The sequence below is a fragment of the Buchnera aphidicola (Sipha maydis) genome (assembly GCF_024029855.1).
Taxonomy (GTDB): domain Bacteria; phylum Pseudomonadota; class Gammaproteobacteria; order Enterobacterales; family Enterobacteriaceae; genus Buchnera_J; species Buchnera_J aphidicola_BI.
The window spans coordinates 57,672-173,014 of the sequence record NZ_CP097205.1; the positions used below are offsets into that span (position 1 = coordinate 57,672).

Consider the following 115,343-nt stretch of genomic DNA (forward strand, 5'->3'; position numbering starts at 1 on the left):
TAAATAAATACATGAATTATAATTTTTTATTATATGATTCAATGTTTTTAGAAAAGTATATTAAAAAATTTTCATATATTAATAAAAATTTTTATATAAGAGAAAAAGAAATGTTTTTTAATTTTTTGAAGAGAATTTTTGGAAGTCGTAATGAAAAAATATTAAATAAATTAAATCCTATTGTGAAAAAGATTAATGAATTAGAAAAGTTATATAAAAAATTTACTGATGAGAGATTAAAAGAAAATACAAAAATTTTTATTAAGCGTTTAAAAAAAAATGAAACTTTAGATGATTTATTAGTAGAAGCTTATGCTACTGTGAGAGAAGCAAGTAAAAGGGTATTTAATATGCGTCATTTTGATGTTCAATTATTAGGAGGCATTGTATTACATAATCAATGTGTTGCTGAAATGAAAACAGGTGAAGGAAAAACATTAACAGCCACTCTTCCTGCATATTTAAATGCTCTTACAGGAGAGGGAGTTCATATTGTAACCATGAATGATTATTTAGCACACAGAGATGCGAATAAAAATAAAATATTATTTGAATTTTTAGGTTTAACTGTAGGACTAAATTTATCAAATTTATCTTTTCATGAAAAAAAAAAAGCTTATTCTGCAGATATAACATATGGAACTAATAATGAATTTGGTTTTGATTACTTAAGAGATAATATGGTGATTTCTCCTCATGAGCAAGTTCAAAGAAGTTTGAGTTACGCTTTAATTGATGAAGTAGATTCTATTTTAATCGATGAATCTAGAACTCCTTTAATTATTTCGGGAGAAGATGATTATTATTCGAAATTATATATAACAATTAATAAAATTATTTTTCATTTAGTTCAACAAGAAAAAGAAGATACTGAAGATTTTACTGGAACGGGAGATTTTTTTTTAGATGAAGAAACAAGACAAGTACATTTAACAGAAAGAGGTTTAGTAAAAATTGAAAATATATTAGTAGAAAAAAATATTATGGAAACCCATGAATCTTTGTATTCTGCGAAGAATATAAAACTTTTGCATCATGTTCTGGCTTCTTTACGTGCTCATAAGTTATTTACGAAAAATGTTGATTATATAGTTAAAAAAAATGAAATTATTATAGTAGATGAGCATACTGGTCGTATCATGCCAGGAAGAAGATGGTCAGATGGACTGCATCAAGCAATAGAAGCAAAAGAAAATGTTTTTATAAAAAATGAAAATAAAACTTTAGCTGCCATCACTTTTCAAAATTATTTTCGTTTATATAAAAAATTATCAGGCATGACTGGTACTGCATATACAGAATCTTTTGAGTTTCGTGAGATTTATAATTTAGATACTGTAGTTATACCTACTAATTGCTCGATGATTAGAGAAGATCTTCCTGATTTAGTTTATTTAACAGAAAAAGAAAAATTTGAAGCTATTATAGAAGATATAAAAAAATGTTATGTGAAGAAACAACCTGTTTTAGTAGGAACTATTTCTATAGAAAAATCTGAAATGATTTCTCAGAGTTTATTAAATTTAAATATCAAACATAATGTTTTAAATGCAAAATTTCATAAACAAGAAGCAAAAATTATTTCTGAAGCTGGAAAATTAGGAGCTGTAACTATTGCAACTAATATGGCTGGTCGAGGAACAGATATCATTTTAGGAGGATATTTTGAACATCAGGCATTGGATAAAGAGACAAAAAATAAAAATAATAACTTTGATTTTAAAAAAAATAAATGGGAAAGAAATCATAATTTAGTTTTATCGGTTGGTGGACTACATGTTATTGGTACAGAAAGACATGAATCTAGAAGGATTGATAATCAATTACGAGGAAGATCTGGTCGTCAAGGGGATTGTGGTTCTTCAAGATTTTATGTTTCTATGGAAGATAATTTAATGAGAATTTTTGCATCAGAAAAAATAATAAAAATTATGCGTGCGATTGGAATGGAATATGGGGAATCTATTGAAAATAAATGGGTGAGTCAAGCAATAGAAAATGCACAAAAAAAAGTAGAAAATAGAAATTTTGATATTCGTAAGCAACTTTTAGAGTATGATAATGTAATTAATGAACAAAGAAAAGTAATTTATAAGCAAAGGAATATACTAATTAATAAAAAAGATATTAAGAATACTATTTCTGATATATCTAAAGATGTATTTTTATCTATAGTGAAAAATTTTATTCGTATTAAGAAAATATCTTTAAGGAATTTTGATTTTTACAAAATAGAAAAAAATTTATCTGAAAATTTTTCTATCACAATTTTTTTTAAAAATTTTTTAGATAACAAAAAAATTTATAAAAAAATTGATATTTTAAATATTATTATAAAAGTTTTTAAAAAAAATTATTTTATTAAAGAAAGTTTAATTGGTTTTAATAATATGAGAAATATAGAAAAATCTATTATGTTGCAGAAATTAGATTTTTTTTGGAAAGAACATTTATCTGATATGGAATATTTAAGACAAGGAATACATTTAAGAGGATATGCGCAAAAAGATCCTAAATTAGAATATAAACGTGAATCTTTTATTATTTTTTCAAATATGTTAGAGTCATTAAAATATGAAGTTGTTTCAGAATTGAGTAAAATTAGTTTTTCTCATTTTAGTCCATATGCGAATGCGAATACACAAACAAATTATAAATTTTCTATTAATAATAAATATTTTAAAAATACTAAAAGGCCTGTATTTACTGATGAGGATATTAAAGATCATTATTCTTAAATTTTAAGACGAAGAAAGATGTAAAATTTTTTATATTTATTATATTTAATAAAATTTTTCATATTAAATATGATTATTTTGATAAAATATTTGTTATATTTTTTTTTTATAAAATATAATTAAAAAATATTTTTTTTAAAAATAAAAATAAATTCAAGTTTTTTGGTTAAGAAAATAAATATTTGGTAAAAAAAAATATTGAGAAGTATTTTATTTAAATTATTTATTAAGAATTTTTTTTTTGATAAAATTATATAAAAATTGAAATATAAATTTCATATATTTTATTTATATAAATAAATTTAAATAAAATATTTATATTTGATAAATTTTTTTTGTTTTTTTTTGTTTAAAAAATAAAAAAAATTATTTATTTAAATAATTTAAACTATATTTTTTTATTTATTATTTATTTTAAAATTTTTAAATAAAGATATTAAATTTTAATTTAATGTAAATTTTTTATTTAATCATTTAAATAAAATTTTTTTTAATTGTAAATAAAATTTATTTTTTCATACAAAACGGAGAAATTTAAGTGTATATGAAGAATGATAAGGAAATTGATATAGATCCTCTTGAAACCAAAGAATGGTTAGATTCAATAGATGAAGTTATTAAACAAGATGGAGTTCCAAGATATATTTTTTTAATAAAAAAAATATTTAAAAAATATAAAAGTATTAATGTTTTTCAAAAAAAGAGAAATATGTATACAGATTATATTAATACTATTTCTGATATAGAAGAATTAAATTATCCAGGAGATTTAAAATTAGAAAAAAAAATTTGTTTTCATGTATGTTGGAATGCAATTATGATGGTTTTGCGAGCTTCTAAAAAAAATTTAAATTTAGGAGGTCATTTAGCATCTTTTCAATCTTCAGCAATTATTTATGAAGTTTGTTTTAACCATTTTTTTCATGCAAAAAATAATTTTAATTTAGGAGATATAATTTATTTTCAAGGACATATTTCTCCTGGAATTTATTCAAGAGCTTTTTTAGAGGGAAGATTATCAAAAGAGCAACTTAATAATTTTAGACAAGAAGTTCATGGAAAAGGATTGCCATCCTATCCTCATCCGAAGTTAATGCCTGATTTTTGGCAATTTCCAACGGTTTCTATGGGTTTAGGACCAATTTGCGCTATTTATCAAGCGAAATTTTTAAAATATTTAAAAAATAGAGGTTTAAAGAATACAGATCATCAAAAAGTGTATGCGTTTTTAGGAGATGGAGAAATGGATGAACCAGAATCTAAAGGAGCAATCAATATTGCTGCTCGTGAAAAATTAGATAATTTAGTTTTTATCATTAATTGTAATTTACAAAGATTAGATGGTCCAGTAAATGGAAATGGGAAAATTATTAATGAACTCGAAAGTATTTTCAAGGGAGCTGGTTGGAAAACAATTAAAGTGATTTGGGGAAGTCGATGGGATAAATTATTAAAACAAGATATTAGTGGGAAGTTAGTAAAATTAATGAATGAAACTTTAGACGGTGATTATCAAACTTTTAGATCAAAAGATGGAGAATATATTCGTAAAAATTTTTTTGGTCGTTATCCAGAAACTTTAAAAATTGTAGAAAATATGACTAATGAAGAAATTTGGAAATTAAATCGAGGAGGACATGATTTTAAAAAAATTTATTCTGCTTTAAAATTAGCACAAAGCATTAAAAATAAACCTGTAGTAATATTTTTTCATACAATTAAAGGATATGGTATGGGAAAAAACATTGAAGGGAAAAATATTGCTCATCAAACTAAAGATATTCGTTTAGAAGATCTAAAATATATTAGAAATTCATTTAAAATTCCAGTTTCAGATGTAGAATTAAAGAATTTACCATATGTTTCTTTTTCAAATGATTCAATTGAATATAAATATATGCATGCTCAGAGAAAAAAATTAGGAGGATATATTCCAGAAAGAAGAAAATACTTTTCTGAAAAAATATTTATTCCTACTTTAGAAGATTTTTCTTCTGTTTTACAAGAGAATAAAAAAAAAATCTCGACAACTATTTCTTTTGTTAGAATTTTGTATATACTTTTAAATAATAATAAGATTAATAAAAGAATTGTACCTATTATTGCTGATGAAGCTCGTACATTTGGAATGGAAGATCTTTTCCGAAAAATCGGAATTTATAATTTATATGGTCAAAATTATATTCCTCAGGATAAAGGTATTCTATCTTATTATAAAGAAGATATAAATGGTCAAATATTACAAGAAGGAATTAACGAATTAGGAGCTTTATCATCTTGGTTAGCTGCTGCTACTTCATATAGTACAAATGATTTTCCAATGATTCCTTTTTATATTTATTATTCTATGTTTGGATTTCAAAGAGTTGGCGATTTATGCTGGGCAGCTGGAGATCAGCAAGCTAGAGGATTTTTAATTGGAGGAACATCTGGAAGAACAACTTTAAATGGAGAAGGTTTACAGCATGAAGATGGGCATAGTCATATTTATTCTTTAACAGTTCCTAATTGTATATCTTATGATCCAGCTTATTCTTATGAATTAGCAGTAATTATTCAGAATGGTATGGAAAGAATGTACGGATGCAAACAAGAAAATATTTATTATTATATTACTGTAACAAATGAAAATTATTATATGCCAGGTTTATTAAAAAAATCACAAGAAGGTATTTGCAAAGGAATATATAAATTAGAAAAATATTCTAGTAAATATTATTCTATACAATTATTAGGATCTGGTGCTATATTAAATCTTGTACGAAAAGCTGCGAAAATTTTATTTGAAAGTTATAATATTGGTTCAGATGTTTATAGCGTCACATCATTTACAGAGTTAGCTAGAAATGGGCAAGATTGCGATCGCTGGAATATGTTACATCCTGCTCAAAAATCTAAAGTTCCATATGTTTCTAAAATTATGAATAATAATATTGCTCTTGCTGTAACAGATTATATGAAGTTATATGCTGAACAAATTAGAAAATATGTTCCTTCTATATCTTATAGTGTATTAGGAACTGACGGTTATGGTCGTTCAGATAGTCGAGAAAATTTACGTCAATATTTTGAAATTGATGAACATTATATCGTTATAGCAGTATTAAAAGAGTTATCTAAATTCGGAAAAATAGATGTTCAAGTAGTTTTAGACGCTATTAAAAAATTTAATATTAATATTGATAAAATAAATCCGCGTTTAGTATAGGAGTATAAATTAAAGTGAACGTTGTTATTAAAGTACCTGATATTGGGATAGAAGAAGCGGAAGTAATTGAAGTTTTAGTAAAAATAAATGATGAAGTAAATGTAGATCAAGGTTTGATTATTGTAGAAGGTCAAAAAGCATCAATAGAAGTTCCATCTTTATATCATGGTATAATAAAAAGCATTGATGTTAAAATTGGTGATATAGTGAAAATTGATTCTCCAATTGTTACATTAAAAATTTTTGAGAAAAAAAATCAGAAAGAAGATATTAACAATTTTACTGCTAAAAACAAGGATGTGAAATCTATTCATTCTGTGAATAATGATTCTAATATATATAATGAAAAAAAAGAAAAAAAAAATTTTTATTCCACATATTCATCGCCTTCAATAAAAAGATTATGTCGTAAGTTAAATATTTCAATTTTGGATATTAAAGGTTCAGGAAGAAAAAATAGAATTTTAAAGAAAGACGTGCAAGAATATTTTTCTCATTTGAAAAAAATTAATTTACAAAATGATGATTTGAAAAATATAGATAAAAAAGGTAAAACACATTCTTTAAGTTCAAGAGAAGAAATAATATATTTAAGTAAAATACAACAATTTTCTGGTTCGCGTTTATCAGAAAATTGGAAAAATATTCCTCATGTTACTCAGTTTGATAAAATTGATATAACTAGTCTTGAAAATTTTAGAAAAAAAGTGAATAAAAATTTAAATAAAAAAAATATCAGATTAACGTTATTACCTTTTATTATAAAAGCGATTTCGATAAACTTAATTAAATATAAAAAATTTAATAGTTATTTGCATAAAAAAAAAGATCGAATTATTTTAAAAAAAGAAATTAATATAGGAATAGCTGTAAACACTGAAAATGGAATTATTGTTCCAGTTTTGAAAAATGTAAATCAAAAAACAATTTTAGAGATTTCTAGTGAGTTAATTTCTTTATCAAAAAAAGCGCAAAAAAATACGTTGTTAATACACGAAATGAAAGATAGTAGTTTTACAATCTCTAATTTAGGAGGTTTTGGAGGAATGGAATTCACTCCTATTATCAATTTTCCAGAAGTAGCGATATTAGGAGTATCTCGAGCTAAAATTGAACCATTATGGAAAAAAAATAAATTTATTCCTCGTTTATTATTACCAATATCTTTATCATATGATCATCGAGTGATTGATGGAGTAGATGGCGCTTTATTTATAAAAAATTTTAATAAAAATTTAAAAAATTTTTATAAAATTTTTTTTTAATTTATCTGATTTAACATCTTAAAACATTTTTAATTTTTGGAAATTTTTAAATATGAATAAAAAAGTTATAAATACAAATTTAGCTATAATCGGCGGAGGTCCTGCAGGATATTCTGCTGCTTTTAGAGCATCTGACTTAGGAATAAAAACAATTTTAATTGAAAAAAAACCTGTTTTAGGAGGAGTTTGTTTAAATGTTGGTTGTATTCCTTCTAAAGCTTTATTGCATTTTTCAAAATTTTTAAAAGAGTACGATGAATTTTGTGATTTAGAAATATTTTCTCATAAATTATCTTTTAATTTAAAAAAGTTAAATTTATGGAAAAAAAATATAATAAGAAAAATGAATCATGGTTTAAAAATTTTAGCAGATAAAAGACAATTAAAAGTTATTCATGGTGAAGCATCTTTTATTAATAAAAAAGAAATTTTTATAAAACATAAAGATTCTAATATTAATGTACAGTGCAAAAATATTATTATTGCTTCTGGATCTACTCCAATAAAATTATCTTCTATAGATAATGAAAATAAAAATATATGGAACTCTACAGATGCTTTAAAAATACCATTTATTCCACGTAAAATGTTAATAATTGGAGGAGGAATAATTGGTTTAGAAATGGCTACTGTATATAGTTCTTTAGGTGCTAAAATTGATATAATTGAAAATTCTGATAGAATTTTACCTTCTTGTGATCTTGATGTAAGTTCTTTTTTCATAAATTCAATTAATAAAAAATTTAATCTATTATTAGATACCTATATAGAAAAAATTGAATCTTTGGATAGTAAATTTTTTGTTAAAACGAAGAAAAATGGTATTTATTATGAAAATAAATATGATGTAATACTAGTTTCTATTGGGAGATTTCCAAATACAAATTTAAATCTTACAAATGTGAATATTGATTTAGATAAAAGAGGTTTCATTATAACTGATCAGCAATGTCGTACAAACATTAAAAATATATTTGCAATTGGTGATGTTTCTGGAAATCCTATGCTTGCACATAAAGGAATTTATGAAGGTCATATTGCAGCAGAAGTAATCTCTGGTAAAAATCATTTTTTTGATACTAATATAATACCTAATATTTGTTATACTGATCCTGAAATAGCCTGGGTTGGAATGGGAGAAGAAGAAGCAATAAAAAATGATATAGAATATGAAAAATCAATTTTTCCTTGGAGTGTTTCTGGTAGAGCATGTGTTTCTAATTCTTCATATGGAATGACAAAGTTAATTTTTGATAAAAATACAAAAAAGATTATTGGTGGTTCTATTGTTGGAAGAAACGCTGGAGAATTATTAGGTGAAATTACTTTAGGAATAGAAATGGGATGTGATGTTTCTGATATTTCTTTAACAATACATGCTCATCCTACTTTATATGAATCTATTAATTCTGCAGCAAAAATATCTGAAGGAACTATTACTGATTTGTTAAACTTAAAATAAGATGATTGAGAATGATATATATATAGATTATGTTTATTGATTTTTTAAGTATTTTTTTTATAGAGTGTTTTACTTTTTTATTTTTGATGCTATGTTTAAGATCATTTTATACATAACATCAAATTTTTTTAATAAATTTTAAATTTTCATAAAAATTTTATTTTATATAAAAATTTCAATAGACATTTTTTTTATTAAAAATATTTAATATTTTTAAATAAGAGTTTAATATTGTTAATATTTTTGAATGTTTATAATATTATAAAGATTAATTATTTTTATTTATTTAAATATTTTTTTTAAAAATAATTTGTAATATTTTACAAAAAAATTTTACGTTTTTAGTAATTTTATTATTAATTTAATATATTATAAACCAAAAGATACTCCGCAACTACATTTTGTTTTTGCATTTGGATTTTTCACAATAAATTTTGCTCCATTTAAATCTTCAACGTAATCAATTTCCCCTCCTATTAAATATTGTAAGCTAATTGGATCAATAATTATTTTAATATGTGATTGTTTTATTACAATATCGTTTTCTTTATAGGTTTTTTCAAATTTAAATTTATATTGGAATCCGCTACATCCCCCTCCAGTAATATATACTCTGAATTTAATATTTTTTTTGTTTTTATAAAAAATCAAATTTTTTATTTGTGTAATTGCAGATTTAGTTAGTGTTATTTGAGAGACAAAATTTTTCATTAACATCAACCTTTTAAGTTTTTTATAAAAATTTTAATATTTTTACTTTCTTATTTTCCTTATTTTTTTCTTTTTGATAAATTTTTTATAATAATTTTTAAAAAAAAATTTTACATTATTCGAATACATTCGATATTTTTAATTTTTTATTTTTTTCGAAGAAACGTAGGAATATCTAAATAAGATTTATCTTTTTTAAAAAATTTTTCTTCATTGTTTTCATGATCATATTTTTTTTTCGAAAAACTTAATGAATTTAATCGATTGTTTCTATAATTTTTTATGGGATTTTTTGATGTGCTTTTATTTTTTTTTTTTAATGAAATTTGTTTTTCTAATCCTATTCCAGTTGCTACAACTGTGACTCTTAATTCATCGCTCATATCAGGATCTAATGAAGTTCCTATAACAACAGTTGCATTATCTGAGGAAAATGCTCTTATTGTATTTCCTACGATTTCGAATTCATCTAATCTTAAATTCATTCCTGCTGTAATGTTTACCAGGACTCCTTGAGCTCCAGATAAGTCAACATCTTCTAAAAGTGGGCTAGATATTGCAATTTCTGCAGCTTCTTCTGATCTGTTTTCTCCAGATGAAATTCCTGTTCCCATCATTGAATAACCCATTTCTGACATAACTGTACGAACATCAGCAAAATCAACATTCATTAATCCAGGTCTAGTGATTAGTTCTGCTATACCTTGTACTGCTCCTTTTAATACATTATTTGCTGCGCTAAAAGCGTCTAATAAAGAAATACCTCTATTTAATACTTTTAATAATTTATCATTTGGAATGATTATTAATGAGTCAACATTTTTTGAAAGTTCCAAGATTCCTTGTTCAGCACATAACATTCTTTTTTTCCCTTCAAAATGAAAAGGTTTTGTAACAACAGCGACTGTTAGTATTCCTAATGATTTAGCTACTTCTGCAACTACTGGAGCTGCTCCTGTTCCTGTCCCTCCACCCATTCCTGCTGCGATAAAAATCATATCTGCTCCTTCTAGAGCTGTTTTTAAAATTTCTTTGTCTTCTTCTGCAGAAGTTCTTCCAATTTCAGGATTTGCTCCAGCTCCTAATCCTTTTGTAACGTTTGTTCCAATTTGAATAATTTGATTTACTTCTATTTTTCTTAAAGCTTGTGCATCTGTATTAATAGCAAAGAATTCTACTCCTTCAATTTTTTCTTTTACCATATATTCAACTGCGTTTCCTCCACCACCCCCTATTCCTATTACTTTAATTACAGCTTCATTACTCACTTCGACTGGTTCAAACATAAATTATTCTCCTTAATTTTATATGTATTTTCTAAATTTGTTACATGGTGAAAATTTTTAATTTTTCACATGAAACCAATTATTTAAAATATATAACCAATTATTTTTTTTGTTAATAAAAGTATTATTTTTTTTATTTTTTTTATTTTTTTTAAAATATAATAATCCAATTGCAGTTGAATATTCAGGTGTTTGTATGTAATTATTTTTTCCTTGAATATTTTTTGCATGTCCGATTCTAATCGGCATTTGAAAAATTCTTTTTGCACAATCAGTTAAAAATTTTGTTTTTGCTACTCCTCCTGTTAGAACTATTCCACTATTTAAATTATATTTGTAACCTTGTTTTTTTAATTTTTTTTGAACATTATGAATTTCATAGTTTACTATTTCTAATAATTCTAAACATCTTGATTCAATTACTTCTGTTAATTTTTCTTGATTTAAGATTTTTGATTTATTATTGGATCTTGTGATTTGAACATTATGAAGATTTTCTTGTAAAAAACTAGATGCGCAGCCATATTTTATTTTTATATTTTCAGCATCAGATAAAGATGAAGAAAATGCATATGAAATATCTTTTGTAATTATATCTCCTGCATATGGTATAACTTGGCTATGTTGTAAAGATCCATTTATATATATTAAAATATCTATAGTTCCTCCTCCTATATCAAGCATGCAAACACCTAGTTTTTTTTCTTCATCTGTTAAAATTGCTTTGCTAGAAGCTAATCCAGAAAAAATGATTTTATTAATTTTTATGTTACATTTTTCTACTGCTTTAATAATGTTTTTTTCTATGCTATAATCTGAAGTAATTAAATGAACTTTTGCTTGCATGCGTATTCCTGATAAACCTAATGGATTTTTTATTCCTTTATGTTCATCAATAATATATTCTTGTGGAATAATGTGTAAAATATGATTTTTATCATACATTTTTATAGATTTAGCTGTTTTGATTACTTTTCTGATATCTTTTTTTGTAACTTCATTTTTTTTAATAGAAACCATTCCAATTTCATTTTTATAATCAATATATTTATTTGAAAATGATAAATTTATTTTATTGATTTTATAATTTGCCATTTTTTCAGCTTGAGAAGTAGATTTTTTAATACATTTAATTAATGCTTCTAAATCATGAATGTCTCCTTTATTTATTCCTTTTGACGAGCAAATTCCTAGTCCAAGAATTTTAATTTCTTTGTTTTCTAATATTTCTCCTATTAAGGATATAATTTTAGTAGTTCCAATTTCTACACCAACGATAATTTCTTTATTTATCCACTGCATTATTATTTAAACTCATTTATTTAAGATTATTGAAGTCATAAATATTTTTTTTATATTTAAATTTTTTTTAAATAGTGTTTTAATTATTTTATATATAATATATATTATATTTTTTATTTTGTTTTTTGTTTTTTAATTTAATTTGTTACATTCTCATAAGTTTCTTTAAAAAATTATTTTAATTCTGCAATTCTAAGAATTGCACTTCTACATCGTGGATTTTGTAAAATTTCTTCTTTTGTAGAAAATATTTTTTTAAAAACTTTTAATTTGCATTTTCTTTCATGAAGTTTTTCTAATTCTTTAGTTGTTAAAGGAATATTTTTTGGTAAATTAGGAATTTTTCTACTATTTTGAAACATAAATTTTTTTATAATTCGATCTTCTAATGAATGAAAACTAATAATGCATAATCTTCCTTTAGGAGCTAGTATTTTCATAACATTTTTCAAAAAATCTTTTAATTCATTTAATTCATTATTTGTTTTAATTCGAAGTGCTTGAAAAGTTCTTACAGAAGATTTTTTATTTTTTCGAGGTGTTATTTTTGATATGATTTTTGAGAGTTCACATGTTTTTAATATTGGCTTTCTTTTTATTTTTCTAAAAATATGGAAAGCTATTCTTTTGTAATATTTTTCTTCTCCATATTTTTTTAAAATTTTAGCAATTTCTTTTTCTTTTACATGAAGTAACCATTCTGATACAGGAATTCCATTTTTTTGATTCATTCTCATATCTAATGGTCCATTTTTTTTAAATGAAAAACCTCGTTTATTATTATTTAATTGCATAGAAGACATTCCTAAATCCAGTATTATTCCATTAACTTTTTTAATGATTTTATATTTTTTACAGTATTTATAGATATTTGAAAATAAACCATGTATTATGGTAAATCTTTTATCTTTAATTTTTTTTGCAATTTTAATAGATTCTGGATCTCTGTCTATTGAATATAATTTTCCGTAATCATTTATTTTTTTTAAAATAAATTTGCTATGCCCTCCTGCTCCAAATGTTCCATCTATATAAATTCCATTTTTTTGAATTTTTAATGCTTTAATAGATTTTTTTAATAATACTGGAATGTGCATTTTTATTTTCAAAATTTTTTTTTTTGGTTTTAATTTTTAGGAATAACATTTTTTCCTGATCGAGAAATGTGAATTATTTTTCCAATTTTTTTAAGTTTTTTGAGAAATTTTTTAATTTTTTTATAGTGTTCTGATATTTCTATTATATATTCGAATTTTTTAAAATAAATTATTTTCACTTGAAAAATTTCTAAAAGATATTTAATTCTTTTAGAAAATATTTGATTAATTTCTGTATGAATTAAAATTGTTTCTCTAATAAAATGATTTATATCGTTTATTTCGTAAATTTTTATTACATTGATTAGTGTATATAATTTTTTTTTTATTTTTTTTATTTCTTTTTTTTTTTCCATTATTTCAATAGTTATATCAAAAATCTTTTTTTTATTTTTTAAAATGACTTTCATATTTTTTATAATATTTTTTTGTTTTGAAAAAATATTTATAATTCGTAATAATGATCCAAATTCATTTTCTAATAATATTTTTAATATTTTAGAGTATTTTTTTTTATTTTTTGAATCGCATTTCATTCATTCCTCCACCTTTAATTTGCATTGGATATACATGTGCAGTGGGATCAACTTTTACATCTACAAAAACAAGTTTTTTCTGTGATAAATATTTTAAAGATTGTTTTAATTTTTTTTTTAATTCTTTAGGATGAGAAATAGATACTCCTATATGTCCATAGGATTCTACTAATTTAATAAAATTCGGAAGAGATTTCATATATGAATGTGAATGTCTTCCGAAATATATTAAATCTTGCCATTGTTTAACCATTCCTAAGGAGCTATTGTTGAGATTTACTATCATGATCGGGATTTTATATTGCATAGCTGTAGATAATTCTTGAATATTCATTTGTATGCTTCCATCTCCTGTAATACACATGACATTTTTTTTTGGTAATGCAATTTTTACACCTAAAGCAGCAGGAAATCCAAATCCCATAGTTCCTAAACCTCCTGAGTTAATCCATTGTCTTGGTTTTTCAAAGATATAGTGTAACGCAGTAAACATTTGATGTTGTCCAACATCAGAAGTAATATAAAATTTTCCATATGTTAATTTTGAAAGTATTTTTATAACTTGTTGTGGTTTTATTATATCGGATTGATTATTTTCTTTGAAAAAATTAACTTTTTTCCATTCATTGATTTTATTCCACCATTTTTTTAATCTTTCTTCAGAAAATTTTTTTTTTATTTTATTTAAAAATTTGATGATTTTTTTTAAGATTGTTTTAAGATCACCTATAATTTTAATGTGTGTTTTTATTGTTTTAGAAATAGATGTAGGATCTATATCTATTTGTATAATAGTTGAAGATGGACAATATTTTTTTGTGTTATTTGTTGTTCGATCATCAAATCTTACACCAAGAGCAAAAATTAAATCAGAATAATGCATTCCCATATTTGCAGTATATTTTCCATGCATTCCTATCATCCCTAAATTTTGTTTATGTGTTCCAGGAAATCCTCCTAAACCCATTAATGAACTAGTAACAGGTATTTTTAATTTTTCTGCAAAAATTTTTAATTCTTTTGAACTATTTGAATGAATTATTCCTCCTCCAATATATATAATTGGTTTTTTTGCTTGAATTATTTTTTTAATAATTTTTTTTATTTTTTTTATATTAATTTTTTTATTTTTATGAAGAGATTTTACTGAAACATTAGTAGATCTAATATAAGGTTTTTTGTTTTCTGCAGATAAAATATCTTTTGGTAAATCTATAACTACTGGTCCAGGTCTTCCACTAGAAGCTATTAAAAAAGATTTTTGAATAATATTAGGAATATCTTTTATTTTTTGTACTAGAAAACTATGTTTTACAATTGGTTGTGAAATTCCTAACATATCACATTCTTGGAAAGCGTCGTATCCGATCAATTTTGATTCTACTTGACCAGATAAAATTACCATAGGAATAGAATCCATATATGCTGTAGCTATTCCTGTGATAGAATTTGTTGCTCCTGGACCTGAAGTTACGAGAACAACTCCTGTTTTTCCTGTAGATCTTGAATAACCATCTGCCATATGTGTAGCAGCTTGCTCATGACGAACAAGAATATGTTGTATTTTTTTTTTCATCAAATTTAAGGCATCATATATTTCTAAAATTGCCCCTCCAGGATAACCAAAAATATGTTTTATTCCTTGATGAATTAATGATTTCACAACAATTTCTGCACCTGAAAAAATTTTCATATTTTATTCTCTAATCATTTATAGTTAAGTGTGTTATAAAAATAATAAAAATATTTTATTTAATTAAATTTTTTATAATTTTGATAAGAGATTTATGTATTATGAATAAATGTTTATATAATTTTTTATATTAATAAAATTTTTATATGTATATATTTTCCATTTTTTTTTTTTTTTCTTTTTTTTTTTTTTTTTTTTTTTTTTGAAAAACATAAAAAATTTTATTTGATTTGTGAATTATTCTTAATATTTTAATAGATATTTACATCATACATTATATTGAAAATAAAAATTAAATATATTTTTTATTACATATAAATAATTTTATATAAACTATATAAAAATATATAATTTTATAAAAAAATTTAATTTAAATTTTGGAAAATTTTGTTGATGAAAAATTTTAATGGAAATATTTATGTATTTTAAATTAATTAAATTATTAATTTAGTTTATAGAAAAATTGATAAAATTCATTTATATAAAGAGAAATATTTTATTTATTTTTACCATCAATGAAATTTTTTACATTTATATGAAAGATTTTTTATAGAAAATATTTTAATATTTTTAATCAATAGGATAAACTTATTTTTTTTAAGAGCATTCAAATTTGTTAAAAAAATCTCATATTGATGATGAGAATATTTATTTGTGTTGTTTAAAAAATTTCATTTAATTTTATTCAAATAAAAAAAATATAAATATATTTTCATATAATTTTTAGTAATTATCATAGAAATTTATATATTTTAATATTTTTTATTATTTTTAAAATTTTTTAATAAAATTTATTTAACAAATTATGAGAGATATAAATTAAAAAAAAACTAAAAAATAAAAATATTTTTTAAGCATATTTAAGATATTTAAATAAAATATAGAATTTTTATTTACTTATTTTAAGTTTTTTTGTTCTTATTTGTAGTAAAATTCTTTATATATAAAAAAATAAGTATTTTTATTTATTTTTACTATAAAAATAAAATTTTTTTATTTATAAGATTATTATAGAAAAATTTTTAATATATAAAAAATTAGTGATTATTCTATCATATTTAATCTTTGTATTTAAAAATTTTTTTATATTAATTAGTTAAAAATAATTTTTTAATATTTTAGAAAATTTTTATACACATAGTTATGTGAGAAGTTTTTATATAAAATTTTGGTGATGGTAAATTTTAAATAATATAAAAATATTTTTTATTTTTATTGCCCAAATAAATAATTTTAATTGGGCGATTTTTAGAAAATATTAAAATGTATTTTGTATAAAAATTTATTTTATAGAGTGTTTATTTAAAGTCATTTCTTAATAATTTATTTATTTCCACTTTTTTTAACGTTCTACAATCTACTTTTTTCACTATTATTGCACTATATAAACTATATTTTTTATTTTCTGAAGGCAAATTACCAGAAACTACAACGGAGTTTTTTGGAATTTTTCCATAATAAATTTTATTTTCTACACGATCGTATATTTTTGTGCTTTTTCCAATAAAAACTCCCATTGAAATCACTGATCCTTCTTCTACGATTACCCCTTCTACTATTTCTGATCTTGCTCCTATAAAACAATTATCTTCAATAATTGTAGGATTATTTTGCAATGGTTCTAATACTCCACCTATTCCAACTCCTCCAGATATATGTACATTTTTTCCAATTTGTGCGCATGATCCAATAGTTGCCCATGTATCAATCATACTATTTTTTCCAACGTATGCGCCAATATTAATAAAACATGGCATAAGTATAGTATTTTTTTCAATAAATGAACCATGTCTTATAATTGCAGAAGGTACTAATCGAATGTTATCTTTTTTAAATTCTATTTCAGTATAATTTTTATATTTTAATGGAATTTTATCATAATATGATGTTATTTTTCCTTCAAAAATTTTGTTTTTTTGATATAATAAAAATAATAATATTGCTTTTTTAATCCATTGATGTGTAACCCATCTGTTATTTATTTTTTCTGAAACACGTAATTTCCCTGAGTTAATCATTTTAATTACTTTTTTTATTGTGTTTAATATTTCTTTTTTATTCTCTATATGTGTATTTTTTTTTTCAAAAGCTTTTTCTATTGTTTTTTTAATTTTTTCCATATCTTTTCCTTTATTGTATTTTAAAAATATTAATAATTTTATTTATATTTTTTCATTTTTACCTAATGTTAATACTTTATATCCTGTTTTAGTTACGAGTATGGTATGCTCATATTGAGCAGATAAACTTTTATCGCGCGTTTTAACTGTCCAATTATCTTTCTCGCGAAATATGTGTCTTTTTCCTACATTAAGCATAGGTTCAATAGTAAAAATCATTCCTTCTTGTAATTTTATGTTTTGATTTTTTTCATAATAATGTAGAACATAAGGTTCTTCATGAAAATTTTTTCCAATGCCATGTCCGCAATATTCTTTTACAATAGAAAAATTATTTTTTTTTGCAATTTTTTCAATTGTTTTTCCAATTTCATTTAAATTTATTCCGGGTTTTACAATTTTTATAGAAGAATATAGACACTTTAAAGTTGTTTTACAGAGTTTTTTTGCTATTTTAGAACATTTTCCTACAGTATACATTTTAGAAGCATCTCCGAAATAATTTTCTTTTACTAAAGCAATATCTATATTTAATATATCTCCATTTTTTAAAATCGTTTTTTTATTTGGAATTCCGTGACATACGACATTATTTAAAGAAATACAAACAGATTTAGGATATCCTTGATATCCTAAGCATGCTGGAATGGAATGTGTTTGATCAATAATATAATTATGACAAATCTTATTGATTTTATCTGTGCTGATTCCTGCAGAAATATATTTTTTTATAAAATCTAATACTTGTGCTGTTAATTTACATACTATTTGCATTTTTTTTATATCATAATTATTTTTTATAATAATCATATTTTTTTTTTATATTAATTTTTAATTATTATATTTTATCATTTTAAGAAAAAAGTAAATATAATTAATTTTCTAATTTTTGACATATCGTTTATTATAATATATGTTTGTTTTTTATTTTTTTTAAAAAAATTATTGGTAAAAAAAATATTTTTGTAAAAAATATTATTATTATAAAAAATATTCATTTTATTTGTTAAATATTAAGAAGGGATATATGATAAAAATTTCTATGAAAGATATGATTAAAGCTGGTGTGCATTTTGGACATCAAACTCGTTATTGGAATCCTAAAATGAAACCTTTTATTTTTGGGTCAAGAAATAAAATTCATATTATAAATTTAGAAAAAACGCTTCCTATGTTTTATCACGCATTATTAAATTTAAAAAAGATTCATTCTAGAAAAGGGAAAATACTTTTTGTAGGTACTAAAAAATCTGCTTCAAATTTAATAAAAAAATCAGCAATTTTGTGTAAACAATATTATGTTAATTATCGTTGGCTAGGAGGAATGTTAACAAATTGGAAAACTGTAAGACAATCTATAGAACATTTGAAAGATTTAGAAATGCAATCACAAAATGGTACATTTAATAAATTAACAAAGAAAGAAGCATTAATGCGTTCTAGAAAATTATTAAAATTAGAAAATAGCCTCGGTGGAATTAAAAATATGGGAGGAATTCCAGATTGTCTTTTTATTATTGATGCAGATTATGAACATATAGCTATTAAAGAAGCAAATAATTTAAATATTCCTATTTTTTCAATTGTAGATACTAATTCTAATCCTGATGGAGTAAATTTTATTATTCCTGGAAATGATGACGCGATTCGATCAGTGAATTTTTATTTGGATAATGTTATTTCTGTTTTATGTAATAATACAAGAAATGAAAAAAATAAATCAGATCATCAAAGTTAAAAAATTTTTGAATATTTCTTTTAATTATTTTTAAAAATTTTTTATTAAATATATTTTTATAGAGTTTTTTATTGCAAGGATTTAATAATGAAAATTTCGTCTAATTTAGTAAAAAAATTAAGAGAATTAACTGGAGTAGGTATTTTAGATTGTAAAAAAGCTTTATTAAAAAAAAATGGAGATATTAATAAATCTATTGATTATTTAAGAAAAAAAGGAAAATCAAAAGCTTTGAATAAAACAGCACGAACTACATTACAAGGTTCTATTTTTTCAGGAACAAAAAATAAGTTTGGGGTTCTTTTAGAAGTGAATTGTGAAACAGATTTCGTTGCACAAGAAGAGAATTTTATTAATTTTGGTAAAGAAATTGTTAATACAGCACTAAAAAAAAAAATATGTGACTTTAATGTTTTAAAAAAAGTTTTTGAATTTAAAAGAATTCATTTAGTATCTATATTAAACGAAAATATAAAAATTTCTCGATATTTTTTTTTACAAGGAGATTTTTTATATTTTTATTTACATCGTACCAGAATAGGTGTGTTATTAAAAAGTAATTCTAATGATTCCTCTTTAATAAAATATCTTGCTATGCATATAGTAGCTAGCAAACCTTTGTATTTAAGTCCTGAGAATATTCCTCAAGATATTCTTTTAAGAGAGAGAAAAATTCAATTGTCTAGATCTTTAGAATTAGGAAAAAATATTTCTATTGCAGAAAAAATTGTTTCTGGAAGAATGAAAAAGTTTATTGGAGAAATATCTCTTATTAAACAGAAATTTGTCATTGATCCTAAAATAACAGTTGAAAAATTTCTCAAAGAAAATAATATTGTTATAAAAAATTTTATGCGTTTTGAGGTAGGAGAATATTTATTTTCAAGTTAAAATTGTTTTATAAAAATTTTTCTAAATTTATTTTTTTATAGGTTTCATATGTTTAAAAATAATCATCCACTAAAATATAAAAGAGTTATTTTAAAATTAAGTGGAGAGTCTTTGATGGATCATAAAAAAAAAAAAAGTATTAACTATTTTTCTCTTCATTTTTTATCAAAAGAAATAAAAAAAATTGTTGATTTAAATATAGAATTAGGGATTGTGATTGGAGCAGGTAATTTATTTCGTGGTTTTCAATTACAAAAAATTGGTTTAAATCGTGTTGTAGCAGATCATATAGGGATGTTATCTACTATAATAAATGGTTTAGCATTAAATAATTCTGTTAGTCAAATGAAAATAAAAACTTTTTTGATGTCATCTATTCCAATAAATGGTATTTGTGAAATATATAATTGGAGGAAAGCAGATAAATTGTTATCAAAAAAATTTGTATTAATTTTTTCTGCTGGTCTTGCGAATCCTCTTTTTACAACAGATTCTGCAGCATGTTTAAGAGCAATTGAAATTAATGCAGATATTGTATTAAAAGGTACTCAAGTAGATGGAGTATATACTAAAGATCCCAAAAAAAATATTGATGCAAAGTTATATTCTCGATTACGATATAAAGAAGTTTTAGAAAAAGAATTAAAAATTATGGATTTGTCTGCTTTTACTTTAGCAAGAGATTATAATTTACCTATTCGTGTTTTTAATATTAAAAAATCTAATTCTTTATTAAGAATTATTCAAGGGTATAATGAAGGAACTTTAATTTATTAAATTTGATGAAAAATAATTTTTTTTAAAACCTTGATTTATTCGAGTAAAATAATCATGATAAACATTGAACAAGAAATAAAAAAAAAAATGGAAGATTGTATAAAAAATTTTTTACAATCTATTAACAAACTAAGAACAGGACGAGCATCTCCTGATTTATTAAAAGATATACAGATTAATTATTATGGGAAAAAAGTAACTTTGGAGAATATTTCTAATATAATAGTAGAAGATTCTCGTACTTTAAGAATTAGTACATTTGATAGTAATATTAACTCTGAAGTTGAAAAAAAAATTATAAATAGTAATTTAGGATTAAATCCAATTTCTGTTGGGAAAATTATTAAAATTCCAATTCCGCCCTTAACAGAAGAACGAAGATTAGATATAATAAAAGTAGTTCAACAAATTTCTGAAAAAAGTAAAATATCTATAAGAATAATTAGAAGAAATGCAAATACAGTTATAAAGAACTTATGTAAAGAAAAAAATATTAGTCAAAATGAAGAGAAGAAATATCAGAAAAATATACAATCATTGACGGATATTTATATTAAAGATATAGATTCTAAAACAGAAAGAAAAATAAATGAATTAAAAAATTTTTAAATAAAAATTTATTTTATTATTATATTTTTTTTTAAAATTATTCTATAATTAGATAAATTTAATTAATTAAAAAATATTTTTATTATTAAAAATTTTTATTAAATAAAAATTACGTTTGAAATTTTTTTTATCAAAATCTTTAAAAATTATATATTTTTCAAAAATATTTTCAAGTTTTATTTTCTAAGAAACAATTTAATTAATTTATTTTTTAAAACTTATTTATAAAAAGAGAAAAAAATGTATTCTTTTAAAAAAATCTCTAATCATATAAATATAAGAAATTTATTTTTTACTTTATTGTTTATATGTAATATTCAAAATGTATATGCAAGTGATTATTTTGTATGTGAAGGTATTCATTTTAAAGGGTTGCAACATGTATCTGTACCGGAAGCTAAATCATATTTATCTTTTGATGTTAGAGATACAATTTCACAAGAAGAAATAGATTCAAGTGTTAAAAAACTGAAAGAAAGTGGAAAATTTAAAAATGTTAAAGTAATTCATGAAGATCAAAAAATTACATTTGAAGTAGAAGAATATCCAATTATATCTTCTGTATCTTTTCAAGGAAATACGATTGTTAGTACAGAGAATATACAGAAAGTTTTATATAAATATGGGATTTATGAAGAAAATTTTTTTCATGAAGATAATTTAAAAGAATTTAAAGGACAAATGCTAGATTTTTATTCTAGACTTTTAAGAAATAAAGTTGATATTGAAATTGTTATTACAGAGCCTTGTAAGTTCGAGAAAGTGATAAAAATATATATAACTGAAAATGATCCTACTGTTATTGAAAAAATTTCTATTAAAGGAAATAAAGAATTTAATTTAGATAGATTATATGCATTATTTTATTTTTATAAATCTAGTTTATATCCTAGTGAGCAGTTTAAAAAAAATTATACTTATGAAGATTTATCAAATGATGTAAATAATTTGTATAATTTTTATTATATGAATGGATATGCAGAATTTAGTATTATAGATACTAATTGTCAATATTCTAAAGATAAAAAAAAATTAAATATTATCTTGACTGTTTCAGAGGGCCAGCAGTTTTATATTACAGATATAGTTATGAATGAAGATACTCCACTTTTTTTTGAAAAAGAAAAAGAACAATTTTATACAGATTATGTTAATCATATCTACGATATTCGTTTTGTAGAAGATATGAAAATGGTTTTTTTAAAGAAACTTTTAGATGAAGGGTATTTAAATTCTTATGTATCTATTAAACCTCATATAAATTTTTCTAGAAAAATAATAAAATTTATTATAGAGGTGAAAAAAAATAAACCATGCACTTTAAGTAAAATATCTTTTGAAGGTAATAGTCCTTCAATTAATGAAAATGATTTAATACAGCATTTTACTCAAAAAGTTAATACTATTATTCATAGAAATGATATTTTAAAAGATATAGAATATTTAAAAAAGACAGAACTATTTGATAAAGTGACTTTTTCTTTTCAACCTTCTCCTGATAACAAAGATCAATTTGAATTGATATATCATGTTAAAGTTAGACATGATAATTCTTTTAATTTTGGAGTAGGGTACAACGGGAAAAACAAGTTAAGCTATCATTTTGAAGTAAGTAATAAAAATACTTTAGGGAAAGATAATACTATATCATTAAATTTATCTAAATCTATTAATCAAAATGCTATAAAATTACTGTATTTTAATCCTGATTTTTTTAAAACAGGATGTTCTATGAACATGGACATGTTTTTTAATACTACAAATAAAAATTTTTCTCCTGATAAAATAAATTATTTAAATGTTAGAAATGGTTTATCAAACAATTTACGTCAATTAGTAGACACTTTTTTTGCATTTTATCATCATAATGATTCTATGATGTTTAACTATGGAAGCTCTGCAAGGATAAATTATAAAATTTCTCCGTATTATTCTTTTAATTCTTCCATAGGATTTTCACACGATGAAGATGATTTATCCTCAGAAAGTTTGATGCAAGAAAATTTAAAAGATGGCTCAATACCTGCATTTAAAAAGATAAAAAATAATAGTATAAATTTCAGTAATTCATTTTTATATCAAAAACAAATTGATAATTCTTTTTACAATTTAGTTGATGATGTAAAATTTTCAGCTGATTATGTTGTTCCTTTTAAAAAGGATAATTATTTTAGATTTTTTTTAGATTTTAATAAATGTTTTCCAATTTTTAATGAAAAATATAAATGTTTTTTATTATTTCATTGTAACTCTGGAATGAAATATTTAGAAAATAGAACGAGTCTTAATAGTCATGATGATTTTTATGCTAATCAAAATTGTTGTGTAAGAGGATATAATTTTAAAGATATTGGTCCTACATCTGTACAGTATGTCAATCATACAGATGATTCTGTGATAGAAAGTTCTTCTGAAAAAAGTAATTTAAACAAGAAAAAAAATTCTTTTGAAAGAGTAACTGTTGGCGGTAATATATATTGCATGAATACAATAGAATTAGTCACTCCAATTCCATTTATTAATGAACCATATGCAAAAAATTTTCAAATCTCTGCTTTTTGTGATTTTGGAAATATATGGAAAAAAGTTTATATACCTAGTGATCCAATAAATCATTATAAATCTATGAGTTATATTAAACCTAATGACATACGTTACTCATGTGGTTTATCCGCTAAATGGTGTTCTCCGTTTGGTGTTATTTCTTGCTCTTATGCAATTCCGTTGGGAGAGCATAATGCAGAAGAAGTAAATCATTTTCAAGTAAATTTTGGTTCCTAAAAATTATTAAATTACATTTCTAAGAAAAATTTTCATCTTATTTTTATTTATTCAAAATAAGATGAAATTTTATTAGAAATATTATTGGTTTTCAAATGAATATTTTTATTGATTTTTTAAAATTTATTCCTCATCGTAAACCTTTTTTATTTGTTGACGAAATTTTATGTTTTCAAAAAAATAAATATTTATTTTCTAAAACACACATTCGTGCAACAGATTCTTTTTTTTTAGGGCATTTTCCAAATAATCCAATTTTTCCTGGAATTTTTATTTTAGAATCTATGATGCAATCTGCAGGTATACTAATTGGAATAAATAATTTAAATATTGTAAATAGCAATAGAATAAATTATGTAACATATATAAAAAATGCAAAATTTTGTAATATAGTTTTACCTAATTCTGATATGTATGTAAAAATTTTTATAATTAATAAAAAGAAACATTTTATTAAGTTTCAAGGTTATGCATTTGTAAATAATATTTTAGTTTGTAAAGCAATTATTACAATTTATGTAAAATAAATTTTTTAATTTATAAAAAATATTTTTTTTATAATAAGAACTTTTAATTTGGAAAATTTGATAATTTCATGTTAAATCCTGAATTTATACATCTTCGTGTTCATAGTGATCATTCAATTTTAGATGGTTTATCTAAGCCAGAAAAAATTGTTCAAAAAGCTATATTTTTCAATATGCCAGCAATTGGAATAACAGATTTTACAAACCTGTATGGAATAATAAAATTTTATAAGTTTGCTCATAAAAATGGAATAAAACCTATTATTGGATCTGATTTTAATATTTTATCAGAAGATGGATTTTTAGATGAATTAACTATATTAGCATATAATAATTTTGGTTATGAAAACTTAAAATTATTAATTTCACGTGCATATAAAAGAAATTATATTGATTTAAAAGATATTTATATTAAAAAAAAATGGTTAGTAGAATATAGGAATGGTTTGATTATTCTTTCTGGTGGGATTGATGGAAGTATTGGAAGATTTATATTAAACGAAAAAAAACAATTTTTAGAAGATGATTTAAATTTTTTTAAGAAGTATTTTAATAATTTTTATTATTTAGAAATATCTCGTTTTGGTCGTGTAGATGAAGAAATATATATTGAAAGAATTTTAGATATTTCTATGAAGAAAAAAATTCCTGTAGTAGCTACTAATAATGTTAGATTTTTAAAAAGAAAAGATTTTTATTCACATATTATTAGAGTGTCTATTCATCATGGAGTATCGGTGAATTATGCTAAAAAATTTTTTTTTAAATATAATAAAAATCAATTTTTTAAATCTATTGATCAAATGAAAAAATTATTTCAAGATATTCCTGAATCTTTATTTCATTCAGTAGAAATTTCTAAAAGATGTAATGTACACATTAGTTTTCAGAGATATTTTTTACCAAAATTTTTTACAGGAACTATGAGTTCTGAAAATTTTTTAATTCAAAAATCTCATCAAGGTTTAAAAAAGAGAATAAAAAATAATTTTCTTTTTCAAAAAAAATATTTTTTTAAAAAAAAATTGTATAGAGAAAGATTAAAAAGAGAATTAAACATAATTAATAAAATGGGATTTTCGGGATATTTTTTAGTTGTTATGGAATTTATTAAATGGGCAAAAAGAAAAAAAATACCAGTAGGTCCAGGAAGAGGATCTGGTGCAGGGTCTTTAGTTGCATATGTTTTGGAAATTACTGAAATAGATCCACTAAATTTTGATTTATTATTTGAAAGATTTTTAAATTTAGAAAGAATATCTATGCCTGATTTTGATATTGATTTTTGTATGAATAAACGTGATTTGGTCATTAATCATGTATCAGATTTTTATGGAAGAGATTTTGTATCTCAAATTATTACTTTTGGAACTATGACTGCAAAAGCTGTTATACGTGATGTAGGAAGAGCATTAGGATATCCTTATGGTTTTTTAAATAGAATTTCTAAGATGGTTCCTTTAGATCCTGGTATTACTTTGAAAAAAGCAATTTCTGTTTCTTCTGAATTAAATGCATTATATAAAAATGATATTGAAGTAAAAGAACTGATTGATTCTACTGTCAAGTTAGAAGGTGTTATTAGAAATGTCGGAAAACATGCTGGAGGAGTTGTCATTTCTCCTACTAAAATTACTAATTTTACTCCTTTATATTATGATAATTTAGAAAAAACACATTCTGTCACACAATTTGATAAAAATGATATTGAAGATATTGGTTTAGTGAAATTTGATTTTTTAGGTTTAAAAACATTGACAATTATTGATAATACAGTAAAAATGATTGATCAAATTTTTTTTAAAAAATTTCAGAAAAATTTTTCTTTAGAAGATATTTCTTTAGATGATAAAAAAAGTTTTAATATGTTAAAAAAAGCAGAAACAACTGCTGTTTTTCAATTGGAATCTTACGGAATAAAGGATTTAATATTAAGATTAAGACCAGATTCCTTCGATGAAATTGTTGCATTAGTTGCACTTTTTAGACCAGGACCTTTGCAATCTGGAATGGTTGATAATTTTATTAATAGAAAATATGGTAAAGAAAAAATTTATTATCCTGATAAAAAATGGCAACATAAATTATTAAAACCTATTTTAAAATCAACTTATGGAATAATATTATATCAAGAGCAAGTTATGAAAATAGCTCAAATATTAGCAAATTATACATTAGGTGAAGCTGATTTATTGAGATATGTCATGGGTAAAAAAAATTTTAAAAAAATGTCTACTCATCGTAAAAAATTTATTTTAGGTGCAAAAAAAAATAATATTTCAGAAAAATTATCTAATAAAATATTTAATTTATTAGAAAAATTTGCTGGTTATGGGTTTAATAAATCTCACTCTGTAGCATATGCTTTAATTTCTTATCAAACACTTTGGTTAAAATCAAATTTTTCTGCTGAATTTATGGCTTCTGCTATGACTATGGATATGAAATATTCTAACAAAATCATGATTTTAATTAATGAAGCTAAGAGAATGAAATTAAAAATTTCTCTTCCAAATATAAATTTGAGTCAAAATAATTTTTTTGTTAATCAAAAAAAAGAGATTGTTTTTGGTTTAGGAGCGATTAAAGGAATTGGAGAAAATACGATTGATAAAATATTATTTGAAAGAAATAAAAATGGATTATTTTCAGATATATTTGATTTATGTTTTCGTGTTGGCGTAAAAGTGATTACTAAAAAAATTTTAGAAAAATTAATTTTTTCTGGAGCATGTAGTTGTTTTAATAAAAATAGATTAATTTTATATAGTTCAATTTCGCATGTAATGAAATCTTCTTTACAAAGTTGTAATTTTTTATTATCTAAACAATTAGATTTTTTTCTTAAAAAAAACAATAAAAATTTATTACAAAATAAAAAAAAATTTATATTTAATCCTGCTTGGTCTTATAAAGTAGAGTTAGATCATGAGAAAGATGTTTTAGGATTTTATTTATCAAAAAATCCATTTATTTATTATTTGAATGAAGTAAAAAATTATATTAATTTAATTTTATTAAAAGATATTTTACATATTACAGCAAATAAAGTTGTTAATGTAGCTGGAATGATATCAAATATTAGATTTTTTTTAACTAAAAATAAAAATAAAATAGCAATAATAAATTTAGATGATAGCACTAAAAATATAGAAATTATTGTATTTTCACAACTACTATTAACTGCAAAAAAACATTTAAAAAAAAATAATTTGGTTATAATTAATGGATTTATGAAAAAAAATTTACATAAAGATACTTCTTCTTTAATTGCTAATAAGATTGATAATTTATACGCTGTAAGAAAAAAAATGTTGTTAGAAATCAAAGTAATTTTAAAAAAATCAACAGATATAATAAAAGAAATTAAATTTCTGAAGAAGTATCTTGTTCCTTTTCTAGGAGGAAAAACTATTTTAAGTATTTTATTTTCTACAAGTAATAAAAAAATTATTAAAAAATGGAAAGTTTATCCTACAGATAATTTATTTTATTTTTTATATTCATTACCTACTTTAGAAAATTTAGAAAAAATTTTTTTTAAAAAATTATTATTTTAAAATTTATATTTATTTAAAATGACATTAATAATTTTTTTTATCTGAATTATTTTCTTAGACCCATTTTTTCTTTTTTCCAGTTCTACACAGTTATTTAATAATGTTTTTTGACTAATAATAATTTTATAAGGAATTCCTAAAAGATCTGTTTCTGAAAACATTATTCCAGGTTGTTCTTTTTTATTATAAAATAAAACTTCTATATTTTTGTGTATTAGTTTTTTATATATTTTTTTTGCAATTTTTTTTACCTGTATATCTTGGTTTAAATTAATAGGAATAATCGAAACATGAAAAGGAGCTATTTTAGCAGGCCAAATAATTCCTTTGTGATCACAGTTATTTTCAATAATTGCTCCTATTAACCTACTCACTCCGATGCCATAACATCCCATTTCTAATGTTTTTTTTTTATTTTTTTTATTATATAAACTTAAATTTAATAATTTTGAATAAGTTTGATTTAATTGAAAAATATGTCCTATTTCTATGCTTTTTTTTGTATTTTTTTTATAATAATTGTTTTGTGTGTTTTTATTATATTGAGAATGAAATTCATGTGATATACTTCCTCCTATAATTCCATTATTTGCTTGAATGACTTTGACATTTAAATTCATAGAATTAAATATTTTTATATAACTTTTATATATTTTAGAATATGTTTTTTTGAGAGATTTTTTATTTATATGAAAAGAATATGCATCTTTCATAATAAATTCTCTTGCTCTTAAAACTCCTGATCTTGGTCTTATTTCATCGCGAAATTTTGTTTGAATTTGATATAAAATTATTGGTAAATCTTTATAAGATTTTATTTTGTTTTTTATTAAAGAAGTTATTATTTCTTCATGTGTTGGTGATAATATTAAAATTTTTTTTTTTCTATCCAATGTTTTAAATAATTCATTTCCATATAATTCTATTCTTTTACTTTTTTTAAAAAGCTTAGATGATTGTAAAATTGGCATGTTTATTTCTATAGCATTATTTTTTTGCATTTCTTCATTAATAATATTTATTACTTTTTTTAAAACTCGTATTCCATTTGGAAGCCATGTATATATTCCAGAAGAATTTTTTGAGATTATACCTGCTCGAATCATTAATTGATGACTAATATTTTTTGTATTTTTTGGAATTTCTTTTTCTGTAAAAAGAATATAATTTGTTTTTTTCATTATTTTTAGTAATCTCTTATTAATTATTTTTAAATTTTTAGAATTATTTATATTCTTATATAATATTAGAATTAAAAATTTTTTATAAGGTATTTTACATTTTTTTTCAGATATGAATATGAGTTATTAAAATAATTTTATATAATAAAATTTATATAGAAAAAAATTTTTTTTAATTTTTATTTTTTTATAAAAGGATTTTAATAATGTCTTATTATGAAAATAAAACGGAATCTCCTACAAAAAAAAAAATTAGAAAAGCAAAAAAATCTGGGATGAATATTTATTCTAAGAAATTAAATTCATTATTTTTGTTTTGTATATTTTTTCTAATTCTTTCTTTGTTTCAAAAAAAATTTTTTTTAGATTTAATTAATATTATTCGTTTTAGTTTAATTTTTGATCAAAATATTACAGAAAATAATTTTCAAGAAATATTTAATATATTTAAATATTGTTGTCGAGAATCTTTAAATATATTATTTATAATATTTTTTTTTATAATTTTATCAGTTTTCTTTTCTCCAACTATTTCTAGAAATTTTTCTTATAATATTAGAATGATAAATTTTGATACGAGACGTTTAAATATATTTTTAGGTATAAAAAAAATTTTTTCTGCTTCTATTTTTGTAAAATTTTTAAAGATATTTTTAAGTATTTTTATGTTATTTTTATTTTTAATATTTTATTTTTCAAATAATTTTATAAAAATTTTTTCTATAATGTATAAAAATTATGTTTTTTCTTTTATGGAAGGAATGAAAATAATTTTTGAATTACATTATCTTTTTTTAATTTTTTTGTTACCAATTGTATTTTTTGATATTTTATTGAAAAATTATTTATATAATAAAAAATTACGCATGAGTCATCAAGAATTACGAGATGAGTTTAAAAATTTAGAGGGTAATCCTCAAATAAAATCAAAAATGCGTGAAAAAATGAAATTTTTAATAAAAAAGAAAAGTATATTAGAAATTCAAAAATCTGATGTAATAATTACAAAATTTAAAAAATATGCAATTATTTTAAAGTATGATGAAAATAATATGATTGCTCCTAAAATAATTTTTAAAGGTTCAAAATATTTATTTTCAAAAATTTTAAAATTAGGAAAAAAATACAATATATTATTTTTAGATTTTCCTTTATTAGCTAAAATGTTATATAAGCATGGAGAAATAGGGAAATATATTCCATATGAATTTTATGAATCCGTTGCAGATGTGTTTGCATGGTTATGGAAATTACAAGAATGGAAAAAGAAAGGAGGAGAATATCCAAAATTTCAAAAAAAAATACATAAATTATTAAATATAAATGTTTTAGGAAAAAATAAATAATGAAAATTTTTTTTTCTTTATTCAATATTTTAAAAAAAAATAAAAATCTTCAATTAAAAAAATTATTGGTACCTTTTTTTATTTTAATAATTTTATCTATGATGATTATTCCTTTAAGACCAATTATTTTAGATATTCTGTTTACTTTTAATATTTTTTTATCTGTTTTAATTTTTTTAATAACAATGTTTACAAAAAATATTTTAGAATTTTCTATTTTTCCGATTCTTTTATTATTTACTACTTTATTTCGTTTATCTTTGAATATTGCTTCTACAAGAGTTATTTTATTAAATGGATATCAAGGAGAAAATGCCGCTGGTTATGTTATAGAATCTTTTGGTCATTTTTTGATTGGAAATAATTTAATAATTGGAATAGTGGTTTTTATTATTTTAATGATTATAAATTATATTGTAATTACTAAGGGAGCCGGCAGAATAGCTGAAGTTGGAGCTAGATTTATATTAGATGGCATGCCTGGAAAACAAATATCTATTGATTCTGATTTAAATGCAGGTTTAATAAAAAAAAAAGAAGCTCAAGAAAGACGAATAAAAATATCGCAAGAAGCTGATTTTTATGGTTCAATGGATGGTGCAAGTAAATTTATTAGAGGTGATGCTATTTCTAGTATTTTAATTATGATTATCAATATTTTGGGTGGGTTAATAATTGGAATTTTTCAGTATAATATGAATATTTTAGAAGCATCTCAAAGGTATACTTTATTAACTGTAGGAGATGGTCTTGTAGCACAAATTCCAGCTTTAGTTATTTCAACCGCTGCAGGTGTTATGATTACAAAAGTAGATAATAATAAAAATATTAGTGATGAAATTATTAATCAGTTATTTTCTAATATAAATATTATTTTTTTATCTGGAATAATAATTGGAATTTTTGGTTTGCTTCCTGGTATGCCGAATTTTATTTTTCTATTTTTTATAAGTTTTTTATTTCTTATTAGCTTTTGTTATCAAAATAAAAATGAAATTTTTTTAAAAAGTGATAATTCTAAAAGAAAAAAGGATAATTTAAATATTTCTTGGGATGATGTTCCATTAGAAGATTATATATCAATTTTTTTAGGAAAAAAAATATTTGATCTGATGAATGGGGAAAATAAAGAAGATTTTTTAACTAAAATTTTTTATGTTCGAAAAAAATATACTAATGAATTTGGTTTTTTACCTCCTAAAGTTAATATTCAAAATAATAATAATTTATTAGATTGTGAATATAAAATTTTTATTAAAGGAGTTGAAAGTGGATCAGGAGAAGTTTTTATAGATAAATTTCTTGCAATTAATTCCCATCTTGTAAAAGAAAAATTATCTTCTCAAGAAGTTCGTGATCCAGTTTTTAACTTTCAAGCTTTTTGGATTAATAAAAATTTAATAAATTATGCTATTCAAAAAAAATATACAGTAATAGATTCACAAACTGTGATTGTGACACATTTAGATCATTTAATTTCTAAGAATATTAGTGAATTTTTTGGTCGTCAAGAAACACAAGAATTATTAAATAAAGTTAATTTAAAATTTCCTCATTTAATAGAAGGATTAATTCCAGAAATATGTACATTAACTACGTTAAATAAGGTTTTACAAAATCTTTTATTAGAAGGAATCCCGATCAAAGATATTAGAACGATTTTAGAAACATTGATAGAAAATTCAACACTTCAAAATAATATAGATGATTTAACAAATATAATTCGTATTTCTTTAGGTAAATATATTGTTCAAAAATTTTATTTAAACTCACAAGATATTTACGCTATTGGTCTTTCTTCTAATACAGAAAAAATTTTATTAAATGCTTTAAAAAAATCTGTTAATCTAAGAATGGATTTTTTAAAGAAATTTTTTAAAAATGTTCAACGAGAAATAACAAATCAAGAATTGATGAATGCGCCTAAAGTAATTATTGTTCATCCTTCTTTAAGATATTTTATCTTTCGTTTATTACGTCCACATTTCTCTAATGTTCATATATTATCTCATTTAGAAATTCCTAATGATAAAAAAATTATTTTTAAAAATGTAATTAAATTTTAATTAATTATATAGATTCTATTGTTTCAATACCTAATAAGTTGAGTCCTTTTTTTAATATTTTAGAAACTAAAAATGATATTTTTAATCGGCTATTTCGTATTTTTTTATTTTTTTTATTTAAAATTTTATGTTTTTCATAAAATTTTGAATATATAGATGAAATTTTATACAGATATTTACATATTAAATGAGGTTGTCCTGTTTTAACTGTTTCTAATATTATTTCTTTGAATTCTAATATTTTTATAGATAGATTTAATTCATCATTGTTTACAAACATAATTTTCTCTTTTAAATTAGATACATTTTTTTTAAATCTTTTTAAGATAGAAAAGATTCTTATGTATGTATATTGTATATACAGAGATGTATTTCCTTCAAAAGAAATCATATTTTTAAATTTAAAAACATAATTAGTTTTTCTATTTTTAGATAAATCTGAATATTTTAAAGCTCCGATTCCAATTTTTTTAGATAAATCAGATAATTTATTTTTTGTGATTTTTTTGTTCTTTTTTAAAATAATTTTTTTTGCTCTTTGAATAGATGTTTGAATAAGATCAATTAATTTAATTGTTTTTCCAGAGCGAGTTTGAAATGGATGATTGTTCTGTGACAACATCATTCCGAATATATGATGTTTTATTTTTGTTTTTTGTGAAATATATCCTGCTTTTTTAGCAATTTCATATATTTGCTGAATATATTGTTTTTGACGAGAATCAATATAATATAATATTATATTTGCTTGTAATTTTTTGCATCGATATTTCATACATGCAATATCTATTGCAGAATATAAAAATACTCCACTTTTTTTTTGAAGTATAATTCCCATTTCCTCTCCTTTTCTATTTTTAAGATGTTTGAGGAAGACAATAACATTTCCGTTTTTTATAACAGCAATTTTTTTTTGAAGTAAATTTTTAATAATTTTTTTTACAATATGTTTATAAAAACTTTCTCCGCAAATATTTTGATCTTTTAAGCTAATATTCAGTAATTTATATATTTCTTTGTTTTTTTTTAAAGTTAATTGTACTACTTTTTTCCAGATATTATTATAATAATTGCAATTTTGTTGTAGTTTAGCTGTATATTTTTCTGTTTTTTGTAAAAATTTTTTATCAATTAATGAAGTTTTTTTTGCTTGACAATATATTTTTTCTATGTCGTTTATTGACATATTATTTATATCGTATATATTTTTTTTTTTTAGATAAGCAATTAACATTCCGAATTGATTACCCCAATCTCCGATATGGTTTACTCGAATGACATTATATCCAGTAAATTCCATTATTTTTGCCATAGAATCTCCTATGATTGTTGATCTTAAATGTCCAACATGCATAGATTTTGCAACGTTAGGTGAAGAATAATCTATTACAACTTTTTTATTATTTTTTTTAAAAAAAAATTCTTTTCTAAATATTTTTTCTATTTCTTTTATAACCCATTCTGGGTTTAAAAAAATATTTATAAAACATGGTTTAGAAAAATTTATTTTTTTTATCATTTTTTTATAATTTATTTTTTTTATGATTTTTTTTACTAAAATTAAATAATTAATTTTACATTTATTAGATATTGAAAATAAATTATTTATTTGAAAATGTCCCATTTTTTTAAATTTATTTTTTTGAATAATAATTGGAAAACAAATTTTTATATTATTTTTTATTAAACTATTTTCAATTTCTTTTTTTAATTTTTCTTTTATCATTAAATTTTCCTTTAATAATTCTATTTTTTTTGAAGATATTTTGTTTTAATGTAAAGAATATTATATATTTATATATTAATTTTTAACAAAATTTATTAAAATATATTTGACATTTTTTTGAATATGTTTTATTATTAAAAAACTTTAATTAGTAACGTTCTTTTAAAAAATATCAGAAAATTTGTGTGGGCACAGAAAAATTTAAGTGCAAAAATTAGTTATTAAGAATTAATTGAATTTAATTTTTCAAAGTTTTAAAAAATGAAGAGTTTGATCATGGCTCAGATTGAACGCTGGCGGCAAGCCTAACACATGCAAGTCGAGCGGCAGCGAAAGAGAAAAATTTATTTTTTTCTTGTCGGCGAGCGGCAAACGGGTGAGTAATATCTGGGGATCTACCCAAATAAGGGGGACAACTACTGGAAACGGTAGCTAATACCGCATAATGTTGAGAAACTAAAGGTGGGGGATTTATTATTTCTTTAGAAATACTAAACCTTACGTTTTTGGATGAACCCAGATGAGATTAGCTAGATGGTAAGGTAAAGGCTTACCATGGCGACGATCTCTAGCTGGTCTGAGAGGACGATCAGCCACACTGGAACTGAGACACGGTCCAGACTCCTACGGGAGGCAGCAGTGGGGAATATTGCACAATGGGCGAAAGCCTGATGCAGCTATGCCGCGTGTATGAAGAAGGCCTTAGGGTTGTAAAGTACTTTCGTTAGGGAAGAAAGAATTGTATATAATACATACATTTTATGACGTTACCTAAAAAAGAAGCACCGGCTAACTCCGTGCCAGCAGCCGCGGTAAGACGGAGGGTGCTAGCGTTAATCAGAATTACTGGGCGTAAAGAGCACGTAGGTTGTTTTTTAAGTCAGATGTGAAATCCCTGGGCTCAACTTAGGAATTGCATTTGAAACTAGAAAGCTAGAGTATCGTAGAGGGAGGTAGAATTCTAGGTGTAGCGGTGAAATGCGTAGATATCTGGAGGAATACCTGTGGCGAAAGCGGCCTCCTGGACGAATACTGACACTGAGGTGCGAAAGCGTGGGGAGCAAACAGGATTAGATACCCTGGTAGTCCATGCCGTAAACGATGTCGACTTGGAGGTTGTTTCCTTGAGAGATGACTTCCGTAGCTAACGCGTTAAGTCGACCGCCTGGGGAGTACGGCCGCAAGGCTAAAACTCAAATGAATTGACGGGGGCCCGCACAAGCGGTGGAGCATGTGGTTTAATTCGATGCAACGCGAAGAACCTTACCTGGTCTTGACATCCATAGAATTTCCTAGAGATAGGGAAGTGCCTTCGGGAGCTATGAGACAGGTGCTGCATGGCTGTCGTCAGCTCGTGTTGTGAAATGTTGGGTTAAGTCCCGCAACGAGCGCAACCCTTGTCCTCTGTTGCCATCGGTTCGGCCGGGAACTCAGAGGAAACCGCCGGTTATAAACCGGAGGAAGGTGGGGACGACGTCAAGTCATCATGGCCCTTACGACCAGGGCTACACACGTGCTACAATGGCGTATACAAAGAGAAGCAACTCTGCAAAGACAAGCCAATCTCACAAAGTGCGTCGTAGTTCGGATTGGAGTCTGCAACTCGACTCTATGAAGTCGGAATCGCTAGTAATCGTGGATCAGAATGCCACGGTGAATACGTTCCCGGGCCTTGTACACACCGCCCGTCACACCATGGGAGTGGATTGCAAAAGAAGCAAGTTGTTTAATCGTTTCCTAACGAAGGACGCTTACCACTTTGTGATTCATGACTGGGGTGAAGTCGTAACAAGGTAACCGTAGGGGAACCTGCGGTTGGATCACCTCCTTAAAAGTCACTTTATAAAATTTGTAAAGTGCCCACACAAATTTTCTGATATTTTTTAAGCTTTTTTAATTAAAGGCTTGTAGCTCAGTTTGGTTAGAGCGCACCCCTGATAAGGGTGAGGTCGGTGGTTCAAATCCGCTCAGGCCTATATTTTGACACCTTTATCATAAAAAAAATTTTTTAATTTTTATTTTAAAAAATTTTTAAAAACCAAGGGGCTATAGCTCAGCAGGGAGAGCGCCTGCTTTGCACGCAGGAGGCCAGCGGTTCGATCCCGCTTAGCTCCAAAAATTTAATACTGATCTTTTATTTTTCTTAAATTACAGAAATATTCAATTTTACTTGCAGAATTATACCAATAATTAATCATTTCTTTTATTCCTATTTCATCAATTCTTAAGAAGAAGTTAATTTTTTTTTCATCTTCAAGAAAACTATAACTAATTTTATTTTTAAAATTTTTTTTTAAAAAATTTAAATATTCTTGAATTAATAAATCTTTTTTATATATTTTTTTTGCAAATAATAAATTATTTATAGTATATTCATGTGAATTGAAAAATATTGTTTTTTTTGGTAAATTTTTTATTACATTTAAAGATTTATATAAATTTTTTGAACAACCTTGTGATGTATTTCCACACCCTCCAGAAAATAAAATATCACCACAAAAAAGGTATGGATATATATAGTAGGATATATCTTTATGAGTATGTCCTGGTGTAGGGAAAATTTTACATAATTGATTAAAGATAAAAATATTTTTCTTTTTTTTTATAATCACTTGATTTTTTTTTTGGATATTTTTTATTTTTTGAGGTGTAAATATTTTAATATTTGGATAATTTTGAAGTAATTTAAAAATTCCATGAATATGATCAAAATGCATATGTGTAAGAAAAATGTATATTGGGATGATTTTTTTTATTTCTAATTTTTTTATAATTGGTGTTGCTAATCCTGGATCAATTATTACGCATTTTTTATTTTTTTGTATGATCCATACTAGATTATCGTTAAATATTTTAATTTTTTGAATTAAAAGCATTCTTTATTTCTCTCTTTTTTTTTAATTTTTATTTTTTTTGATAAAATAAATATTTTTTATCTATTTTTGTTGGATTTTTTGCAGATTTTTTTGCATATATGTCACATAATTCATTTTCAAGATTTCCTGAATGACTCTTGATCCAAATCCATTCAATTTTTATATGTTTTTTAATAATTTTATTTAATCTCATCCAAAGGTCTAAATTTTTTATTTTTTTTTTATTTTTTTTATTCCAATTATTTTTTTTCCAGTGCATCATCCATTTAGTTACTCCATTATGTACATATTTACTATCAGTTTGAATAATTAAATTTGCAGAAATTTTAATTTTTTCTATTCCAATAATTACACTCATTAATTCCATTCTATTATTAGTGGTTAAAAAAAAACCTGAACTAAATTTTTTTTGAATTTTTTTATATTTAATAATAATGCAATACCCTCCTGGTCCAGGGTTTCCTAAACATGATCCATCTGTAAATATAGAAATTTTATTTTTCACTTTTACTTTTTCCTTTATTTTTTATAAATATAATATGAATAAATATTCTCGTAAAATTGTTTTAGATACTGAAACTACAGGGATGAATTCTTCTGGTCCAATATATTTAGATCACCGAATTATTGAAATTGGAGCAATTGAAATTATTAACAGAAAAATCACCAAAAATAGTTTTCATGTTTATCTTCAACCTAATCGATTGATAGATAAAGATGCTTATAAAGTACATGGGATATCAGATCAATTTTTATTAGATAAACCTCATTTTTCTGAAATTTATAAAAATTTTATTGATTATGTCAAAAATTCTGAATTAATTATTCATAATGCTAAATTTGATTTAGGTTTTATTAATTATGAACTAAGTTTGTTAAAAAAAGATATTTGCAAAATAGAAAATTATTGTTCAATTATAGATACTCTAAAATTATCAAGAAAAATTTTTCCAGGTAAAAAAAATAATTTAGATGCTTTATGCAAAAGGTATAAAATTCATCACGATAGAAAAAAACATAGCGCGATATTAGATGCTAGATTATTAGCTAATGTTTATTTATTGATGACATCTTTGCAAAAAACTTTTTTTTTTATGGATTTTAAAAAAGAAATTTTTTTTTCAAATAAAAAGAAAAAAAATTTTATAAAAAAAAGTTATATTCAAAAAAATACTAATAAAGAAAATCTTTTACATATAAAATATTTAAAAAATATGCAAAAAAAATCTAAATGTTTATGGATCAATAAGAAGATTTAAATAAAATATTGTTTTTTTTTAAAATTATAGTATAATTGATTTTAAGAATATTTAAATATATATTTTGGTGCGGTAGTTCAGTCGGTTAGAATATCGGCCTGTCACGCCGGAGGTCACGGGTTCGAGTCCCGTTCGCACCGAAGAATTTTTTATATTTTTTCTATAATTTCCTCAGATTATTCAATTATTTTGTTTTTAATATAAATTATAAGACAAAATATCTTTTTCTTTTCATGTTTTTTAAATTTATTTTAAACAGAGTGGATATTTCAAAAATATCTATTACTTTTTTGATTAAAATTTACTTTGATTCAAAGTTTAATTATTATTTCTAAAAGATGTTTTAAAATATCAACAGATAGATTAATCTTAGAATATACCTTTAATCAAAAAAAATTTATAATAAAAAATTTTCAATATTTTTTATTTTTTTTATGAAAAATAATTTTTTTAATTTGTATTAAAATAAATTAAGGAAATAATATGTCTTTAAAAGAAAAAAAAAAATTACAGAAAAAGATTAAAAATCTAGAATCATTAGAAAATCTAAAAAAAATAAAATCTTTAAAATCTAAGTTTTTAGAATTAAAAGAAAAATATAAATCTTGCAAAAAAAATAATAAAAAATATTTTAAAAAAATGAAATTAAGATTAATAAAAGAAAATACTTTGAAATATAAATTTTCTTTAGAAAAAATTATTATTTCATTACTACCTATTATAGATAGTTTAGAAATGGCTTTAAAAACTATTTTAAATTCACAAAATAATATTCCAAAGATTTCTGAAAAATTATTAGAAAATAATATTTTTCTTTTGCAGACGCTTTTAAAAAACGGTGTTACTGTAATTGAAAAAGTAAATGTTGTTTTTGATCCGTCCATACATCAAGCTATGTTTTTAAAAAAATCTAAAAAAATTAAAAAAAATCATGTCATACAAGTATTGCAGAAAGGTTATTTATTAAATAATCGTTTATTACGACCAGCTATGGTTTCTATATCGAGTTAATAAATTTTTTCTTTTATTTTATATGAAGATATAAATTGCATAAGTCTTGGTATGATTATTTAAATCAAGACTTTAAAAAAACTTATAAATATAAATATATTTTAGAGAAACATTTTTAAAATGAATAAATAATTTTATATAGATCATTTTCTTAAAATATCATGATAAAGAAAAATAAAAAAAAAATTATATCATTTAATAAAAAAGTAAAATTTAATTTTTTTATTAAAAAAAAATTTGTTGCAGGAATTGTTTTACAGGGATGGGAAGTAAAATCTTTACGTCAAGGAAAAATTAATATTAGCAGAAGTTATATTTTATTACGTGATAATGAAATCTATTTAGTAAATTGTGAAATACAACCTTTAAAAAGTGCTTTTTTATTTCATTCATCACAATTTTTTAATAGAAACAGAAAATTATTACTATTAAAAAAAGAAATACATTTTCTTGCAAATGAAATTAATAAGAATAATAAGTATACTATTGTTCCAATTTCTGTTTTTTGGAAAAATTCTTTTTGTAAACTTAATATAGGTTTAGCTTTAGGGAAAAAATTATACGATAAAAGACATGAGAAAAAAAATAAGTTTTTAAAAAGAGAGTTATCCAGAATTTGTAAAAATTTTAAAATTTGAATATGAAAAAAATAAATAATTTAAAAAAAAATGAATATTGGATGGAGATTGCATTATTTTTCGCAAGAGTCGCATTGAATCAAGGTGAAATTCCAGTTGGAGCAATATTGGTACATAAAAATAAAATTATTGGAGTGGGGTGGAATAATTCTATTAAAAAAAATGATCCAACTGGTCATGCAGAAATTCTTGCGTTAAGAAAGGGAGGAATGTATTTAAAAAATTATAGATTATTAAAATCCACTTTATATGTTACTTTAGAGCCTTGTTTAATGTGTTTAGGAGCTGTTTTAAATAGTAGAATTCAAACATTAGTAATAGGAGCTAATCAAAAAAAAATAAATAATTTTTTATATTTGAGTAAATTTATTTTAAAAAATAAAAAATTAAAAATTGAAGTGATCAAAAATGTTTTAAAAAGAAAATGTTCTTTTTTATTAAAAAATTTTTTTTTAACAAAAAGATGAAATAAATGATGTATTTTATTTCAATATGACAATTGCTTGTACATATTTTTTTTCACTAGTATAACTAACATAAGATTTTGTAATTTTTAATAAAATATTATTTATAAAAATTTTTTTTAGAAATCTTATTTTCGGTTGATTAAATTTATTATTATATACTTCAATTTTTTTAAATGATATTCCTTTTCTCATTCCAATTCCAATAGCTTTACACGCAGCTTCTTTAATAACAAAACTTTTGGCTAAAAAATTTATTTTTCTTGTATTTTCATAATAATGAAATTTTTCTTTTACTGTTAAAATTTTTTTTAAAAATTTTTTTTCATGTATTTGAGAAATTTTTTTTAAACGTTTAATTCGTAAGAGATCAATGCCAACACCAATGATTTTCATAATTATTATTTTTTAAAATGAATAGATAATTTTTTATATAATATTGTTAAAATTTTTTATGTTTGATCCATATGTAAAGATGAATATTTTTTTTTAATATTTTTTTTATATCTTTTCTTGCTAAGAGACTTAATAATTTTATTTTATTTCCCTTCGTTCCTATAAATATTTTTTTTTGTCTTGCATATTTGACGTAAATATTAGATTTAATAATTATTTCTCCATATTGATTTGGTATCATAGAATAAATTTTAATATTTATGATATAAGGCAATTCATCCCCAAAATATCTCATAATTTTTTCTCTGATGATTTCTTTTATTTTAAATTTAGTAGAAGAATTTTCACATTTATTTTTATGAAATTCATGTTTATTTTTGGGAAGATTCTTTTTAATTATTTTTTTAAGAATATTAATATTTTCTCCTGTTTTAGATGAAATTGGTATAATTTCTTTAAAAAAACATTTTTCTTTAATTTTTTTAATAAAAGGTAAGATAATATTTTTTTTTTTTATTTTATCGATTTTATTTAAAACAATTAAAAGAATGATTTTTTTTTTTTTAAAAAAATTTGTGATTATCTGTATATTTTTTTCAAGTAGTAATTTATCAAGTACGAAAATTATTATTTTTATTTTTTTATTAATTTTTTGATTGAAATATATGTTTTTTAAAAATTTTTTTTTATTATTATGTCTTGTTAATCCAGGTGTGTCAATATAAATAAATTGATAATTTTTTATTGTTTGTATTCCTAAAATTTTTTTTTGTGTGGTGTTTCTTTTTTTTGAAGTAATTGAAATTTTTTTCTCAACTAATTTATTCATTAAACTAGATTTTCCTGTATTTTGATTTCCTATAATAAGAATTTCACCACAATATTTTTGTTTTTTTTTCATTCTATTCCCAATTTTATTAATGCGTATTGAGCAGCGTTTTGTTCTGCTTTTCTTCGGCTTGATCCAATTCCAACGAAATTTTTTGAAGTATTTAAAACTTTGCATTCGACTGTAAATAGTTGATTATGTGCTTCTCCACATGTTTTAATCACTTTATATATTGGTAATTGTAAATGTTTAGATTGTAAATGTTCTTGAAGTCTTGTTTTAGAATCTTTTTGTGTTTTTTCAGGACGAATGCTTTTCAATCTTTTTTGATACCATTTTAAAATTAATTTTTCTACTGTTTTTATATTACTATCTAAAAATATACTTCCAATAATAGCTTCTACGGTATTTGCTAATATTGATTCCCTTTTAAATCCTCCGCTCTTTAATTCTCCTGGTCCTAGTTTCAAATGTTCACCTAAATCAAATTCATTTGCTATTTCTGCTAGTGTATTTCCTCTTACTAAAGAAGCTCTTATTCTACTCATTTCCCCTTCATTGAGTTTAGGAAAACATTTATACAAAGCATGAGCGATAACAAAACTTAAAATAGAATCTCCTAAAAATTCTAATCTTTCATTATGATTTATATTAGAACTCCGATGAGTTAATGCTTGTTTTAAAAGTGATTTTTTCGTATATACGTATCCTAGTATTTTTTGAATGTTTTTTTTTTCAATAGAATCCATGATTTACCAATTTTATTTTCATAATGCATATTTTATTTAAATAATATTTTATGAATAAAAATATTAATTTAAATATAGAGCTTGTCCAATTCTATAAAATCTTATTCCAAATGGAAATATATTACTATTTTGTTTCACGCTAAACCACACTATAGTTGCTTTACCGATTAAGTTTTCTTCAGGAACAAATCCCCAATAACGACTATCAGAACTATTATCTCTATTATCTCCTAAAACAAAATATTGGTTATCTGGAACTTTCCATGTACCTTGCTTCATATTTTTTTGTTGAAAATAAAGTTGATTGTTATCATATTTATCTTGTTCAACGCAAATAATATAATGAACATTTTTTATGATTTCTTGTTTATAAGAATTTTGTTCATCATTTATTTTTTTATATTTTACTAATTCAATAGAATAAAATGTTTTATTGTTATGATTATGAATGGATATTTCTTTTTTTAACATTTTATATTGAATATAATCTCCTGGTAATCCAACAAATCTTTTTATATAATTTATATTTTTATTTTTTGGATATTGAAAAACTCCAATATCTCCTCTTTGAGGGGAATTAATGTGAAATAATATTTTATCATTAAAGGGATTTCTGATATTATATGCAAATTTATTTACTAATATAAAATCTCCTGATAAAATAGTTGGTAACATTGAATTAGAAGGAATACTAAATGGTTCAAATAAAAACGTTCGTGTCATAAATATGATAAATAAAATAGGAAAAATGTTACTCGTTGATTTTTTTTGTTTTTGGTAGATAAAATATTCAATTTTTGTTAATGTATATTTATTATATATATTTTGAACTTTTTCTATGAACCATAAAATTCCCATACAAGTAACAAAAATAGAAAAACATATTATGAAAATATTGTGCATATTATGCCTTTTGATTTATTTAATTTGTGTTTAAAAGAGAAAAAAATGCTGTTTTAGGTAATTTAATTTTTCCAATTCTTTTCATTTTTTTTTTGCCTAATTTTTGTTTTTGTAGTAATTTTTTTTTTCTAGATATGTCACCTCCATAACATTTAGATAAAACATTTTTTCTTAACTGTGGAATAGTTACACGTGCAATTATTTTATTATGAATTGCTGCTTGAATTGAAATATTAAATTGTTGTCTAGGTATAATTTTTTTCATTTTTTCAACTATTTCTTTTCCTTTTTTATAACAAGAATCTTTATGTACAATTAAAGATAGAGCATCAATTTTTTCAGAGTTCAATAAAATATTTAAGCAAATTAAATTAGATTTTTTATATTTTTTAAATTTATATTCTAATGATGCATAACCACTAGAAACTGATTTAATTTGATCAAAAAAATTGAAAATAATTTCAGAAATTGGAATATCATACGTTAATGACACTTGATGAGTATGATAAACCATTTTTTTCTGAATTCCTCTTTTTTGAACGCATAAAGATATAATATTTCCAATATATTTTTGTGGAAATAGAATAATACATTCTGCTATTGGTTCACGAATTTCGCGGTATTTGTCTTTAGATGGAAAATCTATAGGCGAATTAATATAAATAATTTTATTTTTATCGATCATTTGTATTTCGTAAATTACTGTAGGTGGAGTGGAAATTAAATTAAGATTATATTCTCGCTCTAATCTTTCTTGTATAATTTCCATATGTAATGTTCCTAAAAATCCGCATTTAAAACCGAAACCTAGAGCTTTAGAATTTTCTGGTTCATAAAATAATGATGCATCATTTAAGCTTAATTTTACTAATGCGTCTTTAAAATTTTTATATTGACTTGCATTGATTGGATATAATCCAGCATATATTTGTGGTTTTATTTTTTTAAATCCAGGAAGTGCTTTTTCACATGGGTTTTTTTCTGAAGTTAAAGTATCTCCTACAGGAGCAGAAGATATATTTTTAATGCCACAAATAACCCATCCAACTTCTCCGCATTTTAATTTGTTTAAAGAAATTTGTTTAGGTGTAAAAATTCCTAGTTTTTCAATTTTATATATTTTTTTTGAACTCATTAATTGAATTTTTGAACCTTTTTGTAAAAAACCGTTTTTAATACGTATTAAACATACCACTCCTAAGTAATTATCAAACCATGAATCAATAATAATTGCTTGTAAAGGATTTTTATTTTTTCCAGATGGATATGGTATTTCATGAACGATTTTTTCTAATAAAGTATTTATACCTAATCCTGTTTTTGCAGAACAGGAAATAGCATGTTGAGAAGAAATTCCAATAATATCTTCTATATCTGATTTCACTCTATTTATGTCAGCATGTGGTAAATCAATTTTATTAATTACTGGAATAATTTTTATGTTCATGTTTAATGCTGTATAACAATTTGAAAGAGTTTGCGCTTCTATTCCTTGAGTGGAATCAATAACTAATAATGCACCTTCACAAGCTGATAAAGATCTTTCAACTTCATAGGAGAAATTTACATGTCCAGGAGTATCAATAAAATTTAAATTATATTTTTTTCTATTTTTTGCTGTATAATTTATCGTTACTGTTTGAGCTTTTATTGTAATTCCTCTTTCTTTTTCTATGTCCATAGTGTCTAACATACAAGGAGAAATTTCTCTTTCGGTTAGATTCCCACATATTTGAATTAATCTATCAGCAAGAGTAGATTTTCCATGATCTATATGCGCAATAATAGAAAAATTTCTTATCTTTTTCATTAAATTTTAATACCATGAAAGTTACAATTAAAGATTATAAATGATTTTTTTAGATGTTTTGAAAATTCATATGTTGGAAAATTTTTTTTAATTTATATTGAATATTTTGATAATTTATATATTAACTTATATTATAATAATTCTTATATATTTTTGTTTTTTGTATTTTAAATTTAAATTATTAACTATATCATAATTCATTATAATAAAAAAAGTAAGGTATAGATTTTTAGAATATAAAGGAAAATATTTTGTTTAAAAAAAAAGTTATTGTTGCTATGTCTGGAGGAGTTGATTCATCTGTTTCTGCTTTTTTATTAAAAAAAAAATATCATGTGGAAGGTGTTTTTATGAAAAATTGGGAAGAAGATGATGATTCAGAATATTGTCATTCTAAAAAAGATTTAGAAGATGCAAAAAATGTTTGTAAAACATTAAATATTTACCTTCATACAGTAAATTTTTCATTAGAGTATTGGAATAATGTTTTTCAAAAATTTTTATCTGAACATCAAAAAGGAAGAACTCCAAATCCTGATATATTATGTAATAAAGAGATAAAATTTCATTATTTTTTAAAATTTTCTATAGAATATTTAAAAGCTGATTATATATCTACTGGTCATTATGCTATAAATTATTTTAAAAATAAAATGTTTTATTTATTAAAAGGAATCGATAAAACAAAAGATCAAAGTTATTTTTTATATACTTTAACGCAAGATCAATTAAAAAAAATTTTATTTCCTTTAGGGTATTTAAAAAAGAACAAAGTAAGAAAAATAGCTAAAAAATTAAAATTATCTGTTTATAAAAAAAAAGATTCTACTGGAATATGTTTTATACAACCAAAATTTTATAAAAAATTTTTAGATAATTATTTGACTGTTTGTCCTGGGTTAATTATGACTGTTAGAAAGAAAATTGTTGGACAGCATTCTGGTTTATTTCATTATACTTTAGGTCAAAGAAGAGGATTAAATATCGGTGGACTAAAAAGATTTTATAATATTCCGTGGTATGTTGTAGGTAAAGATATAAAAAATAATATATTAATTGTCACGCAAGGAAAAAATAGTATTTATTTATTATCTAAAGGTTTATATATACATAAAATACATTGGATTAATCAAGAATTAATTGTTTTTCCTTTAAAATGTATGATTAAAACAAGATATTTACAAAAAGAATGTCTATGTGTAATAAATAAGAATCATAAAAATGTTTTTAAAGTAATATTTAACTCTTATATTTCTTCAGTTACTCCTGGACAATCTGCAGTTTTTTATTTAAATAATATTTGTTTGGGAGGTGGCGTGATTTCAAAAAATATTCCAATTAAAAATTTTTTTAAATAATAAATATAAAATTATTTAATTTTTAAATAAGGGAAAAATATGATATTTTCATATTTAAAATCTATTTCTCCATTAGATGGTCGATATAATAAAATTACTAAGGGTTTAAGACAAATTTTTAGTGAATATGGATTTATCAAATATCGAATAATGATCGAAATTTTCTGGTTAAAATATTTATCTAAAATTCCAGAAATTCCTGAAATATCATTAGATGATGATAGTAATGATATATTAAATAATATTATTAAAAATTTTAATTTAAATGATGCAAATCAAATAAAAAATATCGAAAAATATACAAATCACGATTTAAAGGCTATTATTCTATTTTTAGAAAAAAAAATAAAAAAAATAAAAAATTCAAAAAAAATTATAGGGTTTATTCATTTTTCATGTACTTCTGAAGATATTAATAATCTTGCTTATGCATTGATGTTAAAGAAAGCAAAAGAAAAATATATTTTGATATATTGGAAAAAGATTATTAAAAAAATGGATTATATGGCTTATAAATATAGAAAAAATGTTATTTTATCTAGAACTCATGGACAACCTGCTACACCTTCTACTATAGGTAAAGAAATTGCTAATTTTTCTTATAGATTAAAAAGACAAATGGAACAATTAAAAAAAATAGAAATATTAGGAAAATTTAATGGAGCAGTTGGATGTTATAATGCACATGTTTTTGCATATCCTGATTTAAATTGGGAAAAAATTAATCGATATTTTGTAGAATCTTTAAATATTACATGGAATCCATATACTACTCAAATTGAACCACATGATTATATATCAGAATTTCTATTATGTATGTTTAGATTTAATACAATTTTAATTGATTTTAATAGAGACATTTGGGGTTATATTTCTTTAAAATATTTTATACAAAAGATTAATTTTCGAGAAACTGGTTCTTCTACTATGCCTCATAAAGTTAATCCAATTGATTTTGAAAATTCTGAAGGAAATTTAGGAATTTCAAATGCTTTAATACAACATTTTTCTTCTAAATTACCTATTTCACGTTGGCAAAGAGATTTAAGTGATTCTACTGTTTTAAGAAATTTAGGAAGTATAATTTCTTATTCTATTATTAGTTATCATTTTAATTTAATTGGCATAAATAAGATAAAGGTTTATAAAAAAAATTTATTAAAAGATTTAAAAAAAAATTGGGAAATTTTATTAGAACCTATACAAATAACTATGAAAAAAATGGGTATAAAAAATTCTTATGAAAAAGTTAAAAATTTATTTCGTGGGAAAAAAGTCAATTATAAAATTCTTAAAAAATTTATTGATAACTTAAAAATTTCCGATTTAGAAAAGTATAAATTATATAATTTAACTCCTTTCAATTATCTTGGTTTATCCATTAATCTTGCAAAAAAAATTAATTTATATAAATATTAGTTTTAAAAAATATTTTTATAAAGTAAATTATTTTTTAAAATAATTCAATAGGTTCAAGAATGAGTTTTTTATCTCAAAAAAAAATTTTAATAGTGGGACTATATAATAAATTTTCCATTGCATACGGTATTGCAAAATCTATGCATTTTTATGGAGCAAAATTAGCATTCACATATAAAAAAAAAAAATATGAAAATAAAATTAAATTTATCGCAAAAAAATTTAATTCGAATATTTTTTTTAAATGTAATTTTAAAAATGATATTGAAATAAAAAATTTATCTGTAAATTTAAAAAAAAAATGGAAAAAATTTGATGGTATTGTTCATTCTATTGCTTTTTTAAAAAAAAAATATTTTCATAAAAATTATATGCGTTTTATCAATCGAAAAGCTTTTATTGCATCTCATGAAATTAGTTCATATAGTTTTGTAGCATTAGCAAAATATTTTAAAAATAGTTTAAATGATAATTCGAGTTTATTAACTGTATCTTATTTAGGATCAAAAAGGTTTATTCCAGGATATAATTTTATGGCTTTAGCAAAAGCTTCATTAGAAGCGAATGTACGATATATGGCGTGTTCATTAGGTCCAAAAATACGAGTGAATGCAATTTCTTCAGGACCAATTAAAACTATCTCTTCGTATAGAATTGATAATTTTAAAAAAATTTTATCTATTTATGAAAAAAATTCTCCTATCAAGAGAAATATATCTATTCGAGAAATTGGAAATTCAGCTTCTTTTTTAATAAGTGATTTAGCTTCTGGAATTACCGGACAAGTTATATATGTCGACGGTGGATTTAATATTATCGGAGTATATTAAACTTTTATACAATATTTCAAGTTATAACAGTAATAATTTTAATTAATTTTATTAATTTAATATAATTTTGTTCTTTGATAAAAATAATAGTATATTAATTTTATATATTTTATATATAAAATATTAATATATCATGTAAATCTTTTATAAAAATTTTTAATAAAAATATTTTAAAATAATGTTTTAGGTAAAAAAATTATGTTTCAAAAAAATAATGTTTTAATGAAATTAAAAAAACAATTTAAAATACATGCAAAAAGAGTAGAAGGTGTAGTTAAAAAATCTGAAAAAGGTTTCGGATTTTTAGAAATAGATTCTAAGATAAGTTATTTTATTCCTCCTAAAAAAATAAAAAAAGTTATACATGGAGATAAAATAATTGCAAAAATAGGATTTTCTAAAAATAGAGAAATTGTCATTCCTGAAAAACTATTAGAATCTTTTTTAACTATATTTGTTGGGAGATTGCAGATATTAAATAAAAAGTTTTTTATTATTCCAGATTATCCTTTGATTCATGAATGTATACCATGTACTTTTTTAAAAGATAATCTTTTAAATTTTGAATCAGGAGATTGGTTTTTAGCAAAATTAACACAACATAAGTTAAAAGATAATAATTTTTTTCATGCAGAATTAATTAAATTTATTTCAAAAAAAAGAGATCCATTTGCTCGTTGGTGGGTAACTTTATCCAAATATAATCTAAAAAAAGAAGAACCAAAAGTAAACTTAGATAATCTTTCTATTTCATGTTCTGATCACAGACAAGATTTAACTAATTTATCTTTTATTACAATTGATAATAAAAATACAAAAGATATTGATGATGCTTTATTTGTTAAAAAAAAAAGAGATAATTCTTTTCAATTAATAGTAGCAATATCTGATACAACTTCTTTTATAGATACTAATAGTGAACTCGATAATATTGCTTCTGAAAGAGGTTTTACAAATTATTTACCTGGATTTAATGTTCCGATGTTACCTAGAATTCTTTCTGAAAATTTATGTTCATTACAACCAAATGAAAAGCGTCCTGTATTAGCTTGTAAAATTTATATTTCTCAAGATGGTAGAATTAAAAATAAAAATAAATTTTTTATAGCTTGGATAAAATCTAAAGCGAAATTGTCATATAGTAATGTTTCTGATTGGTTAGAAAAAAAGAAATCTTGGATTTCTGATGATATAGCTGTTCAAGAACAGTTATTATTATTACATAAATTATGTTTGTCTCGGATGAAATGGAGAAAAGAAAATGCTTTAATTTTTCCAGAAAGAAAGGAATATAAATTTCATTTATCTAAAAAGTGTGAAGTTTTAAAAATTTCAATAGATCATAGAAGAATTGCTCATAAAATCGTAGAAGAATGTATGATATCTGCGAATTTTGTTGCTGGAAAATTTTTATCACAAAAAGAAGGTTTTGGATTATATAATAATCACTCTGGTTTTGATATCTCAAGCGCAAAAAATATTTCTCTTTTATTAAAAAAAAATAATATCTTTATCACGCCAAAAGAATTATTAACTTTAAAAGGTTTTTGTAAATTATATAGAATATTAAAAAAGAAAAAATATAAATATTTAAATAGTCAAATAAAAAAATTTCAATCTTTTAGTGAAATTAGTTTTCTTCCAAATCCGCATTTTGCTCTTGGTTTGAAAAAATATGCAACATGGACTTCGCCTATTCGAAAATATGGAGATATTATCAATCATAGATTTTTAAAATCTATAATTTTAAATAAAAATCCTGTACTTTTAAAAAATAGTATTTTACAAAAAATATCTGATCAAAAGAGAAAACATAGATTATCAGAACGTGATATTGAAGATTTTCTATATATTCAATATTTTCAAAAAAATAATTCGTATAAAGAAATATTTGATGCAGAAATTATTGATATTTGTCGAGGAGGTATTAGAGCTAAAATCTTAAAAAATGGAGCAAATATATTTGTTCCTAAATCATTTATTTATTGCAATCGTTCTGTAATAGATTTAAACATAGATAAAGGAATAATTTATATTAAAGGAAAAGTTTTTTATAAAATTACAGATATTTTGAAAGTTCAGTTAACGGAAGTTAGAATGGATAAAAAAAGTATTATTGCTAAAATAATTATATAAAAAAAGATAATATTTTTCTTGATGTAAAATATTTGAAATATTTTTTGTTTTAAACTTAAAATAAATTTTTTATAATAATTCTGTGATTGAATTTTTATTTTATTTATGAAAAATTTTTTATTTTATGAGGAAAATATGTGAATACATTACATTGTGATTTTTTAATTTATATTAAATTTTTTTTTAATTTATTTATTTTAGTTAACCCTATAGGTATGATACCTATTTTTACAAGTATGACAAATCGTTTTTCTGATTCTGAACGTCAGAAAATTAATTTTACAGCAAATCTTTCTGCATGTATTATTTTATGTATTTCTTTGCTTTTAGGAAAATTTATATTAAATTTTTTTGGAATTTCTTTAGAATCGTTTAGAATATCTGGAGGTATTCTTATTCTTATAATTGCAATTTCGATGATTCATAATAAAAATTTTTTTAACAAAAATAAAAAAAAACAAAAAAAAATTTCTTCAGATATTGCTATTATACCTTTATCTATACCATTAATAGCTGGTCCAGGTACAATTAGTTCAACAATATTATGGGGAACTAAAAATACACATTTTATAAATACTTTTTTATGTATTTTAGTTATTTGCATGTTTTTTGCATTGTGTTATATTATTTTTAAATTATCTCCTTGTTTTATAAAAATTTTAGGTAATCTTGGAATTAAAATTATTACAAAAATTATGGGTATTTTATTATTAGGATTAGGAATAGAATTTATCACATCCGGTATAAAAGCTGTAGTATGAAAAAGATTGTTTTAGATATATATATCTACTTTATTTAAATATTTAATAATTTTTTACTATTTATTAAAATACGGAATAAAAAAAATAAAAAAATAAAATAATTTATGAAAAAAATTTATATACGTAATTTTGGAAGAACTGAATGGAATTTAATTTCTAGTGCTATGCATATTTTTACAGAATCTCGTTCTAAAAAAACACCAGATGAATTATGGTTTACTGAACATAATTCTATTTTTACTAAAGGATTATCTGAAAATAATGAAAATATTATTAAAGAATATTTTAATATACCAATTGTTCAATGTGATCGAGGAGGAAAAATTACATATCATGGACCAGGTCAACAATTAATATATATTTTAATTAATTTTAGATTAAATAAAATAAAAATTAGAAATTTTATTTTTCTTATTGAACAAGTAGTTATTAAAACATTAAAAGAATTTTCTATTTTTTCCTATAATATTCCAAAATTTCCTGGAGTTTATATTAATAAAAAAAAATTTTGTTCTATTGGTTTGCGTATTAAAAATAGTTGTTCTTTACACGGAATTTCATGTAATATTAATACCAATTTAGATTATTATAAATATATACAACCTTGTGGAAATAAATTTATACAAATGATTAATTTATGCGATATAAATCCACACATAACAATAGATATTTTCCGAAAAAAATTTATTAAAATTTTTTTGAGCGTGTTTAAATATCAAGCAATTTATAAATCTTCATATAATTTTCTTCATAAAATATATAATATCTTTTAAAGATAATATATTTTACAGAAATATTTATGCAAATGTTTAAATAAAATAATTTTTTATCATGATTTTGATATTAATTTGAGATTTTATATATGTTAAATAAACCAAATTGGATAAAAATAAAATTTCCTTCTGATTCTTCTCAGATTAAGAATATTAAAAAAATTTTGAATAAATATTCTTTAAATACTGTTTGTCAAGAAGCTCAATGTCCCAATTTAACCGAGTGTTTCAATAATAAAACTGCTACTTTCATGATTTTAGGATCTATTTGTACAAGAAAATGTCCTTTTTGCGCAGTTAATAAAGGAAGACCTTTAAATATTGATAAGGATGAACCCCGTAGATTAGCTCGTGTTATTTCATATATGAATTTAAAATATGTTGTTATAACATCTGTTAATCGTGATGATTTAAAAGATGGAGGATCTATTCAATTTTTAAAATGTATTAGAAAAATAAGACAGATAAAAAATATTAAAATTGAAATATTAGTTCCAGATTTTCGTAGAAAAATAAATATTGCTTTAGAAATTATAGGAAAAAGTTTACCAGATGTTTTTAATCATAATTTAGAAAATGTACCCAGATTGTATAATCGTATTCGTCCAGGAGCAAATTATTTAAATTCTTTAAAACTATTATATAATTTTAATAAAAAATTTCCAGAAATTCCAACAAAATCAGGATTAATGGTAGGTTTAGGAGAAACTAATAAAGAAATTTTTCAAGTTATGCAAGACCTTTATGATAATGGTGTATCTATGTTAACTATTGGTCAATATCTTCAACCGAGTAAAAATCATTTTCCTGTTCAAAGATATGTCAATTTTTTAGAATTTGATCAAATAAAAAGAAAAGCTTTTTCTATAGGTTTTAAATATGTGTTTTGCGGTCCTTTAGTAAGATCTTCATATCATGCGAAAAATCAATATATAAAAAATAGTTTATAATTTTCATATCAAAGTTTTTTCTAAAGAGGTTTTAAATTGTTATATAAAAATATTAAAAAAAAAGTTTTTACAAAAATTATTATTGCTTTAGATTATTCAAATGAAAAAAAAGCTTTAAATCTCATTAAGATATTAGATCCACAAATTTATAAAATTAAGATTGGGAAAGAGATGTTTTTTTTATTAGGAATAGATTTTGTAAAAAAAATTATTAATTTAGGATTTAAGGTTTTTTTAGATTTAAAATTACATGATATTCCAAATACTGTTTTTAAAGCAATTATTTCACTTTCTAAACTAAATTTATGGATGATTAGCGTACATGCTTTGGGAGGAAAAAAAATGATGGAATTTGCGAAATCTGCTGTTTCTTATTTTCAAAAAAAACCTCCTTTACTTGTTGCTATAACTGTTTTAAGCAGTTTATCAGAATTTGATATGCAAGAATTAGGGATTTTTAATGCAATTAATAAACAAGTTTTATTATTATTAAAATTATCACAAAAAGTAGGTTTAGATGGAATCGTATGTCCAGGAAATTCCGTAAAATATATTAAAAACTCTTTAAAGAAAAATTATAAAATTATTACTCCTGGTATTCGTCTAGAAGAAAGTTCATTAAATGATCAAAAAAATGTTATTACTCCTGAACAAGCAATAACTTATAAAATAAATTATATTGTATTAGGAAGAATTATTACTTGTTCTAAAAATCCTCTACAAGTTTTAAAAAAAATTAATTCATTAATTATGAAATAAAAATTATATTACTCACAATAATAAATTTTTTTATAAAAAGAAATTTTTTCATTTGTGAGCAATTAAATTTTTTACAGAATTTTATTTTTCGAAATATATGAATCTTCGTTCTGGATGATTGATAATATAAATTATATCTGTGTATTTTTCATCAAATTTTATTTGGTTGAATATATCTTTTGATAAATATGTTTTCATTATATTGATAATAAATTTTTTTATATACTCGTTAGATATAGCATGTGCATCAGAAATATTTGTATTGTTTTGTTGTGTATTTAGAAAAATTATGTGAGCAGACTTCGTTTGTATCATATTTTTTGCTTTGTCAATAGCATGATCTAAGTCTCCAATTTCATCTACTAATCCATTATCTTTTGCTTGTGTTCCTGTCCATACTTTACCTTGAGCAATTTTTTCAACTTGTTTGATAGTTAAATGTCTAGATTCAGATACTATTTTTAAAAATTTTTGATAATTTTTTTCAATACTTTGTTGTATTAATTTTTTAGCTTCTGGTGATAATTCTTTTGTAGGATCTATTTTATTAGGTATATTTGGAATTTCAACACCATCATAGTTTATTCCAAGTTTTTTTAAACATTTTTCAAATGTACAAATTATTTTAAAGACTCCAATCGATCCAGTAATCGTTGACTGATCAGCAATAATGTAATCTCCAGCTGTTGAAATCCAATATCCTCCAGAAGCAGCAACTCCTCCCATTAATATTATTACTGGTTTTTTAGAAGTATTTTTAAAATTATTTATTTCTTTTCTTATTTTTTCTGATTCATATACTCCGCCTCCAGGACTATTTATATATAAAATTAAAGCTTTAATATCATTATTATTTTTTGCAAATTCTATTTCTTCAATTGTTTTATCGATATTAATTCTATTTTTTTCACGCTGGTCGCTGATGAGCGTTCCGTTATTTACAATTACCGCTATAGTTTTATCTGAATCTTTATTTTGTTCTTCAATAATCTTTTTATTATATTGATATATACTTATGGATGGATAATTTTCATTTTTAATGAATTTAGAAAATTTTTTATGGATTATTTGTTCAGCTGTTTTTTTTGTAATAACAAAATCTACTAAACCACATGAGCAAGCAAATTGTGCTAAATCTTCTTCTAATATTTTTTTCTTATAATTTTGGTTTAAAAAATAATCAAAAATTAATTTTTGTGAAATATTTCTATTTTTAGAAATGTCTAAAGTATAATTATTCCATAGACTGTTTATATATTTAAGTTCAAATTTTTTTACATCTTCAGGAGTTTTATCTTCGGATAAAACGTCTGGAGCAGATTTATATTTCCCTTCTTTAAAGACATGAACATGAATTTCGAATAATTTTAGAAAATTTTTCAAAAAAAATTTTTTATGAGATATTCCCTCTAAATCAACACTTCCGTGATTTTCTAAAAATATTGAATCTGCAAAACTAGCTAGATAGTATTGTGCTTGATTATATGATGCTGCTTCAACATAAATTGGTTTTTTTGCCTCATGTATTTTTTGTAAATATTTTCCGAAATAAGATAGAGATGCAAAACTTCCTCCTTGAAAATCCTTTAAATCTAATAATACTCCTTTGACATTTGGATCTAAAATAGCATTCTTCATTTTATCGACTAAAACAAATACAGAATTTGGATCGAGTTCATCAGAAGTATGATTTTTTTTATGTGATGATGATAATATATGATATTTAGAAATATGATAGTAATCTTCTTTTAATTTACCATGAAGATCAATTCTTAATATTCCAGGGGAAGTTAAATAATTCGGTTTAATGAAATAAAAACGGTGCACTACAACAAAAATACTTATTAAAAATAAAATTGCTAAAAAAATGTTTACAAAGATATTTTTTATGTATCTTATACACGTAATAATTAATAAAAAAAAGTTTGTTAATGTTTTCGATATTGTTTTCATAAAATTCGCTTAATAATGTTGATTTTTTTAAAAAAATTTTATATATTGAAATTATTTTTAAATGTTTTTTTTAAATATAACATATTTAAAATACAAATAATAAAATAATTTTTTAAGAAATTTAAAATTTTTATTAAAAATAAAATAGTTTATTTTTTGTATTATATAAATTTTTTCTTATTAAACTTTCTTGGTTTTCCTGATTTATCTATAGCAACATATATAAAAGTACCATAAGTAGATAAATATTTTTCTTTTACTGGTTTTGAATATAATCTTTTTACCCAAATTTCTATTTTTATCCTTATGGAACTAGTTCCTATTTTTATACATTTTCCATAACAATTTATTATATCTCCTATAGATATAGGATGTATAAAATTAATTTTTTTAGCTTGCACAGTGACGACTCTGCCTAATGATATTTGTTTTGCTAAAATAGCTCCTCCTATATCCATTTGTGACATAATCCATCCTCCAAAAACATCTCCATTTGCATTAGTATTATTGGGCATAGCTAATGTTTTTAATAACATGTTTTTTTTTTTTTTAATATTTATGTTTTTTATATTCAACTTAATCTTTTCCTTGAGAATTACATTTATCATTTTTTTTTTTTTTTATAAAAAAGATGTATATCAGTGTCAATAGAAAAAAAATAATGCAAACAATTGGGAAAGCAAAAATTTTATATTTGTTCCATATCTTATTATGTATTTTGCATATTAGATAATAATTTATAATACTTGAAATAATAAAAAATACAGACCAGATAATATTCATTATTTTCCAATGTTTTTTTGGAATATCAATTTTTTTTTCACCAAAAGTTTGTATCATAGTTTTTTTCATAAAAATTTGACTAAATATTGCTAATATTGAGAAAACTCCATAAAAAATAGTATTTTGTAGTTGTAAAAAACTTTTTTTTTTAAAAATTAATGTTAAAAAACTTAATGTCATTAAAATTATAAAATTAATAGTATGTGTTAAATATGAGTCTTTATATAAAATGATCTTTATAATAAAAGAAATTATTAACATAATAATAAAAATTTTCATAGAGAAAATCAGATTATATCCTTGATATACAGTACATAGAGATAATGTAGGTAAATAATTTAGAAATAACCTTATTGCCATGTGAAAAATTATTTTACGCATGTTGATTAAGTTTTTGGATATTTTTTTAGAATAAGACATTTTTTTTTTTTTTTTTTGTTTTTAAAAAGTAAACAATTTATTTTTTTTTATAAATTATTTTAAAGATTTTTGCATAAAATAAATAACTTATAAAATGAGTTTTTTTTTAAAATTTTTACATAGTTCTTTAATTTTAGTAAACATTTTTTGATTATTTGTTAAATATTTATTTATTATAGAAATTATTTCTGATCCACAAATAATTCCTGAAATTCCTAATTTTAATATTTTTTTTATATTAGTATTATGAGTAATTCCAAAACCGTTTAGAATAGGAGATGAATTATATTTTTTTAATTTAGAGATAATTTTTTTATTTAATTTTTGTTTATTCTTATTTATTCCAGTAACTCCTGTTCTAGAAACTAAATATACATAATCTATACTATATTTCGAAATTTTTTTAATTAATTGAGTATTCGCATTTGGAGGGCAAATATATATTGAAGATATTTTATATTTATCTCCATACTTTCTAAATTCATTTGATTCTTCTATAGGTAAATCTGGTATTAAAATAGAATCTATTTTTGTATATAAACAACGAGAATAAAATTTTTTAATTCCCATGCGTAATATTAAATTTGCATAGATCAATAAACCGATAGGAAGATGTGTATTTTGTTCTCTTATTTTTTTTATACAATGGAAATAGTTTTTTATTGTGATATTATTTTGTAAAGCTCTAAAATTAGCTTTTTGTATAATTGGTCCATCAGCTATAGGATCTGAAAATGGTATGCTTATTTCTAATGCATCTGCTCCATGTAAAATAGTATTTTGAATAATTTCCATAGATTTTTTTAATGTCGGATATCCTAATATTAAAAAAGGAACAAAACATCCTTTTTTCAAAGAAATATTTTTTTTAAACATATTTTGATATCTATTTATTTTTTCTATACGTCTCATTTTGTTCATTTTTTTTCTTATTCTCAAAGTTTTTTATTGTTTTTAAATCTTTATCACCTCTTCCTGATAAATTTACAATTAAAATTTGTTTTTTTACATGATCTTTTTTCATTAGTTTTATAGCATATGCTAATGCATGAGACGATTCTAATGCAGGTATAATACCTTCTTTTTTTGATAATGTTCTAAATGCATGAACAGCTTCTTCATCAGTAATAGAAACATATTTTGCTATTTTTTTTTCCTTCAGAAAAACATGTTCTGGACCGACTGATGGAAAATCTAAACCAGAAGAAATGGACCAAGATTCTTTGATTTGCCCTTCTTTAGATTGCAAAATTAAAGATTTCATTCCAAATGATATTCCTGTTTTTCCTTTCTTTAAAGCTGCACTATGTTTTTTTGTGTGTATTCCTTTTCCTCCTGCTTCTACTCCTATTAATGATACGGATTTATATTTTATAAAGGGAGAAAACATTCCAATTGCATTTGATCCACCTCCAACACAAGCTATGATAGAATCAGGCATTTTATTTTCTTTTACTAAAATTTGTTTTAATGTTTCTTTTCCAATAATTTTCTGAAAATATTTTACAATTGTTGGATATGGATGTGGACCTGTTACTGTTCCAAGCATATAATGTGAATTTTCATAATTTTTTGACCAATCTCTCATAGCTTCATTACAAGCGTCTTTTAATGTTCCACTTCCAGAATATACAGGAACAACTTTTGCTCCCATTAATTCCATTCTTTGTACGTTTAAAGATTGTCTTTCAACATCTTTTATTCCCATATATATTTTGCATTTTAAATTTAATCTTGCGCATATAATTGCCGAAGCTACTCCGTGTTGTCCGGCTCCTGTTTCAGCAATAATTTTTTTTTTCTTCATACTTAATGCTAATAAAGCTTGACCTAATACTTGATTCGTTTTATGTGCACCACCGTGAAGTAAATCTTCTCTTTTAAGATATATTTTAGTTTGTGTATTTTTTGTAATATTGTTACATAAAGTAAGTGGAGTTGGTCTTCCTGCAAAATCTTGTAATAAATTTTTTAAAGTTAATCTAAAATTTTTATTATTTTTAACTTTTAAAAAAGAATTTTCTAGTTGATTTAAAGCTGGAATAAGAATTTCTGGAACGTATCTTCCTCCAAACTCTCCAAAATATTTATTTAATTTAGTCATATTTTATTTTTTTCAAAATTACGAAGAATACAGAAAATTTTTTTTATTTTTCTTTTATCTTTAATACCAATTTTTTTTTCTACTCCAGAATTAAAGTCTAATCCAAAACAACCTATATGAGAAGCTTTTTTACAATTTTTTATATTTAAACCTCCAGATAAAATAATTTTTTTTTTATTTTCTTTTCTTAATATATTCCAATCAAAAGATTTTCCACTTCCTGGAATATGATTATCAAATAAGTATTTATTAATTTCTTTATTTTTCTGATAGAAGTATTTATTATTTTTTACATTAATAGATTTCCAAATTTTTATTTTTTTTCCAACATTTTTTTTTAATAATTTTATATATTCTATATCTTCTTCTCCATGTAATTGAATAATTTTTAAATTTAATGAAAATATTTTTTCTAAGAGATAATCAATTTTTTGATTTTGAAATACACCAACAAATAAAAAATCTTTTATTTTTATAATTGTATTAGATATTTCTTTATTAATTTTCCGAGGAGAATTTTTACAAAAAATTAATCCTCCATAAGTTGCACCGTATTTTTTTGCATATTCAGCATCTTTGTATCGAGTTAATCCACAAATTTTATTATGACCAAAAATTATTTTTTTAGTGGCAAGTTCTAAATTTTTTGCTTTCATTAAACTGGAACCAATTAAAAAACCATTAACAAAAGAACTCAACTTTTTTATATGTGAATTTTTAGAAATTCCAGATTCACTAATAATAATGCTTTTATTTTTAATAAAAGGAGATAAATTTTTAGTTTGATTAATGTTAATAGAGAAATCTTTTAAATTTCTATTATTAATTCCAATTACTTGAGCATTAAGTTTTAAAGCTCTTTTTAGTTCTTTTAAATTACTTATTTCAGTTAAAATACCTAGATTTAATTTTTTTGATAAATTCGATAAATATATATATTGACTATCGTTAAGAATAGAAAGTATTAATAAAACAGCATCTGCTTGATAATATCTAGATAAATATATTTGATACGGATCAAAAATAAAATCTTTACATAAAATTGGTTGTTTAACATCATTTCTAATGATAGAGATGTTTTTTATATTTCCATGAAAATAATTTTCTTCTGTAACAACTGAAATTACAGAGGAGTATTTTTTATAAACTTTAGCAATTCTTTTTAAATCAAATTTTTTATTAATTATTCCTAATGAAGGAGAAGATTTTTTACATTCTAAAATGAATGCAGGTGTTTTTTTTTTTAAACAATGAATAAAATTTCTTGTTTTAATTGAAATATTTTTTTTTATATGTTTTATTGGAATATGTATTTTTTTATTATCAATCCATTGTTTTTTTTTACATAAAATTTCTTTTAAGATTGTTTTTTGCATAAACTTCCTATTTTAGAAATTTTTTTAATTAATTTATATATTTTACCACTTTTAATGATATCTAAACTATTTTGAGTATTTTTTTTTAAATTTTTTTTTCCGAAAATAAATAATAAAAGTGCTGTATTTATTGCGATTATTTCATTTTGTTCAGTTGTCCCTTTCCCTTTAAATATTTTTTTTAAAGTTAAAAAATTTTTATTTAAAGATTGTTTTTTTAGAATATTTTTTTTTTTCCATTTTATTCCAAAATCTTCAGGAGTTAATATATACGATTGAGCTTTTTTTTTCCGAATTTGTGTAACATACGTAATATCGTGTAGTGTAGCTTCATCTGTATGATCACTATTAATTACTAAAACATTTTTATAATTTAATGAACGAATAGTATTAGATAACAGTATCATTTTTTTTTTACTGTAAACTCCAATAACGCTTAATTTTGGTTGAGACGGGTTTAAAAGAGGGCCTGTTAGATTAAAAAAAGTTCTTGTTTTTAATTGTGATCTAACTTTTTTAACATTTTTATATACAGGATTATATTTTTGTGCGTGTAAAAAACAAATATTAAATTTTTCTAATATTTTTTGAGATAACTTTTTTGACATTTTTGAATTAATATTAAACATTTCTAAAATATTAGAAGATCCAGAAATACTAGTAACGCTTTCATTGCAGTGTTTAATAATTTTAAATCCTAATAAAGATGCTACTAAAGCGCTTGAAGTCGAAATATTTATTCCTTGATTATAATCTCCTCCTGTTCCAACTATATCTGCGTATAATTCTTTCTTAAGCACGTGGAATTTATTTATCATTTTTAGACATGCTTTTATAGTTCCTAAAATTTCTTCTTTTGTTAAACCTTTTATTTTAATTGCAGTAATAATACTAGATATTTCTATATTACTGATTTTTTTTTTTCCAATATAAGATATGATCTTATACATTTCACTTATTTGAAGATTTTTTTTTTTATATAATTTTTGAATAATTGTTTTCATATTTATTAATATTTTAGATATTTTTAGAAATTCATTATTAAAAATTTTATATATTTCAAGAAAACTAATACATAATTTTTTATATTTTATTATCTATAATAACATATAAAATATTTCTATATATTAAGATCATTTTTTTGATAAAAAATATTTTTTTTATTTTTAATAAAAAATTTTATAACAAATAAAATTTTCTATATATTAATTTTTTGATATTATGAAAATTTTTTATTATTTAATTTTTTTGTGTATTATTTTATTTGAATAAATGATTAAATTATCGTATTAATTTAATTTTTGAAATGATTAATTTAATAAATTTTACATTATTAGCAATAATTGTAATATTATTGTTATAATTATATCCTCCGTGATAATCACTAATAATTCCTCCTGATTCTTTTATTTGCAAAATTCCCGAATAGTAATTATTTATTTTAAAATTTTTTTCTAATATAAAATCTATCCTTCCATCCGCTAAATATGCTAAATCTAATGCTAAAACACTACTATTTCTTAAAATCACTCCATGAGAAAAAAATTCTTTTAAAATATTTAAATACATTTTATTTTTTTTATTAAAAATATTTTTTATTTTTAATGATAAAAAACTATTTTTTAAAGAGTTTTGTTTAGAGCATCGCATTCTATATCCATTCACTTGAGCTCCATTTCCTCGCACTGCAGTAAAAATTTCGTTTTTTAATGGATCATATATAACTGAAAAACTTATTTTATTTTTTATAAAAATGACAATAGAAATACAAAAAATTGGATATCTTTTTGTAAAATTTTTTTTTCCATGAAGAACGTTAATAATCCAAGTAGGATGAATAAATTTTTTGAATTCTAAATTTTTTTTATAAGTGAGAATATGATGTTGAGGGTAAAATTTTTTTATTAATTCTATAATAGAATTATTAGCTATATTAATTTTTTTATTTAAAAAATTTTTATTTTCATAATAGTCAAATATTTTTTTATCATACGATTGAGTAATTTGATTTCCTCCTTGACGAGCTGCTTGTATAGCAATATTTAAAATAGGATACATTTGTTTTCCTGTATTTTAGAATTTATCATTATTAAACATCAAATTTTAAATTTTTCTTATCAGTAGAATTATAAATATTTTTTATTGGAAAAAGCAATTTTAAAAAAAAGAATTCTTTATTTTATATAATTTTCTTAGTATATAATACTATTCAATAATAAAAAAATTGATACTTAATAAAGTTTTAAAATATTTTTTAAAGAGATAATATGATTATTAAAAGAATACAGTCTGTCAAAGGTATGCATGATTATCTTCCAGAAGAATTAAATGTTTGGAATACTACTGAATCTGTATTAAAAAAAATTTTTAAAAATTATGGATATTGTGAAATTCGATTACCAATATTAGAAAAGACGAAATTGTTTACAAGATCAATTGGAGAAATAACTGATATTATAGAAAAAGAGATGTATACTTTTAACGATCGTAATAAAAAAAGTCTGACATTGCGTCCAGAATCTACTACTTGTTGTGTACGAGCTATTTTAGAAAATAATCTTTTAAAAAATATTAAACAACGTTTTTGGTATTTCGGACCCATGTTTAGATATGAAAAACCTCAGAAAGGAAGATATAGACAATTTTATCAATTTGGTTGTGAAATATATGGGTTAAGTAATCCGAAAATAGAATTAGAATTAATTTTATTATTAAATCGTATTTGGAAAATTTTAAAAATTAGTAATAATATTTATTTAGAAATAAATTCTATTGGAACGATTACAGCTAGAGAAAGATATAAAGACGATTTAATTAATTATTTGATATCAAAAAAAAAATTTTTAGATTTAGATTCTCAAAACAGATTATATAAAAACCCTTTAAGAATATTAGATAGTAAAAACAAAAATACACAAAATATTTTAAAAAATGCGCCTGTTTTGTTAGATTATCTTGATGAAAATTCAATTAATAATTTTAATTTCGTTTGTAATTCTATGAAAAAAATTGGTATTTCTTTCAAAATAAATAAAAATCTTATTAGAGGGTTAGATTATTATAATGATATAGTTTTTGAATGGAAAACAAAAATTCCTAAATTAGGATCTCAAAATACAATTTGTGCTGGAGGAAGATATGATAAATTAATCCAAATTTTAGGTGGTCCTAAGACTCCCGCTTTAGGATGTGCAATCGGAATGGAAAGATTAATTGCAATTATTAATGCAAAAAAAAATATTTCTCGAGAAATTATTACTGACATATATATCATATCAACAATTTTAGAAGAAAACGTGAAATTTATTCAATATATAGAAAAAATTAGGAAAAATTTTTTTCAATTAAGTATAGTTGAAGATTTGAATATTGGTTCAGTAAACAAAAAAATCATCAGAGCAAGAAAATTTAAACCAAAAATAATTCTTCTTATTAATGATGTATTATTTGAAAAAAATATGATTGAAATAAAATATTTTGATAAAAAATATTCAAAAATTATTCCAATGAAAGATATTATATTTTTTTTAAAAAGTTTCTTTTAAAAAATAAATTTTTATTTAACAAATTTTTAATTTTACTAATTTAATTATGCATTATAAGGATATTTATGTTAATCAAACAAAAATATGATAAAAATGACAAAATATGGAAAATTCTTCATAAAGAAAGAAAGAGACAAAACAATAGTTTAACTTTAATAGCTTCAGAAAATTATGCTAGTTATGAAGTAATGAAAGCGCAAGGATCTATTTTAACAAATAAGTATGCTGAAGGTTATCCAAATAAGAGATATTATGGAGGATGTAAATATGTAGATATTATAGAAAATATAGCTATTAATAGAGCAAAAGATTTATTTAAATCTGAATATGCTAATGTGCAACCACATTCTGGTTCACAAGCAAATTTTGCTGTTTACAATGCATTATTAGATCCTCGAGATAAAATATTAGGAATGAATTTATCTGATGGAGGTCATTTAACTCATGGATCATTAATAAATTTTTCAGGAAAATTATATAAATCTTTTTCATATAAATTAAATAGAAACGAAGAAATTGATTATTCAAAGTTGCGTGATTTAGCAAGAAAACATCATCCTAAAATGATAATAAGTGGGTTTTCTTCTTATTCTGGAATATGTAATTGGAAAAAATTAAGAGAAATATCTGATGAGATTGGTGCGTATTTAATAGCTGATATTTCTCATGTAGCAGGATTAATTGTATCTGGTTTATATCCAAGCCCAATAAATTATGCACATGTTGTAACAACAACAACGCATAAAACTTTATCTGGTCCGAGAGGAGGATTAATTTTATCTAATGAAGGTGATAAAATTTTATATGATAAGTTAAATAAATCCGTTTTTCCTGGGTCACAGGGTGGACCTTTAATGCATGTAATCGCAGGAAAAGCAATCGCTTTTAAAGAAGCTATGAAGAAAAGCTTTATAAAATATCAAAAACAAATATTAATAAATGCAAAAGTTATGTCACAATATTTTTTAAAAAAAAATTTTAAAATAATTTCTAATAATACATATAATCATTTATTTGTATTAAATTTAACAAATAAAGGAATAACAGGAAAAGAAGCGGAAAAATTTTTAGGTTTATCGAATCTTGTAGTAAATAAAAACTCTATTCCTAAAGATCTACAAAATCCCTTTGTAACTTCAGGAATTAGAATAGGAACTCCTGCTGTTACACGTCGTGGATTAAAAGAAAAGGAATGTGAGAAAATTGCTTATTGGATTACTATATTATTAAATAATTTTAAAGATTATAAAAAAAGTATAAAAATTAAAAAAGAAGTTCTTAAAATGTGTGATTTATATCCTATTTATACTGATTTATAAAAATTTTATAAATAAAAATTTATTTAATTTTTAATTTTAAAAATTTTTTACTATAGAATCAATCGTGAGAATTTTTTTTGAATTTTTTTCTTTCTTTCTTTTTTTTTTTTTTTTTTTTTTTTGATTTTTTTTGTTAAACTTAATTTAATATTTGATTTAAAAAATATATTTTTATTAAGTTTAACATGATCTTTATTTCAATCATAATATAAATATTTGTATATTTTTTAAAATTTTCATATGAAATTATTTTTTTTTAAAAATTATTTAGATGCATCATAAAATAATTTTTTTTGAGAAAAATTTTTATTTAAAAATAATTTTTCATTTGTATGATAGCTTTTTTTTTGTTTTTTTAAATTTAGCATTTTAAATAATTTAATATCTTTTTTTTCACTTTGATTTTTTGTAGTCAGTAGTTTACATCCGTAAAAAATTGAATTTGCTCCAGCCATGAAACACATAGCTTGTGTTTGAAAATCCATTTTTTCTCGTCCTGCTGAAAGTCTAATATAAGATTTTGGAATCATAATTCTCGTTAAAGAAATTATTTTTATAAAATCAAATTTATTTACTTTCTTATTATTTTCTAATGGAGTTCCAGGAACTTTTACTAATAAATTTATTGGTATACTTTCTGGAGGTTGAGATAAATTCGCTAATTCAATTAAGAATTCTAATCTATCTTTTTTTTTCTCACCTAATCCAATAATACCTCCAGAGCAAATTTTCATACCTGATTTACGAATTCTTTTTAATGTTTTTAATCTACTTTGATATGTTCTTGTAGAAATAATTTTAGAATAAAAATTTTCTGAAGTATCAATATTATGATTATAAAAATTTAATCCAGCTTCGTATAATTGATTAGCTTGTTTTTGCGTTAGTTCACCTAATGTCATACACGTTTCTAATCCCATTTTTTTTACTTTTTTAATTATTTTTTGTAAGTAAGGAATATTTTTATCTTTAGGATTTTTCCATGCAGCTCCCATGCAAAAACGATTTGCTCCAGATTTCTTTGCTTTTTGTGCTGCTTTGAGAATTTCTTCTTCTTTTAATAATGGTTCTTTTTTTAAATTAGTTTTATACCTTGCACTTTGAGGACAATATTTACAATCTTCTGGGCATGCTCCTGTTTTAATAGAAAGTAATGTACTAATTTGTATTTCATTTGGGTCAAAATTTTTTCTATGTACAGTTTGAGCTTGATAAATTAAGTCAAAGAATGGTTTATTAAATAATTTTTTTGTTTCTTTTAAAGTCCAATGTTTTTTCATATACTTTCCTACGAAAATAATATTTTATAAAAATTTGAAAAAATTAGAATTTGGAAATTTTAATATTTTTATACATTTATATTGTATAAATTTTTTATTTTAATTAAAAATAAAAATATTTTTTTAAAAATGAAAATAATTTTAATTAAATGTAATTTTTTAATTATCTATATAAAAGTTAAATGTTTCCTTAATTTAGAAAAAATTTTTAAATTTTTAATAGATTTAATAAAATTAATTTATTAAATGCGTATTTTAATAAAGATTTTTTTTAATATTTTTTATTATTCATAAATATTTAAAAAAATAAATTTAATTCTTAATTCTTTTTAAGAAATTATGTAATAAATTTTTTAAATAAGTAATTTTTTAATATAATAAAAATGTTTCAATCCATAAAGGTTCTTTATTAGTTTTTATTTTTTTGATTTTTTTTAAAGATCCACAATTTTTGTTAATTCTATAAATAGAAATTGAATGTGATTTTTGACCAGAGATAATTAAATATTTTCCTTTTTGATCAATATTAAAACTTCTTGGTTGAATTTCAGTATTATATATTTTAATTAATTGTAAAATTCCCGTTTTTTTATTGATTACAAATACAGAAATAGAATTTGATGTTCTTTCACAAGTATATAAAAAGTTTCCACATGGAGAGATATGAATATCAGCAGCCCAATTTTTTTTCAAAGATTTTGGTAAAATATCAATTGTTTGTATTGAATTAAAATTTTTTTCATATAATATTTTTTTTATATCCCATACTTCAATAGTATTATTGAGTTCGTGTAAGACATATAAATATTTTTTGTTCGGATGAATGTCTAAATGTCTAGGACCACTATTTTTTTTAGATTTTAAATAGTATTTTTTTTCTTTATGATTATGAAAATTTTTTATTTTTTCAAAAAATACTTTATCTGATTTCAAAGATGTAAAAAATAAAATTTTGTATTTTTCATGAAAAATAGAAGAATGACAACCTAAAATATTTTTTTTAATTATATATTTTTCTTGTGGGATTCCTTTATCATTTAATTTATGATAGGTAAGACAATTTCCACTATATGAACTGTTAAATAAATATTTTTTAGAAGAATCTAATGAAATATGGTTAGGATTTCCAAATGTTTTTGTTTCATTTATTTTTTTTAATAACCCATCTTTTTGTATTTTATATGTAATAATTCTAGGAATATCTCTGACACCTGCATATATAATTTTTTTTTCATAAAAAATTTTTAATGGTTGTATTTCACTTTTAATATCTATTTGTTGAATTTTTTTAATATTATTTTTATTGAACTGAAATACTTCAATAATATTTTTTCGAGGTAGAGAAATATAAATAATATATTTTTTCATTTTTTTTTTTTATTAAATTTTTTTTAAAATATTATTGTATTTTATAATTGATTTTTTTTTAATTTTAATAAAAATTTTACAATCCATTTAATTTTTTTTGAATCTTTTTTAAATTTTTTATTAAAATGTAAAATATCTTTTTTTAGAAACCAGTATTTTGAATTTTTTTTTAAAAATTTTATGAGCCATTTTATATTAATTTTCTTTGGACAAATAAATTTAATTATTCCGCCTAAAATGTTATATTTAATCGTTTTTATTTGACATTTTTTAGAAATAATTTTGATTTTTGTAATTGATATAAGATTTTTAGCTAATTTAGGTAACTTTCCAAAATTTTTTATTAAATTTAATTTAATTAATTTTAATTCCTGTATCGTACGTGCAGATGATATCTGAAAATAAAAAGATAGTCTTTTATTGACATGTGGAATATAACTTTCTGGTAATATTGCAGGAATTTGTAATTTAATTTCAGTATCTTGGTTTAATAAATCTTGTATTGATTTTTTATTTCCTGTTTTTAAAATTTTAACAGCTTTTTTTAATAAATTCATATATACTTCAATACCAATATTTTTTATATATCCACTTTGTTTGTTTCCTAAGATTTCACCTACTCCTCGAATTTCTAAATCATGATTAGCTAATATAAATCCAGAACTAAAATCTTGAATAGAGCAAATTGATTGTAATCTTTTTTTAGAATTTTTAGATATTTTTTTAACGTTTGAAACTAATAACCATGCGTATGCTTGTTGAGAAGATCTTCCTACTCTTCCACGCAGTTGATGTAATTGTGATAACCCAAAATGATCTGCATTTTCAATGATTATTGTATTAGCTAAAGGTATATCTAATCCATTTTCTATAATTGTTGTACATAAAAGAATATTAAAACGATTATGAGAAAAATCATGAATAATTTTTTTTAATTCTTGTTTTTTCATTTTTCCATGGCCAATTCTAAAATTTCCTTTTGGTATCAGTTTAGATAAATATTTTAATTTTCTTTCAATGTGTTGAACTTTATTATATACGTAATATACTTGTCCTCCTCTATTAATTTCTTTTAAAATAGCTCTTTTAATTATTTTTTTGTTTTTTTTTTTTATAAAGGTTTTTATTAACAATTTTTTATCTGGCGGTGTATTAATAATTGATAAATCACGTATTCCTAAAAGAGACATGTTTAAAGTTCTAGGAATTGGAGTAGCAGTTAAAGTTAATATATCAATGTTATTAAATTTTTGTTTAATATGTTCTTTATGAGATACTCCAAATCTATGTTCCTCATCGATAATTAATAATCCTAAATCATGCCATTTTATTTGATTAAATAAAATTTTATGAGTACCAATAAGAATATTTATTTTTCCTTTTTTAATATTTTTTAAAATAGATTGATGTGTATTTTTTTTTTGAAAACTGGAAAAAACTTCTATTGATATAGAATATTTTGAAAATCTTTCTAGAAAATTTTTATAATGTTGTTGTGCTAATAAAGTTGTTGGTACGAGAATAACAACTTGTTTTTTATTACAACTTGCGATAAAAGCAGCTCGCATTGCTACTTCAGTTTTTCCGAATCCTACATCACCACACACTAAACGATCCATTGGTTTAGAAGAATACATATCATTTAAAACAGAGTTAATAACTTTAGATTGATCTGGTGTAGTTTTGAATGAAAAATCTTTACAAAATTGTAAATATTTTTTTTCATATTTTTTAAAAGAAAAACCTAACTGAGAGGCACGATTAGCATAAATATTCAACAAAATTGATGCATTATCAAAAATTTTTTTAGATATTTTTTGTCGTTCTTTTTTCCAACTTTTCCCTCCTAATCTATGTAAAGGAATTTTGTTTTCATTAATGTTATAATATTTATTAATTAAATGTAATGATGTAACAGGTACATATAATTTATCATTATTAACATATGAAATAATTAAATATTCAGATTTTGTTCCTGCAATTTCTATTGTTGTTAAACCTTTATATCGTCCTATTCCATGTTTAGCATGAATAATTGGTTGATTAATACTTAAATTACATAAATCATTTTTTAATAACGTATTTTTTTTTTTTTTCATAAAATTTAAAAAAAAAGTTTATAAAATCTTTGATTTTTAAAAAATAATTTTACTAAAAAAATTTTAATATATATAGAATATAAAAAATTATTTGATACATAAATTTCAAATATTTAAGATTTTTTTAGCATAATATTCAAAAAATAATTTTTAAATAAGAATTTTATTGATTAATGATAATATATGTTAAAATTAATAAAAAAAATAATTATTTTATTATAATATATTTAAAAAAAATAATAAATTTATTAATTTTAAAACTTTATTTTTATCATGTATGGATATAATTCAATTAAAAATATGAATTATTTAAAATAAGATCTATAAAAAAATTTTTATTATTAATAAAAATCAATTTTTTTATATAATCACTTTAATGACTTTTTGTTTATAAATTTAGGATAAATAATGACTATTAGAGTAGGAATCAACGGTTTTGGAAGAATTGGAAGAATAGTATTCCGTCTTGCGCAAAAAAGACAAGATATTAAAATAATTGCTATTAATGATTTATTAAGTGCAGAATATATAGCTTATATGTTAAAATACGATTCTACACATGGAAATTTTGATGGAAGTATACAGGCAAAATCAGATTCTATTATTGTAAATGGAAAAACTATTCAAGTCACTTCTGAACGTAATCCAGAAAAATTAATTTGGGGTGATTTATCTGTAGATGTTGTTATTGAATCAACAGGTTTTTTTTTAACAAAAGATGAAGCAATAAAACATATTTATGCTGGAGCAAAAAAAGTCGTTATTACAGGACCAACAAAAGATAATACACCGATGTTTGTTAAAGGTGTAAATTTTGATTCATACAAAGGAGAAAAAATTGTTTCAAATGCTTCTTGTACTACGAATTGTTTAGCTCCTCTTGCTAAAATCATAGATAAAGAATTTACTATAATAGAAGGATTAATGACAACTGTGCATGCGACTACTTCTACACAAAAAACAGTGGATGGTGTTTCTTTAAAAGATTGGAGAGGAGGAAGAGGAGCTTTACAAAATATCATACCTTCTTCAACAGGAGCTGCAGCTGCAGTCGGAAAAGTACTTCCTGAGTTATATGGTAAATTAACAGGAATTGCATTTCGTGTTCCAACTGCAAATGTTTCTGTAGTTGATTTAACATGTAAATATAAAATTTCAGCAAACTATGAAGAGATTTGTTCTGTCATTAAAAATGCATCTGAAAATGAAATGAAAGGAATTGTAGGATATATTGATGACCATATTGTTTCTTCTGATCTAAATGGCTCAAAATTAACATCTATTTTTGATGTTCAAGCTGGAGTTTTATTAAATAAAAATTTTGTTAAATTAATTTCTTGGTATGATAATGAAATGGGTTATTCAAGTAAAGTTTTAGATCTTGTAGAACATATTTCTATTTAATTTGATTATGAAACATTAAAATTTTTTATAAAAATATAGGTATATATTTTATTCATATATATACCTAATTAAATTATTTTTTTTTAAAATAAGTTTTTTAAATGTTTTTTAATCCAAGTATGAATTCTTATTTTTGTTAATTCAGGCTGTCTATCTTCATCAATTACTAGACCTAAAAAATTTTTTTTATCAATTAATGCTTTAGAACAATCAAAACAATAATTTTTTGCTGGCCATTTTCCGATTACTTGTGCTCCATTTAAAGAAACTATATCGTATATAAATTTCATTCCATCACAAAAATATTCTCCATAATCTTCTTGATCACCGCATCCAAATATAGCAACTTTTTTATTTTTAAAATTTATTTTTTTTAATTCTGGTAAAAAATCATCCCAATCAGATTGAATTTCTCCATAATACCATGTTGAAACACCTAGAATTAAAATTTCATATTTTAAAATATCTTTTATACAAGATTTAGAGATATCATATAAATCTGATTGATCTTTTCCTATGACTTTATAAATAATTTTAGAAACTTTTTCTGTATTTCCAGTATCAGTTCCGAAAAAAATTCCAATTTTCTTCATGAGTTAAAATTATCCTTATAAATTTAATAATTTTTTATTCTAAAATTTTTAATAGAGATAAAATATAAAAAAATATATTTATCTATATTTTAAATATATTTATAGAGTATGGATATTTTTTTTTTATTTCTTTTAAAAAAAAATTTTAATTTATATATTAATGGAAATCTTATAATGAATAATTTAGTATGGTTTAGAAATGATTTAAGAATTGAGGATAATAAAGCTTTATATTTTTCTTGTAAAAATAAAAAAAAAAATGTAATAGCATTGTTTATTGCAACTCCTGAACAATGGAAAATACATGATATGTCTTATAGACAAGCTTTTTTTATTCATAAAAGATTAATTTATTTAAAAAAAAAATTAAAAAAGATTAATATTTCTTTTTTTTATAAAGAAGTAAAAACTTACATCGATTGTATTGAATATCTTTTAAATTTTTGTAAAAAATATAATATTAATAATGTTTTTTATAATTATCAATATGAGTTAAATGAAACTCATAGAGATAAAAAAATAAAAAAAATATTGTTATTAAATAAAATTTTTTTCAAAGGGTTCCATGATAATGTTTTGATTAATCCAAAATTGATAAAAAATAATGATGGTTTGTCATATAAAATTTTTCGATTTTTTAAAAAAAAATCTTTAAAAATTTTAAAAAATCATAAAATAAAATTATTTAAAACTCCGAAAATAAGAAAAAAAAATATTATGATTAATAATCACATCTTATTCTTTTCCTATAAATATGAAAAATTTCATGAAAAAACTTTTCCTTATAAAGATAATCAGATTAAAAAAAAAATAAAAATTTTTTTTGATAAAAAGATATATACTTACTTGAAAAGTAAAGATTATCCTATTTTCAATAGTACAAGTAAATTTTCTTTGTATTTGTCCTTGGGAATATTTTCTATTAGAAAATTTTTTTATTATATAATAAAAAAAAAAATAAAAAATAAAAAAAATTTATTTATTTTATTAGAAAAAATATTATGGAGAGATTTTTTTAAACATTTGTTCTTCCAATATCCAATTTTATCTCAAAATAAATCTTTTAAATTTTGGGAAAAAAAAATAAAATGGAATAATAGTGAAAAATATTTAAAATCATGGGAACAAGGAAAAACAGGTTATCCTATAGTAGATGCAGGAATGAGAGAACTGAACTTAACTGGATGGATTAATAATCGTATTCGCATGATAACTTCTAATTTTTTAGTAAAAAATTTATTTATTGATTGGAAATTAGGAGCAAAATATTTTATGCTAAAATTGATAGATGCAGATTTTTCTTTAAATACAGGAAATTGGCAATGGATATCATCAATTGGAACAGATTCAGTTCCTTATATTAGAACATTTAATCCATATATTCAATCTAAAAAATTTGATTTAAACGGAGATTATATTAAAAAATATATTCCTGAACTAATAAAAGTTCCTATAAAACACATACATAATCCGCAATTTTGGTTAAAAAAAAATGATCCACATTCTAAATATCCTCAACCAATTGTAGAATATAAACTTGTAAAAAAAATTTTTATAAAAAAAATTAAAAAAATAATTCAGAATAAAAAATATGAATAATCAATTTTTAGAAAACCTTATTAATACAAAATTAAATTCTTCATTTTTTAATGATTGTACTTACAATGGATTACAAATAGAAGGTTGTCAAGAAATTAATAAGATAATTACAGGAGTTACCGCTTGTCAAATTTTATTACAGAAAGCAATTTTTTATAATGCTCAAGCGATTATTGTACATCATGGATATTTTTGGAAAAATGAACCTAAATATATCAAAGGATATATTAAAGAAAGATTAAAAACAATTTTACTAAATAATATTAATTTATATAGTTGGCATTTACCTTTAGATGCACATAAAAAATTAGGAAATAATGCGTATATTGCGCAAGTCTTAAACATAATTCAAAAAGGATATATCAATCCTTATTTATGGTGGGGAATGTTAAAAAAACCTATTTCAGGAAAAAAATTATTTAAAAAAATAAGTAAAATTTTTTCGAAAAAACCAATATATATTTCCGGAGAAAATAATAAGAAAATTTTAAATATCGCTTGGTGTAGCGGAAAGGGGCAAAAATTTATTCATGAAGTGATTCAAAGAAATATTGATTGTTTTATTACTGGAGAAATTTCTGAAGAAATAACTCATTATGTACGTGAATCAAATATGCATTTTTTTGCAGTAGGTCACCATGCTACAGAGATCGGAGGAGTGCAACTTTTAGGTGAATGGTTAAAATCTGTTGATAAAAAATTAGATATAAAATTTATTAATGTCGATAATCCAGCTTAATTTTTTTAAAAAAAATAAAATTATTTTTTTTTAAATAATTTTTAAAACTATTTTTCACAGTTTATAAATTAATATATTATGAGAAAATATGAACAAAAATAAAGACAATAAAATGTTTAACGAATCATGGATAAATTTTATTAATTATCATTATATTCAAAATATGTATAAAAATTTTTTAAAAGATAAAAATTCTGTTAATAAATTTTGGAAAAATAAATTTATTTTACTTAAAAATAGTTCTTATCAAAAAAAAAATATTAATAATCAATATTTAGATACACAATTAAATCAAGAGATAAAAAAAAAATATTTAAATAAAAAAAAAATTTTAAAAATATTAAATTTTTTTCGATTAAATGGATTTCGTTATGCTAATATTAATCCTTTAAAAAAAAATATAAAAAAAAAAATATTTGATTTAGATAAAAAAATTTTTAAATTTAAAGAAAAATATCTAAAGAAAAAAATTAAATGGCGAATAGATAATAAAAAAAAAAAATTTTTAAATTTAAATTTTTTTTTAAAATGGTTAAAAAAAAAATATTGTCATACTATTGGATTTGAATTTTCGCATATTTATAAAAAAAAAGAAAAAGAGTGGATTCAAAAATATATTGAAAATCAATGGACGAAAAAAAAAATTAGTGATGAAAAAAAAATAGAAATATTAAATGCAATCATTTCAGCTCAAACATTTGAAAAATATATAAATTCTAAATATCCAAGTTATAAAAGATTTTCTTTAGAAGGAAATGATTCTTTAATACCTATGTTATATGAAATTATTTCACAATCTCTTCAAAAAAAATTTTGTTATTTTTATATTGGAATGGCTCATCGAGGAAGATTAAATGTTTTAATAAATGTTTTAGGAAAACCATCTAATTTACTTTTTCAAGAATTTTCAGATAAAGACATGCGTAATTTAAATACTGGAGACGTAAAATATCATTTTGGATTTTATTCAGATATTTATATAAAAAATTTTAAAAAAGGAGATATCAATTTAGAATACAATCCCTCTCATTTAGAAATAATTAATCCTGTTATTATGGGTATTTCTAGATATAAATATGATTCTTTACAATCTAAAAATTTTCATCACATAATACCAATTATGATACATGGTGATGCAGCTTTTACTGGACAAGGAATAATACAAGAAATTTTAAATATGTCACAAACTCCAGGATACGGTATTGGAGGTTCAATTCATATTATTATAAATAATCAAATTGGTTTTACTACATCAAATATTAAACATATTCGATCTAGTAAATATTCCACTGATTTAGCTAAATCAATTAATGCATTAATATTACATGTAAACGCTGATGATCCAGAAGCTGCTTTTTTTGCAGCTAAAATGAGTGTAGATTATAGAAATAAATTTCAAAAAGATATTTTTATTGATTTAATAGGATATCGAAGAAATGGACATAATGAAGTTGATGATCCATTTGTAACACAACCTTTAATGTATAAAAAAATTAAATCTCATCCAACTGTTCAGGACATATATTCTAAAAAATTAATAGATCAAAAATTAATTAATAAAAGAACTATTCAAAAAAAAATTATACTTTATCAAGATCGATTAAATCAAGGGAAAAAAATTTTACCAAATTATTCTTATTTAAATTTTAAAAAAAAAAATATAGATAATCATCTTAAAATCAAAAAATTTATCAAAATATCTCAAAAATTTACTGAAAAAAAAATAAAAAAAATTTTTAAAAAAATTAATTTTTTACCAAAAAAAATAAATTTACATCCTTTAGTCAAAAAAATCTACTCGAATAGATTAGATGTAATTAATAAGAATCAAAAATTTGATTGGGGAACGGCTGAAAATTTCGCATATGCTTGTTTATTAAATCAAGGAATTTCTTGTAGAATATCTGGAGAAGATATTTCTCGAGGAACTTTTTTTCATCGTCATGCAATTATTTATGATCAAATCACTGGCGAAAAATATATTCCTTTAAAAAAAAGTATAAAGAATTCGAAACTTTTTTTAATAGATTCAGTTTTATCAGAAGAATCTGTTCTTGCTTTTGAATATGGATATAGTTTACGTAATAGTAACACTTTAACAATTTGGGAAGCTCAATTTGGAGATTTTGCTAATGTCTCTCAAGTAGTGATTGATCAATTTATTAGTTCCAGTATGGAAAAATGGAATCAAAGTTCTAGAGTTATTTTATTATTACCTCATGGTTACGAAGGTCAAGGACCAGAGCATTCATCAGCTAGAATTGAAAGATATTTGCAATTATGTGCAAATAAAAATATGAATGTTTGTATTCCAACTACTGCATCACAAATTTTTCATTTGTTATATCAGCATATTTTTCACCAAAAATCTTTTCCATTAATAATTTTTTCTCCTAAATCTTTATTAAGAAATCCCATGTCACAATCATCTTTTTCAGAAATTTATGAAGGAAAGTTTCAAAAAATAATATGTGAAATAGATTTTTCTATTAAACAAGATTTTAAAAAAATTATTTTTTGTACAGGTAAGATATATTATGAGTTATTAGAAGCTCGAAGAAAAAAAAATATTTATCAAATTATGTTAATACGTATAGAGCAATTATATCCTTTTCCAAAAAAGAAAATATTAAAAATAATTAATAAATATTCTATGATAAAAAATATTTTTTGGTGTCAAGAAGAGCCAAAAAATCAAGGTGCATGGAATTATATTAAAAATACTTTTGAAAAACTTACTTATAATAAAATAAATATTCAATATATTGGACGAAAAAACTCATCTTCTCCAGCTACTGGAAATTTTTATATTCATAAAAAAGAACAAGAAAAAATTATCCATTCCGCTTTAAATATATAAATTTAAAAGAGATTACAATGAATAAAAAAAAAATAAGAATTCCTGAATTACCTGAATCTGTTTATCATGCAACAATTATTAAATGGCATAAAAATATTGGAGATTATATTAATAAAAATGATTTACTTATTGATTTAGAAACAGATAAAATTATGATTGAAGTTCCATCCTTAACAAATGGTATTTTAAATAAAATTTTAAAAAATGCAGGTGATCTAGTAAAATCTAATGATATTATAGGATATATAAAAAAAGAAAATACAGAGAAATTTGTTCAAAAAAATAAAGAAAAAAAATATTTTTCTCCTTCTTTAAGAAGAAAAAAAAATATTTCTCTATATCAAACTAAAAATCTCAAAACAGAAGTTTCAAAAAAAATTGATAATTCTCAACAAAAAACTAAAAAAAAAAAGACTATTAAATTTTCTGATAACAAACTAAAAAATTCAAAAAATTTAAAGATTAAAAAAATCATAAATATGTCTTCTTTGAGAAAAAAAATTTCTGAAAGATTAGTAAAATCAAAAAATGAAACTGCTATGTTAACTACTTTTAACGAAGTTAATATGCAATCTATTATTAAAATTAGAAAAAAATTTGGTCATGATTTTGAAAAAAAATATCAAGTAAAACTAGGATTTATGTCATTTTTTGTAAAATCAGTAATTTATGCAATAAAAAAATATCCGATTATTAATTCTTCAATTATAAAAGATAAAATTTTTTTTTATAAAAATATAAATATTAATATTGCTATTTCTACAGATAGAGGATTAGTTGCTCCTGTTCTGTTTAATGCAAATAAAATGGATATGTTTGAAATTGAAAAAAAAATAAAATTTTATATTTTACAATCTCACGAAAATAAATTAACTATAGATGATTTAGAAAATGGAACATTTACAATTACAAATGGTGGTGTATTTGGATCGTTAATGTCTACGCCTATAATAAATCCACCTCAATCAGCAATATTAGGAATTCATGCAATAAATAATAGACCTATAGTTAAAAAAGATAAAATAATATCAGCTCCTATGATGTATATTTCTTTATCTTATGACCATAGATTGATTGATGGAAAAGATTCTGTTGGATTTTTAAAATGTATTAAATTTACTTTAGAAAATTTTATAAATGTTATTTTAAAAGTTTAATTTTTTCTTAAATTCTTTAATAGAAATTCATTTTTAAATATAGTAAAATAAAAATAATTTGTTTATATATTTTTATGAATATCTTAATTCTGTTTGTCTAATATAATTCTTTACAAGAAAGACAAAAGAATTATATTAGTAAACAAAATATTTTAAATAAATTATAAGATAAAAATATTTCTTTATATCATATCAAAAAAAAATATATTTAATTTTTTTCTATATATCTAATTTTTATAGAAGGAGTTTGTATGACATTTAAAATAGTTTTCTTAAGACATGGAGAAAGTGAATGGAATAAATATAATAAATTTACAGGATGGTATGATGTAAATTTAAATGATAAAGGAAAAAAAGAGGCAAAAAAAGCAGGATTATTATTAAAAAAAAAAAATATAACATTTGATTTAGCATATACTTCTGTTTTAAAGAGAGCTATTTTTACTTTATGGAGTGTGTTAAAAAAAGTTAATCAGCCATGGCTAAAAATTTATAAAACATGGAGATTAAATGAAAGACATTATGGTTGTTTACAGGGATTAAATAAAGATAGTGTGATTCAAATATATGGTAAAAAAAATATTTTTAATTGGAGAAGAAGTTTTTCTGTTGTTCCTCCTTATATAAGTAAATTTAACGATTATTGGTCAGGATATGATTCTCGTTATTCCCATATGAATAAAAATGATATTCCTTTAGGAGAAAGTTTAAAATTAACTTTAAAAAGAATTCTTCCGTATTGGGAAAAAAATATTATTCCAAAGATAAAAAAAAATAAAAAAATTCTTATTGTTGCGCATGGAAATACTTTACGATCATTAATAAAATATTTATCCAAAATTCCAGAAAAAGATGTTCCAGATTTAAATATACCAACAGGTCAACCTATTATATATGAGTTTAATAAAAATTGTGAACCTATAAAATATTATTTTTTAAAAAAATAATATATTTTAAATCATTTTAATACAACAAAAATATTTATATATTAAGTAAAATATGAAATTAAAAAAAAATTATATAATAAAAAAAATAGCAGTACTGACTAGTGGAGGCGATGCTCCAGGAATGAATGCTGCTATTAGAAGTATAGTGCGTACGTCTTATAACAATAAAATTCAAGTGATAGGAATTTTAAATGGTTATCGTGGATTATGCAAAAATAAAATGATTAACTTAAATAATAATAAAGTATCTAATATTATTAATCGAGGTGGAACATTTTTAGGAACAGCTCGTTATATGAATTTTTTTGAAAAAAAAATAAGAAAAATTGCAATAAAAAATATGCAAGATAAAGGAATTGACGCATTAATTGTTATTGGAGGAAATGGAACATATGCAGGAGCAAACGCATTACACAAAATGAATTTTCCATGTATTGGTATTCCAGGAACGATAGATAATGATGTTTTTGGAACAGATTATACTATTGGATATAGTACTGCTTTAGAAACTATTGTAAAATCAATAGACCAACTAAGAGATACATCTTTTTCGCATCAGAGAATTTCAATTGTAGAAATTATGGGAAGAAAATGCGGAGATTTAACTCTATCAGCTGCTATTGCTGGAGGTTGTGAATTTATTGTTATACCTGAAATTAAATATGATGAAAAAAAATTAATACAAAATATTAAAAAAAGTATAAAAAAAGGTAAAAAGCATGCAGTAGTGGCTATTACTGAGCACATTTGTAATGTTAAAAAATTAGCTAAAAAAATTGAATTTTATACAAAAAAAGAAACTAGAGCTACAATTCTTGGACATATTCAAAGAGGTGGATCTCCAGTTGCCTTTGATCGTATTCTAGCTTCAAAAATGGGATTTTTTTCTATTGAATTATTATTAAAAAAAAAATTTGGAAAATGTATTGGAATTAAAAATGATAAAATAATATATCATGATATTGAGAAAGCTTTAAATTTTATGAAAAAAAAAATAAATAAAAAATTAATAATTATTTCAAAAAATTTATATTAATTAATTTTCTATACATTTTATTTTTTTTCTCTAAAACTAATTTTTTTAAGAATTTTTAAAAAAATTTTATAATTTAAAGATGCAGATCCAACTAATACACCATCAATATATTTTTCTTCTATAATTTTATGAACATTATTATCAGACACGGATCCTCCATATTGTAATTTAAATTTAATATTTTTATTTAAACTTTTTTGCATAATATAATTTTTTATAAACTTCATAATTTTATTAATATTATTTGGAGATTCATTTTTCCCGGTTCCAATAGCCCATATAGGTTCATAAGCAATAAACGTTTTATTGAAAGCATCATTTCCACAAGTTAAAAATATTTGATTAATTTGGTTAATTAGAACTTCTTTTGTTAAACCTTTTTCTTTTTCTTTTTTTGTTTCCCCAATACATAATATTGGAATTAAATTATTCTTTTTTATAGAAAAAAATTTTTTAGCTATTAAAGTATTATTTTCAAAATGATTTTTTCGTCTTTCTGAATGACCTAATATAACATATTTCGCTCCAATTTCATTAATCATATAAGGAGAAATTTCTCCAGTAAACGCTCCTTTATCATGATAATCAACATTTTGAGAAGCAAAAAAAATTTTTTTATTGTTAATTTTTTTAAACATATAATTAATGTATATAATTGGAGGAGAAAGAATTATTTGTATATTTTCAAAAATTTTTTTTTGAGTTGAATTAATTTTTTTAATAAAATCCTTTACAAAAGTTTGATCTCCATTTAATTTCCAATTAGCAATAACAATTTTTTTATTCATAACTTTCTCCTATTAAATTGAACAAATATAATAAATTTTTTATATATATTTTATAATTTTTTATAAAAAACTTAAATTTATAGTATTTAAAAGTATAAAAAATTTTTACTTTTACGTACTATAAATTTTTTTTTCATTTTTTATTTTATTGTATGAAATGTATTTTCGTATAAAAAATTTTATTTTTTATTAAACATTGATATTTATCATTTTAAATAGAACTTTTGAATTTTTTTTATCAAAAATATTTATTTATGATATTTTTTCTTTTTTTAAAGTATGAAATTTTTCAAAAGATAAATATATCATTCTTTTTTTACGATCAATATTTTTAATTAAAAAATTCATATTTTTTTCATTTTTTAAAATAGATATTTGTTTTGGAATATCCATATTTTTAAAATTAGAAAATACAATGTATCCCAGAACTCCTTTTTTTAAAAATATACTCGCTTTTTCTTGAAAATAAATTTTTTGAACAGTACCTTGAACTACAGATCCCTTTTTATGTTTTTTAATAAACATATGAAATTTATCTTTGATCATATGTTTAATACTTAAAGATACTCTCTCTCTCTCTGAATCAACTTGTAAAACAATCGCAGATATTTTTTCTCCTTTTTTATATTTTTTAACTGATTCTTCTCCAGATGTTTCCCAATCTATATCAGATAAATGAATTAAACCATCGATCCCTCCTTCTAATTCTACGAAAATTCCAAAATCAGTAATAGATTTTATTTTTCCATCTACTTTTGTTCCTTTTTTATGAATTTTCGAAAACTCTTTCCAGGGATTTTTTGTACATTGTTTTAATCCTAAAGAGATTCTTCTTCTTTCTTCATCAATATCTAAAACCATAACTTCTATCATATCATTTAATTTCACTACTTTAGAAGGATGAATATTTTTATTTATCCAATTCATTTCTGAAACATGAACTAAACCTTCAATACCTTCTTCTATTTCAACGAAACATCCATAGTCTGTCAAATTAGTTACTCTTCCTATAATTTTTGATTTTTCTGGATATCTTTTAGATATATTAATCCAAGGATCTTGACTTAATTGTTTTAATCCTAAAGAAACTCTTATTTTTTCTTTATCAAATTTTAATATTTTAACTGTAATTTCATCTCCAATATTAACTATTTCACTAGGATGTTTAACTCTTTTCCAAGCCATATCTGTAATGTGTAATAACCCATCAACACCCCCTAAATCAATAAACGCACCATAATCTGTTAAATTTTTTACAGTTCCAAGAATTTTTGATCCTTTTTGAATATTATTTAATAATTTATTACGTTCAAGACTATTTTCAGATTCTATAACTGCTCTTCGCGATACAACAACATTATTTCTTTTTTTATCTAATTTAATAACTTTAAATTCTAATTTTTTTCCTTCAATATGTGACGTGTCTCGTATTGGTCTTACATCGACTAATGATCCAGGTAAAAAAGCTCGAATATCATCTAATTCTACTGTAAATCCTCCTTTTACCTTGCCAGTAATTTTTCCAATAATATTAGTAGATTCTTCATAAGTTTTTTCTAACATTAACCATGATTGATATCTTTTTGCTTTTTCTCTTGATAAAATTGTTTCTCCGAAACCATCTTCAACTGTATCTAATGCTAATTCAACTTGATCTCCTATTTGAACTTCTATTTTTCCTTGAGAATTTTTGAATTGCTCAATTGGTATTTTAGATTCTGATTTTAATCCAGAATCTATCAATATGTTATCTTTATTAATTGCAATTACTATTCCTTGAATTATTGATCCAGGTTTAGTTGTTATTGATTTTAATGAATCTTGAAATAATTTTGCAAAAGATTCTTTCATATGCATTATTCTTTTTTGTATTAAAATTATATTAACTTTGTAAACATCAATGTTTTAAAAGCTGTTAAATTGTTCTTCAACTATATTCCATATTAAAGAAATTATTTTATTTATTTAATAATTTTTTATAAATTATATTCATAGATTTTTTTAATGTTTTTTCTAAACTCATTGAAGTAGAATCAATAATTATAGCATCTTTTGCTGGAAATAAAGGACATAAAATACGATTTTTATCCCGATAATCTCTTTTTTTAATGTCTTTAATGATTTTTTCTATCTTCATTTTAAAACCTCTTAATCTTAAATCTAATTTTCTTTTTTTTGCTCTTTCCAATAAACTTTTTTTTAAAAATATTTTTACAATTGCATCAGGAAAAACCATTGTCCCCATATCTCTTCCATTGGTAACTAATCCTGGAAACCGTCTAAATTTTCTTTGTTTATTCAAAAGCCAATTTCTTACATATGGAAAAATTGCAATTTTTGATGCCATCATAGAAATTTTTTCAGAATGAATTTCATTTGAAATATCTTTATTTTTAAAAAAAACTTTGATTCCATTATTCATGTATTTGAAATCAAAATTTATATAAGGAAATAATGAAATTATATTTTTTTTTTTCAAAGATAAATCATATTTTATGATATAATAAGCCATTATCCTATACATATATCCTGACTCTAAAAAATTCCAATTTAATTTCTTAGATATAGAATAAGATAAAGTGCTTTTTCCTACACCGCTTGCTCCATCAATTGTAATAACAGGATATTTTTTAATCATAAATTTCTTTTAATTTGTTTGAAATAAAATTTTTTTTATATTGTGTATGATGATTATTTATACTGGCATATTGAAAAAAAATCTAAAAAATAATTCGGAAATGTTTTATTCACACATTCAGGATTAATTAAAGTTACTGGTACTCCAGATAAAGAAATTAATGAAAAACACATAGCTATTCTATGATCATTATATGTATTAATTTCTGATTTTTTGAAAATTTTAGGAGGATTAATTTTTAAATAATCTTTACCTTCTTCAATGATTGCTCCTACTTTTCTTAATTCGGTAGCCATTGCAAATAATCTATCAGTTTCTTTTACACGCCAATTATATATATTTCTAATTGTAGTAATTCCTTTTGCAAAAAGAGAAGTTACAGCAATAGTCATGGCTGCATCTGGAATGCTATTCATATCCATATTAATACTTTTTAATTTATTTTTTTTACAAATTATTTTGTTTTTTTTAAAAAAAATTTTAGCTCCCATTTTTTTTAAAACATCATTGAATTTTATATCTCCTTGTATACTATTTTTTCCTACACCAATAACGCTGACTTGCCCTCCTTTAATTGCTGCAGCTGCCAAAAAGTAAGATGCAGAAGAAGCATCACTTTCTATATAATAATTTTTTGGAGAAATATAATTTTGTTTGTTTAAAATATAAAATTTCTTATATTTTTTATTCTTCACATATACTCCAAATGATTCCATCATTTTTATAGTCATTTTAATATATGGTTTAGAAACTAATTCACCTTTAATTAATATTTTTGTTTTTAATGGAGCATAAGGAGATGCTATTAGTATAGCTGTTAAAAATTGACTAGATATATTTCCATTTAAAATTATTTTTCCACCAAGAAATCCTCCCTGTGTTTGTATTGGTAAAAATCCTTTCTTTTTTAAATATTTTAATGTAGATTTTCCTTGTACTAATGCATTTACTAAATGTTTAATAGGTCTTTCTTGCATTCTTTTATCACCTGTAATAATAATATTATTATTTTTTATAGATAAAACAGATAATAATGAACGCACAGCAGTACCTGCATTTCCTAAATATAAAGTAATATTTTTATTTTGAGGAAATTCTCTTCCTTGACCGTAAATATAACAAGTTCTTTTTTTAGAAGAAAAAATATATTTGACACCTAAAATTTTTAAAGCATTCAACATATATTTTACATCGTCACTATATAAAACATTCTTCAGATGAGTAATTCCAGTTGACATAGATGCCATTAATAATGCTCTATTAGTAATACTTTTAGAACCTGGAAGTAATATTTCTCCTTTTACTTTATAGGGAGAGCTTAATAACATTTTTGTTTGCATAAATAATAAACCAACATTTATAATTGTATAGAAAGATTTATATATATTTCGTGTTAAAAATATTTTTTTTCAAATAATAACATGAAATTAATTAATTTTTTTACACCTTCAATTGGCATAGCGTTATAGATAGATGCTCGCATTCCTCCAGCAATTTTATGATTCTTTAAAGCATATAAACCATGTAAGCGAGATTCATGTAAAAATATATTATTTAATTTCTCGTTTTTTAAAGTAAAAATAACATTCATGCAAGATCGATTATTTTTATGTATTTTATTTCTATAAAGTTTACTTTTATCTATAAATTTATATAAAATTTTAGATTTTTTTATATTTATTTTTTCTATTTCTTCTATTCCACCGATTTTTTTTAACCATTTAAATACTAAACTAGATAAATACCATGAAAAATTTACTGGAGTGTTAAAAAGTGAATTATTTTTTAAAGCAATTTTATAATCTAAAATTGAAGGTACTAAAAAATTTGACTTTTTAATAAGTTTTTTTTTAATAATAACAATCGTAATTCCTGATGTTCCTATATTTTTTTGTGCGCTTGCGTAAATTAAAGAATATTTTTTAATATTGATTTTGCGGGATAAAAGAGTGGAAGAAAAATCTCCAATAATATTTTTATCTTTAAAATTTGGTTCTTCATAAATAGCTAAACCTTCAATGGTTTCATTAGGGCAATAATGTATATAATCAGATTGATTATTTATTTTCCATTTATTCATTGGAAGAACTATTTTTTTATTATTAATTTTTGAAACAACGTTTATAAAATTAGGACAACAATATTTTTGCGCTTCGATAGCAGCTTGATTCGACCAATGTCCGCTACAAATATAATCTGTAAAATTTTTTTTTTTTGTTAAATTCATAGGAATAGCTGAAAATTGTCCTCTTGCACCTCCTTGAAAAAAAAGTATTTTATAATTTTCTGGTATTTTTAAAAGATTTCTTAAATGTTTTTTTGAATTTTTTATTAAATGTAAAAATTCTTCACTTCTATGACTAATTTCTAAAACAGATACTCCTAAATTGCACCAATTTTTAAATTCTTGATGCGCTTTATTCATTACTTCTATTGGTAACATAGAAGGACCAGCGCTAAAATTATAAATATAATTTTTCATAATTTACCATCTATTTAAAATATTTTAAATAAAAATTATTTATTCTAAAAAAAATACGTAATAAAAAAATTACTTAATAAATTTTAATCCATTCATATATTTACGTAAAATTTTTGGTATTTTAATTGACCCATCTTTCATTTGGTAATTTTCAAGTATTGCAGCTAATGTACGTCCTATCGCTAAAGCTGATCCATTTAATGTATGAACAAAAATATTTTTTTTTTTAATTGAATCATAATATCTTGATTTCATTCTACGCGCTTGAAAATCTAACATATTTGAACAAGAAGAAATTTCACGATAAGATTTTTGGGAGGGAAACCATACTTCTAAATCATATGTTTTTGCAGATGAAAAGTTTGTTTGTCCTGTACATAATAATACTTTTCTATATGGAAGTTTTAAAAGTTTTAAAATTGTTTCTGCATGTAAAGTAATATTTTCTAATGCTTGATTAGAATCTTTTGGAAGTGTAATTTGAACTAATTCTACTTTATCAAATTGATTTAATCTAATTAATCCTTTAAAGTTTTTTCCATATGAATTAGATTCTGCTCGAAAACAGGGAGTATTTGCAACAAATTTGAATGGAAGATCTTTTTCATTTAAAATAATATTTCGTACTAAATTTGTTAGAGGAACTTCAGCAGTAGGAATCAAAAAATAATTATTTTTATTACAATGTTTGGAAAAATTAATACTAAATAAATTAGAATTAAATTTTGGAAGTTGTCCTGTTCCATACAAACTGTCTTGGTGAACAATATAAGGTATATATATTTCTTGGTATTTATGTTTATCAATATGTAAATCTAACATAAATTGACTTAATACTCGATATAGTTTAGCAATTTTATCTTTTATAACTACAAAATTTGTTCCTGAAATTTTTGCAGCAGATTTCCAATCAAAAAAATTATTTTCTTTACCTAATTCTATATGATTTTTTACTAGAAAATCCATTTTTTTTATTTTTCCCCAAGAATAAATTATTTTATTTTCAGAACTTTTTATTCCAAAAGGAACATCTTCTAAAGTGATATTTGGAGTTTTTAGAGAAAAAATAAAAAGTTTTTTTTGAATTTTTTTAAGTTTTTTATGATATTTTTTTATTTTAATGCTTAATTTAAAGCATTCTTCTTGTAAAGATTTTTTATCTATATTTAATTTTTTTTTTCCAATTAATTTTGATATTTTTTTTTGAATAGATTTTAAATTTTCAGTTTTGACTTGTATTTTTTTTCTTTTTTTTTCTAATTTTTGAAATTTTATAATATTTAATTGAAATCCTTTTTCCAATAATTTTAATGCAATTTCTTTAATATTTTTTTTTAATAATTTTGGATTAATCATATCTATTTTTCATAATAATGTATTTTTTATAATATAATTTTGGATTAATGTAAAAAATTTGTAGATTAATAAAATAAAAAATATTATATAAATGAATATTTATCCTAGTAATAAATAAAATATTAAATATATTCACTTTATATATATTAATTTATTCAATTATATTATACTATAATTTTAAAAAACATATATAAATATAAAAATAAACAACATCAATATATATGAAAAAAAATAAAAAAAAATATATATATAATAAAATTATTATTTTAGGCTCAGGTCCAGCTGGATATACTGCAGGAATATATTTAGCGCGAGCTAATCTTAGTCCGATTATTATTACTGGAAATAATCCAGGTGGGCAATTAACTAATACAAATACTATTGAAAATTGGCCAGGCGATTACAATACTTTAACAGGATTAGAGTTTGTCGAAAGATTAAAAAAACATGCAATAAAATTTAATACAAAAATTATTCATGATCAAATAATTAAAGTAAATTTAAAAAAAAAACCATTTAAATTAATTGGAGAAAATAAAAAATATCAAGCGCATGCAATAATTATTGCTACTGGTTCTACACCAAGATATTTAGGATTAAAATCTGAATCTAAATTTTTAGGAAAAGGAATTTCTACTTGTGCTATTTGTGATGGATTTTTTTATAAAGAAAAAATTATTGCTATTGTTGGTGGAGGTAATACAGCTTTAGAAGAATGTTTATATTTATCAAATATTGTAAAAAAAATTCATTTAATTCATCGAAAAAAATATTTCACTGCAGAGAAAATTTTGATTAAAAAAATATATCAAAAAATAGAACAAAAAAAAATTGTCTTTCATAAAAATTCTGTAATAAAAAAAATTATCGGAGAAAAAAACAAAATAAAATATTTAATAATAGAATCAGTTATAAAAAAACAAATTTTAAAAATTGAAATTTCTGGATTATTTATTGCTATAGGGAATACACCTAATACACAAATATTTTCCAATAAAATAAAAATGAAAAATGGATATATTGTTGTATCAAAAAATTCACAAAAATATTCTTCACAAACTAATATTCCTGGAATTTTTGCTGCAGGAGATATTATATACAATACTTATAAACAAGCTGTTATTGCTGCTTCTAGCGGTTGTATTTCTGCTTTGGATGCAGAAAAATATTTAGAATCGCAAGAAAAACAAATATCTTCCAAAAAATAAATAAATATCAATTTTTTATTTTTAAAGAGAAAATTTATGACTAAAGAAAAAAATATTGAAATGCAAGGAAAAGTAATAGATACCTTACCAAATACTATGTTTCGTGTCGAATTAGAAAATAAACATATTATTACCGCTCATATATCTGGAAAAATGCGAAAAAACTATATTAGAATTTTAACAGGAGATAAAGTAACAGTAGAAATTACTCCTTATGATTTAACTAAAGGGAGGATTATTTTTCGTAGTAGATAGAAATATTTTTATTAGTTTAATATTTCTAAATAATTAAACATTAATTGCAATTTTCAATATTTTTATTAAAAAATTTTATTTTTAATAAATTTATTTTTAGGATTTTTTATGCGCACTCATTATTGTGGTCACATTAAGAAAAAAGATATTTCTCAAAAAATCACTATTTGTGGTTGGATACATAAAAAAAGAAACATTGGAAAAGTATTATTTATTGATGTCCGAGATAGATCAGGTATTATACAAGTAGTATTTATTTTTCAAAAAAATAATAAGTTATTCCAATTAGCAGAAACATTAAAAAATGAATCTTGTATTAAAATTTTTGGAAAAGTCCAAGAACGTTCTTTTAAAAATAAAAATTTAAATATAAAAACAGGAGAAATAGAAGTTATTGCTATTAAATTAAAAATTTTTAATTATTCCAAAAAACTACCATTCGATATAAATAATATTACTTCGAAAAAAAATAAATTAAAATTCCGATATTTAGATATTAGACAAACAAATATTCTTAATAATTTAAAAATAAGACATTTAATAGTAAATAATATTATTAGTTTCTTGAATAAAAATAAATTTTTAAATATTGAAACACCTTTTTTAACCAGTTCAACCCCAGAAGGAGCTAGAGATTATTTAGTTCCAAGTCGTATTTATCCAAAAAAATTTTATGCTTTACCACAATCTCCTCAATTATTTAAACAATTACTTATGATTTCAGGAATTGATAGATATTATCAAATTGTTAAATGTTTTCGTGATGAAGATTTACGAGCAAACAGACAACCTGAATTTACACAAATTGATATAGAAGTATCATTTATGAGTGAATCAAAATTACGATATCTTATGGAAAAGATGATTAGTCAATTATGGTTAAAAATAAAAAATGTAAAATTAAAAAAGATGAAAATAATGTCTTTTCATGAATCTATAAAAAAATTTGGAACAGATAAACCCGATTTAAGAAATCCTATCAAATTATTTGATATTCATAATTTCTTAAAAAAAGAATTTATTTTTAAAGATTTTGATATTAAAAAACATAGAATTATTTCTTTTAAAATACCGAATGGAATGAAAATTAAATCTCAAAAAATTAATTTATATGTAAAAGAAATAAAAAAAAATAATGTTAATTCAATACATATTCTTGAAATTAAAAATTTTACAATTTTTAATTTTCATACAAAAAAAATAATTTTTGAAAACATAAATAAAAATGAAATAAAAAAAATTATTCAAAAAAATCAACTCGAAAAAAATGATCTTCTTGTGGTAATATATGGATTTTCTGATTTAGTAAATAAAATTTGCGCAAAAATCAGAGATATAATAGCTCGAGATTTAAAAATAATAAATTCATCAGATTGGTCTTTTGTTTGGATAAAACATTTTCCTTTATTTAAAAAAAACAATAAAAATAGTTTTTCTTCTGTGCATCATCCTTTCACTTCTCCATTAAATAATAATATAGAAGAGTTAATAAAAAATCCAAAAATTGCCCTATCAAATTCATATGATATGATTATTAATGGACAAGAAATAGGAGGTGGATCTATAAGAATTCATAAAAAAAAAATACAAGAAATTGTTTTTAAAATTATTGGATTAAACAAAAAAATACAAAAAGAAAAATTTGGATTTTTTTTAAGATCATTAAAATATGGAACTCCTCCACATGCAGGAATAGCATTTGGATTAGATCGAATAACTATGTTATTAACTGATAGTAAAAATATTAGCGATGTAATCGCTTTTCCTAAAACGACTTCAGCTCGTTGTTTAATAACAGGAGCTCCACATTATTTAAAAAAATAAAAAAAAAATTTAATTTCTTTACTTTGAATATATCAAACTGAATAAAAAAAATATTGATAAAATTAAAACAATTATTGGACTGATAAGAATATGAAAATAATATGAAATTAATAATCCTACAGTAAAAGAAAATACGCTAATCATAAATGACATAGCAACAGAATGTTCAGGAGATGAAGAAAATCTTTGTGAAATAGATACAGGTATAATCAACAAAGAAGTCATTAATAAGACTCCAAAAAATTTTATTGCTAAACAAATAACGAAAGAAATAAGAAATAATAATAAAAATCTCATAAAAAAAGTATTGACTCCTTGTATTTGAGCTAATTCTGGATTAATAATAATTAATAAAAAATTTTCCCAAAAGAAACTTAATATTAATAAAATAATACTACTCATTAAAAAAACTCTCAAAATATCATATATAATAATATGAGAAAAATCTCCAAAAAAATAATGCGGAATATCTACTTTTTTATTTTTAGAAATAATATCTAAAAAAAGTGTTCCTAAAGATAAAGAGATATTCATTAATATGCTAATTATAGCATCTATTTCAATATAAGAATATTTTTCTATAATCAGAATACATGATAAAAAAATTAATACCAAAAAAAAATTTATATAAAGATAATCTATATTTATCATATAACTAATTGCTATTCCTAAAATCGATGCATGAGATAAAGAATCTCCAAAAAACGATATTCTTTTCCAAACTATTAAAGATCCTATTGGACTTGTTAAAAAAATTATAAAAATTCCAAGTATCCAGGAAAAAAAAAAGTTTTCATTCATAGAATTTTAGACTCCAGAAAAAACTTATTTAATAAAATATTTCAAAAATTATGTTGATGATTATGATGATGATTATAAAAAGAAAATCTTTGACTTTCTAATTTACCAAAAATTTTTATGAAACGCCTATCCTGAGATATTGATTCTGGAGTTCCTGAGCAACAAATATGTTTATTTAAACAAATTACTTTATTTGTTTTACGCATAACAAAATTTAAATCGTGCGAAACAATTAAAATTGTACATTGTAAATATTTTTTTATTTGATTAATTAAATTATACAACTTCATTTGACCAGAAATATCTAATCCTTGTGTAGGTTCATCTAAAACTAAAAATTCTGGTTTATTCAAAAAAGCATAAGCTAATAAAACTTTTTGAATTTCTCCTCCAGATAAATTATTTAAATTTCTATATATTAATTTTTTCGCTCCTAATTGTTCTAAACTAAAAAGAATTTGATTATCTGTATATGGATTTATTAATTTCATAAATCTATAAACTGTAATAGGAAAAGGAGTATTAAAACAAAAATTTTGAGGTATATATCCTATACGTTTTTTATGAGAATAAATCACTTTCCCAGAAGTTGGTTGTTCTAATTTTAGAATAATTTTAATTAATGTAGATTTTCCAGCTCCATTTGGACCTATTAATGTAATTATTTCATTTTTTTCTAAAGAAAATGATATGTTTTTTAATATATTCGTTTTATATCTTCGAAAATAAATATTTTTAATTTTAATCAAAACAATCTCTCTAATTTTTATTCAATAAAAAATTTTATATATTTAAACATTTTTTAAATTCTTTACCACTAATATTCTACTAGTATTAGTATTTCCAGTCACACCTCTCACATCTGCTTGTGTAATAATAACTATATCATGAAGTTTTAAGAATTTCTTTTTATATAATAATTTAATTGCTTCTTGTGAAGCTAATAAACCTTTACTTTTTGTATTAAAAAAAATTGGTGTCACACCTCGATATAAAGATGTTAAACGTAAAGTTTTTTTATTTTTAGATAAAGCAAAAATAGGTAATCCAGAACTAATTCTTGAGGTAATTAAAGCTGTTCTTCCTGATTCAGTCATAGTAATAATAGCTTTTACTCCTTTTAAATGATTCGCTGAATACATAGCAGACATAGAAACAATTTCTTCAATACTATCACAAGAAATATTAATACGATGCTTAGATATATTTATACTAGGAACTTTTTCAGCACCCTGACAAACTTTTGCCATTGCTCTAACAGTTTCAACTGGATTATTCCCAGAAGCTGTCTCTGAAGAAAGCATTACAGCATCACTTCCATCTAAAACAGCATTTGCAACATCCATAACTTCAGCACGGGTTGGAATAAGATTAAAATTCATAGATTCCATCATTTGAGTTGCAGTAATAACTACTCTATTTAATCTTCTTGCTGTTCTAATTAATTTTTTTTGCATACCAGCTAACTCAGCATCTCCAATTTCAATACCTAAATCACCGCGTGCAACCATAATTGCATCGGATTCTAATATTATTTCTTCTATTACTTGATCAGATTGAACCGCTTCTGCTCTTTCAATTTTTGCAATTATTTTTGCTTGACTGCCAGATTTATGCATTAATTTTTTTGCTTTTTTTAAATCTTTTGCGGATTTTGGAAAAGAAATAGCTAAATAATCTATTCGAATTTTAGATGCAATTAATATATCTTTTTTATCTTTTTTTGTAATAGATCCAGCGTTCAATCCTCCTCCTAATTTATTAATTCCTTTATTATTTTTTAATAAACCTCCTATTAAAACTTTTGTAAAAATTTTTAAGTGATTAACATTTAAAACGATTAACTGAATTCTACCATCATCTAATAATAAAATATCATTAATTTTTAAATCTAAAGGTAAATTTTTATAATTAAAACCTATTTTGTTTTTATTTCCTAATTTATTTTTATACTTATAATCTAATGTAAATAAGTTTCCTTTTTTTAAATATACTTGATCGTGTATAAATTTCGATATTCTAATTTTAGGTCCTTGTAAATCACCTAAAATAGCTACATTTTTTTTTGTATCTTCAATAATTTTTATCGCTTTGGAAATTCTTTCATAATGTTCTTTTTCTGTTCCATGTGAAAAATTTAACCTTAAAACATTCGCTCCAGATAAAATAATTTTTTTTAAAACTTTATCAGAATCTGTTGATGGTCCTAAAGTTACAACAATTTTTGTTCTTCTTATACTATTTTTCATTATAAATAACCTTTAAAGCTATTAAAATATTTTTTAATACAAAAATATTAAAAAAATTTTTTATACAAATTTTAAAAATTTTTAATTTAAAAATTGATTTAAATATAAAAATATAATTTCTAATGATTATTTTTATATAAATATTATATTATCAAATAATAAAGTCTATATATAATATATAATATAATTTAATTAAAAAAAAATTTTACTAAAAAAATAGTAAAAAATTTAAAAATAGGAAATAAATAGTGTTTTCTCAAAAAAAAATATCATATGATTTAGTTATCTTTGGTGCAAAAGGAGATTTATCTAAAAGAAAACTGATCCCTTCTTTATATCAGTTAGAAATATTAAATCAACTTTCTGAAAATACGAGAATCATTGGAGTAGGGCGAGCAGAATGGAAGAAAAAAGATTATAGAAAAATAGTTAAATCTTCTATCAAAGAATTTTTGAATAAAAAAATTATAAAAAAAATCTGGAAAAAATTTAAATCAAGATTATATTTTTGTAATATTGATGTTAATCACATATCCCATTTTTCTAAATTGAAAAAAATTCTATTTAAAAAAAAAAAAAATATTATTCATTATTTTGCAATGCCTCAAAATACTTTTGGAAAAATTTGTAAAGGTTTAGGAAAATATAAATTTAATTCTTCTCAAGATCGAGTAATTTTAGAAAAACCTGTTGGAAATTCTTTAAAAACTTCAAAAAAAATTAATAATATAGTAGGAAATTATTTTCAAGAAAAACAAATATTTAGAATAGATCATTATTTAGGAAAAGAAACTATATTAAACTTAATTGCACTAAAATTTTATAATTCGATTTTTTTTAATAATTGGAATAAAAATACTGTAGATCACGTACAAATTACAGTTGCAGAAGAAGTTGGTATAGAAGGAAGATGGGGATATTTCGATAAAATAGGACAAACTAGAGATATGGTTCAAAATCATTTACTGCAAATATTATCAATTGTTGCTATGTCACCTCCTCATAATTTAAAAGCAGATACTATTAAAAAAGAAAAATTAAAAATTTTACGATCATTAAGGATGATTAATAAAAAAAATGTAAATCTTTATACAGTGCGAGGTCAATATACTCAAGGATTTTATCAAGGAAAAAAAATTCCAGGATATATAGATGAAATAGGAGCTATTAAAAATAGCAATACAGAAACATTTATTGCAATTCAAGCTAATATAGATAATAAAGAATGGAATGGAGTACCTTTTTACTTAAGGACAGGTAAAAGATTACCAATTAAACATTCTGAAATAGTTATTTATTTTAAACCTGTAAATTATTTATTCTCAGAGAAAATCAATAATATTCCATTAAATAAAATCGTCATTCGCTTACAACCTAACGAAGGTATAGATATTTTTATTATAAATAAAATTCCTGGATTAGATTCTAATTATAAATTAAGAGAAGTGAAATTAAAATTTGATTATAAAAAAAGTTTTAAAAAATTTCGTTTATGTGATTCATATGAAAGATTATTATTAGAATGTTTTTTAGGTATACAATCTTTATTTGTTAGCAGAAATGAAATAGAAGCTTCATGGAAATGGATAGACTCAATTTTAAATGCTTGGGAAAATAATAAATCTAAATTAGAATTATATAAAGCAGGTACTTGGGGACCAAAAGCTTCTAGTAATCTTTTAAAGAAAAATAATAAAAGTTGGAATAAAATAATTTGTTAAAATAAATTAATTCATTTTATAAAATATTAATATGATGTGATATACAAAAATAAATACTTAAAAATAATCTTATAATTAAAAAACTTTTTAATAGACAATGTTTATAAAAATATTATATTAAATATATATGATATAATTAGAAAAAATTACAATTTTTATTGTACAAAAAAATTATAAGAATTTTTTTTTAAAATAAATATTGGGGATATTTTTTTTTTTTTTTTTTTTACAAGGAAAATTTATGATACGAATTTTTTTATTTTTATTAACAAACTTTTCAATTATAATTCTTTTGTTTATTTTATCTGTTTTATTTGGACTGCATAATCGCAGTTTATTATATATTATATGCTCAACAATTATAACCGGTTTTACTGGATCAATTATATCTCTTTTACTATCTAAGAAAATTGCTTTGTTTACAGTCGGAGGGAAAATAATTACTGAACCAAAAAATGAACTAGAAGAATGGGTTTTAAAAATAATTAAAAAACAATCTTTACGATTAAATGTTTCAAATCCAGAATTTGCAATATATGATTCTGAAAGTGTTAATGCTTTTGCTACAGGATATTCAAAAAATTCTTCTTTAATCGCTATTTCTTCTATGTTATTAAAAAATATGAATAAAAAAGAAATAGAAGCTATTATCGCTCATGAAATGTCTCATATTTCGAATGGTGATATGGTAACGATGACTTTAATACAAGGTGTTGTAAATACTTTTACAATATTTTTATCTCGTGGTATTGCTTATATAATTTGTAACATATTTTTAAAATCAGATACAACATCAAATAAAAATAAAACAGATTATGTTATTTTAACGTTTATTCTAGAATTAATCTTTGGAATAGCAGCAAGTTGTATTACTATGTGGTTTTCTAGAAAAAGAGAATTTTATGCAGATGCAAGTGCGGCTAAATTATCTAGCACTAAAAATATGATTTCTGCTTTAAAATCTTTACAAAATTATACAGATTTATCAAATGAACCTAAAAATGTTCATGCTCTATGTATTAATGGAAAAATAAATTCATTTCTAGATCTTTTTTCAACACATCCACCAATAAATGTTAGAATACAAGCATTAAATAAAAAAAAATATATGTGATTATAAAATTTTTTATAAACAATGGAATTTTTTATAAAATATATAAAATATTTTAATAAAAAAAAGACGTTTGGTTAAACATTGTTTTTTCATGAAAAATCCTCTATGATATTAAAATAAATAAAAAAAATGAAAAACTTATGATAAATATTTTATAAAAAAAATTTTTATTAAATTTCTTAAATGATTAATATCATAAAGAAATTTTATAAGTTTATATAAATATTTTTAAGAAATGCATTTCAAAGGGAAAGTAAATATGTCAAAAATTAAAGGGCAAGTAAAATGGTTTAATGAAGCAAAAGGCTTTGGATTTATTACTCCAGAAGATGGAAGTAAAGATGTTTTCGTGCATTTTTCTTCTATTCAAGGAGAAGGTTTTAAAACTTTATCTGAAGGGCAAAATGTTGAATTTGAAATACAAGAAGGACAAAAAGGTCCATCAGCTATCAATGTTTTTGCAATTTAATAAAAAAAATTTTTGAAAATTTTATTAAAAATTTTTAATGCATATAAAAATTTTTAAAAGACCTCTGTCTATCCAATACGGAGGTTTAAATAAATTTTTTAAATATATTAAATTTATTTAATATATTTTACTAACCAATTTAAAATATTATAATTAAATAAAATTCTTTTTTTATTTTATGGAGTGTTTAATGGGATTACATTTAGACCCTTCTACTTTCATGAATTTATTAGTATTAATAATTATTGAAGTGGTTTTAGGTCTGGATAATCTAATTTTTTTGACTATTCTAGTAAAAAAGTTACCCCCGCAATATAGAAAACAAGCAAGAGTTGTTGGTTTATTTCTATCTCTATGTATAAGAATAGTTTTTTTATCCTTTCTTTCTTGGTCAACGTCGCTCAAAAACCCTTTTTATTCAAGTACGTATATTACATGTTCTGTTAGACAAGTAATTTTCTTTTGCGGTGGATTATTTTTGTCTTCTATGGCTCTTATAGAATTATATAATAAAGCTTTTCATATAGATAAAAGAAAAGTAATAAGTAAAAAATATTCAAAATTACTACCAATAGTTTTTCAGTTAGTTGCATTAGATGTAATTTTTTCATTAGATTCTATTATTACTGCAATTGGCATAATGAATAACATAATATTAATGAGTGTTGCAGTAACAATATCAATGTTTTTCATGCTGTTAGTTGCCAAACCATTAAAAAGATTCATGGATAAATATCGTGCAATTTTTGCAGTTTGTTTAAGTTTTTTAGTTATGATTGGTGTAAGTCTTATATTAGAATCTTTTACACTTATTGTTCCAAAAAATTATTTATATTTTGCTGTTGGATTTTCAATATTTATTGAATTTTTTAATCAAATCTCTAAATATAATCTTGCTCTATATCAACATAGCAGACCAATTCGAACAAGGATATTAGAAAAAGTTTTTAAAATTCTAAAAAGCACAAAAAAAAATAAAAAATTTTTACATTTACGAAATAAAATAAATAATATAAAAAATTCATCGATAGAAATGGTTCTTGATAAAGAAGAAGAATATATGATTTATAGTCTCTTAAATTTAGCAATAAGACCTATAAAAAGTATTATGACTCCAAGAGAAGAAATTTCTTGGATTAATATTAATGATCCAGAATCAAAAATTAAAAAAAAATTGTTAAAAACACCACATAATATTTTTCCTGTTTGCCAAGAAAAATTAGATAATATAATAGGTGTTATACAAGCTAAAAAACTTTTATCTGTATTTGAAAAAAAAGAGAATGTAATAAAATTCGCATCAAAAACTTTACCAATAATTATTTTAGATAATATTAATCCGATTAATTTATTAAAAATATTAAAAAAATCTAGAGGAAATATAATAATTGTAAAAAATAAATTTAATATAGTACAAGGTTTAATTACTCCATTAGATTTTTTAAAAGCGATTGCTGGAGATTTTCCAGATTCTGATGAAACTCCAGATATTGTAAAAGAAAAAAATAGTTGGTTAGTAAAAGGAAATACAAATTTACATGCTTTACAACAATTCTTAAATTGTAAAAAACTATTTATCAAGAAAAAAATAGTACATGCTTCAATAGCAGGATTATTACTTGAAAAAAAAGGATCTATTCCTATTCCTGGAGATGTTATAAAAATTTCTTCTTTTTATTTTAATATTATAAAAGTAAAAAATTATAAAATAGATTTAATTAGAATTACAAAAAAAAAAAAAAAAAAATAACGAAAAAATAAAAAAATAATAAATATAATTTATTCATGAAGTTCATGAATAAATTATATCAAGTTTTATTAAAAAATTTTGGAAAAAAAATTGAAATTATTAACTATTGAGAGTAGTACTAATGAAATATGTTCTGTAGCACTTAGAAAAAACCAAGAAATAGATTTTTTACAGAAGTTTTCCTATAATAATCATAGCCAAATCATTCTTAAAATAATTCACAAAATTCTAATTAGAAAATCTATTTCTTTAAAAGATATTAGTTATCTTGCTATTTCTAAAGGTCCTGGATCATTTACAGGACTTAGAATATCTATTAATATTGCTCAAGGATTTTCTACTGGATTGAAAATTCCATTAATTGGAGTGTCTACATTAAAAATTTTAGCAGAGCATGCAAGAAGAAAAACATTATATAACAATTTTATTGTTATTTTACAAGCTAATAAAAAAAATATATATTGGGGAAAATATTCTTTTTACAAAAAAAAATGTTTTCTTCATAAAAAAGAATTATATATTTCTAACGAATTAGCAATAAAAAAAATTGAAAAAATACAAACAAAATGGAAAATTATTGGCAAAATAAATTCAAACATGTTAAAAAAAATTAATTTAAAAAATTTTATTTCTGATATTTATCCAACAGCATTAGATATAATCCCATTTGCTATGGAAATTATTAAAACACACAGAAAAATAAAACAACAAATATTTCCGAATTATTTAAATAATAAAGTTATATAAAAAACATAAAATTTATAAAATATTTTTCTTTTTTACTTTTTCTTTAATAAAAAATATTTTTAATTTGGTAATATAACATTTAATTCTAATATTGAAATATTTTTTTTATTCTTTTCTAATTGTACTTTGATAGAATTTTGATCAATATTTATATATTTACAAATTACCTTTAATATATCTTTTTTTAATTTAGGAATATAATTCGGTTGAATAATATCTTTGTTTTGTTCTGCAATAATGATTTGTAATCTTTTTTTTGCAACAAATGCAGTTTTTTTTTCTCTAGATAAAAAAAAATCTAATAAAGTCATTTTTTTACATTCCAAATAAACGTTGAAAAAAATTTTTTTTTTGTTTAATAAATCGATGTGGAAGTTTTTTACCTAATAATCTTTTTACAACATCAGAGTATGCTTTTCCTGAATTTGAATTGGAATTTAATATAATCGGAGTTCCTTGATTGGAAGCTTTTAAAACACAAGAATCTTCTGGAATAACTCCTATTAATGGAATTCTTAAGATTTCTAAAACATCTTTCATACTTAACATATCTCCAGAACTAACTTTTTCAGGAGAATACCGTGTTAATAATAAATATTCTTTTACAGGTTTTTGTTTATTTTCTGATCTTTTAGATTTAGAAGAAATTATTCCTAAAATTCTATCTGCATCGCGTACAGAAGAAATTTCAGGATTTGTTGTAATAATTGCTTCGTCAGCAAAATATAAAGCTAATAAAGCACCTCTTTCTATTCCAGCAGGTGAATCACAAATAATAAAATCAAAATTCATATTTAATAATTCTTGAAAAACTAAAGATACTCCTTCGTATGTTAATGAATCTTTATCTTTGGTTTGAGAGGCTGGTAAAATAAATAAATTTTTTGTATTTTTATCTTTAATCAATGTTTGATTAACAGTTGATTCTCCTTGAATAATATTGATAAAATCGTATACTACACGACGCTCACATCCCATTACTAAATCTAAATTTCTTAATCCGACATCAAAATCAATAACTACAGTTTTTTTTCCTTCTTTCGCTAATCCCGTTGATATAGATGCACTTGAAGTTGTTTTTCCAACGCCTCCTTTTCCAGACGTCACAACAATAATACGCGTCATGAATTTTATTTTCCTTTAAAAATAAATTTTTTAAAAACATAATTATAACTTTTTTATATTGACAATTCCATTTTTAAAAATTACTTGTGCAGATTTATTAAAAATGTTTTTTGGAATAGAATCCATTAAACAATATTCTCCTGAAATAGATAATAATTCTGAACATAAATTTGTGCAAAATATTCTTCTTGTATTATCTCCATGGGCGCCTGCTAATGCTCTACCACTTAATTTTCCATATACATGAATGTTTCCATCAGAAATCAATTCTGATCCTTCATTGACATTATTAGTAATGATTAAATCTGAATTTTTTGCATAAATTGTTTGTCCTGAATGAATAGTATTTTTATAAAAAATACTTTTGTGAAATCTTTTTTGATTATTTTTTTTTTCATTAATTAAACTTTTAGTATTTGAAAAAATTGGAAATCCTGATTTTTGAATAATATCTTTTAAATAAAAATCGTAACAATCTACCACTCCTATAATTTTTAAACCATGAGAAGTGATCACATCTTTTATTTTATTCCAATTAGAATTTTTTGGTAATAAAGATAAATTAATCATTACTGGAGCATTTTCAAAAAATTCAGGTGATTTTTTTATTTCTCTAGTTAAAAAATAACTGATAATATTTATTTTATTACTAGTTAAATATAAAACCAAAGTAGTAAATACACTTCCCTTGAATTTTATAGGTGTTTGTTCATATTTTATATTCATAATAATTATTTTTAATTATTTTATTTTTTAAGACAGATTGAATTTTTTTATACGATTAAATAAAATTTTATCATATTTTTTACTTACAAATAAATTTAAAAACTTTTATTTAAAATGTACAATAAAATTATAAAATTTGAATATAGAAAATGAATATTTTATTAATAAAATAAAGGAGATTGCATTGAATTTAACCAATCCTAGTAAATTAATTTTAGATCATAAAAAAATATTTTTAAATAAAAAAATTTTATTTTCTGGAAATATACAAGATTCTTTACCAGAAATTTTACAAACAAAAAAAAGTATTATACATATTCAAAAATATAACTTTTTAAAATTTATTAAAAAAATTAAAAAAAAAAATATTTTTTTAAACTTTTTAATAAAAAAAAAAATGATCAAAAAATGCAATACTATTATTTATTTTTTTTCTAAAGATAAAAAAGAAGTTTATTTCCAGTTAAAAAAAATTTTATCTTTAGCAAAGAAAAAAAAAATTTTCGTCGTTGGCGAAAATAAAAGCGGAATAAAAAGTTTTATGAATTTTTTCAGGAAAGAAATTAATTTTAAAAAATTTTTATATGGGAAAAAATCCATTATTTATTATAAAAAAATAAATCATAAACTTCTATTTAATTTAAAATCATATTATAAAATAAATTATTGGAAAAATATTCCTATTAAATTTTTACCAGGTGTATTTGGTTATAAAAAAATTGATTCTGGGAGTGAATTATTAATATCTACTTTCTATAAATATAGATTTTTTAATAAAAAAGTATTAGATCTGTGTTCAGGTTCGGGAATTCTATCTATAGCTATTCAAAGTATAATGCAAAATAATGAAATAACTCTCTCTGAAAGTTGTTTAACATCTTTATCTTGTTGTAAAAAAACATTTTTATTAAATAAACTAAAAATACATGTGAAACGTAGTGATATATATTCAAATATAAAAGAAAAATTTAATGTAATTATATCTAATCCACCAGTTCATAACAATTTTAAAAAAACTAACTATTTTATTAAAAAAATAATTTTTGAATCAAAATTTTATTTAAAACCAAACGGAGAACTAAGAATAGTTTCAAACAATTCTATTTCATGTTTAAAGTATTTTAAAAAAAATTTTCAAAAATATAGAGTTTTAAAAAAAAACAAAAATTTTACAGTATATCAAGGTTTTAAATAAAAAATTTTATATAAAAAATTTACCCGAAGCGGGACTTGAACCCGCAAAGTTATAAATAACCGAGGGATTTTAAGTCCCTTGTGTCTACCAATTTCACCATTCGGGCATTTTTAAAAAATATATAAATAATCTAATATGTATAAAATAAATTTTTCAGGTGCACCTCGGAATCGAACCGAGTTATACGGATTTGCAATCCGCTGCATAATGCCAATCTGCCAATGCACCAAAAATTTTTTTTATTTTTTGTATTTTTTTAAATATACTGATATAGTATAACAAATATTGATAAAATTTCAATAAATCTTTTTTTTTAAAATAATATTTTTAAAAAAAAATTTATTCCAATATATGCGCATATTTTTGACATAATAAAAAATAGACTATATAATAATATATGATTATTTAAAAATATTTTTTTAAATAATTTTATATTTTATAAAAGGAGGGGTGGCCGAGTGGTTTAAGGCAGCGGTCTTGAAAACCGCCGACAAGAAATTGTCCGAGAGTTCGAATCCCTCTCCCTCCAAAAAAAAAAAAAAAAAACTAAAAAAATAGAATACCAAACGAAATTATATTAAAAAATAAAATTTATTAAATTTTACTCATCAAATTCTAATCTTTTTTCCCTCTTTTTCGTATTTATAAAAATTTTATTTTATTATTTATAAAATTTCTTAAAATAAAAAAATTTCATAAAATTTAAAAAAAGAGAGAAAAAATTAATTTCTAATACACTTCGTGTTCTTTATTTTTTATATTTTTTTATAGAAATAAAAAAATTTAATAGTTCAATCCATAAAAATTTTATTCTAAAAAAAAAGATATTTCATTGTAGAAATACCTATTATATAGTCCAAAAAAGATTGATTTTAAAAGAAGGATTAGGGAAAGTCTTTTCTTGTGGATTATTATTAATAAATAATTTTTTTAGTTCGATGCTAGCTGAAGCATATTTGTTAAATTTATATTCTATACCACATGCTAAAACTGGATGAAAACCTTGGCGCTGAAATTCTACTTTTTGAACAAAATTATTATACTTTGTGATATTTTCAACTATATTTACAGATACACCACAACGAGCATATAAATCTACATGATATCTCGTAGGACATGAAAATTTTGTTGATAAAGAAAAAATATTATTAAACTTTTTCTTTACAGGTTCAAAAAAAATTTTTTTCTGTAAAAGAAAATTTTTTCTATTTTTTGTGACAGTTTCTGAATTAGACTGTTGAGATTTTTTTTCTGGAGAAGGAATTTTTGCATCAACAGATTTTGGTATATTTTTATGAATATTATTTTGGTCTACATCGTCTTTTGCAAATTCTTTTTCTATGTCATCATCATTTTTTTTATTCATGTTTCTGACATATTTTTTTTGTTCTTCTAAACTATTTACATTTACATCATTTGATTTATTCTTAATATTCTTATCTTCATGTACTTCATTTCGCCCTTCATAACTCAACTCTATTGAAATACATGAGTTATATCTATGATCCATAAAAAGTCTAGATATTTGTTCCTGAGAATAACTTTTTGTATCTGTATTCTTTTTTTTTATTAAAATATTATTAATAGGATTAAAAATTTTTTTTTCAATATTACATTGTGCTACATAACGAAATAAATGATCAGGATTTTTTTCAGATGCATGTGCTACAGAACAAAAAGTACCTAATAAAAATGATAATGCAAGATATTTTTTTTTCATTCAAAACTCCATAACATAAGTTATTAAGTAATTTTAAATTATATTGAAAAAAAATTATTTATATTTAAAATGTATTAAACATTTTTTTAAAAAACTTTTTTAAAATATATTTTATGAATTCTAGTTTTCTAAAAATTATTCTTTAATTAAGAGTATTATACAATAAAATTGTAAGCTTATAAAATATATAAAATTAAAAATCTATTTCTTTAAAAGAGAATATATTAATATTTATTTTTCTAATCAATAATCTTATTAGATTAATAGAAATTTTTTTATTTTATTGTACACTGAAATTACATATATAATATAATAATTTTTTAAAAAATATCAATTTTATTTCACAAAAATACCATACATTCTTTATAATAACAGTATTCATATATTTAAAAAAAATTATAGAAAAATAAGATATAAAAAAATTAATCAAGATAATTTAATTTTTTTTAATCTTAAACAAAAATAACATTTTATTTTATAAAAATATTCTATAAAAAATACATTTCAAATTTTTTAAAAAGAGATATAATATGTTGTGATTCAAAAATTTTTTAACTCAATATTTTTTTTAAAAAAATATTTTATAAATATTTTAAAAAAAAGAAAATAAATTTCATCTATATATTTTATATTCTCTATATAAAATCATAAATGAAATAAATAAAATAAATAGGTTGAAAAATGAATATAATTCCATTTAAATGTATTTTAAACAATTTAAATACCATTAACTGTTCTGAAAACCATCAGAAAAAAGAAATTTTTTCAACAAACAAAATAAATAGTAATTTTTTTAATTTCTTTATAGAAAGACTTGAAAAAAAAAAATTATATGGAAAACAAAAAAACAAAATTTCTTTTCAAAACCCTCAAATTCAATTTAATAAAAATAATACTCCACTTTTTTCTTATCAAGAAATTACAACAAAGCAAGAAAATAATTCACGTACTTTTAATTATACACTCTTTAAAGATAAAGATGTTTTAGTTAAAATTCCAAAAATAATTTTAGAAAAATCACCTATTATTATAGGAGCAAGCTTTCCAGTAGATGTAGAATCAGTACGTGTAATTATTTCAGATCATCAAAGAAACATTATTTTTCAAAAAGATCTTGGTCCAGCTAAAAAAGGTGAAAATATATTTAAAATTAATTCTCAAGAAATTGATAAAAAATATTTTAGTAAAGATAATAAAAATCCAAAAACATATCATTTGAGTATTGTAGCAAAAACAAGTACTACTATTGTGCCAAATATAATTTTTACAAAAGGACATGTCAAAGATGTATTTATTTCTTCTGCCAATGATGTGTTTTTAAACATTGATGGATTAGGAATATTTTCATTATTAGATATTATTCGAATTTTATAAATTTTAAAATCTACTTGATATAAAAATATTTTATAAAAAGTAAAAAAAATTTTTTAAAATTCAAAATTTCTAAAGTAAATAATTTATACTGAACTTAAAATTTATTATTGGTACTTAAAATAAAATATTTAAATAAGAAAAAATTTAAGTATCAATAATAAAATTATTCAAATCAGAGAGAATTTAAATATTTATTAAAAAAATAATATTTAGAAAATTCATTTAGAAAATTTTTATTTATTTTTGTAAATCAATATAGAAATTTATTAATATTATAAAAAATAAAAAATTATTTTCGGAATAAAAATAATTTTTTAATTATTTTTTTTTTTACTATGTATGATAAATTATAAATTTTTCTTCTCGAAATTTCTAATAATCCAAATTTCGAAATTTTTCCTATGATAATTCTAGAAAATTCTTTTTTAGCATGAAATTTAAAATTTTTTTCTACTATTTTTTTATTTATTTTTTTTCTCATAGAAATAAAATCTATTATTATAATTCCTCCAATATCTTTTAATCGGATTTGTCTAATTATTTCAGGAATAATGAAAAAATTTATATTAAAAGCTGTATTTTCAAGCGTATTAAAATTCTTAAGAGAAGAAGAATTAATATCTATTACAGTCAAAGCTTCAGTAAAATCAATATATAAAGATATGTTAGATGATAATTTTATTTTTTGATCAAAAATAGCAGAAATTTTATTTTGCAAATTGTAATAATGGAAAATAGAAATATTTTTTTTAAATAATTTTATCTTATTAAGATAATCTAAAAGATTAAATAAAATAAGAAAACTTTTTATTCGTATAAAAAAAATGTTATTATCAATAATAATTTGAGATATTTTATAACAAATTATTTCTCTTAGTAAATTTATAAAAATATTATCTATTTGCAAGCTTTTTAATAATAAAATATTTTTTCTATTTTTGCATATTAAATTCCATTTTTTTATTTGTATCGTACAATCTTTTTGTAATTCTTGTATTAACTTTCCAGAAGCAGATGTACGCAAAATTATTCCCATATTTTTTGGAATTTTTAATAACTTTATTAAAAATTTTAATTTTTTACGTTTTTCTCCTTGAATTTTATTAGATATTTTTCTTATATGAGGTTTATTTATAATTAAAATAACATATACTCCTAAAAGAGTAATAAATGTAGTTAATAATCCTCCTTTATTTTTTTTTTCTAATTTTAATATTTGAATTAATATTTTTTTTTTATTTTTTATAAAATAATTTTTATCTAATAAAAAAAAATTTATTTTTATATTTGAAAATAATTTTTTAGAAATATTTTTAAAAGGTAATAAACCTAATTTTTTTCCTCCATAATCTACAAAAATAGCTTCTAAACTATGTGAAATTTTTTTTAAACTACATAAGTAAATATTGTTTACAGATTTGAAACTCATTTTATTTATATTAATATTGTATATTTTTTTTTTTTTTACTATAACAAAAAAAATTTCTTTTGTATTGACTTTAATAAACATTTTTTTCATTTAAATCCTCTTAATATAATTTAATAAATTTTTTTTTAATATTAAATATTTTAAATATAAATATTAATAATAAAATTTTTTATATAATGGATATCTTATGATTTTAAAAACAACAAATCTATGTTTTATTAAAATTCATAAAACGCATCTTTATCAAAGAATAGATAATTTTTTAATAAAAAAATTTAAAAATATTCCTAAAAGTAAATTGTATAATATAATTAGACGAGGAAAAATAAGAATAAATAAAAAAAGAGTAAAACCCAAATATAAATTAAAAATCGGAGATATAGTTAAAATCCCTCCTTTAAAAATTCAAAAAGTAAATTCTCGAAAAAAAAAAATTGATAAAAAATATTGTAAAATTATATTAAAAAATACTTTATATGAAGATAAGCATATTTTAATAATTAATAAAATCTCAGGAATTTCTGTTCATGGAGGTAGCGGAATTAATTTTGGAATTATTGAAATTTTAAGATTATTAAAGCCGCAAGAAAAATATTTAGAATTAATTCATCGTTTAGATAGATATACTTCTGGAATTTTAATGATTGCTAAAAAAAAATCCTCTTTACTATATTTTCATAAAAAATTTAGAGAAAAAAATATTCAAAAGGAATACATTGCTATTGTACATGGAAATGTATTTTTTAAGAAAAAAACTGTAAATAATTTTTTATTAAAAAAAAATGTTTTAAATAAAAAAAAAATTGTAATTGTAAATAATACAGGAAAACTATCTAAAACAATTTTTATAAAAAAAAAAACAACATTAAATTTTAGTTTAATATCTATTGTCCCTTGCACTGGAAGAATGCATCAAATCAGAGTTCATGCTGCATATATAGGTCATCCAATTGTTTTTGATGATAGGTATGGAAAAAAATTTTTAGATAAAAAAATCATGTTTAACAAAAATAATAATCTTTTATTGCATGCAAAAAAAATTACTTTTATACATCCTATATCTAAAAAAAAGATCACTATTTCCGCTCCTTTAGATAAAAAATTTAAAAAAATTATTAAAAAATTATTTTAAATTTCTCCTTTTTTTAACAAAAAAATTAAAATATTTTAATATTTTTGAAAAGAAAATTTATTTCTTGAATAATATTTGAAATTAAATATATAATAATAAAAATTATTATGCATAATAGGAAAAAAAATGGCAGTTCAAAAAAGCAAACCTACAAGATCAAAAAGAGGAATGCGCCGTTCTCATGATTTTTTAAAAAAAAAAAATAATATATCAATAGATAAAACTACAAATGAATTTCATATTAGGCATCATATGACAAAAAAAGGATATTATAAAGGAAAAAAAATATTATTTAATAATTAATTTTTTAAACATTATATTTAAAAATAAAAAATGATTAAATTTGCAATGATATTTCCAGGTCATGGATTTCAAAATTTTAAAATTATAAAAAAATTACATAAAAAATATACTATCATTCAAAAAACTTTTTCTAAAGCTTCTGAATATTTAAATTGCAACTTATGGAAAAAATTTCTAAAAAACACATACCAAAAAAACAAATATCAATATTTCTCGCAAATAGAAATTTTAATAATCTCTATATCTTTATACAAGTTATGGAAGAAAAAAATTGGCATATATCCTTACATAATGACAGGACATAGTTTAGGGCAATATTCTGCATTAGTATGTAGTAATGTTTTAACTTTTTCAGATGCTTTAAAAATAGTTTACTATAGACAAAAATTAATGAAAAAAAAAATAGGAATAATGTATGCTGTAATAGGACTAAAAGAAAAAATAATAACAGAAATTTGTCAAAATTTTGGTAATAAAAATTTTTTTATCGCCTGTATTAATTCTCATGATCAGATTATTATTACCGGGAAAAAAAAATATTCCAAAAAAATAATTTTTCAATGTAAAAAAAATGGCGCTAAACATGTCATTAAATTACCAATAAAAAACATTTCTCACTGTCCATTAATGAAAGAAATTAAAGAAAAAATGTTTTCTAAATTTTCTAAAATTAATTTTCATCAACCAAAAAATTTCATTATGGATAGTACTTTAGTAAAAATTTTATATAAACCTCAAGATATTAAACATGCATTATTTAATCAAATTTGCAAACCAGTTTATTGGGAACATACAATAAACTTTTTAATTTCTAAAAAAATAAAATATTTTTTAGAAATGAATACAGGAAATTTTTTAACAAAATTAAGTAATAATAAAAAAAAATATCATGCATTATATATAAAAAAAATTTTTTATTAATAAAAAATTTTTATAAGAGTAATTATGAAAAAATTTAGAAAAAATATATTAATTACCGGAGCTAGTCAAGGAATAGGAAAATCTATTTTAAAAAAATTTTTAAAAAAAAAATATAAAATTATCGGAACCTCAAGAACAAAGAAAGGAGCTTTAAAAATTCAAAAAAAAATAAAAAAAAATGGTTACGGAATGGTTTTAAACGTTAAAAATTTTCAATCAATTAAAACTTTTTTAAAAAAAATAAAAAAAAAAATTCCGAATATAGACATATTAATTAATAATATAGGAGTTATTTCAGATAATTTGATAACAAAAATGTCTTATGAATCTTGGAATCAAATAATTCAAATAAATTTAACATCTGTTTTTTATATTACTAAAAAAATAATAAAAAAAATGATTCAAAATCGTTATGGAAGAATTATAAATATAGGATCTATTTCTGGATTCATAGGAAATCCAGGACAAATTAATTATTCTGCTTCTAAATCAGGATTAATTGGTTTTACTAAATCTTTAGCTCTAGAAGTTGCAATGAGAGGAATTACTGTAAATTTAGTTTCTCCTGGATTTATCAAAACAAAAATGTTAAACACTCTTACAAAAATACAATTACGTAAATGTCTTAAAAAAATTCCTATGAAAAAATTTGGAAAACCTCAAGATATTGCAAATATAGTTGAATTTTTAGCATCCAAAAAATCATCATATATTACTGGTCAAACTTTACATGTTAATGGAGGAATATGTATATTATAAAATTTTTTAAAAATTAAAATTTTAGGAAAATTTATGAAAATAGGTAAAGAAATTAAAAAAATTATTATGAAATGTTTATCTTTAAAAAAAAAAATTAAAAAAGAACAATCTTTTAAAAATGATTTAGAAGCAGATTCATTAGATATGATTGAATTAATTATGACAATAGAAGATAAATTTAAAATAAATATTTCTGATATAGAAATGGAAAAAATTGATACAGTTCAATCTTTGCTTTTTCTTGTGAAAAAAAAATTTAAAAAATAAGATTGTTTATAATTTAAAAAAAAAAATTATTAAAAAAATTTTTTTTAAATAAATAATTAAAAATATATGTATTATAAAAAAAATTAGAAATAATAATTAAAGAAAATATTTTTTCTATAATTGGAAAATAAAATTAATATAAAAAAATTACATATTGAAATTTTTATGAAAAACAAATTTATCGTTATAGAAGGATTAGAAGGTGCAGGAAAAACTACTATTTGTAAAAAAATAAGAAATTTACTTTTTTACAAAAAAATAAAAAATATAATTATTGTTAGACAACCTGGTGGTACATATATTTCTGAAAAAATTCGAAAAATAATAAAATCTGAAAATAAAGATGAAAAATTAAATATTTATGCTGAATTATTATTATTATATTCAGCTCGTTTACAACTTATGGAAAATATTATTTATCCTAAATTTAAACAAGGTGCTTGGATTATTTCTGATCGTCATAATTTATCTTCTATAGCTTATCAAGGTGGAGGAAGAGGTTTAAATCAAAATTTAATAAAACAACTCACGAAAATAACTAATAATTTTATTAAACCAGATTTAACAATATTTTTAGATGTTCATCCTAAAATTGGTATAAAAAGAGCTATTTTAAGAAAAAAATTAGATAGAATAGAAAAAAAATCTATTAATTTTTTTAAAAAAGTAAGAAAATGTTATTTAAAATATTTATCTTTTCAATCTAAAAAAATAATTATTAATGCAAATTCTACAATTAAGCAAGTAAATAAAATAATTAAAAATAAATTATACAAATGGTTAAAAAACCAAGATGAAACTGTATCCATGGCTGAAAAAAAAATATAAAAAAATAATTTTGCAATATTTAAATAAGAAATTACACCATGCAATTATAATTCGTTCTAATATTTACATAGGATCGAATAAATTGATATTTTTTCTATGTAAAAAAATTCTCTGTACTAACTCTAAAAACTTATTTAGTTGTAATGAATGTCAACACTGTAAATTAGTAGAATCAAATAATTATCCAGATTTACATATTATTAATACAGAAAATCATAAAAAAACTATCGGAATTGATTATTTTCTAAGTTTTATCAATCAAGTTTATAATACTTCAAAATTAGGAAAAAAAACTATAGTTTGGATTTCTAAAACTCATTGCTTGACAGAAGCAACCGTAAATTCTTTTCTAAAAATTTTAGAAGAACCTCCATTAAATACATTATTTTTTTTAGAATATAATAGTTTCTTCAAATTAAAAAAAACATTAAGAAGTAGGTGTATTATCTATGATATACATCCTCCTTCCCAAAAACAAGGAATTATTTGGTTAAAAAAAAAAAGTAACACATTTTCTACCAAAAATTTACTTATATCTTTAAAATTATCAGAAAATTCTCCTCTCTTAGCTAAAAAAATTCTTTATAGTTCTTTATGGATAGAACGAAAATTTTTTTTTAAAAAAGTTAAAAAATCTATTAAAAAAAAAAATTTATTAAATTTATTAAATTATTTTCCAAATCATACTAAAAAAAAAGTTTTTTGGATTTATTCTTTAGTTTTAGATACCATAAAATTTTATTATGATAAAGATTTAAAATTAATTAATTCCGATCAAAAAAAACTAATAAAAATAATACAAAAAAAAAATAAAATTAAAGATTTGTATATTATAATAAATTCATGGAAAAAATGCTTTTTTTGTCTAAATAATATTGCTAAAGTTAATAAAAAATTTATTTTATTAGAACCATTAATTCTTTGGGAAAATATTTTTCATTTTTAATATTTTAAAAAAATACAGAGGAAAGCCATGTTCTTAATCGATTCACATTGTCATCTTAATAAAATTCATAATAATAAATCTCAAAATAAAATTTTAAAGACACTTAAAGAAGCATATAAAAAAAAAATAAAAATGATATTATCCGTTGCAACTTCTATAAAAGATTTTCAAGATATGCAAATCTTGTATAAAAATATTCCTTATAATATTTTATATTCTTGCGGTATACATCCATTATATTGTTGTAAAAAAAAAACTCTTATAAAAAATTAAAAAAATTATCACAACATAAAAAAGTAATTGCCATTGGAGAAACTGGATTAGATTATTTTTATAAAAAAGAAGAATCTAATTTACAAATAAAATCACTTTATCAACATATATCTATTAGTAAAAGTTTAGAAAAACCATTAATAATACATTCTAGAAACTCAGGAAAAGATATATTAAAAATTTTAAAATCAGAAAAAAAAGGATTTTTAAAAGGAATTTTTCATTCGTTTAATGATAATTACGAAATAGCAAAGAAAATATTAGATCTCGGTTTTTATATCTCCATTTCTGGAATGATTACATTTAAAAATTCTATTCAACTGCGTTCCGTATTAAAAAAAATCCCTTTAAATCGTTTACTGTTAGAAACTGATTCTCCTTATTTAACTCCTGTACCTCATAGAGGGAAAAAAAATAAACCTTCTTATATTGAATATATCGCAAAATGTGTTTCTGATATTAAAAAAGTTAGTTTAGAAAAATTAATTTATATTACAAAAAAAAATTTTTTTAAATTATTTAAATTAAAAAAAATATAAATAAATTTTTTATTTTTTTGATTAATTTAATTTTATTAATAATTTTTTGTCAAAAGGTTAAAATATGTTCAAAAATTCATTTGCCAATCTTCAAAAAATTGGAAAATCTTTAATGCTCCCAGTATCTGTTTTACCCATTGCTGGAATTTTATTAGGAATTGGATCAGTAAACTTTACATTTATTCCTGATTTTTGTTCAAAAATTATGGCAGAAACAGGGGGTTCTATATTCTCAAATATGCCATTAATTTTTTCTATCGGAGTATCATTAGGTTTTACAAAAAATGATGGAGTTTCAGCATTAGCTGCAGTTATATCATATAATATTATGAAAAAAACTACTCATTTAATGATTCCATTTTTTTCTCATAATTCATTTTTTATTAAAGATTCTATAAAAAATTTAAACGATACGGGAATATTAGGAGGAATACTTTCTGGAGCAGTTGCAGCTTATTTATTTAATAAGTTTTATAAAATTCAATTACCAGAATATTTAGGATTTTTTTCTGGAAAAAGATTTATTCCTATTATTTCAGGACTATCATCTATTATATTAGGTTTAATATTATCTTTTATTTGGCCTCCTATTGGTTATGTTATACAAAAATTTTCTATTTGGGCAGCATATCAAAATCCCATTATTGCTTTTGGAATTTATGGATTTGTTGAACGTGCATTAGTTCCATTTGGATTACATCATATATGGAATGTCCCTTTTCAAATGCAAATTGGAGAATATATAAATAAATCTGGACAAATTTTTCATGGTGATATAGCTAGATATATGGCAGGAGATAAAAGTGCTGGAATGCTTTCTGGAGGATTTATTTTTAAAATGTATGGATTACCTGGTGCTGCTTTAGCAATTTGGAAAACTGCAAAGAAAAAAAATAAAACAAAAGTAGGTGGAATAATGATTTCTGCTGCTTTAACTGCGTTTCTTACAGGAATTACAGAACCGATTGAATTTTCTTTTTTATTCGTTTCACCTTTTTTATTATATCTTATACATGCGATATTATCAGGACTTGCTTTTTCAATATGTATTTTTTTAAAAATGACAGCAGGAACAAGTTTTTCTCATGGATTAATAGATTTTATTTTATTAAGTGGAAATAGCCATAAAATTTGGCTTTTTCCAATTGTTGGGATTTTTTATACATTTTTATATTACATTATATTTTATATTTTAATAAAAAAATTTCATTTAAAAACATTAGGAAGAGAAAAAATTTTTAATAAAACATCAAATCAAAACATAGATATTAAAATACCAAA

The 115,343-nt window shown here is 21.6% G+C and carries 95 protein-coding genes, 6 tRNA genes, 1 rRNA gene and 2 pseudogenes (1 of these 104 only partly in view); 59 read left to right on the forward strand and 45 right to left on the reverse strand.

From position 1 onward, the window contains the following. Nucleotides 1–110: 110 nt before the first annotated feature. The 4 genes and pseudogenes from secA to lpdA form a co-directional block, all read left to right on the forward strand. Nucleotides 111–2,639, forward strand: a pseudogene (gene secA / locus M3Y47_RS00240) (preprotein translocase subunit SecA); the annotation flags it as partial. Nucleotides 2,640–3,282: 643 nt separating this feature from the next. Further along, the gene (gene aceE / locus M3Y47_RS00245) at nucleotides 3,283–5,946 is read left to right on the forward strand and encodes a pyruvate dehydrogenase (acetyl-transferring), homodimeric type (RefSeq protein ID WP_252839492.1); all 2,664 of its coding nucleotides are present in this window, start codon (nucleotides 3,283–3,285) and stop codon (nucleotides 5,944–5,946) included. A 14-nt stretch (nucleotides 5,947–5,960) separates the two neighbouring features. Beyond that, on the forward strand, nucleotides 5,961–7,211 hold the full coding sequence (locus M3Y47_RS00250) for a 2-oxo acid dehydrogenase subunit E2 (RefSeq protein ID WP_252839493.1): 1,251 nt from the start codon (nucleotides 5,961–5,963) through the stop codon (nucleotides 7,209–7,211). Between the two features lie 52 nt (nucleotides 7,212–7,263). Beyond that, nucleotides 7,264–8,673: a dihydrolipoyl dehydrogenase gene (gene lpdA / locus M3Y47_RS00255; protein ID WP_252839494.1), complete on the forward strand. Its 1,410-nt coding sequence runs from the start codon at nucleotides 7,264–7,266 to the stop codon at nucleotides 8,671–8,673. Nucleotides 8,674–9,042: 369 nt separating this feature from the next. Here the strand turns inward: lpdA and erpA are convergent, their stop codons facing one another. The 8 genes from erpA to map form a co-directional block, all read right to left on the reverse strand. Further along, nucleotides 9,043–9,384: an iron-sulfur cluster insertion protein ErpA gene (gene erpA / locus M3Y47_RS00260; protein WP_252839495.1), complete on the reverse strand. Its 342-nt coding sequence runs from the start codon at nucleotides 9,382–9,384 to the stop codon at nucleotides 9,043–9,045. 146 nt (nucleotides 9,385–9,530) lie between these two features. Beyond that, entirely contained in the window at nucleotides 9,531–10,670 is a 1,140-nt protein-coding gene (gene ftsZ / locus M3Y47_RS00265) for a cell division protein FtsZ (protein ID WP_252839496.1), read from the reverse strand. A 57-nt stretch (nucleotides 10,671–10,727) separates the two neighbouring features. After that, entirely contained in the window at nucleotides 10,728–11,972 is a 1,245-nt protein-coding gene (ftsA, locus tag M3Y47_RS00270; RefSeq protein WP_252839497.1) for a cell division protein FtsA, read from the reverse strand. A gap of 173 nt (nucleotides 11,973–12,145) precedes the next feature. Next, entirely contained in the window at nucleotides 12,146–13,069 is a 924-nt protein-coding gene (rsmH, locus tag M3Y47_RS00275; protein WP_252839498.1) for a 16S rRNA (cytosine(1402)-N(4))-methyltransferase RsmH, read from the reverse strand. 29 nt (nucleotides 13,070–13,098) lie between these two features. Then, nucleotides 13,099–13,605, reverse strand: coding sequence for an acetolactate synthase small subunit (gene ilvN, locus M3Y47_RS00280; protein WP_252839499.1), 507 nt, complete (start codon nucleotides 13,603–13,605; stop codon nucleotides 13,099–13,101). Further along, on the reverse strand, nucleotides 13,583–15,298 hold the full coding sequence (gene ilvB / locus M3Y47_RS00285; RefSeq protein ID WP_252839500.1) for a biosynthetic-type acetolactate synthase large subunit: 1,716 nt from the start codon (nucleotides 15,296–15,298) through the stop codon (nucleotides 13,583–13,585). The genes ilvN and ilvB overlap by 23 nt, the downstream gene beginning before the upstream one ends. 1,298 nt (nucleotides 15,299–16,596) lie before the next feature. After that, entirely contained in the window at nucleotides 16,597–17,418 is an 822-nt protein-coding gene (gene dapD, locus M3Y47_RS00290) for a 2,3,4,5-tetrahydropyridine-2,6-dicarboxylate N-succinyltransferase (RefSeq protein WP_252839501.1), read from the reverse strand. A gap of 42 nt (nucleotides 17,419–17,460) precedes the next feature. After that, complete coding sequence (map, locus tag M3Y47_RS00295; protein WP_252839502.1) at nucleotides 17,461–18,228, reverse strand: type I methionyl aminopeptidase; 768 nt, start codon at nucleotides 18,226–18,228, stop codon at nucleotides 17,461–17,463. A 217-nt stretch (nucleotides 18,229–18,445) separates the two neighbouring features. Between map and rpsB the strand changes: the two genes are divergently transcribed. From rpsB to dnaE, 7 genes are all read left to right on the forward strand, one after another. Next, on the forward strand, nucleotides 18,446–19,156 hold the full coding sequence (gene rpsB, locus M3Y47_RS00300) for a 30S ribosomal protein S2 (protein WP_252839503.1): 711 nt from the start codon (nucleotides 18,446–18,448) through the stop codon (nucleotides 19,154–19,156). An 87-nt stretch (nucleotides 19,157–19,243) separates the two neighbouring features. Beyond that, the gene (gene tsf / locus M3Y47_RS00305; RefSeq protein ID WP_252839504.1) at nucleotides 19,244–20,047 is read left to right on the forward strand and encodes a translation elongation factor Ts; all 804 of its coding nucleotides are present in this window, start codon (nucleotides 19,244–19,246) and stop codon (nucleotides 20,045–20,047) included. A gap of 48 nt (nucleotides 20,048–20,095) precedes the next feature. Continuing rightward, nucleotides 20,096–20,824 (forward strand): UMP kinase, encoded by a 729-nt coding sequence (pyrH, locus tag M3Y47_RS00310; RefSeq protein WP_252839505.1) that lies wholly within the window; start codon nucleotides 20,096–20,098, stop codon nucleotides 20,822–20,824. Nucleotides 20,825–20,878: 54 nt separating this feature from the next. Beyond that, nucleotides 20,879–21,433 (forward strand): ribosome recycling factor, encoded by a 555-nt coding sequence (gene frr, locus M3Y47_RS00315; RefSeq protein ID WP_252839506.1) that lies wholly within the window; start codon nucleotides 20,879–20,881, stop codon nucleotides 21,431–21,433. A 240-nt stretch (nucleotides 21,434–21,673) separates the two neighbouring features. Next, nucleotides 21,674–24,214 (forward strand): outer membrane protein assembly factor BamA, encoded by a 2,541-nt coding sequence (gene bamA / locus M3Y47_RS00320; protein WP_252839507.1) that lies wholly within the window; start codon nucleotides 21,674–21,676, stop codon nucleotides 24,212–24,214. A 95-nt stretch (nucleotides 24,215–24,309) separates the two neighbouring features. Beyond that, on the forward strand, nucleotides 24,310–24,741 hold the full coding sequence (locus M3Y47_RS00325; RefSeq protein ID WP_252839508.1) for a 3-hydroxyacyl-ACP dehydratase FabZ family protein: 432 nt from the start codon (nucleotides 24,310–24,312) through the stop codon (nucleotides 24,739–24,741). A 68-nt stretch (nucleotides 24,742–24,809) separates the two neighbouring features. After that, entirely contained in the window at nucleotides 24,810–28,301 is a 3,492-nt protein-coding gene (gene dnaE / locus M3Y47_RS00330; RefSeq protein ID WP_252839509.1) for a DNA polymerase III subunit alpha, read from the forward strand. Here the strand turns inward: dnaE and proS are convergent. Beyond that, nucleotides 28,298–29,482 (reverse strand): proline--tRNA ligase, encoded by a 1,185-nt coding sequence (gene proS / locus M3Y47_RS00335; RefSeq protein WP_252839510.1) that lies wholly within the window; start codon nucleotides 29,480–29,482, stop codon nucleotides 28,298–28,300. The two genes, dnaE and proS, sit on opposite strands and share 4 nt — an antisense overlap. 206 nt (nucleotides 29,483–29,688) lie before the next feature. On the opposite strand from proS, the gene M3Y47_RS00340 reads away from it, so the two are divergent. Continuing rightward, entirely contained in the window at nucleotides 29,689–30,828 is a 1,140-nt protein-coding gene (locus M3Y47_RS00340; RefSeq protein ID WP_252839511.1) for an EscU/YscU/HrcU family type III secretion system export apparatus switch protein, read from the forward strand. Further along, complete coding sequence (locus M3Y47_RS00345) at nucleotides 30,828–32,894, forward strand: flagellar biosynthesis protein FlhA (protein ID WP_252839512.1); 2,067 nt, start codon at nucleotides 30,828–30,830, stop codon at nucleotides 32,892–32,894. Before M3Y47_RS00340 ends, M3Y47_RS00345 begins: the two co-directional genes overlap by 1 nt. Nucleotides 32,895–32,898: 4 nt before the next feature. Here the strand turns inward: M3Y47_RS00345 and argS are convergent, their stop codons facing one another. After that, a complete protein-coding gene (gene argS / locus M3Y47_RS00350; RefSeq protein ID WP_252839513.1) occupies nucleotides 32,899–34,620 on the reverse strand; it encodes an arginine--tRNA ligase in 1,722 nt (573 codons plus the stop codon). Between the two features lie 258 nt (nucleotides 34,621–34,878). Here argS and M3Y47_RS00355 point away from each other — a divergent pair. From M3Y47_RS00355 to M3Y47_RS00365, 3 genes are all read left to right on the forward strand, one after another. Then, nucleotides 34,879–36,451: ribosomal RNA gene (locus M3Y47_RS00355) — 16S ribosomal RNA — on the forward strand. 70 nt (nucleotides 36,452–36,521) lie between these two features. Then, nucleotides 36,522–36,596 (forward strand) — tRNA-Ile (locus M3Y47_RS00360). A gap of 66 nt (nucleotides 36,597–36,662) precedes the next feature. Continuing rightward, nucleotides 36,663–36,735 (forward strand) — tRNA-Ala (locus M3Y47_RS00365). A 5-nt stretch (nucleotides 36,736–36,740) separates the two neighbouring features. Here the strand turns inward: M3Y47_RS00365 and gloB are convergent. Both gloB and rnhA read right to left on the reverse strand, forming a co-directional pair. Next, a complete protein-coding gene (gene gloB / locus M3Y47_RS00370) occupies nucleotides 36,741–37,496 on the reverse strand; it encodes a hydroxyacylglutathione hydrolase (protein ID WP_252839514.1) in 756 nt (251 codons plus the stop codon). Nucleotides 37,497–37,524: 28 nt separating this feature from the next. Then, on the reverse strand, nucleotides 37,525–38,001 hold the full coding sequence (gene rnhA / locus M3Y47_RS00375; RefSeq protein WP_252839515.1) for a ribonuclease HI: 477 nt from the start codon (nucleotides 37,999–38,001) through the stop codon (nucleotides 37,525–37,527). A gap of 34 nt (nucleotides 38,002–38,035) precedes the next feature. Here rnhA and dnaQ point away from each other — a divergent pair, with 34 nt between their 5' ends. The 5 genes from dnaQ (at nucleotide 38,036) to tadA (ending at nucleotide 40,871) form a co-directional block, all read left to right on the forward strand. Continuing rightward, nucleotides 38,036–38,755 (forward strand): DNA polymerase III subunit epsilon, encoded by a 720-nt coding sequence (gene dnaQ / locus M3Y47_RS00380; protein ID WP_252839516.1) that lies wholly within the window; start codon nucleotides 38,036–38,038, stop codon nucleotides 38,753–38,755. A gap of 66 nt (nucleotides 38,756–38,821) precedes the next feature. Continuing rightward, nucleotides 38,822–38,895 (forward strand) — tRNA-Asp (locus M3Y47_RS00385). A gap of 343 nt (nucleotides 38,896–39,238) precedes the next feature. Then, nucleotides 39,239–39,766, forward strand: coding sequence for a nucleotide exchange factor GrpE (locus M3Y47_RS00390; RefSeq protein ID WP_252839517.1), 528 nt, complete (start codon nucleotides 39,239–39,241; stop codon nucleotides 39,764–39,766). A gap of 161 nt (nucleotides 39,767–39,927) precedes the next feature. Beyond that, nucleotides 39,928–40,404, forward strand: a complete 477-nt coding sequence (gene smpB / locus M3Y47_RS00395) for an SsrA-binding protein SmpB (RefSeq protein ID WP_252839518.1) — start codon at nucleotides 39,928–39,930, stop codon at nucleotides 40,402–40,404. Between the two features lie 2 nt (nucleotides 40,405–40,406). Next, nucleotides 40,407–40,871 carry a tRNA adenosine(34) deaminase TadA gene (gene tadA, locus M3Y47_RS00400; RefSeq protein WP_252839519.1) on the forward strand — a complete coding sequence of 155 codons (465 nt, stop codon included), beginning with the start codon at nucleotides 40,407–40,409 and terminating at the stop codon, nucleotides 40,869–40,871. A 15-nt stretch (nucleotides 40,872–40,886) separates the two neighbouring features. Here tadA and acpS read toward each other — a convergent pair whose 3' ends face one another. The 5 genes from acpS to lepA form a co-directional block, all read right to left on the reverse strand. Beyond that, nucleotides 40,887–41,264: a holo-ACP synthase gene (acpS, locus tag M3Y47_RS00405; protein ID WP_252839520.1), complete on the reverse strand. Its 378-nt coding sequence runs from the start codon at nucleotides 41,262–41,264 to the stop codon at nucleotides 40,887–40,889. A gap of 46 nt (nucleotides 41,265–41,310) precedes the next feature. After that, a complete protein-coding gene (gene era / locus M3Y47_RS00410) occupies nucleotides 41,311–42,165 on the reverse strand; it encodes a GTPase Era (RefSeq protein WP_252839521.1) in 855 nt (284 codons plus the stop codon). After that, entirely contained in the window at nucleotides 42,162–42,842 is a 681-nt protein-coding gene (gene rnc, locus M3Y47_RS00415; protein ID WP_252839522.1) for a ribonuclease III, read from the reverse strand. The genes era and rnc overlap by 4 nt, the downstream gene beginning before the upstream one ends. 63 nt (nucleotides 42,843–42,905) lie before the next feature. Beyond that, nucleotides 42,906–43,745, reverse strand: a complete 840-nt coding sequence (lepB, locus tag M3Y47_RS00420) for a signal peptidase I (protein ID WP_252839523.1) — start codon at nucleotides 43,743–43,745, stop codon at nucleotides 42,906–42,908. 19 nt (nucleotides 43,746–43,764) lie between these two features. Then, nucleotides 43,765–45,555 carry a translation elongation factor 4 gene (lepA, locus tag M3Y47_RS00425; RefSeq protein ID WP_252839524.1) on the reverse strand — a complete coding sequence of 597 codons (1,791 nt, stop codon included), beginning with the start codon at nucleotides 45,553–45,555 and terminating at the stop codon, nucleotides 43,765–43,767. A 278-nt stretch (nucleotides 45,556–45,833) separates the two neighbouring features. Between lepA and mnmA the strand changes: the two genes are divergently transcribed. From mnmA to pyrF, 8 genes are all read left to right on the forward strand, one after another. Beyond that, a complete protein-coding gene (mnmA, locus tag M3Y47_RS00430) occupies nucleotides 45,834–46,913 on the forward strand; it encodes a tRNA 2-thiouridine(34) synthase MnmA (protein WP_436835290.1) in 1,080 nt (359 codons plus the stop codon). A gap of 39 nt (nucleotides 46,914–46,952) precedes the next feature. Next, a complete protein-coding gene (gene purB, locus M3Y47_RS00435; RefSeq protein WP_252839525.1) occupies nucleotides 46,953–48,332 on the forward strand; it encodes an adenylosuccinate lyase in 1,380 nt (459 codons plus the stop codon). A 59-nt stretch (nucleotides 48,333–48,391) separates the two neighbouring features. After that, a complete protein-coding gene (locus M3Y47_RS00440) occupies nucleotides 48,392–49,162 on the forward strand; it encodes an enoyl-ACP reductase FabI (protein WP_252839526.1) in 771 nt (256 codons plus the stop codon). Between the two features lie 198 nt (nucleotides 49,163–49,360). Beyond that, entirely contained in the window at nucleotides 49,361–51,298 is a 1,938-nt protein-coding gene (locus tag M3Y47_RS00445) for an exoribonuclease II (protein ID WP_252839527.1), read from the forward strand. Between the two features lie 137 nt (nucleotides 51,299–51,435). Next, complete coding sequence (locus M3Y47_RS00450) at nucleotides 51,436–52,059, forward strand: YchE family NAAT transporter (RefSeq protein WP_252839528.1); 624 nt, start codon at nucleotides 51,436–51,438, stop codon at nucleotides 52,057–52,059. Between the two features lie 104 nt (nucleotides 52,060–52,163). Next, nucleotides 52,164–52,832 carry a lipoyl(octanoyl) transferase LipB gene (gene lipB, locus M3Y47_RS00455; RefSeq protein ID WP_252839529.1) on the forward strand — a complete coding sequence of 223 codons (669 nt, stop codon included), beginning with the start codon at nucleotides 52,164–52,166 and terminating at the stop codon, nucleotides 52,830–52,832. An 89-nt stretch (nucleotides 52,833–52,921) separates the two neighbouring features. After that, nucleotides 52,922–53,782, forward strand: coding sequence for a lipoyl synthase (gene lipA / locus M3Y47_RS00460; RefSeq protein ID WP_252839530.1), 861 nt, complete (start codon nucleotides 52,922–52,924; stop codon nucleotides 53,780–53,782). A 36-nt stretch (nucleotides 53,783–53,818) separates the two neighbouring features. Next, a complete protein-coding gene (pyrF, locus tag M3Y47_RS00465; RefSeq protein WP_252839531.1) occupies nucleotides 53,819–54,541 on the forward strand; it encodes an orotidine-5'-phosphate decarboxylase in 723 nt (240 codons plus the stop codon). Between the two features lie 81 nt (nucleotides 54,542–54,622). On the opposite strand, the gene sppA is transcribed toward pyrF, so the two are convergent. From sppA to M3Y47_RS00505, 8 genes are all read right to left on the reverse strand, one after another. Then, a complete protein-coding gene (gene sppA, locus M3Y47_RS00470) occupies nucleotides 54,623–56,494 on the reverse strand; it encodes a signal peptide peptidase SppA (RefSeq protein ID WP_252839532.1) in 1,872 nt (623 codons plus the stop codon). A gap of 161 nt (nucleotides 56,495–56,655) precedes the next feature. Beyond that, complete coding sequence (gene yciA, locus M3Y47_RS00475) at nucleotides 56,656–57,030, reverse strand: acyl-CoA thioester hydrolase YciA (RefSeq protein WP_252839630.1); 375 nt, start codon at nucleotides 57,028–57,030, stop codon at nucleotides 56,656–56,658. A gap of 40 nt (nucleotides 57,031–57,070) precedes the next feature. After that, nucleotides 57,071–57,697 carry a septation protein IspZ gene (locus M3Y47_RS00480; protein ID WP_252839533.1) on the reverse strand — a complete coding sequence of 209 codons (627 nt, stop codon included), beginning with the start codon at nucleotides 57,695–57,697 and terminating at the stop codon, nucleotides 57,071–57,073. A gap of 87 nt (nucleotides 57,698–57,784) precedes the next feature. Next, complete coding sequence (trpA, locus tag M3Y47_RS00485) at nucleotides 57,785–58,591, reverse strand: tryptophan synthase subunit alpha (protein ID WP_354667626.1); 807 nt, start codon at nucleotides 58,589–58,591, stop codon at nucleotides 57,785–57,787. Beyond that, nucleotides 58,584–59,801 carry a tryptophan synthase subunit beta gene (trpB, locus tag M3Y47_RS00490; RefSeq protein ID WP_252839535.1) on the reverse strand — a complete coding sequence of 406 codons (1,218 nt, stop codon included), beginning with the start codon at nucleotides 59,799–59,801 and terminating at the stop codon, nucleotides 58,584–58,586. The genes trpA and trpB overlap by 8 nt, the downstream gene beginning before the upstream one ends. Next, complete coding sequence (trpCF, locus tag M3Y47_RS00495; protein WP_252839536.1) at nucleotides 59,798–61,177, reverse strand: bifunctional indole-3-glycerol-phosphate synthase TrpC/phosphoribosylanthranilate isomerase TrpF; 1,380 nt, start codon at nucleotides 61,175–61,177, stop codon at nucleotides 59,798–59,800. Before trpCF ends, trpB begins: the two co-directional genes overlap by 4 nt. Continuing rightward, entirely contained in the window at nucleotides 61,159–62,181 is a 1,023-nt protein-coding gene (trpD, locus tag M3Y47_RS00500) for an anthranilate phosphoribosyltransferase (RefSeq protein WP_252839537.1), read from the reverse strand. The genes trpCF and trpD overlap by 19 nt, the downstream gene beginning before the upstream one ends. A gap of 277 nt (nucleotides 62,182–62,458) precedes the next feature. After that, a complete protein-coding gene (locus M3Y47_RS00505) occupies nucleotides 62,459–63,235 on the reverse strand; it encodes an inositol monophosphatase family protein (protein WP_252839538.1) in 777 nt (258 codons plus the stop codon). 209 nt (nucleotides 63,236–63,444) lie between these two features. On the opposite strand from M3Y47_RS00505, the gene hisS reads away from it, so the two are divergent. Together hisS and glyA are read left to right on the forward strand one after the other, a co-directional pair. After that, entirely contained in the window at nucleotides 63,445–64,722 is a 1,278-nt protein-coding gene (gene hisS / locus M3Y47_RS00510; protein ID WP_252839539.1) for a histidine--tRNA ligase, read from the forward strand. A 65-nt stretch (nucleotides 64,723–64,787) separates the two neighbouring features. After that, nucleotides 64,788–66,041, forward strand: coding sequence for a serine hydroxymethyltransferase (gene glyA, locus M3Y47_RS00515; protein WP_252839540.1), 1,254 nt, complete (start codon nucleotides 64,788–64,790; stop codon nucleotides 66,039–66,041). A 263-nt stretch (nucleotides 66,042–66,304) separates the two neighbouring features. On the opposite strand, the gene bioB is transcribed toward glyA, so the two are convergent. From bioB to mfd, 3 genes are all read right to left on the reverse strand, one after another. Further along, the gene (bioB, locus tag M3Y47_RS00520) at nucleotides 66,305–67,321 is read right to left on the reverse strand and encodes a biotin synthase BioB (RefSeq protein WP_252839541.1); all 1,017 of its coding nucleotides are present in this window, start codon (nucleotides 67,319–67,321) and stop codon (nucleotides 66,305–66,307) included. Nucleotides 67,322–67,690: 369 nt separating this feature from the next. Then, complete coding sequence (locus tag M3Y47_RS00525; RefSeq protein WP_252839542.1) at nucleotides 67,691–68,689, reverse strand: beta-propeller fold lactonase family protein; 999 nt, start codon at nucleotides 68,687–68,689, stop codon at nucleotides 67,691–67,693. Nucleotides 68,690–68,730: 41 nt separating this feature from the next. Then, complete coding sequence (mfd, locus tag M3Y47_RS00530) at nucleotides 68,731–70,788, reverse strand: transcription-repair coupling factor (RefSeq protein WP_252839543.1); 2,058 nt, start codon at nucleotides 70,786–70,788, stop codon at nucleotides 68,731–68,733. A 408-nt stretch (nucleotides 70,789–71,196) separates the two neighbouring features. On the opposite strand from mfd, the gene gap reads away from it, so the two are divergent. Then, on the forward strand, nucleotides 71,197–72,192 hold the full coding sequence (gene gap / locus M3Y47_RS00535) for a type I glyceraldehyde-3-phosphate dehydrogenase (RefSeq protein ID WP_252839544.1): 996 nt from the start codon (nucleotides 71,197–71,199) through the stop codon (nucleotides 72,190–72,192). Nucleotides 72,193–72,275: 83 nt separating this feature from the next. On the opposite strand, the gene fldA is transcribed toward gap, so the two are convergent. After that, nucleotides 72,276–72,785, reverse strand: a complete 510-nt coding sequence (gene fldA / locus M3Y47_RS00540; RefSeq protein WP_252839545.1) for a flavodoxin FldA — start codon at nucleotides 72,783–72,785, stop codon at nucleotides 72,276–72,278. A gap of 174 nt (nucleotides 72,786–72,959) precedes the next feature. Between fldA and M3Y47_RS00545 the strand changes: the two genes are divergently transcribed. The 6 genes from M3Y47_RS00545 (at nucleotide 72,960) to pfkA (ending at nucleotide 81,123) form a co-directional block, all read left to right on the forward strand. After that, complete coding sequence (locus tag M3Y47_RS00545; protein WP_252839546.1) at nucleotides 72,960–74,384, forward strand: FAD-binding domain-containing protein; 1,425 nt, start codon at nucleotides 72,960–72,962, stop codon at nucleotides 74,382–74,384. Next, entirely contained in the window at nucleotides 74,377–75,123 is a 747-nt protein-coding gene (locus tag M3Y47_RS00550) for a Nif3-like dinuclear metal center hexameric protein (RefSeq protein ID WP_252839547.1), read from the forward strand. Before M3Y47_RS00545 ends, M3Y47_RS00550 begins: the two co-directional genes overlap by 8 nt. An 88-nt stretch (nucleotides 75,124–75,211) precedes the next feature. After that, nucleotides 75,212–77,983 (forward strand): 2-oxoglutarate dehydrogenase E1 component, encoded by a 2,772-nt coding sequence (locus tag M3Y47_RS00555; RefSeq protein ID WP_252839548.1) that lies wholly within the window; start codon nucleotides 75,212–75,214, stop codon nucleotides 77,981–77,983. Between the two features lie 17 nt (nucleotides 77,984–78,000). Further along, a complete protein-coding gene (gene sucB / locus M3Y47_RS00560; protein WP_252839549.1) occupies nucleotides 78,001–79,140 on the forward strand; it encodes a dihydrolipoyllysine-residue succinyltransferase in 1,140 nt (379 codons plus the stop codon). Nucleotides 79,141–79,391: 251 nt separating this feature from the next. After that, entirely contained in the window at nucleotides 79,392–80,087 is a 696-nt protein-coding gene (gene gpmA / locus M3Y47_RS00565) for a 2,3-diphosphoglycerate-dependent phosphoglycerate mutase (RefSeq protein WP_252839550.1), read from the forward strand. Nucleotides 80,088–80,160: 73 nt separating this feature from the next. Further along, nucleotides 80,161–81,123: a 6-phosphofructokinase gene (gene pfkA / locus M3Y47_RS00570; RefSeq protein ID WP_252839631.1), complete on the forward strand. Its 963-nt coding sequence runs from the start codon at nucleotides 80,161–80,163 to the stop codon at nucleotides 81,121–81,123. Nucleotides 81,124–81,140: 17 nt separating this feature from the next. On the opposite strand, the gene tpiA is transcribed toward pfkA, so the two are convergent. The 6 genes and pseudogenes from tpiA to serS all read right to left on the reverse strand — a co-directional run bounded on the left by tpiA (nucleotide 81,141) and on the right by serS (nucleotide 88,387). Continuing rightward, the gene (gene tpiA, locus M3Y47_RS00575; protein WP_252839551.1) at nucleotides 81,141–81,911 is read right to left on the reverse strand and encodes a triose-phosphate isomerase; all 771 of its coding nucleotides are present in this window, start codon (nucleotides 81,909–81,911) and stop codon (nucleotides 81,141–81,143) included. 270 nt (nucleotides 81,912–82,181) lie between these two features. Then, nucleotides 82,182–83,762, reverse strand: a pseudogene (gene rpsA, locus M3Y47_RS00580) (30S ribosomal protein S1); the annotation flags it as partial. Nucleotides 83,763–83,868: 106 nt separating this feature from the next. Next, complete coding sequence (cmk, locus tag M3Y47_RS00585; protein ID WP_252839552.1) at nucleotides 83,869–84,549, reverse strand: (d)CMP kinase; 681 nt, start codon at nucleotides 84,547–84,549, stop codon at nucleotides 83,869–83,871. A gap of 53 nt (nucleotides 84,550–84,602) precedes the next feature. Beyond that, entirely contained in the window at nucleotides 84,603–85,889 is a 1,287-nt protein-coding gene (gene aroA, locus M3Y47_RS00590) for a 3-phosphoshikimate 1-carboxyvinyltransferase (protein WP_252839553.1), read from the reverse strand. A gap of 53 nt (nucleotides 85,890–85,942) precedes the next feature. Further along, nucleotides 85,943–87,031, reverse strand: a complete 1,089-nt coding sequence (gene serC / locus M3Y47_RS00595; protein ID WP_252839554.1) for a 3-phosphoserine/phosphohydroxythreonine transaminase — start codon at nucleotides 87,029–87,031, stop codon at nucleotides 85,943–85,945. Nucleotides 87,032–87,100: 69 nt separating this feature from the next. After that, entirely contained in the window at nucleotides 87,101–88,387 is a 1,287-nt protein-coding gene (gene serS / locus M3Y47_RS00600) for a serine--tRNA ligase (protein ID WP_252839555.1), read from the reverse strand. A 221-nt stretch (nucleotides 88,388–88,608) separates the two neighbouring features. On the opposite strand from serS, the gene trxB reads away from it, so the two are divergent. The 3 genes from trxB to aspS all read left to right on the forward strand — a co-directional run bounded on the left by trxB (nucleotide 88,609) and on the right by aspS (nucleotide 91,674). Then, nucleotides 88,609–89,595: a thioredoxin-disulfide reductase gene (gene trxB, locus M3Y47_RS00605; protein WP_252839556.1), complete on the forward strand. Its 987-nt coding sequence runs from the start codon at nucleotides 88,609–88,611 to the stop codon at nucleotides 89,593–89,595. A gap of 36 nt (nucleotides 89,596–89,631) precedes the next feature. Beyond that, nucleotides 89,632–89,850, forward strand: a complete 219-nt coding sequence (infA, locus tag M3Y47_RS00610; protein WP_252839557.1) for a translation initiation factor IF-1 — start codon at nucleotides 89,632–89,634, stop codon at nucleotides 89,848–89,850. A 108-nt stretch (nucleotides 89,851–89,958) separates the two neighbouring features. Then, nucleotides 89,959–91,674, forward strand: coding sequence for an aspartate--tRNA ligase (gene aspS / locus M3Y47_RS00615; protein WP_252839558.1), 1,716 nt, complete (start codon nucleotides 89,959–89,961; stop codon nucleotides 91,672–91,674). 18 nt (nucleotides 91,675–91,692) lie between these two features. Here the strand turns inward: aspS and M3Y47_RS00620 are convergent, their stop codons facing one another. Genes M3Y47_RS00620 through pyk form a run of 3 tightly spaced genes read right to left on the reverse strand, consistent with a single transcriptional unit; the run spans nucleotide 91,693 to nucleotide 94,724 of the window. Continuing rightward, complete coding sequence (locus M3Y47_RS00620; protein ID WP_252839559.1) at nucleotides 91,693–92,475, reverse strand: metal ABC transporter permease; 783 nt, start codon at nucleotides 92,473–92,475, stop codon at nucleotides 91,693–91,695. Between the two features lie 41 nt (nucleotides 92,476–92,516). After that, complete coding sequence (locus M3Y47_RS00625; protein ID WP_434475808.1) at nucleotides 92,517–93,224, reverse strand: ATP-binding cassette domain-containing protein; 708 nt, start codon at nucleotides 93,222–93,224, stop codon at nucleotides 92,517–92,519. 42 nt (nucleotides 93,225–93,266) lie between these two features. After that, nucleotides 93,267–94,724: a pyruvate kinase gene (gene pyk, locus M3Y47_RS00630; protein ID WP_252839560.1), complete on the reverse strand. Its 1,458-nt coding sequence runs from the start codon at nucleotides 94,722–94,724 to the stop codon at nucleotides 93,267–93,269. A 245-nt stretch (nucleotides 94,725–94,969) separates the two neighbouring features. On the opposite strand from pyk, the gene zwf reads away from it, so the two are divergent. The 5 genes from zwf (at nucleotide 94,970) to tsaB (ending at nucleotide 100,525) form a co-directional block, all read left to right on the forward strand. Beyond that, nucleotides 94,970–96,445 carry a glucose-6-phosphate dehydrogenase gene (gene zwf / locus M3Y47_RS00635; protein ID WP_434475817.1) on the forward strand — a complete coding sequence of 492 codons (1,476 nt, stop codon included), beginning with the start codon at nucleotides 94,970–94,972 and terminating at the stop codon, nucleotides 96,443–96,445. 241 nt (nucleotides 96,446–96,686) lie between these two features. Then, nucleotides 96,687–97,559, forward strand: a complete 873-nt coding sequence (gene htpX, locus M3Y47_RS00640; RefSeq protein WP_252839562.1) for a protease HtpX — start codon at nucleotides 96,687–96,689, stop codon at nucleotides 97,557–97,559. A 259-nt stretch (nucleotides 97,560–97,818) separates the two neighbouring features. Further along, the gene (gene cspE / locus M3Y47_RS00645; RefSeq protein WP_252839563.1) at nucleotides 97,819–98,028 is read left to right on the forward strand and encodes a transcription antiterminator/RNA stability regulator CspE; all 210 of its coding nucleotides are present in this window, start codon (nucleotides 97,819–97,821) and stop codon (nucleotides 98,026–98,028) included. Nucleotides 98,029–98,206: 178 nt separating this feature from the next. Then, complete coding sequence (locus M3Y47_RS00650) at nucleotides 98,207–99,778, forward strand: TerC family protein (RefSeq protein ID WP_252839564.1); 1,572 nt, start codon at nucleotides 98,207–98,209, stop codon at nucleotides 99,776–99,778. A gap of 90 nt (nucleotides 99,779–99,868) precedes the next feature. Continuing rightward, entirely contained in the window at nucleotides 99,869–100,525 is a 657-nt protein-coding gene (tsaB, locus tag M3Y47_RS00655; protein ID WP_252839565.1) for a tRNA (adenosine(37)-N6)-threonylcarbamoyltransferase complex dimerization subunit type 1 TsaB, read from the forward strand. 59 nt (nucleotides 100,526–100,584) lie between these two features. Here the strand turns inward: tsaB and minE are convergent, their stop codons facing one another. The 3 genes from minE to minC are packed head-to-tail and all read right to left on the reverse strand — an operon-like array spanning nucleotide 100,585 to nucleotide 102,376. Beyond that, nucleotides 100,585–100,836 carry a cell division topological specificity factor MinE gene (gene minE, locus M3Y47_RS00660; protein ID WP_252839566.1) on the reverse strand — a complete coding sequence of 84 codons (252 nt, stop codon included), beginning with the start codon at nucleotides 100,834–100,836 and terminating at the stop codon, nucleotides 100,585–100,587. A 4-nt stretch (nucleotides 100,837–100,840) separates the two neighbouring features. Then, nucleotides 100,841–101,650: a septum site-determining protein MinD gene (gene minD / locus M3Y47_RS00665; RefSeq protein ID WP_252839567.1), complete on the reverse strand. Its 810-nt coding sequence runs from the start codon at nucleotides 101,648–101,650 to the stop codon at nucleotides 100,841–100,843. 42 nt (nucleotides 101,651–101,692) lie between these two features. Further along, complete coding sequence (minC, locus tag M3Y47_RS00670; protein ID WP_252839568.1) at nucleotides 101,693–102,376, reverse strand: septum site-determining protein MinC; 684 nt, start codon at nucleotides 102,374–102,376, stop codon at nucleotides 101,693–101,695. 184 nt (nucleotides 102,377–102,560) lie between these two features. Between minC and M3Y47_RS00675 the strand changes: the two genes are divergently transcribed. Continuing rightward, complete coding sequence (locus M3Y47_RS00675; protein ID WP_252839569.1) at nucleotides 102,561–103,571, forward strand: methyltransferase; 1,011 nt, start codon at nucleotides 102,561–102,563, stop codon at nucleotides 103,569–103,571. 20 nt (nucleotides 103,572–103,591) lie between these two features. Here the strand turns inward: M3Y47_RS00675 and M3Y47_RS00680 are convergent. Together M3Y47_RS00680 and M3Y47_RS00685 are read right to left on the reverse strand one after the other, a co-directional pair. Continuing rightward, nucleotides 103,592–103,677 (reverse strand) — tRNA-Leu (locus M3Y47_RS00680). 49 nt (nucleotides 103,678–103,726) lie between these two features. Then, nucleotides 103,727–103,799 (reverse strand) — tRNA-Cys (locus tag M3Y47_RS00685). A 216-nt stretch (nucleotides 103,800–104,015) separates the two neighbouring features. Between M3Y47_RS00685 and M3Y47_RS00690 the strand changes: the two genes are divergently transcribed. Further along, a tRNA-Ser gene (locus tag M3Y47_RS00690) sits at nucleotides 104,016–104,100 on the forward strand. A gap of 318 nt (nucleotides 104,101–104,418) precedes the next feature. Here M3Y47_RS00690 and M3Y47_RS00695 read toward each other — a convergent pair. Further along, nucleotides 104,419–105,291 carry a hypothetical protein gene (locus M3Y47_RS00695; RefSeq protein WP_252839570.1) on the reverse strand — a complete coding sequence of 291 codons (873 nt, stop codon included), beginning with the start codon at nucleotides 105,289–105,291 and terminating at the stop codon, nucleotides 104,419–104,421. 681 nt (nucleotides 105,292–105,972) lie between these two features. Between M3Y47_RS00695 and M3Y47_RS00700 the strand changes: the two genes are divergently transcribed. Then, nucleotides 105,973–106,665 carry a hypothetical protein gene (locus M3Y47_RS00700; RefSeq protein ID WP_252839571.1) on the forward strand — a complete coding sequence of 231 codons (693 nt, stop codon included), beginning with the start codon at nucleotides 105,973–105,975 and terminating at the stop codon, nucleotides 106,663–106,665. A 289-nt stretch (nucleotides 106,666–106,954) separates the two neighbouring features. Here the strand turns inward: M3Y47_RS00700 and M3Y47_RS00705 are convergent, their stop codons facing one another. After that, nucleotides 106,955–108,184, reverse strand: a complete 1,230-nt coding sequence (locus M3Y47_RS00705; RefSeq protein ID WP_252839572.1) for a ribonuclease E/G — start codon at nucleotides 108,182–108,184, stop codon at nucleotides 106,955–106,957. 97 nt (nucleotides 108,185–108,281) lie between these two features. Between M3Y47_RS00705 and M3Y47_RS00710 the strand changes: the two genes are divergently transcribed. The 10 genes from M3Y47_RS00710 to ptsG form a co-directional block, all read left to right on the forward strand. Continuing rightward, the gene (locus M3Y47_RS00710) at nucleotides 108,282–109,226 is read left to right on the forward strand and encodes an RluA family pseudouridine synthase (RefSeq protein WP_252839573.1); all 945 of its coding nucleotides are present in this window, start codon (nucleotides 108,282–108,284) and stop codon (nucleotides 109,224–109,226) included. Nucleotides 109,227–109,352: 126 nt separating this feature from the next. Further along, entirely contained in the window at nucleotides 109,353–109,529 is a 177-nt protein-coding gene (rpmF, locus tag M3Y47_RS00715; RefSeq protein WP_252839574.1) for a 50S ribosomal protein L32, read from the forward strand. 30 nt (nucleotides 109,530–109,559) lie between these two features. After that, entirely contained in the window at nucleotides 109,560–110,450 is an 891-nt protein-coding gene (locus M3Y47_RS00720; RefSeq protein ID WP_252839575.1) for an acyltransferase domain-containing protein, read from the forward strand. A 24-nt stretch (nucleotides 110,451–110,474) separates the two neighbouring features. Continuing rightward, nucleotides 110,475–111,209, forward strand: coding sequence for a 3-oxoacyl-ACP reductase FabG (gene fabG / locus M3Y47_RS00725; protein WP_252839576.1), 735 nt, complete (start codon nucleotides 110,475–110,477; stop codon nucleotides 111,207–111,209). 33 nt (nucleotides 111,210–111,242) lie between these two features. Further along, nucleotides 111,243–111,476 carry an acyl carrier protein gene (locus tag M3Y47_RS00730; RefSeq protein WP_252839577.1) on the forward strand — a complete coding sequence of 78 codons (234 nt, stop codon included), beginning with the start codon at nucleotides 111,243–111,245 and terminating at the stop codon, nucleotides 111,474–111,476. A 165-nt stretch (nucleotides 111,477–111,641) separates the two neighbouring features. Further along, the gene (tmk, locus tag M3Y47_RS00735) at nucleotides 111,642–112,304 is read left to right on the forward strand and encodes a dTMP kinase (RefSeq protein ID WP_252839578.1); all 663 of its coding nucleotides are present in this window, start codon (nucleotides 111,642–111,644) and stop codon (nucleotides 112,302–112,304) included. After that, nucleotides 112,270–113,250 carry a DNA polymerase III subunit delta' C-terminal domain-containing protein gene (locus M3Y47_RS00740; RefSeq protein WP_252839579.1) on the forward strand — a complete coding sequence of 327 codons (981 nt, stop codon included), beginning with the start codon at nucleotides 112,270–112,272 and terminating at the stop codon, nucleotides 113,248–113,250. The genes tmk and M3Y47_RS00740 overlap by 35 nt, the downstream gene beginning before the upstream one ends. Before the next feature lie 27 nt (nucleotides 113,251–113,277). Further along, nucleotides 113,278–113,523 carry a TatD family hydrolase gene (locus tag M3Y47_RS00745; protein WP_252839580.1) on the forward strand — a complete coding sequence of 82 codons (246 nt, stop codon included), beginning with the start codon at nucleotides 113,278–113,280 and terminating at the stop codon, nucleotides 113,521–113,523. A 32-nt stretch (nucleotides 113,524–113,555) separates the two neighbouring features. Further along, on the forward strand, nucleotides 113,556–114,062 hold the full coding sequence (locus tag M3Y47_RS00750; protein WP_252839633.1) for a TatD family hydrolase: 507 nt from the start codon (nucleotides 113,556–113,558) through the stop codon (nucleotides 114,060–114,062). 64 nt (nucleotides 114,063–114,126) lie between these two features. Further along, nucleotides 114,127–115,343 carry the 5' portion of a PTS glucose transporter subunit IIBC gene (gene ptsG, locus M3Y47_RS00755; RefSeq protein WP_252839581.1) on the forward strand. The gene runs 223 nt beyond the window's last position, so only the first 1,217 of its 1,440 coding nucleotides appear in the window; its start codon is at nucleotides 114,127–114,129; its stop codon lies beyond the right edge, outside the window.

Coding starts and splice junctions, on each gene's coding strand:
- aceE (WP_252839492.1), top strand. CDS start 3,283: ATGAAGAATGATAAGGAAATTGATATAGATCCTCTTGAAACCAAAGAA.
- lpdA (WP_252839494.1), top strand. CDS start 7,264: ATGAATAAAAAAGTTATAAATACAAATTTAGCTATAATCGGCGGAGGT.
- erpA (WP_252839495.1), bottom strand. CDS start 9,384: ATGAAAAATTTTGTCTCTCAAATAACACTAACTAAATCTGCAATTACA.
- ftsZ (WP_252839496.1), bottom strand. CDS start 10,670: ATGTTTGAACCAGTCGAAGTGAGTAATGAAGCTGTAATTAAAGTAATA.
- ftsA (WP_252839497.1), bottom strand. CDS start 11,972: ATGCAGTGGATAAATAAAGAAATTATCGTTGGTGTAGAAATTGGAACT.
- rsmH (WP_252839498.1), bottom strand. CDS start 13,069: ATGCACATTCCAGTATTATTAAAAAAATCTATTAAAGCATTAAAAATT.
- ilvN (WP_252839499.1), bottom strand. CDS start 13,605: ATGAAATGCGATTCAAAAAATAAAAAAAAATACTCTAAAATATTAAAA.
- ilvB (WP_252839500.1), bottom strand. CDS start 15,298: ATGAAAATTTTTTCAGGTGCAGAAATTGTTGTGAAATCATTAATTCAT.
- dapD (WP_252839501.1), bottom strand. CDS start 17,418: ATGGAAAAAATTAAAAAAACAATAGAAAAAGCTTTTGAAAAAAAAAAT.
- map (WP_252839502.1), bottom strand. CDS start 18,228: ATGATTATTATAAAAAATAATTATGATATAAAAAAAATGCAAATAGTA.
- rpsB (WP_252839503.1), top strand. CDS start 18,446: ATGATAAAAATTTCTATGAAAGATATGATTAAAGCTGGTGTGCATTTT.
- tsf (WP_252839504.1), top strand. CDS start 19,244: ATGAAAATTTCGTCTAATTTAGTAAAAAAATTAAGAGAATTAACTGGA.
- pyrH (WP_252839505.1), top strand. CDS start 20,096: ATGTTTAAAAATAATCATCCACTAAAATATAAAAGAGTTATTTTAAAA.
- frr (WP_252839506.1), top strand. CDS start 20,879: ATGATAAACATTGAACAAGAAATAAAAAAAAAAATGGAAGATTGTATA.
- bamA (WP_252839507.1), top strand. CDS start 21,674: ATGTATTCTTTTAAAAAAATCTCTAATCATATAAATATAAGAAATTTA.
- M3Y47_RS00325 (WP_252839508.1), top strand. CDS start 24,310: ATGAATATTTTTATTGATTTTTTAAAATTTATTCCTCATCGTAAACCT.
- dnaE (WP_252839509.1), top strand. CDS start 24,810: ATGTTAAATCCTGAATTTATACATCTTCGTGTTCATAGTGATCATTCA.
- proS (WP_252839510.1), bottom strand. CDS start 29,482: ATGAAAAAAACAAATTATATTCTTTTTACAGAAAAAGAAATTCCAAAA.
- M3Y47_RS00340 (WP_252839511.1), top strand. CDS start 29,689: ATGTCTTATTATGAAAATAAAACGGAATCTCCTACAAAAAAAAAAATT.
- M3Y47_RS00345 (WP_252839512.1), top strand. CDS start 30,828: ATGAAAATTTTTTTTTCTTTATTCAATATTTTAAAAAAAAATAAAAAT.
- argS (WP_252839513.1), bottom strand. CDS start 34,620: ATGATAAAAGAAAAATTAAAAAAAGAAATTGAAAATAGTTTAATAAAA.
- gloB (WP_252839514.1), bottom strand. CDS start 37,496: ATGCTTTTAATTCAAAAAATTAAAATATTTAACGATAATCTAGTATGG.
- dnaQ (WP_252839516.1), top strand. CDS start 38,036: ATGAATAAATATTCTCGTAAAATTGTTTTAGATACTGAAACTACAGGG.
- M3Y47_RS00390 (WP_252839517.1), top strand. CDS start 39,239: ATGTCTTTAAAAGAAAAAAAAAAATTACAGAAAAAGATTAAAAATCTA.
- smpB (WP_252839518.1), top strand. CDS start 39,928: ATGATAAAGAAAAATAAAAAAAAAATTATATCATTTAATAAAAAAGTA.
- tadA (WP_252839519.1), top strand. CDS start 40,407: ATGAAAAAAATAAATAATTTAAAAAAAAATGAATATTGGATGGAGATT.
- acpS (WP_252839520.1), bottom strand. CDS start 41,264: ATGAAAATCATTGGTGTTGGCATTGATCTCTTACGAATTAAACGTTTA.
- era (WP_252839521.1), bottom strand. CDS start 42,165: ATGAAAAAAAAACAAAAATATTGTGGTGAAATTCTTATTATAGGAAAT.
- rnc (WP_252839522.1), bottom strand. CDS start 42,842: ATGGATTCTATTGAAAAAAAAAACATTCAAAAAATACTAGGATACGTA.
- lepB (WP_252839523.1), bottom strand. CDS start 43,745: ATGCACAATATTTTCATAATATGTTTTTCTATTTTTGTTACTTGTATG.
- lepA (WP_252839524.1), bottom strand. CDS start 45,555: ATGAAAAAGATAAGAAATTTTTCTATTATTGCGCATATAGATCATGGA.
- mnmA (WP_436835290.1), top strand. CDS start 45,834: ATGTCTGGAGGAGTTGATTCATCTGTTTCTGCTTTTTTATTAAAAAAA.
- purB (WP_252839525.1), top strand. CDS start 46,953: ATGATATTTTCATATTTAAAATCTATTTCTCCATTAGATGGTCGATAT.
- M3Y47_RS00440 (WP_252839526.1), top strand. CDS start 48,392: ATGAGTTTTTTATCTCAAAAAAAAATTTTAATAGTGGGACTATATAAT.
- M3Y47_RS00445 (WP_252839527.1), top strand. CDS start 49,361: ATGTTTCAAAAAAATAATGTTTTAATGAAATTAAAAAAACAATTTAAA.
- lipB (WP_252839529.1), top strand. CDS start 52,164: ATGAAAAAAATTTATATACGTAATTTTGGAAGAACTGAATGGAATTTA.
- lipA (WP_252839530.1), top strand. CDS start 52,922: ATGTTAAATAAACCAAATTGGATAAAAATAAAATTTCCTTCTGATTCT.
- sppA (WP_252839532.1), bottom strand. CDS start 56,494: ATGAAAACAATATCGAAAACATTAACAAACTTTTTTTTATTAATTATT.
- yciA (WP_252839630.1), bottom strand. CDS start 57,030: ATGTTATTAAAAACATTAGCTATGCCCAATAATACTAATGCAAATGGA.
- M3Y47_RS00480 (WP_252839533.1), bottom strand. CDS start 57,697: ATGTCTTATTCTAAAAAAATATCCAAAAACTTAATCAACATGCGTAAA.
- trpB (WP_252839535.1), bottom strand. CDS start 59,801: ATGACTAAATTAAATAAATATTTTGGAGAGTTTGGAGGAAGATACGTT.
- trpCF (WP_252839536.1), bottom strand. CDS start 61,177: ATGCAAAAAACAATCTTAAAAGAAATTTTATGTAAAAAAAAACAATGG.
- trpD (WP_252839537.1), bottom strand. CDS start 62,181: ATGAAAACAATTATTCAAAAATTATATAAAAAAAAAAATCTTCAAATA.
- M3Y47_RS00505 (WP_252839538.1), bottom strand. CDS start 63,235: ATGTATCCTATTTTAAATATTGCTATACAAGCAGCTCGTCAAGGAGGA.
- hisS (WP_252839539.1), top strand. CDS start 63,445: ATGATTATTAAAAGAATACAGTCTGTCAAAGGTATGCATGATTATCTT.
- glyA (WP_252839540.1), top strand. CDS start 64,788: ATGTTAATCAAACAAAAATATGATAAAAATGACAAAATATGGAAAATT.
- bioB (WP_252839541.1), bottom strand. CDS start 67,321: ATGAAAAAACATTGGACTTTAAAAGAAACAAAAAAATTATTTAATAAA.
- M3Y47_RS00525 (WP_252839542.1), bottom strand. CDS start 68,689: ATGAAAAAATATATTATTTATATTTCTCTACCTCGAAAAAATATTATT.
- mfd (WP_252839543.1), bottom strand. CDS start 70,788: ATGAAAAAAAAAAAAAATACGTTATTAAAAAATGATTTATGTAATTTA.
- gap (WP_252839544.1), top strand. CDS start 71,197: ATGACTATTAGAGTAGGAATCAACGGTTTTGGAAGAATTGGAAGAATA.
- fldA (WP_252839545.1), bottom strand. CDS start 72,785: ATGAAGAAAATTGGAATTTTTTTCGGAACTGATACTGGAAATACAGAA.
- M3Y47_RS00545 (WP_252839546.1), top strand. CDS start 72,960: ATGAATAATTTAGTATGGTTTAGAAATGATTTAAGAATTGAGGATAAT.
- M3Y47_RS00550 (WP_252839547.1), top strand. CDS start 74,377: ATGAATAATCAATTTTTAGAAAACCTTATTAATACAAAATTAAATTCT.
- M3Y47_RS00555 (WP_252839548.1), top strand. CDS start 75,212: ATGAACAAAAATAAAGACAATAAAATGTTTAACGAATCATGGATAAAT.
- sucB (WP_252839549.1), top strand. CDS start 78,001: ATGAATAAAAAAAAAATAAGAATTCCTGAATTACCTGAATCTGTTTAT.
- gpmA (WP_252839550.1), top strand. CDS start 79,392: ATGACATTTAAAATAGTTTTCTTAAGACATGGAGAAAGTGAATGGAAT.
- tpiA (WP_252839551.1), bottom strand. CDS start 81,911: ATGAATAAAAAAATTGTTATTGCTAATTGGAAATTAAATGGAGATCAA.
- cmk (WP_252839552.1), bottom strand. CDS start 84,549: ATGATTAAAAAATATCCTGTTATTACAATTGATGGAGCAAGCGGTGTA.
- aroA (WP_252839553.1), bottom strand. CDS start 85,889: ATGCAAACAAAAATGTTATTAAGCTCTCCCTATAAAGTAAAAGGAGAA.
- serC (WP_252839554.1), bottom strand. CDS start 87,031: ATGAAAAATTATATTTATAATTTTAGCGCTGGTCCTTCTATGTTACCA.
- serS (WP_252839555.1), bottom strand. CDS start 88,387: ATGATTAATCCAAAATTATTAAAAAAAAATATTAAAGAAATTGCATTA.
- trxB (WP_252839556.1), top strand. CDS start 88,609: ATGAAAAAAAATAAAAAAAAATATATATATAATAAAATTATTATTTTA.
- infA (WP_252839557.1), top strand. CDS start 89,632: ATGACTAAAGAAAAAAATATTGAAATGCAAGGAAAAGTAATAGATACC.
- aspS (WP_252839558.1), top strand. CDS start 89,959: ATGCGCACTCATTATTGTGGTCACATTAAGAAAAAAGATATTTCTCAA.
- M3Y47_RS00620 (WP_252839559.1), bottom strand. CDS start 92,475: ATGAATGAAAACTTTTTTTTTTCCTGGATACTTGGAATTTTTATAATT.
- pyk (WP_252839560.1), bottom strand. CDS start 94,724: ATGAAAAATAGTATAAGAAGAACAAAAATTGTTGTAACTTTAGGACCA.
- htpX (WP_252839562.1), top strand. CDS start 96,687: ATGATACGAATTTTTTTATTTTTATTAACAAACTTTTCAATTATAATT.
- cspE (WP_252839563.1), top strand. CDS start 97,819: ATGTCAAAAATTAAAGGGCAAGTAAAATGGTTTAATGAAGCAAAAGGC.
- M3Y47_RS00650 (WP_252839564.1), top strand. CDS start 98,207: ATGGAGTGTTTAATGGGATTACATTTAGACCCTTCTACTTTCATGAAT.
- minE (WP_252839566.1), bottom strand. CDS start 100,836: ATGACTTTATTAGATTTTTTTTTATCTAGAGAAAAAAAAACTGCATTT.
- minD (WP_252839567.1), bottom strand. CDS start 101,650: ATGACGCGTATTATTGTTGTGACGTCTGGAAAAGGAGGCGTTGGAAAA.
- minC (WP_252839568.1), bottom strand. CDS start 102,376: ATGAATATAAAATATGAACAAACACCTATAAAATTCAAGGGAAGTGTA.
- M3Y47_RS00695 (WP_252839570.1), bottom strand. CDS start 105,291: ATGAAAAAAAAATATCTTGCATTATCATTTTTATTAGGTACTTTTTGT.
- M3Y47_RS00700 (WP_252839571.1), top strand. CDS start 105,973: ATGAATATAATTCCATTTAAATGTATTTTAAACAATTTAAATACCATT.
- M3Y47_RS00705 (WP_252839572.1), bottom strand. CDS start 108,184: ATGAAAAAAATGTTTATTAAAGTCAATACAAAAGAAATTTTTTTTGTT.
- M3Y47_RS00710 (WP_252839573.1), top strand. CDS start 108,282: ATGATTTTAAAAACAACAAATCTATGTTTTATTAAAATTCATAAAACG.
- rpmF (WP_252839574.1), top strand. CDS start 109,353: ATGGCAGTTCAAAAAAGCAAACCTACAAGATCAAAAAGAGGAATGCGC.
- M3Y47_RS00720 (WP_252839575.1), top strand. CDS start 109,560: ATGATTAAATTTGCAATGATATTTCCAGGTCATGGATTTCAAAATTTT.
- fabG (WP_252839576.1), top strand. CDS start 110,475: ATGAAAAAATTTAGAAAAAATATATTAATTACCGGAGCTAGTCAAGGA.
- M3Y47_RS00730 (WP_252839577.1), top strand. CDS start 111,243: ATGAAAATAGGTAAAGAAATTAAAAAAATTATTATGAAATGTTTATCT.
- tmk (WP_252839578.1), top strand. CDS start 111,642: ATGAAAAACAAATTTATCGTTATAGAAGGATTAGAAGGTGCAGGAAAA.
- M3Y47_RS00740 (WP_252839579.1), top strand. CDS start 112,270: ATGAAACTGTATCCATGGCTGAAAAAAAAATATAAAAAAATAATTTTG.
- M3Y47_RS00745 (WP_252839580.1), top strand. CDS start 113,278: ATGTTCTTAATCGATTCACATTGTCATCTTAATAAAATTCATAATAAT.